The sequence below is a fragment of the Paraburkholderia heleia NBRC 101817 genome (assembly GCF_000739775.1).
GTDB lineage: Bacteria > Pseudomonadota > Gammaproteobacteria > Burkholderiales > Burkholderiaceae > Paraburkholderia > Paraburkholderia heleia.
Genome location: NZ_BBJH01000040.1, coordinates 1 through 94,015, shown reverse-complemented (window position 1 = coordinate 94,015; position 94,015 = coordinate 1). Strand labels below are relative to the sequence as shown.

The 94,015-nt window shown below is 64.0% G+C and carries 75 protein-coding genes, 1 tRNA gene and 7 pseudogenes; 35 read left to right on the top strand and 48 right to left on the bottom strand.

Annotated features, from left to right (window positions below; translation table 11 throughout):
- The 5 genes and pseudogenes from BHE01S_RS39930 to BHE01S_RS39325 all read right to left on the bottom strand — a co-directional run.
- Nucleotides 1-127: pseudogene (locus BHE01S_RS39930) on the bottom strand (arsenite efflux transporter metallochaperone ArsD); the annotation flags it as partial.
- 345 nt (nucleotides 128-472) lie between these two features.
- On the bottom strand, nucleotides 473-718 hold the full coding sequence (locus BHE01S_RS39925) for a DUF3331 domain-containing protein (protein ID WP_407669566.1): 246 nt from the start codon (nucleotides 716-718) through the stop codon (nucleotides 473-475).
- Between the two features lie 360 nt (nucleotides 719-1,078).
- Nucleotides 1,079-2,035, bottom strand: coding sequence for a LysR family transcriptional regulator (locus tag BHE01S_RS28760; RefSeq protein ID WP_042269922.1), 957 nt, complete (start codon nucleotides 2,033-2,035; stop codon nucleotides 1,079-1,081).
- Nucleotides 2,036-2,548: 513 nt separating this feature from the next.
- Nucleotides 2,549-3,040: pseudogene (locus BHE01S_RS28755) on the bottom strand (integrase core domain-containing protein); the annotation flags it as partial.
- Entirely contained in the window at nucleotides 3,001-3,297 is a 297-nt protein-coding gene (locus BHE01S_RS39325; protein ID WP_281177776.1) for an acyl-CoA dehydrogenase family protein, read from the bottom strand. The pseudogene BHE01S_RS28755 and the gene BHE01S_RS39325, both read right to left, overlap by 40 nt.
- A 548-nt stretch (nucleotides 3,298-3,845) precedes the next feature.
- Between BHE01S_RS39325 and BHE01S_RS28745 the strand changes: the two are divergent.
- The 5 genes and pseudogenes from BHE01S_RS28745 to BHE01S_RS39320 all read left to right on the top strand — a co-directional run.
- Nucleotides 3,846-6,548, top strand: a pseudogene (locus BHE01S_RS28745) (type VI secretion system Vgr family protein).
- On the top strand, nucleotides 6,523-7,524 hold the full coding sequence (locus BHE01S_RS28740) for a hypothetical protein (RefSeq protein WP_042269918.1): 1,002 nt from the start codon (nucleotides 6,523-6,525) through the stop codon (nucleotides 7,522-7,524). The pseudogene BHE01S_RS28745 and the gene BHE01S_RS28740 overlap by 26 nt, the downstream one beginning before the upstream one ends.
- Nucleotides 7,499-8,089, top strand: coding sequence for a hypothetical protein (locus BHE01S_RS38095; protein WP_157025697.1), 591 nt, complete (start codon nucleotides 7,499-7,501; stop codon nucleotides 8,087-8,089). The genes BHE01S_RS28740 and BHE01S_RS38095 overlap by 26 nt, the downstream gene beginning before the upstream one ends.
- A gap of 287 nt (nucleotides 8,090-8,376) precedes the next feature.
- The gene (locus tag BHE01S_RS39920; protein ID WP_407669564.1) at nucleotides 8,377-8,607 is read left to right on the top strand and encodes a PAAR domain-containing protein; all 231 of its coding nucleotides are present in this window, start codon (nucleotides 8,377-8,379) and stop codon (nucleotides 8,605-8,607) included.
- 33 nt (nucleotides 8,608-8,640) lie between these two features.
- A pseudogene (locus BHE01S_RS39320) lies at nucleotides 8,641-9,406 on the top strand (IS3 family transposase); the annotation flags it as partial.
- A 968-nt stretch (nucleotides 9,407-10,374) separates the two neighbouring features.
- Here the strand turns inward: BHE01S_RS39320 and BHE01S_RS39595 are convergent.
- The 9 genes and pseudogenes from BHE01S_RS39595 to BHE01S_RS28690 form a co-directional block, all read right to left on the bottom strand.
- Nucleotides 10,375-10,956 carry an H-NS family nucleoid-associated regulatory protein gene (locus BHE01S_RS39595; RefSeq protein WP_084069337.1) on the bottom strand — a complete coding sequence of 194 codons (582 nt, stop codon included), beginning with the start codon at nucleotides 10,954-10,956 and terminating at the stop codon, nucleotides 10,375-10,377.
- 411 nt (nucleotides 10,957-11,367) lie between these two features.
- Nucleotides 11,368-12,666: an ATP-binding protein gene (locus BHE01S_RS28725; protein ID WP_042269916.1), complete on the bottom strand. Its 1,299-nt coding sequence runs from the start codon at nucleotides 12,664-12,666 to the stop codon at nucleotides 11,368-11,370.
- Nucleotides 12,667-12,721: 55 nt separating this feature from the next.
- On the bottom strand, nucleotides 12,722-13,462 hold the full coding sequence (locus BHE01S_RS28720; protein WP_042269938.1) for a response regulator: 741 nt from the start codon (nucleotides 13,460-13,462) through the stop codon (nucleotides 12,722-12,724).
- 64 nt (nucleotides 13,463-13,526) lie between these two features.
- Nucleotides 13,527-13,790: an EF-hand domain-containing protein gene (locus BHE01S_RS28715; RefSeq protein WP_042269914.1), complete on the bottom strand. Its 264-nt coding sequence runs from the start codon at nucleotides 13,788-13,790 to the stop codon at nucleotides 13,527-13,529.
- A 46-nt stretch (nucleotides 13,791-13,836) separates the two neighbouring features.
- Complete coding sequence (locus tag BHE01S_RS38090) at nucleotides 13,837-14,361, bottom strand: glycine zipper domain-containing protein (RefSeq protein WP_042269912.1); 525 nt, start codon at nucleotides 14,359-14,361, stop codon at nucleotides 13,837-13,839.
- Between the two features lie 10 nt (nucleotides 14,362-14,371).
- Nucleotides 14,372-15,247, bottom strand: coding sequence for a MipA/OmpV family protein (locus tag BHE01S_RS28705; RefSeq protein ID WP_245639889.1), 876 nt, complete (start codon nucleotides 15,245-15,247; stop codon nucleotides 14,372-14,374).
- 597 nt (nucleotides 15,248-15,844) lie between these two features.
- Nucleotides 15,845-15,943, bottom strand: a pseudogene (locus BHE01S_RS37205) (LysR family transcriptional regulator); the annotation flags it as partial.
- A gap of 44 nt (nucleotides 15,944-15,987) precedes the next feature.
- Complete coding sequence (locus BHE01S_RS28695) at nucleotides 15,988-16,494, bottom strand: hypothetical protein (protein ID WP_042269907.1); 507 nt, start codon at nucleotides 16,492-16,494, stop codon at nucleotides 15,988-15,990.
- 218 nt (nucleotides 16,495-16,712) lie between these two features.
- Entirely contained in the window at nucleotides 16,713-17,534 is an 822-nt protein-coding gene (locus BHE01S_RS28690) for an oxidoreductase (protein ID WP_042269905.1), read from the bottom strand.
- Nucleotides 17,535-17,711: 177 nt separating this feature from the next.
- Here BHE01S_RS28690 and BHE01S_RS28685 point away from each other — a divergent pair, with 177 nt between their 5' ends.
- A complete protein-coding gene (locus BHE01S_RS28685; protein ID WP_042269903.1) occupies nucleotides 17,712-18,278 on the top strand; it encodes a TetR/AcrR family transcriptional regulator in 567 nt (188 codons plus the stop codon).
- Nucleotides 18,279-18,362: 84 nt separating this feature from the next.
- On the top strand, nucleotides 18,363-19,562 hold the full coding sequence (locus BHE01S_RS28680) for an MFS transporter (protein ID WP_084069333.1): 1,200 nt from the start codon (nucleotides 18,363-18,365) through the stop codon (nucleotides 19,560-19,562).
- 74 nt (nucleotides 19,563-19,636) lie between these two features.
- Here the strand turns inward: BHE01S_RS28680 and BHE01S_RS28675 are convergent, their stop codons facing one another.
- The 3 genes from BHE01S_RS28675 to BHE01S_RS28665 form a co-directional block, all read right to left on the bottom strand.
- Nucleotides 19,637-20,407, bottom strand: a complete 771-nt coding sequence (locus tag BHE01S_RS28675) for a hypothetical protein (RefSeq protein ID WP_157025693.1) — start codon at nucleotides 20,405-20,407, stop codon at nucleotides 19,637-19,639.
- A gap of 120 nt (nucleotides 20,408-20,527) precedes the next feature.
- Nucleotides 20,528-22,156, bottom strand: a complete 1,629-nt coding sequence (locus BHE01S_RS28670; RefSeq protein ID WP_042269897.1) for a carboxylesterase/lipase family protein — start codon at nucleotides 22,154-22,156, stop codon at nucleotides 20,528-20,530.
- Nucleotides 22,157-22,441: 285 nt separating this feature from the next.
- Nucleotides 22,442-22,756, bottom strand: coding sequence for a hypothetical protein (locus BHE01S_RS28665; RefSeq protein WP_042269895.1), 315 nt, complete (start codon nucleotides 22,754-22,756; stop codon nucleotides 22,442-22,444).
- Between the two features lie 75 nt (nucleotides 22,757-22,831).
- Here BHE01S_RS28665 and BHE01S_RS28660 point away from each other — a divergent pair, with 75 nt between their 5' ends.
- Entirely contained in the window at nucleotides 22,832-23,212 is a 381-nt protein-coding gene (locus tag BHE01S_RS28660) for a MerR family DNA-binding protein (RefSeq protein WP_042269893.1), read from the top strand.
- A 51-nt stretch (nucleotides 23,213-23,263) separates the two neighbouring features.
- Here BHE01S_RS28660 and BHE01S_RS36315 read toward each other — a convergent pair.
- The 4 genes and pseudogenes from BHE01S_RS36315 to rpoD all read right to left on the bottom strand — a co-directional run.
- Nucleotides 23,264-24,265 (bottom strand): annotated as a pseudogene (locus tag BHE01S_RS36315) (DUF3363 domain-containing protein); the annotation flags it as partial.
- 325 nt (nucleotides 24,266-24,590) lie between these two features.
- Nucleotides 24,591-25,811, bottom strand: coding sequence for a tyrosine-type recombinase/integrase (locus BHE01S_RS28650; protein WP_042269936.1), 1,221 nt, complete (start codon nucleotides 25,809-25,811; stop codon nucleotides 24,591-24,593).
- A 173-nt stretch (nucleotides 25,812-25,984) separates the two neighbouring features.
- Nucleotides 25,985-26,072, bottom strand: a tRNA-Ile gene (locus tag BHE01S_RS28645).
- Nucleotides 26,073-26,239: 167 nt separating this feature from the next.
- Nucleotides 26,240-28,648 (bottom strand): RNA polymerase sigma factor RpoD, encoded by a 2,409-nt coding sequence (gene rpoD, locus BHE01S_RS28640; RefSeq protein WP_084069331.1) that lies wholly within the window; start codon nucleotides 28,646-28,648, stop codon nucleotides 26,240-26,242.
- Here rpoD and BHE01S_RS38530 point away from each other — a divergent pair.
- Nucleotides 28,530-28,769, top strand: coding sequence for a hypothetical protein (locus BHE01S_RS38530; protein WP_167337717.1), 240 nt, complete (start codon nucleotides 28,530-28,532; stop codon nucleotides 28,767-28,769). The two genes, rpoD and BHE01S_RS38530, sit on opposite strands and share 119 nt — an antisense overlap.
- Before the next feature lie 21 nt (nucleotides 28,770-28,790).
- On the opposite strand, the gene dnaG is transcribed toward BHE01S_RS38530, so the two are convergent.
- The 5 genes from dnaG to BHE01S_RS28615 all read right to left on the bottom strand — a co-directional run bounded on the left by dnaG (nucleotide 28,791) and on the right by BHE01S_RS28615 (nucleotide 34,142).
- Nucleotides 28,791-30,659 (bottom strand): DNA primase, encoded by a 1,869-nt coding sequence (dnaG, locus tag BHE01S_RS28635; RefSeq protein WP_042269888.1) that lies wholly within the window; start codon nucleotides 30,657-30,659, stop codon nucleotides 28,791-28,793.
- 121 nt (nucleotides 30,660-30,780) lie between these two features.
- On the bottom strand, nucleotides 30,781-31,227 hold the full coding sequence (locus BHE01S_RS28630) for a GatB/YqeY domain-containing protein (protein ID WP_042269886.1): 447 nt from the start codon (nucleotides 31,225-31,227) through the stop codon (nucleotides 30,781-30,783).
- Nucleotides 31,228-31,452: 225 nt separating this feature from the next.
- Nucleotides 31,453-31,665: a 30S ribosomal protein S21 gene (gene rpsU, locus BHE01S_RS28625; protein ID WP_013434742.1), complete on the bottom strand. Its 213-nt coding sequence runs from the start codon at nucleotides 31,663-31,665 to the stop codon at nucleotides 31,453-31,455.
- A gap of 143 nt (nucleotides 31,666-31,808) precedes the next feature.
- A complete protein-coding gene (locus BHE01S_RS28620) occupies nucleotides 31,809-32,729 on the bottom strand; it encodes a universal stress protein (protein ID WP_167337718.1) in 921 nt (306 codons plus the stop codon).
- Between the two features lie 192 nt (nucleotides 32,730-32,921).
- Complete coding sequence (locus tag BHE01S_RS28615; protein ID WP_042269880.1) at nucleotides 32,922-34,142, bottom strand: BaiN/RdsA family NAD(P)/FAD-dependent oxidoreductase; 1,221 nt, start codon at nucleotides 34,140-34,142, stop codon at nucleotides 32,922-32,924.
- A 168-nt stretch (nucleotides 34,143-34,310) separates the two neighbouring features.
- On the opposite strand from BHE01S_RS28615, the gene tsaD reads away from it, so the two are divergent.
- Complete coding sequence (tsaD, locus tag BHE01S_RS28610; RefSeq protein ID WP_042269934.1) at nucleotides 34,311-35,339, top strand: tRNA (adenosine(37)-N6)-threonylcarbamoyltransferase complex transferase subunit TsaD; 1,029 nt, start codon at nucleotides 34,311-34,313, stop codon at nucleotides 35,337-35,339.
- Between the two features lie 79 nt (nucleotides 35,340-35,418).
- On the opposite strand, the gene folE2 is transcribed toward tsaD, so the two are convergent.
- The 4 genes from folE2 to BHE01S_RS28590 form a co-directional block, all read right to left on the bottom strand.
- On the bottom strand, nucleotides 35,419-36,225 hold the full coding sequence (folE2, locus tag BHE01S_RS28605) for a GTP cyclohydrolase FolE2 (protein ID WP_042269931.1): 807 nt from the start codon (nucleotides 36,223-36,225) through the stop codon (nucleotides 35,419-35,421).
- Between the two features lie 166 nt (nucleotides 36,226-36,391).
- Nucleotides 36,392-38,293 carry a 1-deoxy-D-xylulose-5-phosphate synthase gene (dxs, locus tag BHE01S_RS28600; protein ID WP_042269878.1) on the bottom strand — a complete coding sequence of 634 codons (1,902 nt, stop codon included), beginning with the start codon at nucleotides 38,291-38,293 and terminating at the stop codon, nucleotides 36,392-36,394.
- A gap of 83 nt (nucleotides 38,294-38,376) precedes the next feature.
- Entirely contained in the window at nucleotides 38,377-39,258 is an 882-nt protein-coding gene (locus tag BHE01S_RS28595) for a polyprenyl synthetase family protein (protein ID WP_042269876.1), read from the bottom strand.
- Nucleotides 39,255-39,569, bottom strand: a complete 315-nt coding sequence (locus tag BHE01S_RS28590) for an exodeoxyribonuclease VII small subunit (RefSeq protein WP_028202970.1) — start codon at nucleotides 39,567-39,569, stop codon at nucleotides 39,255-39,257. The genes BHE01S_RS28595 and BHE01S_RS28590 overlap by 4 nt, the downstream gene beginning before the upstream one ends.
- Before the next feature lie 307 nt (nucleotides 39,570-39,876).
- On the opposite strand from BHE01S_RS28590, the gene BHE01S_RS28585 reads away from it, so the two are divergent.
- Complete coding sequence (locus BHE01S_RS28585) at nucleotides 39,877-40,983, top strand: aromatic ring-hydroxylating oxygenase subunit alpha (RefSeq protein ID WP_042269873.1); 1,107 nt, start codon at nucleotides 39,877-39,879, stop codon at nucleotides 40,981-40,983.
- Nucleotides 40,984-41,122: 139 nt separating this feature from the next.
- Complete coding sequence (locus BHE01S_RS28580) at nucleotides 41,123-41,992, top strand: sulfurtransferase (RefSeq protein ID WP_042269871.1); 870 nt, start codon at nucleotides 41,123-41,125, stop codon at nucleotides 41,990-41,992.
- A 27-nt stretch (nucleotides 41,993-42,019) separates the two neighbouring features.
- On the opposite strand, the gene BHE01S_RS28575 is transcribed toward BHE01S_RS28580, so the two are convergent.
- The 3 genes from BHE01S_RS28575 to polA all read right to left on the bottom strand — a co-directional run bounded on the left by BHE01S_RS28575 (nucleotide 42,020) and on the right by polA (nucleotide 47,419).
- A complete protein-coding gene (locus BHE01S_RS28575; protein WP_042269870.1) occupies nucleotides 42,020-42,892 on the bottom strand; it encodes a dienelactone hydrolase family protein in 873 nt (290 codons plus the stop codon).
- Between the two features lie 82 nt (nucleotides 42,893-42,974).
- On the bottom strand, nucleotides 42,975-44,351 hold the full coding sequence (locus BHE01S_RS28570) for an NAD(P)/FAD-dependent oxidoreductase (RefSeq protein ID WP_042269868.1): 1,377 nt from the start codon (nucleotides 44,349-44,351) through the stop codon (nucleotides 42,975-42,977).
- A gap of 266 nt (nucleotides 44,352-44,617) precedes the next feature.
- Nucleotides 44,618-47,419, bottom strand: a complete 2,802-nt coding sequence (gene polA, locus BHE01S_RS28565) for a DNA polymerase I (protein ID WP_042269866.1) — start codon at nucleotides 47,417-47,419, stop codon at nucleotides 44,618-44,620.
- 1 nt (nucleotide 47,420) lies between these two features.
- On the opposite strand from polA, the gene BHE01S_RS28560 reads away from it, so the two are divergent.
- A complete protein-coding gene (locus BHE01S_RS28560; protein WP_028202964.1) occupies nucleotides 47,421-48,188 on the top strand; it encodes an LOG family protein in 768 nt (255 codons plus the stop codon).
- Nucleotides 48,189-48,260: 72 nt separating this feature from the next.
- On the opposite strand, the gene BHE01S_RS28555 is transcribed toward BHE01S_RS28560, so the two are convergent.
- Entirely contained in the window at nucleotides 48,261-49,190 is a 930-nt protein-coding gene (locus BHE01S_RS28555) for a transcriptional regulator GcvA (RefSeq protein WP_042269863.1), read from the bottom strand.
- Between the two features lie 100 nt (nucleotides 49,191-49,290).
- On the opposite strand from BHE01S_RS28555, the gene BHE01S_RS28550 reads away from it, so the two are divergent.
- Both BHE01S_RS28550 and BHE01S_RS28545 read left to right on the top strand, forming a co-directional pair.
- A complete protein-coding gene (locus BHE01S_RS28550) occupies nucleotides 49,291-49,896 on the top strand; it encodes a chromate transporter (RefSeq protein ID WP_042269861.1) in 606 nt (201 codons plus the stop codon).
- On the top strand, nucleotides 49,893-50,420 hold the full coding sequence (locus BHE01S_RS28545) for a chromate transporter (RefSeq protein ID WP_042269859.1): 528 nt from the start codon (nucleotides 49,893-49,895) through the stop codon (nucleotides 50,418-50,420). The genes BHE01S_RS28550 and BHE01S_RS28545 overlap by 4 nt, the downstream gene beginning before the upstream one ends.
- A gap of 27 nt (nucleotides 50,421-50,447) precedes the next feature.
- On the opposite strand, the gene BHE01S_RS28540 is transcribed toward BHE01S_RS28545, so the two are convergent.
- Both BHE01S_RS28540 and BHE01S_RS28535 read right to left on the bottom strand, forming a co-directional pair.
- Complete coding sequence (locus BHE01S_RS28540) at nucleotides 50,448-50,690, bottom strand: hypothetical protein (RefSeq protein ID WP_042269857.1); 243 nt, start codon at nucleotides 50,688-50,690, stop codon at nucleotides 50,448-50,450.
- Nucleotides 50,691-50,697: 7 nt separating this feature from the next.
- Nucleotides 50,698-52,221 carry an AMP nucleosidase gene (locus tag BHE01S_RS28535; RefSeq protein WP_042269855.1) on the bottom strand — a complete coding sequence of 508 codons (1,524 nt, stop codon included), beginning with the start codon at nucleotides 52,219-52,221 and terminating at the stop codon, nucleotides 50,698-50,700.
- 204 nt (nucleotides 52,222-52,425) lie between these two features.
- On the opposite strand from BHE01S_RS28535, the gene BHE01S_RS28530 reads away from it, so the two are divergent.
- The 3 genes from BHE01S_RS28530 to BHE01S_RS28520 all read left to right on the top strand — a co-directional run bounded on the left by BHE01S_RS28530 (nucleotide 52,426) and on the right by BHE01S_RS28520 (nucleotide 54,808).
- Entirely contained in the window at nucleotides 52,426-52,833 is a 408-nt protein-coding gene (locus BHE01S_RS28530) for a hypothetical protein (protein WP_042269853.1), read from the top strand.
- A 173-nt stretch (nucleotides 52,834-53,006) separates the two neighbouring features.
- Nucleotides 53,007-54,014 carry a homoserine kinase gene (locus BHE01S_RS28525; protein WP_042269851.1) on the top strand — a complete coding sequence of 336 codons (1,008 nt, stop codon included), beginning with the start codon at nucleotides 53,007-53,009 and terminating at the stop codon, nucleotides 54,012-54,014.
- The gene (locus tag BHE01S_RS28520) at nucleotides 54,005-54,808 is read left to right on the top strand and encodes a BPSS1780 family membrane protein (protein WP_042269849.1); all 804 of its coding nucleotides are present in this window, start codon (nucleotides 54,005-54,007) and stop codon (nucleotides 54,806-54,808) included. Before BHE01S_RS28525 ends, BHE01S_RS28520 begins: the two co-directional genes overlap by 10 nt.
- Before the next feature lie 96 nt (nucleotides 54,809-54,904).
- Here the strand turns inward: BHE01S_RS28520 and BHE01S_RS28515 are convergent, their stop codons facing one another.
- Together BHE01S_RS28515 and BHE01S_RS28510 are read right to left on the bottom strand one after the other, a co-directional pair.
- On the bottom strand, nucleotides 54,905-55,084 hold the full coding sequence (locus BHE01S_RS28515) for a DUF3563 family protein (RefSeq protein WP_042269847.1): 180 nt from the start codon (nucleotides 55,082-55,084) through the stop codon (nucleotides 54,905-54,907).
- Nucleotides 55,085-55,185: 101 nt separating this feature from the next.
- The gene (locus BHE01S_RS28510; protein ID WP_042269846.1) at nucleotides 55,186-56,364 is read right to left on the bottom strand and encodes an extracellular catalytic domain type 1 short-chain-length polyhydroxyalkanoate depolymerase; all 1,179 of its coding nucleotides are present in this window, start codon (nucleotides 56,362-56,364) and stop codon (nucleotides 55,186-55,188) included.
- A gap of 313 nt (nucleotides 56,365-56,677) precedes the next feature.
- On the opposite strand from BHE01S_RS28510, the gene BHE01S_RS28505 reads away from it, so the two are divergent.
- The gene (locus BHE01S_RS28505; RefSeq protein WP_042269843.1) at nucleotides 56,678-57,379 is read left to right on the top strand and encodes a phosphatase PAP2 family protein; all 702 of its coding nucleotides are present in this window, start codon (nucleotides 56,678-56,680) and stop codon (nucleotides 57,377-57,379) included.
- Nucleotides 57,380-57,414: 35 nt separating this feature from the next.
- Here BHE01S_RS28505 and BHE01S_RS28500 read toward each other — a convergent pair whose 3' ends face one another.
- Nucleotides 57,415-58,338 carry a TOBE domain-containing protein gene (locus BHE01S_RS28500; protein WP_084069345.1) on the bottom strand — a complete coding sequence of 308 codons (924 nt, stop codon included), beginning with the start codon at nucleotides 58,336-58,338 and terminating at the stop codon, nucleotides 57,415-57,417.
- 82 nt (nucleotides 58,339-58,420) lie between these two features.
- A complete protein-coding gene (locus tag BHE01S_RS28495) occupies nucleotides 58,421-60,064 on the bottom strand; it encodes a CHAD domain-containing protein (RefSeq protein ID WP_042269841.1) in 1,644 nt (547 codons plus the stop codon).
- A gap of 241 nt (nucleotides 60,065-60,305) precedes the next feature.
- Here BHE01S_RS28495 and BHE01S_RS28490 point away from each other — a divergent pair, with 241 nt between their 5' ends.
- Both BHE01S_RS28490 and ppk2 read left to right on the top strand, forming a co-directional pair.
- Complete coding sequence (locus tag BHE01S_RS28490; protein WP_042269839.1) at nucleotides 60,306-60,524, top strand: YdcH family protein; 219 nt, start codon at nucleotides 60,306-60,308, stop codon at nucleotides 60,522-60,524.
- A gap of 222 nt (nucleotides 60,525-60,746) precedes the next feature.
- Complete coding sequence (ppk2, locus tag BHE01S_RS28485) at nucleotides 60,747-61,838, top strand: polyphosphate kinase 2 (RefSeq protein ID WP_042269838.1); 1,092 nt, start codon at nucleotides 60,747-60,749, stop codon at nucleotides 61,836-61,838.
- 19 nt (nucleotides 61,839-61,857) lie between these two features.
- On the opposite strand, the gene BHE01S_RS28480 is transcribed toward ppk2, so the two are convergent.
- Complete coding sequence (locus BHE01S_RS28480) at nucleotides 61,858-62,241, bottom strand: tautomerase family protein (protein ID WP_042269836.1); 384 nt, start codon at nucleotides 62,239-62,241, stop codon at nucleotides 61,858-61,860.
- A gap of 100 nt (nucleotides 62,242-62,341) precedes the next feature.
- On the opposite strand from BHE01S_RS28480, the gene BHE01S_RS28475 reads away from it, so the two are divergent.
- Nucleotides 62,342-63,193 carry a LysR family transcriptional regulator gene (locus BHE01S_RS28475; RefSeq protein ID WP_042269834.1) on the top strand — a complete coding sequence of 284 codons (852 nt, stop codon included), beginning with the start codon at nucleotides 62,342-62,344 and terminating at the stop codon, nucleotides 63,191-63,193.
- A 37-nt stretch (nucleotides 63,194-63,230) separates the two neighbouring features.
- On the opposite strand, the gene BHE01S_RS28470 is transcribed toward BHE01S_RS28475, so the two are convergent.
- Nucleotides 63,231-63,599 (bottom strand): hypothetical protein, encoded by a 369-nt coding sequence (locus tag BHE01S_RS28470; RefSeq protein ID WP_157025689.1) that lies wholly within the window; start codon nucleotides 63,597-63,599, stop codon nucleotides 63,231-63,233.
- Between the two features lie 313 nt (nucleotides 63,600-63,912).
- On the opposite strand from BHE01S_RS28470, the gene BHE01S_RS28465 reads away from it, so the two are divergent.
- Both BHE01S_RS28465 and BHE01S_RS28460 read left to right on the top strand, forming a co-directional pair.
- On the top strand, nucleotides 63,913-64,275 hold the full coding sequence (locus tag BHE01S_RS28465) for an MbcA/ParS/Xre antitoxin family protein (protein WP_084069343.1): 363 nt from the start codon (nucleotides 63,913-63,915) through the stop codon (nucleotides 64,273-64,275).
- Entirely contained in the window at nucleotides 64,272-64,973 is a 702-nt protein-coding gene (locus BHE01S_RS28460; RefSeq protein ID WP_042269829.1) for an RES family NAD+ phosphorylase, read from the top strand. The genes BHE01S_RS28465 and BHE01S_RS28460 overlap by 4 nt, the downstream gene beginning before the upstream one ends.
- A gap of 44 nt (nucleotides 64,974-65,017) precedes the next feature.
- Here BHE01S_RS28460 and BHE01S_RS28455 read toward each other — a convergent pair whose 3' ends face one another.
- Nucleotides 65,018-65,758, bottom strand: a complete 741-nt coding sequence (locus tag BHE01S_RS28455) for a metallophosphoesterase (RefSeq protein WP_042269827.1) — start codon at nucleotides 65,756-65,758, stop codon at nucleotides 65,018-65,020.
- Between the two features lie 180 nt (nucleotides 65,759-65,938).
- Nucleotides 65,939-67,102: a c-type cytochrome gene (locus tag BHE01S_RS28450; RefSeq protein ID WP_042269825.1), complete on the bottom strand. Its 1,164-nt coding sequence runs from the start codon at nucleotides 67,100-67,102 to the stop codon at nucleotides 65,939-65,941.
- A gap of 471 nt (nucleotides 67,103-67,573) precedes the next feature.
- On the opposite strand from BHE01S_RS28450, the gene BHE01S_RS28445 reads away from it, so the two are divergent.
- The 8 genes from BHE01S_RS28445 to treY all read left to right on the top strand — a co-directional run bounded on the left by BHE01S_RS28445 (nucleotide 67,574) and on the right by treY (nucleotide 87,088).
- On the top strand, nucleotides 67,574-68,230 hold the full coding sequence (locus BHE01S_RS28445) for a DUF1345 domain-containing protein (protein WP_042269823.1): 657 nt from the start codon (nucleotides 67,574-67,576) through the stop codon (nucleotides 68,228-68,230).
- A 341-nt stretch (nucleotides 68,231-68,571) separates the two neighbouring features.
- Entirely contained in the window at nucleotides 68,572-72,075 is a 3,504-nt protein-coding gene (locus tag BHE01S_RS28440) for a maltotransferase domain-containing protein (RefSeq protein ID WP_063769110.1), read from the top strand.
- Between the two features lie 119 nt (nucleotides 72,076-72,194).
- Complete coding sequence (treS, locus tag BHE01S_RS28435) at nucleotides 72,195-75,527, top strand: maltose alpha-D-glucosyltransferase (protein ID WP_407669565.1); 3,333 nt, start codon at nucleotides 72,195-72,197, stop codon at nucleotides 75,525-75,527.
- Nucleotides 75,520-77,736 carry a 1,4-alpha-glucan branching protein GlgB gene (gene glgB / locus BHE01S_RS28430; protein ID WP_042269819.1) on the top strand — a complete coding sequence of 739 codons (2,217 nt, stop codon included), beginning with the start codon at nucleotides 75,520-75,522 and terminating at the stop codon, nucleotides 77,734-77,736. Before treS ends, glgB begins: the two co-directional genes overlap by 8 nt.
- Nucleotides 77,737-77,814: 78 nt before the next feature.
- Complete coding sequence (gene glgX / locus BHE01S_RS28425; protein ID WP_084069328.1) at nucleotides 77,815-80,034, top strand: glycogen debranching protein GlgX; 2,220 nt, start codon at nucleotides 77,815-77,817, stop codon at nucleotides 80,032-80,034.
- 27 nt (nucleotides 80,035-80,061) lie between these two features.
- On the top strand, nucleotides 80,062-81,963 hold the full coding sequence (treZ, locus tag BHE01S_RS28420; protein WP_042269817.1) for a malto-oligosyltrehalose trehalohydrolase: 1,902 nt from the start codon (nucleotides 80,062-80,064) through the stop codon (nucleotides 81,961-81,963).
- On the top strand, nucleotides 81,960-84,203 hold the full coding sequence (gene malQ / locus BHE01S_RS28415; RefSeq protein WP_042269815.1) for a 4-alpha-glucanotransferase: 2,244 nt from the start codon (nucleotides 81,960-81,962) through the stop codon (nucleotides 84,201-84,203). The genes treZ and malQ overlap by 4 nt, the downstream gene beginning before the upstream one ends.
- The gene (gene treY / locus BHE01S_RS28410; protein ID WP_042269814.1) at nucleotides 84,200-87,088 is read left to right on the top strand and encodes a malto-oligosyltrehalose synthase; all 2,889 of its coding nucleotides are present in this window, start codon (nucleotides 84,200-84,202) and stop codon (nucleotides 87,086-87,088) included. The genes malQ and treY overlap by 4 nt, the downstream gene beginning before the upstream one ends.
- Nucleotides 87,089-87,094: 6 nt before the next feature.
- Here the strand turns inward: treY and BHE01S_RS28405 are convergent, their stop codons facing one another.
- A complete protein-coding gene (locus BHE01S_RS28405) occupies nucleotides 87,095-88,519 on the bottom strand; it encodes a hemolysin family protein (protein WP_042269812.1) in 1,425 nt (474 codons plus the stop codon).
- Nucleotides 88,520-88,644: 125 nt separating this feature from the next.
- Nucleotides 88,645-89,403, bottom strand: a complete 759-nt coding sequence (locus BHE01S_RS28400; protein ID WP_042269810.1) for a sensor histidine kinase — start codon at nucleotides 89,401-89,403, stop codon at nucleotides 88,645-88,647.
- A gap of 155 nt (nucleotides 89,404-89,558) precedes the next feature.
- Between BHE01S_RS28400 and BHE01S_RS28395 the strand changes: the two genes are divergently transcribed.
- A complete protein-coding gene (locus tag BHE01S_RS28395) occupies nucleotides 89,559-89,900 on the top strand; it encodes an FKBP-type peptidyl-prolyl cis-trans isomerase (protein ID WP_042269808.1) in 342 nt (113 codons plus the stop codon).
- A gap of 54 nt (nucleotides 89,901-89,954) precedes the next feature.
- Nucleotides 89,955-90,758 (top strand): AraC family transcriptional regulator, encoded by an 804-nt coding sequence (locus BHE01S_RS28390; protein ID WP_042269806.1) that lies wholly within the window; start codon nucleotides 89,955-89,957, stop codon nucleotides 90,756-90,758.
- Nucleotides 90,759-90,781: 23 nt separating this feature from the next.
- On the opposite strand, the gene BHE01S_RS28385 is transcribed toward BHE01S_RS28390, so the two are convergent.
- Nucleotides 90,782-91,657, bottom strand: a complete 876-nt coding sequence (locus BHE01S_RS28385) for an MOSC domain-containing protein (protein ID WP_042269803.1) — start codon at nucleotides 91,655-91,657, stop codon at nucleotides 90,782-90,784.
- An 86-nt stretch (nucleotides 91,658-91,743) separates the two neighbouring features.
- Nucleotides 91,744-92,019: pseudogene (locus tag BHE01S_RS37200) on the bottom strand (PLP-dependent transferase); the annotation flags it as partial.
- A gap of 472 nt (nucleotides 92,020-92,491) precedes the next feature.
- On the opposite strand from BHE01S_RS37200, the gene BHE01S_RS28380 reads away from it, so the two are divergent.
- Nucleotides 92,492-94,015, top strand: a 1,524-nt coding sequence (locus tag BHE01S_RS28380; protein ID WP_042269802.1) for a lipase/acyltransferase domain-containing protein, incomplete at its 3' end; no start/stop codon positions are given.

Genomic DNA, 94,015 nt, shown 5'->3' with positions numbered 1-94,015 from the left:
GGATCGCCCCGGGAATGTGGTCTCGCTCGATGCGAGTGAATCCGCGCCGCGCAAAGAACGTGTGGGCAGACTCATCGTTCGGAATAAGGTAGAGCGCGCGCAGGGATCGCGTTTGAGCTAGCGCAATGGAAGCATCGATAAGACGGGTACCCAGACCGGATGCGCGCAGGTTGTGAGTGAACGGCGAACGAACGCAACAGGGTCACATCGCCGGCTTGTTCCAGTCCCGATATGCAATACGCGATTGACGCGAATCGCGCCACCCCACCCAGAAGGAATCAACCTTCGCCGGCCGTTCAATTTCCCGGTGCCTCGGTACGCGCTTCGAATCCTTCAGGTCTGGAGGGTGACATGCACGTTTCGACCGCCAGTCGCCAGGCCTTAGCGCATTGAGTAAATGGATGAACCTGCCGCTACGTGATCTCAGCCATATCCGGGCCACCACGTCCAGTGCCGCATGCCCGCGTATGGTTCATATGGCCTCATGTGCGCATACCATCGAAGCAAGCACGACCCAGTCCGCATTCGCGGGCGCATGCCCTCTGGCCCACGGGCGATACACCGCGTCCCCCCGTCGGATCGGCGCACCACTCAACGCACACACCGCGCGGCAACGCGCTTTCGTCAGCTTCCATAACTGCGCGCCGTAGCGCCCCAACGTTGCATCGCACCAGCAGACCGACAATAGCGATTCCGAATGGCGTTCGACGATTTCCATATGCGCAGCGCTCGCGTGGTGGTGCGGCCGGCTCGCATGAGAACGTCGAGCCTGATGTCGACAAGGTACAGAGAACGCCCTCGCGTTCGCAAAATCAGCAAGGGACGGCTGCGCCAGCATGGCAAGCGTGTATTGCCATGCGTCATTTCTGATGACATTACCCATGATTTTTTGCTCCCGACGCGGCAGTTCGTTTTTTCTTGCAGCATGGCTTCGTTTTCGATAAGCGAGAAGCTGCGAAACCGTGCGATGGCTGATACGGTGCGGTATCAGGGTATGGCCAGATCGGACTGGCGTGACTCTTCACTTATGAAATCGCTTTGCACAGCGCCCCTGGAGCTGTTGAACAGCCAACTGATCTCACGCGCAAACTCCGGTTTGCACTGGTGATGCGTTCCTGGTAAGTGCGGCTTTATCGGCTTCAACGACAGTGCGCAAATATGTCACGATAAACTCGAGCCACGTTCGCACCCTGGCGTCCATGAAACGGCATGACGCAAACGTTGCATAGACGTTCGTGACGTTAGCCCTGTAGCCAGGCAGGATGTGTATCAGTTCACCGCGCTGCAACCCGTGCACTGCGGTAGAAAGTGGAAGTGCGCCAATGCCCATGCCATCCAGCGTTGCGTTCAGCAGTATCGAGGCCGAGTTCGTCTGTAGCATGCTGCTGGCGCGCATCCGAAAGCTCCGGTTTCCGTCGTCGAGGGTCCACTCGCGAGGACGACAGCCGGCCGCGTCAAGCGCGAGGCATTCATGTTTCGCGAGATCCTCACGGCACAATGGCAGCTGCCTTCCTCTCAGATAGCGCGGGGCGGCACAAAGTACGTTGAATGTGGTCGTGAGGTGGCGTGCAACCTGCCCGGAGTCGGGCAGGCTCGTGGCATTGACGAGCGCGATATCCGCTTCCCCCCGATATAGATCCGGGATGCCACTGGCCAAGGTCAGGGCAATCGATACGGCAGGGTGCTGTCTACGATATATTCGGATTCCTTCAAATATACGAAGATGTGAGATTTCCTCGGATATCGTCACGCGCAGTTCGCCGGCCGCCAATTCCTGCGAGTTCCTGGCTTCGCGTTCCGCTTCGTCCATAGCTGCGAGGATGCGCAACGCGTGGTGCCGATACCGTTCGCCCGATGGCGTCAGTGTCACGACACGCGTGGAGCGATTGAACAGTCGAATGGACAATCGGCTTTCCAGTTCGGAGACAGCTCGGGAAATGGCTCCGGTTGTCAGATTAAGCGCGCGCGCGGTCGCAGAAAAGCTGCGTTGCTCGGCAACCAGCGTGAAGATGCGCATATTCTGTAGCGTGTCCATACGGAAATTTCCTTGATCCTCGAGTTGCGCTGCCACGGGGGGCCGGCCGGTGAGCCGTATGGAAGTCGGCCCGACGAGGTCGCTCCAGAAAGCTCCGGTCAGGTCGTTCTGAAAAACAGTCTTACATTGAATTTACCGCGATCATTGATGTGTGTCAGTCGAATGCGGTCGAAAGGCGACGCCCTTCCAATGAGCACCTAAAGGTCTGAACATAAGGAAGGTCTGCAAAAGACCTCTTCCGTGAGCAGGAAGTTGCCAACGACTTTCGCGAACTGACTCATGAATCATCAGTCAGGTCCTTGCCCGTCCATTTGCAGAGGCGCATAACGGGTCGAGGGCAGGCGAAAGCCAGGCGCCGGCGGACCGTTGGCGCGGCGAAGGATTCGATATGCTGGTGAAGACGGGTAAGCGCCGGTTACTGTGCTTGCCAGCATCCAGGCCCGTCTGCCTTATTAACCTGAAGCTGCTTTTCGCGTGCGTCGGACCTGACGTTCGATTGACCTGCCCCCGGTTCTAGTCCGGACCACAGTTTGAGTCCGAAGTTAAAAACTGCCGGGCTGCTTCATGCGCCCGCGCGAACTGCTCGGGCGTCAGGTAGCCGAGCGAGCTGTGGGGCCGCTCGGTGTTGTACTCGATTCGCCACGATTCAATCAAGCTTCTGGCATGACGCATGGAGACGAACCAGTGCTCGTTCAGGCATTCATCCCGGAAGCGTTCATTGAAACTCTCGATGTAGGCGTTCTCCACTGGCTTGCCGGGCCGGATGAACGAGAGCGTTACACCAGCTTCGTAAGCCCATGCATCCAGGACCTTCCCAGCGAATTCCGGACCGTTGTCGACCGTAATCGAAGCAGGCAAGCCACGCATTTCAGCCAGCCTCTGCAAGACCTGCTTCACGCGAAGGCCGGGCAGCGAGGTGTCCACCTCAATGGCCAGGCATTCCCGGGTGTAGTCGTCGACCACGCTCAGACATCGAAAGCGCCGTCCATGGGCCAGACCATCCGCACGCTCAGATCGGTGCTAGCCTCGGGCTCAATCGTAGCAAAACTACCAATTTTTTCGCCGGCCAAAAGCGGTGCGAGGTAACGCTCCTGTAACGCAGGAGAAGCATGTTCAAGTGCGCGCCCTGCGAGAATGCAATGAACATCTACAATGGCGGCAACCGAGTTGGAATGGTAAGCGAGTTCTTCAATCATCACCGCTGTAGCAGTCGCGGGATGCTGAAGACCCCTGCCGCCAACGTAACGACTGAAGGTTCCCAAAGTTTGATGAATACGAGCTTCATTCTGATCACATCCCTGATGAAAAGTATTGGCCGTGGCAATGTATCGCAAACGGGAAGTCAGATATGGCGCGACGGCTTCAGCTTGAACCCAGTTATGGCAAGACCCGGGAAGAAGCAGAGGCGAAAGTTCGTAAGAATTACGAACGGTACGCGCAAAAATGGGATGCGACGAAACAGTAGTTTGGGTAGAAGGACGATTCGAGAGGATGTGTTCTACCTGCAACAATATCAATTTACCTCGGACACGTTGGACACCCTGGATACCGCCTTACACAGCAAAGGTTTCAGATGTCCGGGGTAGATGTCCGAGCGTGGACGCGTATCCCCTATCCCGGACAGTAAGCACCGGCTTTGCGCTGATTCAACTGACCAAGGAAAACTTACTCATTATTCAATTCGTATAAGATCGTCGCGGAATTAATTCCCGGAATTAGCTTTTAACATTTTCTGACTGGCCGATTTTTCAGATGGCTCGTAAAATCGCGCTTACGCGCGGGGGCGCGATAGCCAACAAGAAGAGGCGGCATGGGTGCGCAGGACATTATCGGGGCAATAACTGGCGGACTCATCCAGAGTGACCGCCTTGTCAAGCTGGATACTTCACTGGGAAATAACGTCCTGGTGCCCCAGCGCGTCGTCGGTCATTCACGAATTGACTGTCATTTTGAATTCATCGCTGATGTCGTTTCCACGTCTGAGTCCATCGAACTCAAAACGCTGATTGCCCAGCCCGTTACGCTTTGGATTCAGCAGGGCTGACAAGTCTTACCTGCCCCATCATGGATACGTGCATACCGCTCGGCGACTTGGGTCGGATAGTGGTCTCACGAGTTTTCAGATCGGCTTCGCTTCATGGATGCACTTCCTGCGATTTCGCAAGGATGCGCGAATCTGGCAGGACAAACCGGCAGACGCGATTCTCACGGATGTCTTCAAAATGCACCCGCAAGCTCAAGGTGCATTCCGCTTCGCCCTGAGCAAGCCCCTTCCCCACGATCGTTTTGCATGCAGTATGAGGACGACTGGAATTTTGTCTTCCGCATCATGGAAAGTGAAGGCCTGTTCGGCTATTTCGAGCAGGCAGGCGACGGTAAGTCCCACACGCTTATCGTCACGGACAGCCTCGATGCGTTCCCGGCACTTTCGCCACAGACGGTTGAGTTCTACCGTGCAGGCACCAACAGCGAAACCGATGCCCTGGTGCAGTGGTCAGGCACGCGAACACTGCAAAGCACGACGCTGACCACCCGCACCTTTGACTACAAGGCACCCGCCTCGCCTGCCAATCCGAAGGGCACAAACATCTCTACGCTTCCCAAGCAAGGCGATCTGCCCCTGCAGGCCGAAGTCTATGAATACACGGGAGCCTATACCTACGGCACCCAGGACCGGGGCGACCACCTATCGAAGATTCGCATGGAGGAATGGGAATCGCGCGCGAAACGGTTCTTCGGTTCCGGCAGTGTGAGAGCGGCGGACGCCGGCCACTGGTTTGAACTCGACGATCATCCCGAGCATGCCATGGATAGCCAGCAAAACCGGCAGTTCGCCACTATCGAGACCGCGTGGTTCATCGAGAACAACCTGCCGGTTTCCAGCCATGCTGCAGACTATCCGCATAGCCTCAAAGAGAAGCTGGCAGACATCAAAGCCAACCAGACCGGCGAGAAAGTTCAACACACCGATGGCAGCGAAGGCTTCTTTCTTGTCGAGATTGAAGCCCAACGCAAGGCTATCCCCTATCGCAGTCCGTTTGAACATCACAAGCCGGAAATACACTTGCAGTCGGCGATTGTGGTCGGGCCCGCCAATGAAGAGGTCTACACCGATTTGCTGAACCGTATCAAGGTGCGCTTCCACTGGGACAGGCTCAACAACGGTGATGAACGGGCATCGTGCTGGGTGCGTGTCGCCATGACCGATACCGGCGGTGGATATGGCAGCGTGCATGTCCCAAGAATAGGCGAAGAAGTCCTCATCAATTGGGTTGATGGTGATTGCGATAGACCGCTCGTAACAGGCAAGGTCTACAACGGCCAGACGCAACCGCACTGGCATTCCAACGGCTTGCTCTCGGGCTACAAATCGAAGGAATATCAGGGCAGTGGCTATAACCAGATGGTGCTCGATGACTCGACGGGCCAGAGCCGGGTTCAGCTCTACTCGTCCAGCACGAATGCCCAGCTACACCTCGGTTACCTCATCGATCAGTCCGGCAACAACAGAGGAAGTTATCTGGGCAGTGGCTTCGATCTGAAGTCCGACGCTTTCGGTGCCGTGCGAGCGGGCCAAGGCTTGTATGTCACCACCTATCCGGCGACTAGCCAGCAGATGGATGCGAGGCAAACAACCTCTCAACTGGTGAATGCCGAAAGCGTGCTTGAGGCGATGTCGGATGCCAGCACCACGCACCAGGCCGAAAGCCTGAAGGATGGCTATGACTCGCTCAAGTCATTCACCGACGCGACCCAGAACAGCGTATCGGGCTCGTCATCAGGTGGTAAGACCGCAGGCGGCGGAACGGGCAACGCCAATGCATTCAAGCAACCCGTTATGCTGCTTGGTAGTCCATCGGGTATCGCATTGTCAACCCAGCAATCCGTTCACATCGCCAGCGACGCAACGACCAACCTTGTCAGCGGACAGAGCACGCACATCGCAACCGGCAAATCGTTGATTGCGAGCGTCGCCGAAAAGCTTAGCCTCTTCGTGCAGAATGCAGGGATGAAACTGTTTGCGGCCAAGGACAAAGTGGAAATCCAGGCCCACTCTGACAATATCGAACTGACCGCACAGAAGAGCGTAAAGGTGCTGTCTGCAACGGAAAACATTGAAGTTGCGGCCGCGAAAGAAGTCCTGCTGACATCAGGCGGTGCGTATATCCGCGTCAAGGACGGCAACATCGAGATTCACGCGCCAGGCAAGATTGACATCAAAGGTGGACAACATTCGATCGCCGGACCTGCCGCGCAGGGTTATGTGCTCCCGGTTCTGCCGAATTCCGGAGGCAATACACGCTACCATGAGCAATTCCATTTGGTTGACGACGATGGCGAGACGGTGCTTGCGCATACTCGCTACGAAATCGAAAGTGAGTCTGGTATGAAATGGACTGGCTACAGTGACGCCAATGGCTTTGCGCAGCACGTTTTCACTGACGAACCAGAAGCGCTTTCGCTGACCGTATTCCAGGAGGTGGACGATGACGACACAACCGACGAAGCGTAAAGTCCGTGTGCGACATGTTAAGCATGCTTCGGCGACAAACATCAATCAGAAGTCGCTAGTGAAGGCCGTTATTCAGAACGACACGGGCGAATGGGTTCGCCCGGCAACGGGCGACAAATTCTATATCGATGAATCGCCGAAGTTCCCATCTGTAGTGTTTGAAATCAAAACTGATGTGCCTCCACCTTATCAGTGGAAGTGGACGATCGTTTGGGATGCACAGGTGAGTAGCTTGAGAGAGAGTGCGAAACGCGGTAAGAAGCTTCGCACGTTTTCTCAATCAGGTTCTTTTACAAGCAACGAGAAATCGTGGGAAGCCAATCTAAACGACATGATTGTCGGGGGAAAGCTGTCCGTCCAAGTGGCAGCAGGCGCCACCGAATTCCGTCGCACGGTTTTCGTTCTAGGGAAGAATCCAGCGAAAGAGAATGTTGTCTCGTTCATCGCGACAATGCCTAACACATTGGGTTTCGATAAAGTTGTTGAGCAGGAAAGCCACTTCAAGAATTTCATCAACGCAGACAACGAACCGGTGGTCGCGGGTGATCGAGGATACGGTCTGACACAAATGACGAATCCGGCTCCGAGCTATGAGCAAATTTGGAACTGGAAAGAGAACATCAAAGTGGGAGTGAAACTATTCCAAGAGAAGCAGTCTGAAGCGAAGGACGCATTCGGGCATCATCCCTACACTGATGATCAACTCATGCGCGAGACGTTTACCAGATGGAATGGGGGCACCTATTACCAATGGAATTCCGAGACGAAGCAACTTGAACGAAAGAACGTATTGTGTGACCCGACTCAGGGTAACATCGGTTGGAACATGGACAATCCATCCAATGCGGGGCGGACCGCTGATCAATTGCACGAGCGCGACAAAGGTCAATACTCGCAAATGAAGGCGGGACAATCCAAAGAACATCCGTGGACCTATACAGGAATGTGTTATGTCGATCATATCTTCGGCAATTAAGACCGGCGTGCTTGCAGCGGTGTTGATCTGCACAAGCTCGTTAGCGATCGCCGAGACACCGTCGCCCGACGCCGTGAATCTTGAAGGTGGGCGTGTGCTGTTGCAGAAAGGCAGGAAGCTAGTTGAAGTGGATGCGGCTACCAAAAAAGAGCTTCTGCTGCGCTTTCCTGAAAGCGTTAAGCATGCCATCTCGACCGCTTCGAGCATAGGATTTCCGGCAGATCGATCGCACGTCGTTGATGGAAAGGAATACGTGCTTCTTGTCGTCAATCAGTCGTCAAGCGACAATCCGATGGGTTATTGTGGAGCTGGAGAAGAAGGGATGTTGTATGTTCTCCAAATTGAAGGAAATAAGGCAGGTCTACGTTTTTCCTTGCCTGTGCAAAGCTGCCTGAAAAGCGTCGCACTTGATTCCGAAACGGGAACCAAATCGCCATATCTTGCTATCACATGGAACGACGCACCGACAGGCATAAAAATAGCCTGGGAACACGATGCCGAAAAAGGGCGGACTAGCCAGCTCTATCGCTTCAAAGGTGGAACCTTCATTGCGGAGGGCCAATAGTTCGTTATTTGCGATCTAGATTTGAGCGACGACAGGACAATAGCGAGACTGCTGAACCAGGATGTGCATGCCGAATTTTCCCGGACACGTTGGACACCCTGGACACAACCTTATTTATCAAGGGTTTCAGCTGTCCGGCGTAGATGTCCAACGTGATGCGGCTTGACCAGGGTTGGACATCGAAGCTGGTCAATGCTGACTGATGACCTTACCCTTTCCTCATTTCGCAACCAGAAGGGGATTCCAGTTCTTCGCATTCCTACATTCGTGAGCAGTAAATCGAAACTATGAAACGATATCTGATCTTGAGTGGCGACAGAACAACAGCCAACGGCACTGTTCAGGCTACGCCAACCACGATTCAGCTAAGCGGGCAGGATGTTGCACACGAAGGCGATAGCGTGTCCTGCCAAGCCTGCAACACGACGGGCAAAATCCAGTGCGACGGTCCCCGCCAGATGATGAGAGGTGGCCGCGCAAAATCGGACAGCGGGATAAGTGGAACGGCCGGGGCCTGAGCCAGCGATAATGCAGGCAAAGGAACCGGGGAAATGACGAAACGAACCCGACGCACGCACTCAGCGGCGTTCAAAGCGAAAGTGGCCCTGGCGGCTGTCAAGGGGGAGCGCACGCTGGCCGAACTGGCTCAGCAGTTCGACGTGCATCCGAACCAGATCACGGAATGGAAACGGCAGTTGCAGGAGCGTGCGGCCGACGTGTTCGGTTCGGCGGCGCGGTGTCGAGCGAACCGCCGGTAGACGTGACGTCGCTGCACGCCAAGATCGGCCAGCTCACGTTGGAAAATGATTTTTTAAGCGGCGCGCTCAACAAGGCGGGATTGCTGAGCGCAAAGCGATGATTGACCGTAGTCACGCGTTGCCGGTATCGCAGCAAGTCAGGCTTGTCGGTATTGCAAGATCGAGCGCGTATTACCAGGCGCGGCCGCTCAGCGACGACGACCAGCGGTTGATGCGCCGCATCGACGAACTGCATCTGGAGTTCCCGTTTGCCGGTGCGCGGATGCTGGCGCGCCTGTTGCGACGGGAGGGTCACGAAGTCGGCCGTCGCCGCGTGCGTACGCTCATGAAGCGCATGGGTGTGGAAGCGCTGTATTGCAGGCCGAACACGAGCCGACGCAACGCGAAGCACAAGATCTGGCCTTACTTGCTGCGCGGCCTGAAGATCGACCGGGCCAATCAGGCCTGGGCGCTCGACACGACCTATATCCCGATTGCGCGCGGCTTTGTGTATCTGACGGCGGTGGCAGACTGGGCCAGCCGCAAGATCCTCGCGCACCGCGTAGCGATCACGCTGGAGCCCATGTGCACGTTGTTGACGATGACGGCGGCCACTGGGTCATCGAAGCCATCCCACATATCGCCAAAGCGGGATAGCAGTGTCGTTGCCTCGCTCGTTGATTGCACCGTGTTGCGGGCAATCCAGTCACGCACGTCGCCGACCCTGTAGCGAACGGATTTTGGGTTCTTGACGAATTTCGGCCCGTTTCCGCTTACCCGCCACTTCTGCAACGAGGAAACCGATTCGCCCAGCCAGTCGGCCAGCATGGTTTCGTCAATCAGTTTGGACGCGGGCAGGCTGTCCAGATCGACCGGGGCTGGGTTCTTCAGGATAGGGCTAAGCGTTTCCAGCAGCGCAGCAACATGCATCGGCGTCAGCGGTGCATCGGCAGGAAGACTCTTGAGAACGGCGAGGAATTCGGACGGTTGCATCTGCGCGGCGGGCAATCATGGGACACAAGATGATCGCACAACCGCCAGGCCACGCACACCCGAGCGGGTAGCCTAGATGTAGCCTGGAGGGTTTCGCCGAGGCTACAACAGGAAGTTAGAAACTCAGCAAACCCTTGATGGGCTTGGTGGGCCGGGTGGGATTCACATGCCGGCCGCTGAGGCAAGCCCCATAAGGAATTCTCGATTCGACGATGGGCGGCTACCCCCAGATCTACCCCCTGCGGATGGCGGAACAAAATGGATCGAGACACCCGCGTGAAACTACGGCCCGCACCTCTCGGATGCCCTTCGCAGGCTTCGTCGCGTTGTCTCAATTTCGCAACGACCAAATGATTAAGCAGTTATCCGTGGTTCCACGCGGCCAGCGCCGACCGATGCCTAGTTCGGGGCTTCTGCGCTCGCTACAGCGTCGTCATCCGTTTCTGCCGCCGCGTTTTTCGACGTAGACGCAGTCTTCGTCGCAGTCGAATTCCTCGGCCTCCCAGCACGCTTTACCGTGGGAATGGCCCCGGCCACCCCTTTTCTGACCGTGGCTTATCTGGGTACGAGTTTTCTGCCAGCCGTCTTCTTCGCTGTGGACTTCCTTGAGGTCGTCGCCTTAGGCACCGCTTTGCCGCTGCCTTCGATCAGAAATACAGCTCGGTCCTTGGCCTCTACCAGCCATGCCGGTGCGCGGCCCCGTCCGCTCCACGTTGCACCCGTTTCCGGATCGCGATATTTCGGCATCTGCGGCCCGCGAACGTAGTTTCCGGGTTTGCTTGCCCTTTCGGCAGCGCTCATCGGATGCTGCGCACTGGCATCAATCAAAAATCTGTTTCGGTTCTTGGCATTGGCGATCCAGGCCGGCGCACGGCCGCGACCGGTCCACGTCGCTCCGCTCTTCGGATCAACGTACTTTGCCGCACCATTTCCCTTGCCGGCGGCCTTTACTGCGGCCGCGTCCCGGTGTCGATTTCTGCCACCGAGGTGTGACTCAAGATCGGCCAACGTCAGCCCATGCTTTTCCATCAATTCGCCGATCTTGCCAACAACGGCTAATGACTGCTTCTTAACGATTGCTTCTGCTTCCGCCTGCAACCGAACAATCTTTGCCTGGATGTTCTCTAGCGTAGCCATCGCTCTCCCATCGTTGTAACAGTGCCCGCACTATGCCACACCCGGCCACCGGGATGTTAGTGCGGTGGCAAAAACGTCGGATGTGATACTGAGCACTGAGTGCTTCAACGGGAGGCTATCGCGAAACATTTTGTCTATCCCCACTCGATCATCAACAGGTCTCGCAAACCCAAGTAGTGAAAGGGATTCGCTATGATCGACATGGGGCCTTGTCGTCGCTTTTACCGTCGAAAATACATGCTTGTGCCCACCCAGGAAAGGGGGCGATTTGCGAGCGACGTCTCTGGTAGCGAAATCATCAACCGCCTCGAAGCTTACCTCTCTCCTGCTCGCTCGACTACGACGGTCGCGGCATCTTTGGTTGCACTATCGTTCCGGCAGGCCCGCGTCAAATAATGCGTTGCCCGAGGATCACGGGCCTCGGCCACCCGGTAGCCGCACTCTGGCCACCAGACCTGTCGGTACGTTGCGGAATAAATCGAGCGAGCCGTCATGCTGCTTCGCGATACGATCCGCGATAGCGAGGCCGAGTCCGGTGCCGCCGTATTGATCGTTCTGCGCTCCGCGCCGGAACGGCCGCCTGATCAGCGGCAACATGACGTCGGGCACCCCCGGGCCGCGGTCCTTGACGTCGATCGTGACCGCGTCGTTCGTCGCGCTGGTCGCGATCGCGAGGCCAACACGTCCGTGTGCCGCAGCGTTCTGCATCAGGTTCATCAGCAGCCTCTGCATTCCAACAGGCCGAAACGGTACCGGCGGTAAAGCGTCCAGCGATAACGTGAAACTATAGCCGAGCCCTGCGTAATCCGCGGCGAGCTGTTCGATCAGCCCGTTGAGATCGCCCGGCTTCGCAGGCTCCGTGGACCAGCCGCGCGCTAAGTCGATGAACTGCTGGACAATCACTTCGATCTGGTCGAAGAAACGTTCGGCGCTCGCTAGCGGAGCCTCGAACGCCTCCGGGGCGAACAACGCCATGCGCAGCTTCGTGAGCGGTGTACGGATGTCGTGCGAGATGCCGGCCAGCATTTCCGCGCGGGTGACCTCCAGGTCCAGAAGCGTGGCGGCCATCCGGTTAAAGGAGTCGGCGACGACCGCGAGTTCGCGTGGCCCTTCGACCGGCACGGCTTCGGGCCACGCACCCTGCTCAATAGTATCGGCCCCCCGCACAAGCCGCCGCAGCAGCCGTTCCACCGGCCGGTGAATCAGGAAGGCCCCAAGCGCCGGAAACGTCGCGATGCCCAGCAGCAGGCAGATCAGGGTCCACGGCAGATAGCGGCTCGCCGTAGGGCCACCGGAAACGCGGATCCAGTAGTACTGGTCGTGTACGTGCAAACGTGCCCACACGCGGCGCTCGTCGTCATGCTCCCAGCGCACCTGCTCGTCGCGGCCCAGCTCGGCGGAGAGACGCGATGCGAAATAGCTGGCGAGAGGATTGATCGATGTCTCCGATCCTTCATCGGCTGAAGGCACCTCGCTTTGCGAGACGCCGTTGATCGCCTTGAGTTGCGCTTCGCGCTCATCTTCTGGAAGAGCAGACAGGAGCCGCGTCAGCGTACGGATCTGAACCGCCGTGAGTGCCGCCGCGTCGTCGACGCGCGGCCTCTGAATGAAAAACAGGTATACGCCGAACGCGAAGGCCTGACTGACGAGCACGAGCACGATCAGCGCCAGAGCGTTCCTGACGAAAATGGAGCGGAGCCAACCTGACATGACAGTCCCTTGATATTGGCGACGTGGTCGAACGCAGTACTCCTGCGCCCACTGCTTACGCATCGAGCGTCGCCACGAGCATATAGCCGATGCCCCATACAGTGCGGATATAGCGCGGCGTGGATACTTCGACCTCGATGATCTGACGCAGACGTAGCACCTGCACGTCGACGCTTCGTGAGTTCGCGTCATGACTACGCCCACGGGTGCGCTCTATAAGATTTTCGCGACTGACGGGCCGGTTCGGCGTTTCAGCGAGCGCAAACAGCAGGCGCATTTCGGCGGGACCGACCTCCACGATCTTGCCGGCGAACGTCAGTTCCTGAAGATGCGGCTTGAACACATAGTCCCCAAAAGAGAGCGATGCCGTTTTGCGATCGCTGATTGCACCGCCGCGCCCGATCTGCCGTGCAAAGACTTGCTGGCGCCGTAGCATTGCGCGCACGCGCGCGGCGAGTTCGCTTGGCAGAAAAGGCTTGCCCAGATAATCATCCGCACCCATCTCGAGACCCACGATGCGGTCGATCGGGTCACCACGTGCGGTCAGCATCAGAATGGGAACCGTCTGGCCTTGCGCGCGCAACCGCCTACAGACGGACAAACCGTCTTCGCCGGGCATCATGATGTCGAGAATCAGGAGATCGTACGGGTGCCGCTCGAGAAACACGTCGAGCTGGATGCTGTCCTTCACCGTGCGCACTTCGAAACCCTGCCCAGTCAGGAAGCGCTGCAACATGTTACGGATATCGAGGTCGTCGTCCAGCACGAGGATGCGGCCAGGCGGAGTCTTATTCATCGGCTGTGCATCGCTGGACGGGATGGGCAATTGCGTGGCGGCGCGCGGCATCGAGAGTCAACGTTCACTGGCAACGCTGCGCGACGTACTGCTCGATCTGCGCAAGTGTGACGTAGCCCTGACGCGTGCTGTCGATCTCGTCGAAGTATCCGGCCAACAGCGGCAGGCCTGCCTGCGCTTCCGCTCTCGTCAACTTGCCGTCGTGGTCGACGTCTGCCGCGGCGAAACGCGCTTCGAGCTTCAGCGAGATCGTGCTTTGTGCAATGATCGGTGCAGCGGCGAGGATGCCAGGCAGAACGATGCAAGCTCGCGTCACAATTCGCTTCATTTGTTTCTCCGGGTTCGACGAACCGAGTTTCCGGCGTGCCCGCGGTTCAATAGTACGGGACGTAGTAATACGGCGCCGGCGCGTAGATGACCGCTGGTGCCGTCATAACCACGGGGGGACGTGGTACAGGTGGTGCGTCGATCGAATCGCCCTTCGTGATCATGCATTGAGAGTAGGCATTGTCATATTGACGCTGCAAGGCTGCTTCACTGTTGCGATGCTGTCTTAAGCCTGCCGCACTGCCCAGCAACAGGCCGGCTCCGGCGCCGATCGCCGCGCCCGCGCCCGCGTTGCCCGCGCCGGCGCCTATGAGCGCGCCGGCTGCGGCCCCTCCCGCGGCACCCAGCGCAGGAGCGCCAATACCGGAATCCGCAGCCGGGTGCGCGGCAACGACGGGATCGACGACCTGCGCCGCGTAGGCGCGGCAAGCAACATCGTCAGCCTGAAAGGCCTGAATCGATTTGCCGCTGGCGGGCAGCGCCATTACGGTCGGGTAACTGGGCGGCACGACGGCACAGCTGGCGAGTGCCACAGCACCGATAACGGGGAAAGTGAACCGGAGCATTTTCATAGCGTGGCGCCTAGAAGCGGTACGAAGCACCGACCGAACCGAACACAGCGGCGCGATGCTCGACGACCGGACTGTTCGCCGCATCGCCCAGCAGCGAACCCGCGCCGATCGAACTGCGCAACGACCAGCGCGGGTTGAGACGGTGCTCCCAGGCGAGCCTGCCGTCGACGCGTGAGAAACCGGCCGACGGGTGGTAAACCGGCAATCCGGCGGCGCTATTCGCAGCCTGCTCGCTGTCCACGCCGAAATAGGTCTGTTCCGCCGGCCCGTTGCTCCAGACCGTATCCGCAGAGACGGTCACGCGATCGCGCGGTGTGTCGAAAACCGCATAGGACACGCCCAGCGTCACGTGATTACCGTAGCCCGCGTGCGCCGCCTGCAGGAAGCGGATGTCCGCGCTGGCGGGACCGCTATGCCACCGCGCGAACAGGCCGTACTGGAACGACGTGTCGATATCGCCGAGGCCATTGAGTATCGGTGCATCGTCCTGCTTGCGGCCCAGTCCGACGCCGACCAGCAGACCGAAAGTTATGGAGCGCCCAAACGGAAACGCGACACCGCCGTTGAGGTCTTGCAGGAAGAAGCTCCCGTCAAAGGGCAACCCGTGACTCGTCAGCGCAAGCGTCGGCAACGGCAACACACGATACGTCGACGCACCCTGATAACGGGGGAACACGCCCAGGTTGAGACCAACGCTGTTGCCGGGCACCTGTTGTGCCATTGAAGACGTCGAGACCATGAGGAAGGCAGCAGCGCCGAGCGCGGCTGCAACGCCGGAAGAACGGATACGAGAGCGCGACGGCGCCCCCGCCGGCGCCCGGCGGAACATGAAGCGTTGTGAAGACATTCGTGAACCAGATAGAGAGTTATCGTCAGGCCAATGCACGGATCGGATCGGCCACCAGCAGACAGGACGCTTTGCGAATCGAGCGCGAAGGCTTAGTGGACGACCACGACGCCTCGTCTCCAATAGCCATATCCACCGCGGACTACGACCGCTGCCGGATGCGCGGCATAGACCGGAGCAGCCACGATCGCAGGGCCAGCGGCGACCACGGTCGGAGTTGTCACGACCACAGGCGCAGCCACGACCACAGGGGGCGACGCAACTACATAGGCGGGCGCGGGAACCGCGACGGTCGGTACGGCCGCCACCGGTACACTGATACCGATGGCTACGCTGCCGGCCATGGCGGAAGGAACAACGTACACACCAGCGAGACCTACCGCCAGCGCAAGGACAGCACGAAGCTTCATGGCATCTCCAGAACAGATCGACAGATGTCGCAATCGTCAGACGCGACGGTGCTCACACTGTAGATTTGCCAACGACTTCAAGCTGTTCAAAAGTTATGTCAAGGTATGTCAAAGCCACCAGCAAAAGGACGCGTCCACGATCTGCATTGCAGGCTTCCACTGTGGACAGCCAGGCTATTAACGCGATCGTGACATTTTTCACTACTCCCGATCTCCGGGCGCCAGTGGATAGCGGCGACTGCTCAATGTGGAGTCGCGCAGCCGCACGAGCAAAGTGAAGCTCCTCCGCAACAGCCAGGAAGCAACGTAGATGACGGAGTTCCATTCTGGAAACGCCTTCTTTGTGCTATGTCCTCGAACGGGTCGGCGCTAGATGATGAGCCGAGTCTCCACCACCTTCAGATATTGGCGGTTCGCCTGCATCGAGAATGCTTCAACACAATGCCCAAGCACCCCAACGATCAGGAGTGCCAATGCAACCCCCTTTCTTGCAGGAACGTCGATGGATAGCAGGAGCAACGCGATTCCAAGAAGGATCAACGCGGTATAGGCTACCAATCCACCCCTATAGCCCGACTTGACGACACGACTCATGCGAGCAATCTCCTGCTGCTTTATCTCGTGCTCGGTGTGGCCTGAATAGATCTGCTCCGCTTCGTGCACGCGCCTGTTGACCACCATGGAATATCCAAAACCGGCAACGATCTGGAATAGTCCTGCGACTAAAAAGACATGGACCATGCCGCGGGCGAGTGAAACACCCGACGAGGTTCGCCAAAGAACCAGAGCCAGTAATAGCAACACGGCGCCTATCCCCATCGCCAATATGGCCGTATAGCGCTCGCCGGCGTAGTACCCACGAATGAGTTCCATCATTTCGGTTTTCCTTTCGTAATTAACAGTATGTGCTTGCCAAGTCAGCCAATCGCAATGCTCAAGATAGGCAGACATTCCGGTGTCAAAAGTGATACGCAGCACCGAGACCAATGAACACTTGCGTGCGGTCCTACACCACCGGGCTATCGCCGGCAGCGTTCTGGCGCGTGAATAGCTGGTGTGGTGCGGAGGAAGAAGTCGCTCGCTATCGCGCGTCGTTAGCGCATGGCCGACATGATCATTCGATCGAACACGCGATCAGGCAGCCAGCGCCTCAAGAACAGCAGAGGGCCGGCAAGCATTCCGCCGTGATAACGAGGTTTTGGACGTTTGGCCCTTAACGCCTTGACGATCAAATCGCTGATCAGTCGGGCTGGTGGGCTCTTTCGGTCGCCCGATTGCAACTGGCGGAATTTGGCGACGAGGTCCGCATAGACCCCATGACCGGAGTAGCGCTCGGCTTCTTTTGCAGCAATACTGCCCCACTCGGTTTCGATGCCGCCCGGCTCGATGATGACGACATCGATGCCGAACGCGCGAACCTCATTGCGCAATGCGTCGGAATAGCCTTCGAGAGCATGCTTCGACGCGTGGTACCAACCGCCAAGCGGCGTAGCGAATTTGCCGCCGATCGAAGAGATGTTGAAGATCTTCCCGAAGTGTCTGGCGCGCATGTGGGGGAGACAGAGTTGGGTCAGACGAGCAAGGCCAAACAGGTTGGTTTCCAACTGGCGGCGCCCTTCCGCGATCGGCACATCCTCGAGCGCGCCATATTGACCATACCCGGCGTTGTTAATGAGGACGTCCAGACGTCCATGCTCGCCTATGATGCGTTCGACAGTCGCCACCAGTGCAGCGTCGTCGGTGACATCTACGGCCAAGGCCACGCCGCCCGCCGCCTCGATGTCGCTCATGCGCTCCACGCGACGGGCTGCGCCGTAGACGACGTAGCCTTCTGCGATCAGACGCAACGCAAGGTCCTTGCCCATGCCGGAAGATGCACCTGTCACCAGGGCAACAGGCTTGATCTCTGTATTCATATCCCGTCACTTCCATGTTGTTGGCACGATGTGGCGGTCAAGATAATCTGTAGGGAAACCCCACAGTCAAGCGATTTAGATGGTGGTATCTAGAATGGCTTTAGGCTTGGAGAATCGCCATCAAGAGGCATTGACAGAGTAGACACTCTCTTATATAACTCTGTCGAAGGAGGATCTATGGCCAGGCCTTTAAGTGACGAAAAGCGCGCTGCAATCATGGCGGCCGCCACCCGGGTCATTGCGTCCAGGGGGTTGACGGCATCGACGGCAGCGATCGCCAAGGAGGCCGGCGTCTCGAACGGCGCGCTCTTTACCTATTTCAGTACGAAGGCCGACTTGTTGAATCAGCTCTACGTGGAGCTGAAGAGCGAGATGGGCGCAGCGGCAACGAAAGGACTTCCCACGCCGAGTGACCCCCGCAACCAACTCTTTCACCTTTGGCGCAACTGGCTGATGTGGGCGGCATCCAGCCCCGAGAAGCGTCGGGCAATGGCGCAGTTGAATGTATCGGAAGACATCACGCCAGAAAGTCGCAAGGCCGGCCAACAGACCATGGCGGGCGTGGCATCGCTAATCGAGCGAACCCGAAAGGCCGGCTCCATGCGAGATGCATCGCCCGCCTTCGTCGCGGCGCTTCTGGGCTCCATTGCAGACACAACCATCGACTTCATGATCGCCGAACCTGCCAAGGCTGATGAACACTGCGCGACCTCCTTCGAAGTTCTGCGCCGCACGCTCGTCTGATTTTTTTCTCATTAAAAAACTGTCTGATCACGCAATTTATTCTGGCGCACGTACCTCGATGCGACGGATCAAGGAAGCTGTTATATGCCCACTCATGCGTCAACAAGAAACCTCCGAATCCCCGAATTGCTGATCCTCGCGCTCGGCACCTTCACACATGGTGTAGATCGTCACCTTCTGACTGGACTCATGCCGAAGGTCTCTGCCGACCTGCACGTGTCGGCAAGCACGTTCGGTGTGTCGACGGCGGTTTTTGCAGCCGTATTTGCGGTCGCATCTCCGATCGTCGCAGCACTCACCGAAACCTGGGAGCGCCGCCTGCTCCTCGGAGTCAGCATGCTGGCCTTCCTTGCAGGCATCCTGTTCCAGGTGACTGCGATGCAGCTATCTACGCTTCTGATTGGGAGCGCACTTATAGGGCTTAGTGGCACCATCTACCTGCCGACAGCCTATAGCAGCGCCGGTGTCCACAGCACCTCGGCGACGCGCGCACGCTCTCTCGCATTTATTCTGGGAGGCGCATCGCTGGCGCTCGTCGCCGGTGTGCCCCTTGCGATCTGGGTGGGCCAGCACTGGGGCTGGCGGTCATCGCTATGGATTCTCGGCGGATTCGCGCTCGCCGCAACCCTGCCCCTTCCCGCACTGTCACCGCTTCCGGTTCCTCCGAGGCAGCAAGGGCGGTGGCAAATTCTCTTCGATCGCCGAGTCATGAGCGTGATCGGAATCACCGTAGCCGTCATGACGACGAGTTTCACCACGTTCACCTATCTCGCGACGATTCTCCATGCAACATCCAAACTCGTTCCGCTCGCAATGTTCATGCTCGGTGTGGGCGGCGTAGCCGGTGCTGTTGTTGCTCCACTATTGGTGAACTGGCGTGGCGCGCCGGTTGCCACCCTGGTGGCGGTTTGCGGTGCAACGCTAGCGCTTATCGCATTCCAGATCGTCCACGGAACATCGTTCGGCATCCTCGTACCTTTGTTCGCGATCGGCACTTTCAACGCAGTGCTCGTCATCGCCCAGCAGCACCGACTCCTTGCTTTGGTTCCCGAGACGGCAGCCCCCTTCGCGATTGGCCTCGACGGATCCGCGGTCTATCTCGGCGGTGCGTTGGGCGCAGGAATCGGTGGTGCTGTACTTGGAGTGATTGGAGTCAACGGTATCGTGCCCGCATCGATCTTCATAGGTCTTCTGGCGATCACGCTCGCGGCACTTGTGCGCCCCGAAAAATCGTTGCCCGTCACCACAGATGTCGCTAACGCACTGGCCCTGTTGTCGGAGTAACGAGGTAGGCCGTCAATCAGATTCCCGGGTCCGTGGTCATGGACACCTCGCAGCTCATCTCTTCCGATTCTCCTTCAGAACGAAGCACGGAATACCAGCGACCAGGATTTTACGTTTTCGCCCATTTCCAGTGACGTATGAGCGTTGAACAACTGCAGTGCATGGAGATATTCGGTAGACCGGTTTCTATTGTGAACTTCCAAAGCCGTGAGTGCCGCGGTACTCACTAGCGCTCCAATACCGACGCCCTTCAGAAGGCTATTGTTTCTGACAGCACCATACGCAGCGAGACCGAAGCCTGCCGCTGCCATGCTTGCATCCATCGAAATGGTTCTTCCGAAATCGGTCTGCATCTTCTCCAGGTGCTCAAGCTCCTGCTCACGGTAAAGCTCCGGCGCACTATCCAGAAGGTTTTCATACCGGGCATGCCGAGCATCGACCTGAAGCCCATAAATCAGCGAACCTATTCCAGTCATCCCTCCAAAAAGCAGGAATGGCAAACCGAGACCTTTTGCGAAGCGACTTTTTCGACTCTCAAGTACTCCACCGAGTACGATTACAGCAGCGCCGGTCACCTCTGTAGCTGGCAGCGCGCTCTTTTCCGCATCGTAGTACGCGTTTAGCGCATCAAGCATACCGGCCGATGTCGTGTCTTGCCGGACGAAATCAGTAGCGCCTGCTAACGGACGAGATTGCAGTTCAAGCAGACTACCAGAGGTCGGCCCGATCGGAACGCCCGATCCGGTCGCGATCCGGTCGAATGCACCGGCTGTACGACACATGAAAAGAGCCAATACCACCACGACCAGGTAGCTTACTCGTGGAGAAAAGGTACGTGAAATCACCGTCGGTGGCGGCGATCGCCGAGGTTGCCGCGTTGAAATCATGCGTGGCAGATAAGTAAAGGGAAAGACCGCCAATCCGAACGTGAGACAGATCGTGCCGCGCGCGAGATGACGAGGAGCCTAGTACACCGGCGTCTTATCGAGGATGCCGGAGGCATCCCAGAACTCGCATTGGTGGCGGCTCCATGCAGTGCTGTTCATCGCGGCGTCCGCTGTAAAAAGCATTACGTCGTCATGCGCCGTTTGATAAGTCGGCCACGCTGGCAGGAGCTGGCCATCGGCCTTCGCGTCGCCCGGATGGCCGGTGGCAGCGAAGTGTGTCCAATAGGCGATAAGACGATCGGAAATCCTCTGTTCAACCTCCGTCAGCGGAGGACCGGCCTGATCACCCACCTCGCCATGCCCAAACACCAAACCGACTTCGGCCGAGTGAGCGGCTCCATAGTCGAACCCGGCAACAGGAGGCAGAGGGGATCGCGACTGTGGACCGACATAGGCGTACTCATAGGCGTAGACCGGAGAATGCATCGCGATCAGTCGCGTTGCCTTTTGAGTCGCACAAACGCGCTGGCCATCCGTAATCACTGCCGACAGAGCTTGACCAGGCGTGGCATAGTCGTGGGGAGGATAGTGGGTCAGGATGTCCGGCCCTGCTTCTCCAAATTTCCTATTCAATATGCCGGCATAGTCGGCGTCTGACATTGAGGTTAAGGCGAGTCCATGCCGCAACACGGCAAGGATCGAGCCTTCGTCGCGGTTGCCACCCATAATAAGAGGGACATGGGCATAGTCGCCGTCCTTGAAGGACTTGACCATATCGGTCGGCAGGACCGCTCCATCCCATGCAGGCAGAAAGCGGCCCAGAAAACGCAGGGCATTCCCACTCGCGAAATCTTCAGGTTTCCTGGCACGCAGGCATTCCACCGCGGTAGGACCGTCGTTGCATCCCAGCGCCGCTGCGAATTCCTTGCCCCATTCCATAGCCATCTTCGGGCCGGGAATTTCGAGCGCGCAGAAGCCGCTTTGTGAAATCGCCTTCTGGAAGAGCCCTCTGCTGCCAGGCGCGACCATATGCATGCATACCGATTGACCGCCAGCCGACTCGCCCATGATCGTGACGTTATCGGGATTTCCACCGAAGGCGCGAATGTTTCCCTTGACCCAACGCAGTGCGGCCTGCTGATCCAGGAAACCATAGTTACCCGAAGCACCGCGGCTGTCCTCTTTGCCTAACTGGGGAAGGGTCAACCAGCCCAGGGCGCCGAGTCGGTAATTCAGTGTGACAACAACCACATTGCCTCGGGTGGAGATCACGCCTCCGTCGTAGTCGTTAGCTCCGCCAATGATCCATCCACCGCCATAAATCTCGACCATGACTGGCAGATTCCGGGCGTGTAACGGCGCATAGACGTTGAGATAAAGGCAGTCTTCGCTGACCTTCCAGAGATTGTTGCGTGGTTGTTGAATGCACTCACTCGAAGGCTGAGTCGCGTCACGCACGCCGGACCACGCCGAGGCAGGTTGAGGAGGTCGAAACCTCAGCGGGCCAATCGGCGGCGCTGCGTAAGGAATGGCGAGGAATTGATCGTAAGCGCCTTTGGCCGCTCCTTGCACGGCGCCCGATTTCGTCGTCACGATCGGACCAGTTTGGGCATGGACCGGCATAGCGGTGATGAGACCAAAAACAACTGCTAGTCCGGCTGCGAGTCCTCCCAGCCGCGCTATTATTTGACGTGCAGTTTTGAACATTAGAGCCTCCTTCTGCCGACAGGCAGTGTCGGCCCGAATGAAAAACGATACCCGTCCACCGCGAGGGGACCTCGCAGCCAAGCCGACCACTTATGCTTTCGACGCAGTTCCGATGGGGATTTCGCGCAGCGCAGGACGCTCGTACCCATCGGCTTGCATTCAATGCCGAAAGCCAAACGGGTTCGAGACAACAGATGGGCGCAAGCTGAGCTCATTAGCAAAACGGAGCGCAGCCCGCGCGTTGATCATCTTCAGAACTGACGATGCCGATACGGCGAACGTGGCCTACTGTGCCTGGAGCTTGGCGAGGTCTTCCGCGACTTTCTCCAGTCGCTCGTCGGTGACGGCCTTTGGAGCCATAGGCTGTAGCTGCTTCAGGCTCATCGACTTGAATTGTTCGTACATCGGGTTATCGAAGATGCTCCTGCCAGTTTTGGGGTTCTTCAGATCCGCCTCAAGAACCTTCTTGCCTTCGGGATTGGCAGCGATTTGCTCAATTGGCGTATCGAGAGTGAGAGGCTTTGTTTGAGAGAATGCCTGGCCTGCGAAACCAAGGCTGACGCTCATAGCAAACAGGCTCGCCGTGACGATTTTCTTCATGGTGGTGTCCTTTCTTGATTAACCGGCGAGAAAGGTTAAACTGTCGGGAAACCCCACAGTCAAGGGATAAGTTCCATGTTAATCAATGAAATCGCGAAGCTTGCTGGCCTATCCAAGGATGGCATCCGCCACTATGAGGAAATGGGCTTGATCACCTCGACCCCTCGCGAGGCGGGGAGCAGAATCTATCGCGAGTACGATGCATCCGTACTCGACACGATAGAAATGATTCGCGGTGCACAGAGGCTCGGTTTCTCGCTGAAGGAGATCGGCCCTCTCCTAAAAGCCTACAAAAAAAGCCCGCCATCGAAAGAACAAGCGATTAAATTTCTGGAAGCACGCCTTGTCGTCATCCGCGAAAAAATAGCTTCGCTACGAGAGGTGGAAGACTACATCTGCGGCAAGCTGAAGACCCATCAGGAAGGAACGGTGAACAACATAGAAGCACCTCGTTGAAGTCACCCAATGCTAGACCCACGTTGTCGTCCGATCTGCCACGACACTCCTCATGTTCTTAACGGCCTGTGCGAGTTCGTGACCGCTCAGCGTCGCGAGCAGATTGCGCGCAAGGACGACACGCTGCCTGCGATGCTCGGCCAAACCTTGCTCGGCCAGGAAGTCGGCGCGCTCGCGTAGCGCATCCTTCACCTCGGCACCAAAGCCCAAGGCGCCCAGTCCCTTGCCGCCACCGATCAACCGCTGGTCGAGCCAGGTGGCACCGATGACGCGATGACGCGCGCCTGACGCTCAATGGACAGGTGCGACTTTAGTTCCACCGCCGTGCCACCGCCAAGGCGCTGCGCGTCGTATTCGCGTCCCGGGCCAGATCGCCTGGCACACGCCAGACGCCTTCGACTTCGCGCTCCACGATGCCGACGCGACGCAGGGCTTCGAGCTGGCGCATATGCGAGGCCACGATCTCGTGTGGGTCGAGGTCAGGCGCGGCCTGTCCCTGCGCGACGGCCGGATGATGATCGGTGCGGTACCTACCATCGACGGCGAGCGCGGCGATGTTCCGGTCAGCGATGCGCATGTCGGCCGCGCCTTTGACTTCTACCACGGCGCCGGTCGGGTACTGCTCCAGTTCCGACCGCGGCGGTAGCGCGACGTAGTGCGCCTTGCCGTCCGTGCCATCGAGGATCAAATAGCTTTTGTCGTACAGCTCATCGGCCAGCCCCTTGCCGACGACACGGCCCACGATGGCGCGACCGCCATCTACGGCCTGAAACACGACCAGCTCGCGTCGCTGGCCGCTCATGGTGCGGATGATGTCGCCGCGCTCGCCCATTGCACGCCAGCGTGGTTTCGGCATCGGCGTGGACGGCCCAGGTACTGGGCTGCGGTTCGGTCGCCAACCCCATGCGTTGCATGGTGTTGCAAACGGCCGATCAGCACCTGCCGCTGTCGTTGCAGCCCGGGTTCGGCGAAGCGTTCGATCCGAACCCGGCCGTCGTCGCCAACTTCGCGCTGCATAGCACGCGGCATCTCCAGTTCGGCGCTCGGCCCCATCGGATGCTCGCGTTCTTGGCACACCCCACTCGATTGTATTCCATTAACGTCCGTTAAATGATCGTGCGGCATCCGAATATCGGAAAATTGAAAGATGAATAAATGCGAGTCGAAACGTATTGAATTCGATTGTCTCTTCAATATCCGCAATCGATAACAATTTCGTGACATCAATAAGTATCGGCCAAAGGCGAATACACTTTCGATGCTTTCGATGATTTAACAGATAAATAGCTGCTTCGCGCTGGCGCGGACGTCGCCTAAAAGACGACGCGTCGCCATGCTTGCGGGTTTCTTCGATTTGCTTTTTGGCATTTAGCTAATGTCAGCTTGCGCGGGAAAGTTCTATCCTCAACAATCTCGCTCCACGCTCCAACTTATCGAGATGGTCAGCCCACGCTTGCATCATCTTCTTTCGGACAGGAAGATACTCAGCGAAATTATAAGCGCCGCGCACCTCATCTCTTTCGCCGTGTGATAGCTGCCGCTCTATTGCATCCGGGTGCCATCCCAGCTCGTTGAGTAATGTGGATGCAGTGCTGCGGAACCCGTGCCCCGTCATTTCCTCTCGCGTATATCCAAGCCTACGGAGAGCGGCATTCACTGTGTTCTCGCTCATTGGCCGAGAAGCGGTTCTAACACTTGGGAAAAGGTAGCGTCCATGCCCAGTTACCGAGTGAAGATCCCTTAGGATCACTAGCGACTGCGTCGACAGAGGCACGATGTGCTGTTCTCCCATCTTCATCCGGGCGGCAGGGATGCGCCACTCAGCATGGTCTAGGTCGAATTCGGACCACTCTGCCTTTCGAAGCTCGCCCGGACGTACAAAGGTGAGAATCCCGATTAGCAATGCGCATTTCGTTTCAAAGCCGCCTACATAGTCCCGAATCGCGCGCATCAGTGCGCCAACAGCTTTCGGATCCTTGATCGACGCGTAGTGCTGTTTCGGTGCTGGCTTGAGAGCTTCGCGAAGGTCGGCGGTTGGATCGCGGTCTGCTCGCCCGGTTACCACCGCGTAGCGGAAAATCTGGCCGCACTTCTGCAAGGCACGATGTGCCGTATCGATCGCGCCTCGCTTTTCAATCCTCCGTAGCGCCGCTAATAGCTCTACGGCCGTGATCTCAGCGATTGGACGCCCTCCCAGAGAAGGGAACATGTCGCGCTCCAGACGATGCATTATGAGGCTGGCATACTCCACCTCCCATTTGCCTTTCGTCAATTCGAACCACTCTCGCGCAATCACTTCGAAACTGTTCGCTGCGCGATCCTTCGCCGTCGCTTTCTCTGCTTTCCTGGCTTCGCCTGGATCGTAGCCCGCTGCAAGCTTCTTCCGCGCCTCGTCGCGCCGGTCACGGGCATCCTTTAGCGATACGGTCGGATAGACGCCGAGCGCAAGCAGCTTTTCTTTCCCTGCAAAACGGTACTTCATACGCCACAGGCGAGATCCGCTTGGAGTCAGAAGAAGATAGAGACCGCCGGCATCGGACAGCTTGACCGGCTTGACGCCGGGCTTGGCGCCGCGAATAGTAGTATCGGAGAGGGGCATGGGGGTATCTCCTGCCGAGAAGGACGGCATACCCCCAAAACTACCCCCACGAAACTGAGGAAGTCAACAAGTCGCAAAAGCAATCGACGGAGCAGGAAATGGTCTCAAGTGACCACCCAGCAACGGTTTGGGAGATCCGAATGGACCGTCCCGGAAGTTGACGGAATAACGAATGGTGGGCCGGGTGGGGTTCGAACCCACGACGTCCTTTCGGAGGCGGATTATGAGTCCGCTGCCTGCAACCAACACGGCGTCCGGCCCACGAAGCTACGCAGCGTAGCGACAAAACGAAACAACGATGACGTGTCAACAAAAAAGCCCGGTCTACCCAAAGGCCGGGCTTTTCGACGACAGGCCGACATACTACACGAAAGCGAGTCGGCCTGGCCATCTTGCACATGACTTCTGTGCATTAAAGCTAACCAATCTCAATTTCCTTCAAGGAAGGACTTGAGCTTGTCCGAACGGCTCGGGTGACGCAGCTTGCGCAGCGCCTTCGCTTCGATCTGGCGAATGCGCTCGCGCGTCACGTCGAACTGCTTGCCCACTTCTTCGAGCGTGTGATCGGTGCTCATTTCGATACCGAAGCGCATGCGCAGCACCTTCGCCTCGCGCGGCGTGAGCGAGTCGAGCACGTCCTTCACGACGTCGCGCATCGAGGCGTGCAGCGCGGCATCGGCAGGCGCCACCGTGTTGTTGTCCTCGATGAAGTCGCCCAGATGCGAATCGTCGTCGTCGCCGATCGGCGTTTCCATGGAGATCGGCTCCTTCGCGATCTTCATGATCTTGCGGATCTTGTCCTCCGGCATTTCCATCTTCTCGGCAAGCGTTGCCGGATCCGGCTCGAGACCGGTTTCCTGCAGGATCTGCCGCGAAATGCGGTTCATCTTGTTGATCGTTTCGATCATGTGAACCGGAATGCGGATCGTACGCGCCTGGTCCGCGATCGAACGCGTAATGGCCTGGCGGATCCACCACGTCGCGTAGGTCGAGAACTTGTAGCCGCGACGATATTCGAACTTGTCCACCGCCTTCATCAGGCCAATGTTGCCTTCCTGGATCAGGTCGAGGAACTGCAGGCCACGGTTCGTGTATTTCTTCGCAATCGAGATCACGAGACGCAGGTTCGCCTCGGTCATCTCCCGCTTCGCCTGGCGCGCCTTGAGCTCGCCGGCCGCCATCTGGCGGTTGGTCTCCTTCAGATCCTTGAGCGGCAGCACCACGCGCGCCTGCAGATCGAGCAGGCGCTGCTGCTGTTCGCGAATCGCCGGAATGTTGCGCGAAAGAATGCCGCTATACGCATGGCTCTCGCCGACGATCTTCTCCGACCACTCGAGGTCGGTTTCATTGCCCGGGAAACGCGCGATGAACTCCGAGCGCGGCATGCCACACTTGTCCACGACCGTATGCAGAATCTGGCGTTCGACCTGGCGCACTTCGTCCACCTGCGCACGCAGCGTGTCGCACAGGCGCTCGACGGTACGCGCCGTGAAGCGGATCGACATCAGCTCGTTCTGGATGGTTTCCTGCGCCTTGAGGTAGGACTTCGACTTGTAGCCTTCCTTCTCGAACGCGCGGCGCATCTTGTCGAACCATTCGCTGATGAGGGCGAATTTTTCGAGCGAGGCGCGCTTGAGGGCTTCGAGCTGCGCCGCGTTGGCCGTCGCCTGCGCCGCGCCGTCGTCCTCCTCTTCCTCCTCCTCTTCTTCCTCTTCCGCCTCTTCCTCTTCGTCCTCGTTTTCGATCTCTTCCGCTTCCTTCGCGTTGAAGCCGTCGGTGTCTTCGGCGTTCGGATCGATCAGGCCGTCGACGAGCTCGTCCACGCGAATCTCGTCGTTCGCCACGCGCTCGGCCATGGCGAGGATGTCGGCAATGGTGGTCGGGCAGGCGGAGATCGCCATGACCATGTGCTTGAGGCCGTCCTCAATGCGCTTGGCGATTTCGATTTCGCCTTCGCGCGTGAGGAGCTCGACCGTGCCCATTTCGCGCATGTACATACGCACCGGGTCGGTCGTGCGGCCAAATTCGGAGTCGACCGTGGAGAGCGCGACTTCCGCTTCCTCTTCCACTTCGTCGTCCGAAGAAGCGTTGGGCGCGTTGTCGTTGAGCAGCAGCGTTTCGGCGTCGGGCGCCTGCTCGTAGACGGCCACGCCCATGTCGTTGAACGTGCTGATGATGCCTTCGATCGCCTCGGTTTCCGTGAAGTTGTCCGGGAGGTGATCGTTGATTTCCGCATAGGTGAGGAAGCCGCGCTCCTTGCCGAGCTTGATGAGCGCACGCAGCTTCGTGCGGCGCTCCTCAAGCTCCTCGACGGTGCCGGGCTGCGACGACGCGAACGCGTCTTTCAGCAGCGCCTTTTCCTTCGCTCGCCGGTCGCGCGCACGGGTGGTCTTTTCGACCTTGCCCGCGGCGGGGGTGCTGTCTTCGCTCTGGTTTGCGTCGTCATCGACGGGTACTTCATTCAGCTTTTTCGTCATGGAGTTCGCCGTACCGGCTAGTGTCTCGACTCGCGGCTGCTGGACAACAGCCTCTTGAACCGTGGATGCTTGAGCCTCGCGCTCTGCCGCATCGTCCTCGACGGCAGGCACTTCCCTTGCACTTCTCGAACCGGACCGCTTCGTTGCCGGCTGCGTAGCGGCTTTCGCCGCACGTCCAGGCGCTGCTCGCGCAGCCGAAACAGTCATCGACCTCTTCCGGGTAGCCGGTTCAGAACGGTTGGTGGACTCACTGCCCGACGACCGGGCGGAAGAACTGGCAACTGCGGCCTTTGTGACCTTGCTGGTCGGCCCCGTCGAGCCCTTGCCTGTTGCCTTTTTTCCGCCTGTAGTCTTTGCCATTGCCATTCCGCCCCTTGCTGGAAAACTGGACATTCACGGGTTACCCCAACCCATTATGCCCACCCGGAAAAAACAAAAACAAACCGCTGAAAACTTGTTATTTTACCACGCAGTGCAATAATCCCCCCGCGCAGCCCTTCCCCTACAAACCGAGCTGACGTTTCATGTCAGCCCGCGTCTGATTCAGTGACATCAATTCGGCAAGTTCCTCGGGCGTATGGCGCGACTGCCGCGAAAGCGCTTCCAGCCGCTCGCAACAGGCGTCATACCGCATCTTCAGGATTGCCGCCGTCAATTCTTCGCTCACGAGCCGCTCCTGCTCGCGGCGCTCCTCCACCGCAGCGCCATCTTCCGGATTTTTCATCAGCAAATCCCGAACGTTTTCATCATAGTCCAGAATTTCGCGAAAAATCTCCTCGAAGGTTGGAGCATTGGCCCCATTTCTCAGCAGATCCGAAAGGAGCTGAAATTCCGCTGAGTCGCCCAGCGCCCGCGCGTGGGTGGTCACTTCCTCGAACAGTTCGCCGTGGCGCGTCAGTCCGATCAACGCCTTTTCGGCCTCTTCCTCCAGTTGCAGCACGATGCGCGGGTGCATCACGAGGTTGCGCAGCGCCTTGCGCTCGATACCGGTCACCACGTGCCGGTCCTTGCGTGCGGGCGCCTGACGCGCCGCCTGGGCAATGCGCGCGTCGACTTCGCACAGTGCGGCCACTTCCTCGACCGGCACGTCCAGGCGGTCCGCGAACATGTGCATGATCTGCGCCCGCAGGGCGTTCGCCGGCAGCGCCTGCAGCAGCGGCTTCGCGTCGAACAGCGCCCGGGCGCGCCCTTCGGGCTGGTCCAGCTCCTTGTCCGCCAGCACCTCGTTGAGCATGAACTGGGACAGCGGCATGGCCCGCTCGACCTGCTCCGAGAACGCCTCGGCGCCGAATTCGCGCACGTAGCTGTCCGGGTCGTGCTCCTGGGGCAGGAACAGGAAGCGGATCGTGCGGTTGTCGGCCGCGTGCGGCAGGCACGCGTCGAGCGCGCGGCGCGCCGCGCGGCGGCCCGCCGAGTCGCCGTCGAAGCTGAAGATCACCGTGTCGGTCTGACGCATGAGCTTCTGCACGTGGACCGGCGTGCACGCGGTGCCGAGCGTCGCCACGGCGTTCTGGAAACCCAGCTGCGCGAGCGCGACGACGTCCATATATCCCTCGACCACCAGAACATAGCGCTGTTCCCGGATCGCGAGGCGCGCCTCGAACAACCCGTACAGTTCGCTGCCCTTGTTAAATAGCGGCGTTTCCGGAGAATTCAAATACTTGGGCTCGCCGCTGTCCAGCACGCGGCCGCCGAAGCCGATGACCTGACCCTTCACGTTGCGGATCGGGAACATCACGCGGTCGCGGAAACGGTCGTAGCGGCGCGACTGGCCTTGCGCGTCCTGCTTCTCGCTGACGATCACGAGGCCCGCCTCGACCAGCGCATCGTCCCGATAGTGGGTAAACGCAGTTTCGAGGTTCTGCCATCCATCGGGCGCGTAGCCGAGGCCGAAGCGTGCCGCGATTTCGCCCGTGAGCCCGCGCTTCTTGAGGTACTGAATGGCGTTGGTCGCGCTGCGCAGCTCCTTGCGGTAGTAGTCGCAGGCGGTCTGCATGACGTCGGAAAGCGCCGTGGTAACGGCCTTCGAGGCAGCCGGAGCATAGCCGCCCGCCGCGCCGCCGCCACGCATGGGCGAAGGCTCTTGCGGCACGGTCAGGCCGACCGACTGGGCGAGTTCGTTGACGGCCTCGGGGAACGTCAGGCCCGCGTGCTCCATGAGGAAGCCGATGGCGGTGCCGTGCGCACCACAGCCGAAGCAGTGATAGAACTGCTTGGTTGGACTCACCGTGAACGAAGGGCTCTTCTCGTTGTGAAACGGACACAAGCCCATGAAGTTCGCGCCGCCCTTCTTGAGCTGCACGTAGCGACCCACCACGTCGACGATATCGACGCGGTTCAGCAGGTCCTGCAGGAACGAATGCGGAATCATCGAAGCGAGCGCGCTTGGGCAGCCGGGGTTCGCGCGGCCCTATACGTAACATACGCGTGACGTACGGGCCTCGCGGCGTCGCCCTTGGGCCGGGCCGGCGCCGCGTGCGAGCCGGGAGCGCTTACTTCGAGAGCGCGGCTTTGACGAGCCCGGAAACGGCCGTCATGTCGGCGCGCCCGGCCAGCTTCGGCTTGAGCACACCCATCACCTTGCCCATGTCCTGCGGGCCGGCTGCGCCCACCTGGGCGACGGCGGCCTGCACTTCGGCGGCGATTTCGGCGTCCGAGAGCTGCGCAGGCATATAGGCGGTCAGGACGGCCAGTTCGGCGGCTTCCTTCTCGACGAGATCGGTGCGGCCCGCGGCCTCGAACTGGCTGATCGAGTCCTTGCGCTGCTTGATCATCTTGTCGATGACGGCCGTGATGCCCGCGTCGTCGAGCGTCACGCGATCGTCGACTTCACGTTGCTTGATAGCGGCGAGCAGCAGACGAATCGTGGCGAGGCGTTCGCTTTCGCGCGCGCGCATCGCGGTTTTCATGTCGTCGTTGATCTGGTCTTTGAGACTCATCACTCACCTGAAATACGTTGGGGTTGCTGGAATGCAAAAACCCGCCTGGAAACGCTTCCAGGCGGGTTGGCGCAAATTCGACATGGTTGCGACCACACCAGAGGACAGCGGCGGCCGCGTGGCGCGATGAAACCAGAGACCGCGGACCGGCTGTCCACGTCGCCGCGACATTTACGCGAGGCACACGCCGGAACTGCGCGGCCCCGCGCCACGGCTACGCCGGAATCAGTACAGCTTCTTCGGCAACATCTGGCTGCGCAGACGCTTGAAGTGGCGTTTCACCGCCGCCGCCTTCTTGCGCTTGCGTTCAGCCGTGGGCTTCTCGTAGAACTCGCGCGCGCGAAGCTCGGTCAAGAGACCGTTCTTCTCGATCGTGCGCTTGAAGCGGCGCATGGCAACTTCAAAGGGTTCGTTTTCTTTTACGCGGATGGTCGTCATTTTCCAATAACGGATCGGGGGTAAAGAAGATTGAGTATAGCAGTTCCGGGTTGGGGCATCGCGTGCCGGTTTGGGGGGAAACCCCCAATTCCGGCAACCGGACCGAGCGCCGCCGGAGCCTTCCCCGGCGGGGCTGCGCGGCATCAGGCAACGCCCGGCCCGACCAGCAGCAGCGGCACATGCGTGATCTCGATGGCGCGCTGGGCGACGCTGCCGAGCAGCCAGCGCGCGACGCCCCGCCGGCCCTGTGTACCCAGCGCGACCAGATCGGCCTGCCAGTCCTGCGCGTCGCGCAAAACGGTGTGGGCGATGTCGTCGCGCAGGCGCGCGGTGGCCACGAGCGCCGTTTCATAGGCGCGGTCTGACGCGTCGAGCTGCGTATGCGCGCTGGCGAGCGCCTTGCGCCCGAGGTCGGCGAGCGCATCTTCGAGCACCGAGCCCGGCACCGGGTCGCCGGCCACGCTGCTGCGGTCCACGACATAAACCGCGCGTAGAGCGGTTTGCGGTTCGGCCAGACGAAGCGCCGCGTCAATCCCCTGCGCCGAGACCGGACTGCCGTCCGTCGCCAGCAGGATGCGGGCGAGCGGCGCGTGAGCGTTCGCTTCCTCGTACTCCACGGGCACGACCAGCAGCGGACACGGCGCGCAAACCGCGAGCGCGCCCGAAACCGAACCGTCGATCCAGCGCTTCATGCGCCCCTGGTGCCGCGTGCCGACGACGAGCATGTCGGCCTGCCAGTCACGCGCCGCATTGGCTAGCGCAGGCACGACAGCGCCAGCCTCGGCGGAGAGACCGACCACCTGCCCTTCGACCAGGGCGGCTTGTCCGTTGAACGCCGACATCGCCTGTTCGAGCGTGCGCTCGGCGGCGTGGAGAGATTCGTCGCGCACCGCGCCGAGCGCGTCCGACAGCCATGCATCGCCCGCGGTATAAGCGCCGCCGGCATTCCACGCGCCTGGCTGTTCGGCTGCGCACACGACACGGACCTGGGCGTCGCGCGGCACCACACGCGACGCAAAACGCAGTGCCTGCGTCGATGCGCTCGAATCGTCCACCGCGATCATGATTCGCCGCAGTGGCCCGCGCATTTGCCCGCGCATTTGCCCGCGCATTTCCCCGCTATGCTGCTGTTCCTCTCGATTCACGTTGCGTACCTTTTCCTCGTGGTCAGGCGTTCAAGCGTGAACCCAGGGCGCCCAGCCAGCCATGACAGGGGTCAAGCGCGAGAGATTCGGCGATGCATATCGGTCGGGAAATCAGCCTGCGCCCAGCGCATATTGGGCGGCGGCCTCTCCGGCCGCGACGCCCGAGGCCCACGCCCACTGGAAGTTGTAGCCGCCAAGCCAGCCCGTCACATCCACGGCTTCGCCCACGAAATAGAGGCCCGGCACGCGCTGGCTCATCATCGTCGCCGAGGAGAGCTCGCGCGTGTCCACGCCGCCGCGCGTGACTTCGGCCTTCTTGTAGCCTTCGGTGCCCGTGGGCGTGAGCGTCCATTGGGCGAGCCCTTCGCCTATCTTGCGCAGCGTCTTATCGGGCAGATCGGCAATACGCGCGTCGGCCTTCACCTGATGCGCCTCCAGCCACACGTGCGCGAGACGCCCCGGTACCCATTCGGCGAGCAGGTTGCCGATCTGGCGTTTCGTCGCGCCCTTGGCCTCGATCAGCGCCGACGCCGGGTCGTGCCCGGGCAACAGGTTCACGCGGATCGGCTGGCCGGGCTGCCAGAAGCTCGAAATCTGCAGGACGCCAGGACCGGAAAGGCCGCGATGCGTGAAGAGCAGATCTTCGTCGAACGCGCCGCCGGTCTTGCGCTCGCCGGTCGCCACGTGAACTTCGAGCGAGACGCCCGCGAGCGGCACATAGGGCGCCCACTCGTCCTGCGAGAACGTGAGCGGCACGAGCGCGGGGCGCGTGTCGATGAGCTTGTGGCCGAACTGCTTCGCGACGCGATACGCGAAGTCGGTTGCGCCGATCTTCGGGATCGACAGGCCGCCAGTCGCAAGCACGAGCGCTTTCGCGCGTATCTCGCCCTGCGGCGTGCCGAGCGTGAAGCCGGCGCCGTCGGCGTGGCTCACCGCATCCACCGGCAGCGGCCGGCGCCACGCCACCCGGCCCGCGTCGCACTCGGCGCGCAGGACGTCGATGATCGCCTCGCTCGACTGGTCGCAGAACAGCTGGCCCTTGTGCTTTTCGTGCCAGGTCACGCGATGCTGGCGCAGCAGCGCGAGAAAGTCGCGCGGCGTGTAGCGCGCCAGCGCCGAACGGCAGAAATGCGGGTTGTGAGAGAGATAGTTGGCCGGGCTCGCGTGCAGGTTCGTGAAGTTGCAGCGGCCGCCGCCCGAGATGCGGATTTTTTCCGCGAGGCGCGGCGCGTGGTCGATCAGCGCCACGCGGCGGCCCTGCTGGCCCGCCACCGCCGCGCACATCATGCCGGCCGCCCCTGCGCCGATCACGGCGATGTCGAAAGATTCCATGGCGCGCATTCTACCTGCGCGGCGGCGGGGGTTGTCCGCGAGGGCTCCGCTTGCGGCCCTCAACCGGCTTCGACGCGCGCTGCTATACTTTTATGTTCTGTTAATTCTTGATTTCGCGCCGGTTTTTGCGTGCTTGCGCCGCGCAATGCCGTTGCCCTGTCCCATACCATGCTCGTTCTCGGTATCGAAAGCTCCTGCGACGAAACCGGCCTCGCGCTCTACGACAGCGAGCGCGGCCTGCTCGCGCACGCGCTGCACTCGCAGATCGCCATGCACCGCGAGTACGGCGGCGTCGTGCCGGAGCTTGCCTCGCGCGACCATATCCGCCGCGCGCTGCCGCTGCTCGAAGAAGTGCTCGCGAAGAGCGGCGCGGCGAAAAGCGACATCGACGCCATCGCCTTTACGCAAGGCCCCGGCCTCGCGGGCGCGCTGCTCGTGGGCGCGAGCATCGCCAATGCGCTCGCCATGGCCTGGAACCGGCCGACCGTGGGCATTCATCATCTCGAAGGGCACCTGCTTTCGCCGCTGCTGGTCGACGCGCCACCGCCGTTTCCGTTCGTCGCGCTGCTCGTGTCGGGCGGCCATACGCAATTGATGCGCGTGACCGACGTGGGCATATACGAAACCCTCGGCGAAACGCTCGACGACGCCGCCGGCGAAGCCTTCGACAAAACGGCCAAGCTGCTTGGCCTCGGCTACCCTGGCGGCCCGGAAGTCTCGCGCCTCGCGGAGTTCGGCACGCCAGGCGCGGTCGAACTGCCGCGTCCGATGCTGCATTCGGGCGATCTCGACTTCAGCTTCAGCGGCCTCAAAACGGCCGTGCTCACGCAAGTGAAGAAGCTCGGCACGAACCTCTGCGAGCAGGGCAAGGCCGATATCGCGCGCGGTTTCGTCGATGCGGCCGTCGAGGTGCTGGCCGCGAAATCGCTCGCCGCGCTCAAGCGCACGAAAATGAAGCGCCTCGTGGTGGCGGGCGGCGTGGGCGCGAACAAGCAGTTGCGCGAGACGCTTTCGGCGGCGGCGCAAAAGCGCAGCTTCGAGGTGCATTACCCGGACCTGTCGCTGTGCACCGACAACGGCGCGATGATCGCGCTCGCGGGTGCGCTGCGCCTCGCGCGCTGGCCCGAGCAGGCCACGCGCGATTACGCCTTCACCGTGAAGCCGCGCTGGGATTTGTCGTCGCTCGCGCAGCAGTAAGCCGTTTGCCGCCGCAATAGTCAAAGAAGCCGCCCCAGGGGCGGCTTCTTTGTCGACGGCGCAACCAGACGGCCAGACGTTACGCCGCGCGCTTGTCGTGCTCGATCACGGCGTAGGCGCTGTGATTGTGGATCGACTCGAAGTTTTCGGCTTCGAGCGTATAGGCGAGCACGCGCGCATCGGCGTTCAGTCGCACGGCGACGTCGCGCACGAGGTCTTCCACGAACTTGGGGTTCTCATACGCGCGCTCGGTCACGAACTTCTCGTCCGGACGCTTGAGCAAGCCCCACAGCTCGCAGGACGCCTCTTCTTCGGCGATGCGAATGAGGTCCTCCACCGGCAGATCGCCTTCGAACTCGACGTTCATCGTCACGTGCGAGCGCTGGTTGTGCGCGCCGTACTGCGAAATCTTCTTCGAGCACGGGCACAGGCTCGTCACGGGCACGAGCACCTCGAGGAACAGGCGCGTTTGCCCGTTGCGCACGTCGCCCGTGAGCGTCACTTCGTAGTCCAGCAGACTTTCCACGCCCGACACCGGCGCCACTTTCTTCACGAAATACGGGAATGTCACTTCGATGCGGCCCGCCTGCGATTCGAGCTTCGCGAGCATCGCGGCCAGCATTGCGCGGAACGTGGCGGGCTCGAGCGGCGCCTTGCTCTCTTCGAGCAGCGCGACGAAGCGCGACATGTGCGTGCCCTTCTGGTCGGCCGGCAGATGAACGTCGAGATTCCACGTGCCGACGCTCGGCTGGACGTCGCCCGCCCCTGTCTTCACCGTGAGCGGATGGCGCACGGCCTTCACGCCGACGCGCTGGATCACGATCTGACGGGTATCGACGGAGCTTTGGACGTCCGGCATCACGAAGGCCGGGTTCATCTGATTCATGTTCTTATCCTCAAGCCGCGCCGTACGCGGCGCGCAAATAGCAAACGCCGGCATGAGCCGGCGTTTGCTGGCGAAAGCCGGGTAGAAACCCGCCCGCCAGTTCAAATGTGAATTGGGCCGCTGCAAGGCGCGAGGCGCCAGGCAAGCTACGCGATCTCGATCGGCCTCAGGCGACGCGCATCACCGACTTGCCGGACACCGCCTTGTCGAGAAAGCGCTCGCGAATCGAGTTCGCGATCCCTGCTGCGTCGAGTCCACAGCCCGCCAGCAGCTTCGCCGGGTCGCCGTGGTCGATGAAGCGGTCGGGGAGGCCCAATTGTAGTACGGGCTTGATAACCCCACTTTCAAGGAGGGATTCCACGCAGGCCGAACCGGCTCCGCCCATGATGCAGCCTTCCTCGACGGTCACGAGGTAGTCGTGCGTTTCGGCGAGCTGCTTCACGAGGTCCGCATCGAGCGGCTTCACGAAGCGCATGTTCGCCACGGTGGCGTCCAGTTCCTCGGCGGCCTTGAGCGACGGCGCAACCATCGTGCCGAACGCGAGAATCGCGATACGGCTGCCTGCCGGCGCGTTGCTCTCGCGGCGGACTTCGCCCTTGCCCACCGGCAGCGCGGCCATCTGCTTGACGGTCGCCACGCCCGTGCCCGCACCGCGCGGGTAGCGCACGGCCGTCGGGCCGTCCTGCTGCAGCGCCGTGTAGAGCATCTGGCGGGATTCGTTTTCGTCGGACGCCGCCATGATCATCATGTTCGGGATGCAGCGCATGAACGCGAGATCGTACGCGCCCGCGTGCGTCGCACCGTCGGCACCGACGAGGCCCGCGCGGTCGATCGCGAACACGACCGGCAGGTTCTGCAGCGCCACGTCGTGGATCAACTGGTCATACGCGCGCTGCAGGAAGGTCGAGTAGATCGCGACCACGGGCTTCAACCCCTCGGCCGCCAGACCGCCCGCGAACGTCACGGCGTGCTGCTCGGCGATGCCCACGTCGTAGTAGCGGTCCGGGAAGCGCTTTTCGAACTCCACCATGCCCGAGCCTTCGCGCATGGCCGGCGTGATGCCGACCACGCGCTGGTCGAGTTCGGCCGCATCGCACAGCCATTCGCCGAACACCTGCGTGTAGGTCTTCTTGGCGGGCGTCGCCGACGGCTTGATGCCTTCGGCCGGGTTGAACTTGCCGGGACCGTGGTACAGCACCGGGTCGGCTTCGGCGAGCTTGTAGCCCTGGCCTTTCTTCGTCACGACGTGCAGGAACTGCGGGCCGCGCAGTTCCTTGATGTTCTGCAGCGTCGGGATCAGCGAATCCAGGTCGTGGCCGTCGATCGGCCCGATGTAGTTGAAGCCGAATTCCTCGAACAGCGTAGCCGGCACGATCATGCCCTTCGCGTGCTCTTCGAGCTTGCGCGCGAGGTCGAGCACCGGCGGCGCATGGCGCAGCACGCGCTCCACGCCCGCGCGTGCGGCGGCGTAGAAGCGGCCCGACATGAGGCGCGCGAGATGGCGATTGAGCGCGCCGACCGGAGGCGAAATCGACATGTCGTTGTCGTTGAGGATGACGAGCAGCGGGACGTCGTCTTCCACGCCGCCGTTGTTCAGTGCCTCGAAGGCCATGCCGGCCGTCATCGCGCCGTCGCCGATCACGGCGATACCCATGGCGTTCTCGCCCTTGAGCTTGCTCGCGATGGCCATGCCGAGCGCCGCCGAAATCGACGTGCTCGAGTGCGCGGTGCCGAACGTGTCGTACGGCGACTCGTCGCGTTTCGGAAAGCCCGAAATGCCGCCGAGCTGGCGCAGCGTCGACATCTGGTCGCGGCGGCCCGTCAGGATCTTGTGCGGATAGGTCTGATGGCCCACGTCCCAGACGATGCGGTCGCGCGGCGTGTCGAACACGTAGTGCAGCGCGATCGTCAGCTCGACCGTACCGAGGTTGGACGACAGGTGGCCGCCCGTCTGCGAGACGCTCTCGAGAACGAAGGCACGCAGTTCGTCCGCAAGCGGTTGCAACTGGCGGCGATCGAGGCGGCGCAAATCCGCCGGGTCGTCAATGGTTTTCAGCAAGTCGTACATCGTCGTTCCATTGTAGGAAAACTGGCGCTCCCGCACTTTTTTGCACATGACTTCCGTTTCATGCGCGTGGGCGGGTTGCGCGGTCAGCTCACCCGGTTCACCACCAGGTCAGCGAGTTCGGCGAGGCGCTGAGCGCGCGCACCGAACGGTTCGAGCGCCGCGTGCGCGTCGGCGCGCAACTGCTGCGCGAGCGCACGCGAGGCATCAAGACCGATAATCGACACGTAGGTCGGCTTGCCGTCCTTCGCGTCCTTGCCCGCGGTCTTGCCGAGCGTTGCGGAGTCGGCGGTGACGTCGAGAATGTCGTCCACCACCTGAAAAGCGAGGCCCACGGCCGCCGCGTACCTGTCGAGCGCGGCGAGGCTTTCCGCCGAGGGCGTTTCGCCCGCCAGCGCGCCCATGCGGACCGCGGCGCGCAAGAGCGCGCCGGTCTTCAGGCGGTGCATCGTTTCGAGCTGCTCGCGGGTGAGCGAATGGCCTACGCTCGCGAGGTCGATGGCCTGGCCGCCGGCCATGCCGATCGAGCCGCTGGCCAGCGCGAGTTCGCGCACGAGCGAAGCCTGGTGCCGGGCATCGAGCACATCGGAGGTCAGCGTGATGAAGGCTTGCGACTGCAGCGCGTCGCCCACCAGCAGCGCCGTCGGTTCGTCATATTTGACGTGTACGGTGGGTTTGCCGCGACGCATGTCGTCGTCGTCCATGCACGGCATGTCGTCGTGCACGAGCGAGTACACATGGATCATTTCGAGCGCGCAGGCCGCCGCGTCGAGCGCTTCCGGCGTGGCGTCCGTGAGTTCGCCCGCCGCGTGGCACAGAAGCGGACGCACCCGCTTGCCGCCGCCCATCACGGCATAACGCATGGCGTCGTGCAGGGGCGCCGGCAGCACGTCGGCAGCCGGCAAATAGTGATCGAGCGCGCTTTCGACCCGGTCGAGTACCTGCCGGGTCCATTGGTCAAATGTCATAGATCGTCGTCTCCGCCCGCTGCGGAGTCTGTCGTATTGAGAGGCACGGGCCGCAGCGTCTCGCCGTCGAGCACGCGCACCTGTTGTTCAACCTTTTCGAGCTGCTGCTGGCAGAAGCGCACGAGCGCCGCGCCGCGGCGGTAGGCTGCAAGCGATTCTTCCAGGCTCAGGCTGCCGCCTTCCATGCGCGCAACGAGCCCGTCGAGCTCCGCGAGCGCCGCCTCGTAGCTCTCGGGCAGGGCTTCGCCCTCGGCCAGCCCGGCTGCGCTTTCGCCCGCGCCAGCGCGGTCTTTCGTTGCGGATTTCGCCATGAGTCGTCGCCAGAATGAAACAAGGCGGACATTCTACGGCAAAAGGCCCTTTTCGACCCGCTCGCCGGCTTGTGTGCCCTCTCGACCACACGCTCGGGGCCAGTACAAATCGGTTCCAGCAGGCCCGATTACCCGTGCATTTGTCTCATATTTCCTGGATTCCTGCCGTCTTTCCGCTGTAATTTTGGCAAAAATCAGTCACTTAGCTACCCCACGACGGGGTAACCGGGTATAATCGCCGGCTCCCTAAATCGAATCTTCGATGGTTGGGTTGTTCACTGCTTTCACGTCTTCATCGGGAGTGGGAATGTCCAATCTGAGCAATGCATTGCAGCTGAAGTCTATCCACAGCCAGCTGCCAGTCACCGCTTATTTTGACGAAGCGCTACTCAAGCGCGAAATCGACACGCTTTTCCAGAAGGGTCCCCGCTACGTCGGGCACGAACTCATGGTGCCCGAGGCGGGAAACTATTTTGCGCTGCCCGGCGAGAAAGAAGGCCGCGTGCTCGTTCGCAACAAGAGCAACGACATCGAGCTGCTCTCGAACGTGTGCCGGCATCGCCAGGCCATCATGCTAAACGGTCGCGGCACGGCAGACAACATTGTATGTCCGTTGCATCGCTGGACCTATGACCTCAAGGGCGAACTGCTCGGCGCACCGCACTTCGCGGACAAGCCGTGTCTGAACCTGAACAGCTCGCCGCTCCAGAAGTGGAACGGGCTGCTGTTCGAATCCGCGGGCCGCGACGTCGCGCGCGATCTCGCGCGCCTCGGGCCGGCGAAACACCTCGATTTTACGGACTACATGTTCGATCACGTCGAGGTTCACGAGTGCAACTACAACTGGAAGACCTTCATCGAGGTCTATCTGGAAGACTATCACGTCGTGCCGTTCCACCCGGGCCTCGGCAACTTCGTGTCGTGCGACGACCTCCAGTGGGAGTTCGGCGAGTGGTATAGCGTGCAGACGGTCGGCGTGCACAACCGCCTCGGCAAGCCGGGCAGCCCGACGTACCGCAAGTGGCACGACGAGGTCCTGCGTTTTCGCAACGGCGTGCCGCCCGAGTTCGGCGCGATCTGGATGGTGTACTACCCGAATCTCATGATCGAGTGGTATCCGCACGTGCTCGTGGTCTCGTGGCTCATCCCGCAGGGCACGCAGAAAACGACGAACGTCGTCGAGTTCTATTACCCCGAGGAAATCACGCTGTTCGAGCGCGAGTTCGTCGAGGCCGAGCGCGCCGCCTATATGGAAACCGCCATCGAAGACGACGAGATTGCCGAGCGCATGGACGCCGGCCGCCGTGCGCTCTTCGAGCGCGGCGTTTCCGAGGTGGGGCCGTACCAGAGCCCGATGGAAGACGGCATGCAGCACTTCCACGAGTTCCTGCGCCGTGAGCTGGGACCGATCTGACGCGCGGCCAGGCGCGAGCCTCGGGCATCTCGAACGCATCACCGAAAGACGGGCCCCGGCCCGTCTTTTTGTTTAGACTGACGGCACCGGGCCGTCGCATAGCCAGAGATGGCGGCCTTGCACGATTCAAGGAGCCGTCATGCCCCACACGCATCACACCACGCTGATCTCGGCCGCCAATCTGCACGAACGCCTGACCGCCGCGCCGGGCAGCGTGCTGGTCTTCGACTGCCGCTTCGATCTCGCCAACCCCGCCGCGGGCGAGAACGCCTATGCGCTCGGCCATCTGCCCGGCGCCCAATACCTGCATCTGGACCGCGACCTCTCGGGCCCGAAGACGGGCAAGAACGGCCGCCATCCGCTGCCCGACCGCTCGGCGCTCGTCGCCACGCTCTTGCTGCGCGGGCTCAACGAAGGCCAGCAGGTCGTGGCCTACGACGCGCAAGGCGGCGCCTACGCCGCGCGCCTGTGGTGGCTGTTACGCTGGCTCGGCCACGACTCGGTGGCCGTGCTCGACGGCGGCCTCAATGCGTGGGAAGCCGCAGGCTTGCCGCTCGTGCGCGACGTGCCCACGCCCGCGCGCGGCACCTTCAAGGCCGGCGCGCCGCTCCAGGTGACGGTGGACGCGCAGGCCGTCGTCCGCAATCTCGCCACGCACGAACTCACGGTCGTCGACGCGCGCGCCGCCGACCGCTACCGCGGCGAGAACGAAACGATCGATCCGGTGGGCGGCCATATTCCTGGCGCACGCAACCGGTTTTATCAGGACAATCTCGCGCCGGACGGCCGCTTCAAGTCGGCGCATGCGCTGCGCGAGGATTTCATGACGGTGCTGCCGGGCATCACGCCCGAACACGTGGTCCTGCAATGCGGCTCGGGCGTGACCGCCTGCCACAATGCGCTCGCGATGGAGATTGCCGGCCTGCACGGCGCGGCGCTCTACCCCGGTTCGTGGAGCGAGTGGAGCGCCGATCCTTCACGGCCGGTCGCGACGGGTCCCAATCCCTAAGCCGGGAGCCCGGAACGGGGCACGGCGTCACACCACGCCGTGCTCCTTGAACCACGCAATGGCGCGCTTCCAGCCGTCTTGCGCATCGGCCTTGCGATAGCTCGGGCGGTAGTCCGCGAAGAACGCGTGGCCCGCGTCGTTGTACACGACGATCTGCGAGCTGCGTCCACCCTGCGGACCTTGCGCGATGGCGGCCTTCATCTGCTCGAGCGTGTCCTGCGGAATGCTCGTGTCCTGCAAGCCGTACATGGCAAGCACCGGCACCTGCAGCGTGTTCGCGAGATCGAGCGGATTGCTCGGCGCGTTCGCCGTGTGCGGGCCCGCCACGCGCCCATACCACACCACCGCCGCCTTGATGTGCGGGTTGTGCTCCGCATAGAGCCACGCATAGCGCCCGCCCCAGCAAAAGCCGTTCACGCCCACGCGCTTCGTGTCGCCGCCATGCTCGCCTGCCCAGGCAACGGCCGCGTCGATGTCGCCCATCACCTGGGCGTCGGGCACCTTGCTCGCGATGTTGTCGTTGATCTGCTGAATTGTCGGGTACACGGACGCATCGCCCTGGCGCACGAAGAAGTCCGGCGCGATGGCGAGATAGCCGAGCTTCGCGAAGCGGCGGCACACGTCGGCGATATGCTCGTGCACGCCGAAGATCTCGTGAATCACGATGACGACCGGCAAGTGCGTCTTGCCGCGCGGCTGGGCGCGATACGCCGGAATGAGCGTGCCGCCCGACTGGAAGCCGATCTCGCCGGCTTCGAGACCCTCGCTGTCGGTGTGGATGGTTTGCGCGGAAACGGGCAGCACGGCGGCGGCGAATCCGCTGCCGAGCGCCGCCTTGATGAAGGTACGCCGGTTGAACGGCACGTGCGGGACGAGGCTATCGACTTCGGGTTTCAGCATGCAGCGCTCCTTGGAGGTCAAACAGCGGAAACAGGCAGAATAACGCCGCGCCCCGGACGCAAGCGCCGCTCGATGCGGCCGCTCAGTGCAGCTTCACGCGCGGCAGCGTCGTGCGGCGCAGCCAGTGCGCGAAGGTGTCGAGCACCATGCGCGCGTAGCCATGCAGCGCCGCGATGTGCAGCCGGTACAGCGACATGTACATGAAACGGGCAAACAACCCTTCGATCAACATATTCCCGCCGATCAGCCCGCCCATCAGATTGCCGACCGCGCTGAAGTGGCCGAGCGACACCAGTGAGCCGAAGTCGCGATAGGTGAACTCCTCCAGCGGCTTGCCGGCGAGCAGATTCCCGAGTGACTTGAACAGAAAAGTGGCCTGCTGGTGGGCGGCCTGCGCGCGCGGCGGCACACCGCGCTCGTGGCCCGGCCATTCGCAGGCCGCGCAGTCGCCGAGCGCGAAGATGTTGTCGTCGAGTTCCGTTTGCAGCGTACGGCGCACGATCAGCTGGCCGAGCTTGTTCACGGTGAGGCCGTCGAGCCGCGAGAGCACAGCCGGCGCAGTGATGCCCGCCGCCCAGACCGTGAGGTCCGCGCGCAGGTTCTTGCCGCTCGCGGTGCGCACGACGCCAGGCGCCACTTCGATCACGCGTTCGCTCGTCAGCAGCTTCACGCCGAGCTTGTTCAGCAATTCGCCCGTCGCCGAAGACACGCGTTCGGGCAGCGCGGGCAGGATGCGCGGACCCGCCTCGATCAGCACGATGCCCACATCGTGGCGCGGATCGAGCTTGTGCAGCCCATAGGCCGACAGCACCTGGGCGGTGTTGCGCAGTTCGGCAGAGAGCTCGACGCCCGTTGCGCCCGCGCCAATGATCGCCACCTGCACGCGCGGCTCGGCGCCTGCATTCATGACCGGCGCGAGGTCGTCTGCCGTCACCTCCACCGCGATTCTTTCGGGAGCCTGATGTTCGGCGCGCATGCACGCGGCGATCAGGCGCTTGCGAAAGCGCTCGGCCTGCTCGACGGTGTCGAGCGCGATGGAATTCTCGGCCGCGCCCGGCACGCCGAAAAAATGCGTCGTGCTGCCGATGGCGAGCACGAGCGTGTCGTATTCGAGCACGCGCTCGGGCAGCATTTCCGCGCCGTCTTCGTCGAGCACGCGCCCGAGCGTGATGCGCTTCGCCGCGCGGTCGAGCCCGGTCAGCTCGCCCTGCTGGAACTCGAAGCCGTGCCAGCGCGCCTGCGCCGGATATTCGAGCTGATGCGTGAACGGATCCATGCTGCCCGCCGCGACTTCGTGCAGGAGCGGTTTCCAGATATGCGTCGGATTACGGTCGACCAGCGTGATCGATGCCGCCTGCGGCTTGCCCCGCTTCGCGCGCGCCTCGCCGTAACGATCGCCGAGCCGTGTTGCCAGTTCCAGCCCGCCCGCGCCTCCTCCCACAACGATAAAGCGATGCATAGACTCTCCGTGCATGTCGAAAGGCGATAGAAAGGCCGATACATCGACAACATGACGTGCGAGGCACCGGCCTTCGATCAAATCATTGTCGGCTGACGGAGCGCGCGGCGGCAACCCTTGCGGCGCGCATTCGCGACATCACGCACGCAAGGCTTGCCTTATCGCGCGCGCGCAGTTACGTCCTGATTACGTCCTGGTTACGGCTTTTGCGGCACTGCGCATTCAGTATGTACTTAGTCAGCTTCACTAAGCACCTTGATGCGCCTTCAATGCGCCTCCTCCCAGTTTTCGCCCACGCCCACTTCGGCGACGAGCGGCACCTTGAGCTGCGCCACCGAGCACATCAGCTCGGGCAAGCGCTTGCGCACTTCGGCGAGTTCGTCGCCCGGCACCTCGAGCACGAGTTCATCGTGCACCTGCATGATCATCTTCGTGCCGATCTTGCGTTCGTCGAGCCACTTCTGCACCGCGACCATGGACAGCTTGATGAGATCGGCGGCCGTGCCCTGCATGGGCGCGTTGATGGCGGCGCGCTCGGCGGCCTGGCGGCGCGGGCCGTTGCCGCCGTTGATCTCGGGCAGCCACAGGCGGCGGCCGAACACGGTCTCCACATAGCCGCGCGACTTCGCGTCCATGCGGGTTTCGTCCATATAGCGCGCAACGCCCGGATAGCGGGCGAAATAGCGGTCGATATAGAGCTTCGCTGCGTCGCGCGTGATGCCGAGATTCGATGCGAGCCCGAACGCGCTCATGCCGTAAATCAGGCCGAAATTGATGACCTTGGCGATGCGCCGCTGGTCCGCGCTCACTTCGAGCGGCGTGACGCCGAACACCTCCGAAGCCGTGGCGCGGTGAATGTCGTCGCCGCGTGCGAACGCCGCGAGCAGCGACTCGTCGCCCGAGATATGGGCCATGATGCGCAGTTCGATCTGCGAGTAGTCGGCGGAAACGATCTTGTGCCCCGGCGGCGCGATGAACGCCTCGCGAATGCGCCGGCCTTCGCCGGTGCGCACGGGGATGTTCTGCAGATTCGGATCGTTCGACGCCAGACGGCCCGTGACCGCCACGGCCTGCGCATAGTTCGTGTGCACGCGGCCCGTTTGCGCATTCACCATGCGCGGCAGCTTGTCGGTGTACGTGGACTTGAGCTTGGCAAGACCGCGATGCTCGAGCAGGATCTTGGGCAGCGGATAATCCTCGGCGAGCTTTTGCAGCACCTCTTCGTCGGTGGAAGGCGCGCCGCTGGGCGTCTTCTTCACGACCGGCAGCTGCAGCTTCTCGAAGAAGATCTGGCCGATCTGCTTGGGCGAGCCCAGATTGAATTCGCCGCCCGCGAGCGCGTACGCTTCCTGTTCGAGCGCGATGAGCCGCACGGCAATTTCCGCGCTCTGCTTTTCGAGCCTTTCGGTGTCGATCAGCACGCCGTTGCGCTCCATCTTGCGCAGCACGCGCGAGGTGGGCAATTCGATCTGGCGATAGACGTAATCGAGCCCCTTCTCAGGCGCGATCTGCGGGTAGAGCGCACGATGCAGTTGCAGCGTGACATCGGCGTCTTCGGCGGCGTATTCGGCGGCCTTGTCGAGCGAGACTTCGTCGAAGCCGATCTGCTGCGCGCCCTTGCCCGCCACCTCTTCGTACTTGATCGTCTTGATGCCGAGATGGCGCAGCGCGAGGCTGTCCATGTCGTGGCTGCGATGCGATTCGAGCACATACGATTCGAGCAGCGTGTCGTGCTCCACGCCGTTCAGCTCGATACCGTAGTTCGCGAGCACCTGCTCGTCGTACTTCATGTGCTGGCCGACTTTCTTGTGCTTCTCGCTTTCGAGCCAGGGCTTCAGGCGCGCGAGGACTTCGTCCTGCGGCAGTTGATCGGGCGCGTCCGGGCCGCGATGCGCGAGCGGCAAATAGGCGGCCACGCCAGGTTGCGTCGAAAACGACATGCCGACGAGCTTCGCGACCATCGGGTCGAGCGCCGTGGTCTCGGTGTCGAACGCGGTGAGTTCGGCGGCTTCGATCCTGCTGAGCCACGCGGTGAATTGGTCCCACGTCTGGATCGTTTCGTAATGGCGCGGGGCATCGACGAACAGCGCAGGCTGCACGTTCGCATCTTTTTCGGGCGCGTCGCCTCTGGTTGCGGCGGGCACCGTCTCGCTCTGCTGACTCGCTTCGGTGATTTCGCGCAGCCAGGTCTTGAAGCCATGTCGCGTGAAGATATCGCGCAGTTCTTCGCGCGCTTCGGCGCGCGTGGCGAGCGCGGCTTCGATCGACTCTAGATGCGGCGCGAGATCGCAAGCCGTTTCCACGGTGACGAGCTTTCTCGCCATCGGCAGGAAGTCGAGCGCGTCGCGCAAATAGCCGCCCACGGCACCCTTGATTTCATCCGCGTGGGCGATCACGCCGTCGAGCGAGTCGTATTGCGTGAGCCACTTCACCGCCGTTTTCGGGCCGCACTTGTTCACGCCCGGCACGTTGTCGACGGTGTCGCCGATGAGCGAGAGATAATCGACGATGCGCTCCGGCGGCACGCCGAACTTCGCGATCACGCCTTCGCGATCGAGCGTTTCATTCGTCATCGTGTTGATGAGCGTGACGCGGTCCGTCACGAGCTGCGCGAGGTCCTTGTCGCCCGTGGAAACGATGACCTTCATGCCGAGCTTCTCGGCCTCGCGCGCGAGCGTGCCGATCACGTCGTCGGCCTCCACGCCTTCGATCATCAGGAGCGGCCAGCCGAGCGCGCGCACAGCCGTGTGAATGGGCTCGATTTGTGCAGCGAGCGGCTCGGGCATGGAAGGCCGGTTGGCTTTGTACTCGGGGTACCAGTCGTCGCGGAACGTCTTGCCCTTTGCATCGAACACGCACGCGCTATACTCTGCCGTAACGTCCTTGCGCATGCGACGCAGCATGTTGATGATGCCGTACAGCGCGCCCGTGGGTTCGCCGTCAGGACCGCGCAGATCCGGCATCGCATGGAAGGCCCGATAGAGATAGCTAGAACCGTCGACCAGCAACAGGGTCTTACCTTCCAGCTCATTTTGTAGCTTCGTTTCCACGCGTAGTTCTTCAGGCATTATGGACAAGAGAAAAGTGATTCCGAGTCTGCGTTCACTCGCAGATCAAGAGCGCGCGACGGCCAAGAAGGCCCGCGCATCGTGGCAGATGTTCACGATTATGGCAGAGTTTATCGAGGCGACCGAGTACCTGTCCGAGATCCGGCCAGCGGTCAGCATCTACGGTTCCGCCCGCCTGAAACCGGAGTCGAAGTACTACCAGCTCGCCAGCACCATTGCGCGCAAGGTGTCCGATGCGGGCTTCGCCGTGATCTCCGGCGGCGGCCCCGGCATCATGGAAGCCGCGAACCAGGGCGCGCATGCGGGCAAGTCGCCTTCGGTGGGCCTGAACATCGAGTTGCCGCACGAGCAGTCGGGCAACCAGTGGCAGGACATCTCGCTGCGCTTTCGCCATTTCTTCACGCGCAAGGTCACCTTCGTGAAGAACTCGGACGCCGTGATCGTCATGCCCGGCGGCTTCGGCACGCTCGACGAACTGGCCGAAGTGCTCACGCTCATCCAGACGAAAAAGTCGCGTCACGTGCCCATCATTCTGGTGGGCGCCGAATTCTGGAAGGGCCTGCTCGACTGGTTCCGCTCGGCGCTCGTGCCCATGGGCCTCATCAATCCCGAAGACATGGACTTGATGCAGGTGATCGACGACCCGGACCAGGTGCTCGAAGCCGTTCTCAAGTTCTACGAAGATGCGGATACCGCCGAAGATACCGGCAAGGAGCACCCGGCGCGCCGCGACCGCGACTCCGACGAAGACCGGATGTTCTATCTCTGATGCATCGCTCGCGGCGCGGCGTGCGGATGGCCTGCGGTTCATGTTTTCGCAGGCCTGCGCAGCGCTCGCGCCTTAGCGCATCACTCCCCTCTTGCTTTGCGCGCGGGACGCACCGAGCGGCGCCCGCGTGCTCGCCTGCTCTTCCAGCCAGCGGCAAAACTGCAGGACGAGCGGCGCTTGCGCCATCTCGCGGCGCGCCACCCACCAGTAGCCGCGCGCGTCGAGATGCGGCCCCGCGAGCGGGGTGACGAGGCGCCCCGATGCAAGTTCGTCGTCGAGCAGCGGCAGCGGGCCGAGCGCGACACCAAGACCATCCACGGCGGCCTGCAAGGCCAGATAGAAGTGGTCGAACGACTGCTTCTTGCGGCATTTGGCTTTCACGCCTGCGGCTGCGAGCCAGATGCGCCACGCATCGGGACGCGTGTCCGAATGCAGCAGCACGTGGCGCGCAAGATCGCTCGCCTGATGAATCGGCGCGCGTTTGAGCAGCGCCGGACTGCACACCGGCAGTTCCATCTCGTCCAGAAAATGACCGGACTCGCAGTCGGGCCAGTGGGCCGGACCGCGCCGCACGGCCACGTCGAAGCCTTCGAGCGTCTCGACCGGCGCGTTCGAGGTCGACAGGCGCAACTCGACGTTCGGCGCGAGGCGCTGAAACTGCGAAAGCCGCGGCAGCAGCCATTTCATCGCGAAGGTAGGCAGCGCACTCACGCGCAGCACGTGGACCATGCCCGTGTCGCGCAACTGGCTGGTTGCGCGCGCGATATCGTCGAAGGCCGACTGCACGGCGGCGAGGTAGCGCCGCCCGTCCTCGGTCAGCGCGACCCGCTTGCCGTGCCGGTGAAACACCTGCACGCCGACCCACGCCTCGAGCGCGGCCACCTGCCGGCTGATGGCACCGTGAGTCACATTGAGCTCGCCCGCCGCGGCGGAGAAACTGTTGTGCCGCGCAGCGGCCTCGAACGCGCGCAGCGCAGGAAAGGGAGGAAGGGGACGTACCATGCTTGTGAGTGTAGATCACAAGAGCGCGCCATAGAAATCGTTTTGCCGCGCGCGCGAATGGGCTTAATCTCCGAACTTGCCCCAGAGGTCCCTTCCATTCATGAAACAATCCATCTCATCGGCCGCCGCAGCCGGACATGGCACGGACGACAGCCTGCACACGCCGACGGTACGCGATCTGTTCCTCGGCTTCCTCGCTCTCGGCTTCACGTCGTTTGGCGGCGCACTGCCGCTCGCGCGCCGCACCATCGTCGAGCAGCGCCGCTGGCTGACCGCCAGCGAGTTCACCGACCTGCTCGGCCTCTGCCAGTTCTTGCCGGGCGGCAACGTCATCAATCTCTCGGTCGCGCTCGGCATGCGTTTTCAGGGGTGGCGCGGCGCACTCGCGGGCATCCTCGGCCTGATCGCGGGTCCGTCGCTCGTCGTGATCGGGCTCGGCGTGCTCTACGAGCGCACGCAAGACGACCCGCACGTGCGGCATCTGTTCGTGGGGCTGGCCGCGGCGGCGGCCGGGCTGCTTGTCTCGATGGCCCTGAAAATCGTGCTGCCGCTGCGGCGCGATCCTGCCGCGGCCGTCGTCGCCGCACTCGGCTTCGTGGCCATTGCCGTGCTGCGCACGCCGCTCTTGCCCACCATGCTCGTGCTCACGCCGGTCGGCATCGCGCTCGCCGCCCGCGCGGCGCGCAAGCAAGGAGCCGCGCGATGAGCGCCACACTCGTTGCGCTCGCCGCGATCTTCGGCCAGCTCTCGCTGCTCGCGTTCGGCGGCGGCAACACGATCCTGCCCGAGATGCAGCGTCAGGTCGTCGAGGTCCACCACTGGATGCCGGCGAGCGAGTTCAGCGCGCTATTCGCGCTTGCCCAGGCCGCCCCCGGTCCGAACATGATGGTCGTGACGCTGGTCGGCTGGCACGTGGCCGGCTGGGCAGGCATGCTGGTCGCGTCGATTGCGAAGTTCGGGCCGTCGTCGCTCGTCACGATCGCCGCGCTGCACGCGTGGGATCGCTTCAAGGACCGCCCGTGGCGGCGTATCGCACAGAAGGGGCTCGTGCCGGTGACGGCGGGCCTCGTGGCCGCGAGCGCCGTACTGATCGCCAGAGCCTCCGATCCCTCCTGGATCGCCTGGGCGATTACCGGCGTGTGCGCCGCGCTCGCGTTTCGCACGAAGATTCATCCGCTGTGGCTGCTTGGCGCGGGGAGTCTGATCGGGTTGACGGGGTTCGGGCAATGAGTCGGCGGCGTGCGGCGGCGTGCGAATTCAGGTTTCCTCGATAGTCGCCAGCCACGCCGCACATCTTCCGCCAGGCGCGTCGCAAAGAGCCCGGCCCAGCAGGCCCGCGGGCGGTTGGGCGAGATTGTTCAGCAGTGCGATCAGACCCATGGTCTTGCCGAAGTCCTCAGCGGGAATCAACCGCTGGCGCACGCCGGCGTTCCTGGCAGATCGAGCGAGGACGACAACCGAAACCGGCGGCGCGCCCTGTAGCCAGCCGCCGCCGGTCAATGCACGCTTACTGGAACGCCACCTCCGCGAAGCTGCGCAATTTCCGGCTATGCAGCTTGTGCAGGCCGTTCGTGCGCAGAATCTCCATCGCCTTCACGCCGATCTGCAAATGCTGATCGACCTGTGCGCGATAGAACGAATCGGCCATGCCCGGCAGCTTCAGTTCGCCGTGCAGCGGCTTGTCGGAAACGCACAGCAAGGTGCCGTACGGCACACGAAAGCGGAATCCGTTCGCGGCGATGGTTGCGCTTTCCATGTCGAGCGCGATCGCGCGGCTCTGCGAAAGTCGCTGCACCGGCTCGCGATGATCGCGCAGCTCCCAGTTGCGGTTGTCGACGCTCGCCACCGTCCCCGTGCGCATCACGCGCTTGAGTTCCACGCCGTCGAGCTTCGTGACTTCCGCCACCGCGCGCTCGAGCGCGAGCTGCACTTCGGCGAGCGCCGGAATCGGCACCCACAGCGGCAAATCGGCGTCGAGCACGTGATCCTCGCGCACGTAGCCGTGCGCAAGCACGTAGTCGCCCAGACGCTGCGTGTTGCGCAAGCCCGCGCAGTGGCCGAGCATGATCCACGCATGCGGACGCAGCACGGCAATGTGGTCGGTAATCGTCTTCGCGTTCGAAGGGCCCACGCCGATGTTGATCATCGTGATGCCGCTGCCGTCCGCACGCTTGAGGTGATAGGCCGGCATTTGCGGCAGCCGCGCGGGCGCCGTGCCTTCGTCGTCCTGTTCGCCCAGATTCGCGTTGTAGGTGACCACGTCGCCGGGCTCGACGAACGAGGTGTATTCGCTGCGATAGTTGCGCAGGTCGGCGTCGTCGGTGTGCGCCATCATCGCGCGGCCGAGCTTCACGAATTCGTCGATATAGAACTGGTAGTTCGTGTAGAGCACGTAGTTCTGCACGTGCGTGGGCGACGTGGCCGTGTAGTGCTTGAGCCGATGCAGCGAAAAGTCCACGCGCGGCGCGGTAAAGAGCGCGAGCGGATGCGGCTCGCCCGCCTCCGGCTCGTAGGTGCCGTTCACGATGCGGTCGTCGAGCTGCGCGAGATCGGGCGTATCGAACACATCGCGCATGGCAAAGAGGCGCTCGCGGTCGAGATCGCCTTCGAGGTGGATGCCTTCGGCGAACGCGAAGTGCACGGGAATGGGCTGGTCCGAGACGCCCACTTCGATGGCCACATGATGGTTCTTCGCCAGCAGGCGCAACTGCTCGCGATAGTAATTGCCGAACAGATCGGGCCGCGTGACGGTGGTCTCGAACACGCCGGGGCCCGCCACGAACCCATATGAGCGGCGCGAGTCGATATGCGTGTTGACGTTGGTGCGGATGCGCACGAACGGGTAGCACGCGCGCACGCGGCGCTCGAACGCCTCGCCGCGGCGATAGCGCGCGAACGCGTCGCGCAGGAACGACGTATTCGCTTCGTAGATGCTCGAGAGGCGCGCCACGGCGTCGGCGGCGTCTTCGAAAGATTCGTCCGGGAAGTCGTGCGCCGGCGTCATGAGGGGCCGCAGGTAGTCGTTGTTCATCTTCGTTCGCCTCTCCGTTTGATGGGTCCACATTACCACGGAAGGTGCGACTTTCCGGCGACGAACCTCGCCGCGCCCAGGGCTTTTGCAGCACCGGCTGCGGGCGCCGCGCGCGGCCCGCCGGGCGCGGGCCGCAGCGCCTGCGCGACATGGGGCGAAGCGCCCGGATTTGCTAGAATTGGGGCATCCCATCGGAGAAAGACCATGAAGTCGCACCTTCTTGCCGTCGCCGCAGTGACGTTCGCTTTCAGCGGGGTCGCCATGGCCGCGCCGGCCGACGACGCAAAGACCGCCGTCGAGGCACAATCCGCGCAGTCCGAGAACGAACGCGCGGGCCTGCCCGATCTGGCCGCGATCAACAACCAGCCGGCCGCACGCGTCACCTCGAAGGTCAACATCAACGACGTGCCGCGCGTGCCCAGCTATCACGAAGTGAGCCCGAACGGCACCGAAATCACCGAGTTCCGCGACAAGGGCAAGCCCGTCGAAATCAACGTGCATTCGAACTTCGGCACGCGCTACACGATGAGCGCGAACCCCGACACCTCGCCGCAAGTTCGCAACAACGGCCAGGCCAGCACGCGCCTGCCGTCGATCAACCTGCATTACTGAGCCATCCGGGCGTGCGCATGCCGTTTTGGGGCATGCGCACGCCACCGCCATGTGCGCCGCCCCATAAGCCGGGTCGCCGACATCGCACCTGAGCCGGACACGCCTGCAAGCCCCTCGGGCAGCACCTCGCAGCGTTCGCCGACCCGCCATTACCAATCAACCGACCTTCTTGCATGGCCGTCTTCACCGCTGTCACCGACCAAGCGCTTGCCCAATGGCTGCGCGACTACGATCTCGGCGATGTCGTCGAATTTCGCGGCATCCAGTCCGGCATCGAGAACAGCAACTTCTTCCTGACGACGACGCGCGGCGAATACGTCCTGACTATCTTCGAAAAGCTGACGGCCGAGCAGCTGCCGTTCTACCTCGACCTGATGCGGCACCTCGCCTCGCATCGCGTGCCGGTACCCGACCCCATGCCGCGCCGGGACGGCGCGCTTTTTGGACTGCTGCACGGCAAGCCCGCGGCCATCGTCTCGAAGCTCGAAGGCAAGCCCGAACTCGCGCCCGGCGTGGAGCACTGCGCGGAAGTGGGCCAGATGCTCGCGCGCATGCACCTGGCGGGCCGCGACTACCGCGGCGACCAGCCGAATCTGCGCAGCCTTTCGTGGTGGGAAGAAACGGTGCCGACGGTGCTGCCGTTTCTCGCCGACGCCCAGCGCACGCTCCTCACGAGCGAACTCGACCACCAGCGCGCATTCTTCGGCTCGGCCGACTACGCGGCGCTGCCGGGCGGTCCGTGCCATTGCGACCTGTTCCGCGACAACGCGATGTTCGCGCACTCGCACCCGGCGCCAGGCCACGAAGTCCGGCTGGGCGGCTTTTTCGACTTTTATTTCGCCGGCTGCGACAAGTGGCTCTTCGACGTGGCCGTGACCGTGAACGACTGGTGCGTCGACCTCGCCACGGGCAAGCTCGACACGGCGCGCGCCGACGCGCTGTTGCGCGCCTACCAGACCGTGCGCCCATTCACGCCCGAGGAAACGCGGCACTGGATGGACATGCTGCGCGCAGGCGCGTACCGCTTCTGGGTCTCGCGCCTGTATGATTTCCACCTGCCGCGCTCGGCCGAACTGCTCAAGCCGCACGATCCCGGCCACTTCGAGCGCATCCTGCGCGAGCGCCTCGCCGGCAGCGAGGCCGGCTCCCATCACGCCTTGCCACACCGCCCATGCAACTAATTGAAGTCCCCGCGAAGACGGGCTACGTCTGGTTCCGCCAGGGTATCTGGCTGTTCCGCCGCAATCCGCTCGCGTTTCTCACGCTGTTTTTCGCCTATTTGCTGGCGATGACGCTGATTTCCGCCATCCCCGTGATCGGCGGCGTGCTGCCGCTGCTGTTCGTGCCCGGCGTGGCGGTCGGCTTCATGGCGGCGTGCCGCGACACGATCGCGGGCAAACCGGTGTTCCCGACCATTCTGATCGACGGCTTTCGTTCGTACGGCAACGTCGTGGCGAAGCACCTGCTCGTGCTCGGGGCGATTTACGTGGTGGCGATGTTGCTGGTGCTGGCCGCGTCTGCGTTCGTGGACGGCGGCGCGCTATTGCAGCTGATGACGATCGGCGGCGACCTCGATGCGCAGGCGCTCGCCAGCAGCGACGTGCCGCTTGCGGTGCTTGCTTCGCTGCTCTGCTACGTGCCGGTGTCGATGCTGTTCTGGTTCGCGCCCGTGCTCACGGCATGGCACGACGTGCCGCCCGTGAAGGCCATGTTCTTCAGCATTGTGAGCTGCTGGCGCAACAAGGGCGCATTCACGGTGTACGGGGCGCTGTGGTTCGCGGTCTCGACGGTCGTATCGATCGGCCTGTCGACGCTTCTGCGCACGCTCGGCGCGGGCGACTTCACGGTGGCGATCCTGATGCCCGCGCTCATCATCGTGACGACGATGCTCTATTGCTCGTTCTACGCAACGTACCGCGGCTGCTTCGGCGTGCAGGAAAAGCAGGCCGCCGAGATGCCGGACTCGGGCCGCTGAACGGCGCGGCAGCCGTTCACGCACAGTACGCAAAAACGGCGCCTCGGCGCCGTTTTCATTTCGTTCTGCCCCGTGAGCGGGGCACAGCATTCCTGCTTAGCCGTAGTGGTTCATCCACGACGGGTGGCGCGTGGCCTTCTCGCGATCCATCTTGCGCATGCGGAACTCGAGATCGTAGATGTCGACGGACTGCGCGAGATACGCTTCCTCGCGCTGCTGACGGCGAGCTTCGGCGGTTTCGGAGAGGAACAGGAAAAGACGGCTGAGCAGGTACATGATTTGGCCCTTCTTTGACGGGCACGTGCCCGCGAATCGAATAAGCCGATTATAGGGTAAACCCTGTTAAGGGTAAACACCTAAGTTGCCCGTAGTCGCGTTTAACCAACGTCCTGTGTCAATTCGGCGTCGTAGGCCTCGTCGAAGGCCTCGCGGCGATGAGCCTCGAAAAAGTTCCAGATCAGCGTGCTCGCGTCCGGTCCCGTCGAGGAATGGAACGGTACGGTGTCGTCGCCGCCGCTCCAGGCGTGGTCGAGGTCCGCTACGCGGCACAGCCGCACGACGCTCGCGCCGTCCAGTTCGTAATCCTGCTCGCGATAGCCGTCCTTGAAGGTCTCGCGCGACACGACGCCCTGACGCACGCCACGCGTATCCGCAAGACCGTTCAGGCGCAGCAGTTGCAGCGCGAGCTGTTCCGCGTTGACCGGCGCGACGACGGTGTCCGCGTCGCCCTGCACGACGATCGCCGGCATGCCCGGGTGAATGCGCGCGCCCAATTGGGTATCGACCAGCGCCACCGGATCGTGGTGCACGCCGCGCCGCATCACATCGAGCGCCGTCACGCCAGAACGCGCTTCACCGAAAGCAGGGCCGGAATGCAGTGCGATGGCGGCGAAACGGCTGGGCGAGCGCACTGCGAGCAGCATCGCGAGCCCCGCTCCCGCCGACAGACCCGCCAGATAGACGCGCGAACGGTCGAAGCCGTGCTCCTCGACGAGCGTATCGATCAGCGAAACGATGGATGCCGCTTCGCCGCCGCCCGCCGCATCGCGCGCGTCGTACCAGTGCCAGCATTGGTGCGGGTGCGCGCGTTCCGACTGCTCGGGATACAGCACCGCGAAGCCATGGCGGTCGGCGAGCAGGTTCATGCGGGTGCCTTCGGCGAAGGAGTCCATCGACTGCTTGCAGCCGTGCAGCATCACGACGAGCGGCATGCCCGCCGTCTTGCGCCCCGGCGGCAGATAAAGCCCGTAAGGAAGCGAGCGCCCGACATGCTGGTCGTTCGCCGGTACAAGGTGCTCCGCGCGGTGCCATTCGCCCGCGGCCCAGGCGGCCGCGCGCGGACCCACGCGCGACTCGCGCACCGGCGCGCCGCTCGCGTGCGCCGGTGCGACGTGCCTGGCCGCCTGCCCGGCTGCGGCCTGAGCGGCGCGCCAGATTGCCTGCGGCCGGGGCGTATCGATGCGCGCGCCTTTCAGGGCGTCGCGCGCCGCCCGGGTCTGGATGGCGAGCAGACGTCGCATGCCACCTGCCCATAGCTTCGTCAGATTTTTCGTCATCTATGGCCTCATAAAAGGGTCTGACACATCGTGGCGTTTTGCCGCGATCCGTCATTGTGCAACGCACAATAACATCATTTGGATGACGCTGCAGATCGGAGCGATTCGATTACGCCCGCGTGTGAGTTCTGCGTGTGAGTTCTGCGTGTGCGTTCCATGAGGCACGCCCGGGGTCTATGCGACGCAGCTATACTGGATGCTTGTCTCACACGCGTGTCGGCCAGCCAGCCGGCTCGCGCGTTAAGTCGCCATGAAGCAGGGCTTGGCCCCTGCAACCTCAGGATCCTCTTCAGACAGCCGGCAGCGCGGACTCATGCCAGATTTGCCCATTCACCTTTGGTACTCGATTACCAACCTCGGCGGCGCAGGCCTCACCCTGCCGCTCGCGTTGGCGATCGCGCTGTGGCTGATGGTCGGCTACTCGTGGCGCATGGCGGCGAGCTGGGTGCTGGTGCTCGGTCTGGCGATCGGCCTGGTGACGCTCACCAAGATCGCGTTTCTCGGCTGGGGCGTCGGTGTAAGAGAACTGGATTTCACGGGTATCAGCGGCCACGCCATGCTGTCCACGGCCGTCTATCCCGTCGCGTTTTTCCTGATGCTGCAAGGCGCGCCGTCCTTCGTGCGCGCCGCAGGCGTGACCATCGGCCTCGCAGTGGGGCTCGCGGTCGCGCTCTCGCGCGTGGTGCTCGACGCTCACTCGCCTTCCGAGGCCGTCACGGGCTGTGTGGTCGGGGCGCTCACCGCACTCGTATTTGCGCGCTACTGGTGGCAGGCGCAGGCCCGGCGAATTTCGGCGGCGCTCGTCGCGCTGAGCCTCACGGCGCTGACTGTCGCGTTGCACAACGTCCATGTGCCCACGCATCGCTGGGTCACGAACATCGCGCTCACGGTTTCGGGTCACGACCGGCCCTACGTGCGCGCCAAATGGAAGGCCAACCGCACCAACCGCGCGCCAGTCGCGCCCGTCTCGCAAACCCGCAACGGCCTCACGCAGCCCGCGCAGCGCCACGCCTGAGCCCGCCTGACTGGCGGTCCCCCGCCGCGCGCCGCTCAACCGGCCACGCCTAGCAGCACGCTCGAAGCCTTGAACACGGCCGTCGCCGCTTGCCCTGCGGCGAATCCCAGCGCGTCCACGCTCCCTTCGGTCACGATCGCGGCGATCACGGTGCCGCCCGCCAGCGCGAGCGTCACTTCGGCGTTCACGGCGCCGCGCCGCACCACCTCGATCGTCCCGCTCAGCCGGTTGCGCGCCGAAAGCCGCGCCGCATCCGCCGCGCTCGCGACCAGCACGACCGACGTCGCCTTCACGAGCGCCACCACGGGCGCGCCCGTGGCAAGCCCGAGCGCTTCGGCGCTCTCGTGTGTGGTCGTGGCCACGACGACTGCGCCGCCTGGCAGCGCGATCGACACCTCGTCGTTCACCGCGCCCCGCACGATCGCCGAGACGGTGCCAAAGAGCTGATTGCGCGCGCTCGTGCGCATGGCGAAGCGGCCGAGCACGGCGAGGTCGCGCGCAAACCCGCCAGCGTGTGCGTCGCCGCCTTCGCCCGAAACGGCCCCGAGTGCATGCGCCGCACGCTCGAGAAAGCGCCGATGCTCCTGCTCGATGACGCGAAACGTGTCGACGAGCCGCAGCGCCCGCGGCGTGAGCGTCGTCCCGCCACCGCCCTTGCCGCCCGTCGCGCGCACCACGAGCGCCTCGCCCGCGAGATTGTTCATGGCGTCGATGGCGTCCCAGGCGCCCTTGTAGCTCATGCCGACCGCTTTCGCAGCGCCAGTGATCGAGCCGGTTGCATGGATGGCTTCCAGCAGCGCGATGCGCGCCGCGCCACCCAGCATCTGCTGGCCGGACTGAAACCAGACCGAGCCGCCCAGACCCAGTTCCGGCGCTTCGGCAGGTGTCGATGTATCAGTGAAACCGGCACCGGCGTGGCCGGCTCCGGCGGGCGGGGAGTCAGGTTTCGTGGGATTCATCATGCGCAAAGCAAGCCAGAACAAGACGAAGCAAGCGAGGGTTCGGCGCTCGTCAATCCGCCACCGATTATAAAGACACGCGTCACGCGCCGCGCGGCACCTTCGGCTCGCCCAGTTCGCGCAACAGGCGTTCGCCCTCCTTCGCCGTATAGCGCTTGACGGCCTCGCACCAGCCGCGCGCGAACCCAAGCTGATACGGCTCGGCATCCATGCGCTCGAGATAGCGCAAGGCCACTGCGGCGTCGTTGCCGTCGCCGAGCACGCTCTGCAGCCGCGCGAGCGCGCGCGCTACCTCCACGCGCGTGCGGCGCGACGTGAGCGTAGCGAAGAATTCGATCGTGTAGCGCAAATATTTCGCATTGATGCGCGCGCGATGACGGCTCGCCTCGTCGATGGCCGTGAGCTTTTGCGTGCTCGCGAGCCGCTCGTAGTAGCGCCGCACACGCCGCTTCGCGTGGCGGTGCAGCGAAAACCCGGCGCTGCCGGCGTCGTGCGCGCGCCGCGCGAGCAAGTCGAGCCACTGGAGCCACGCCAGCGCCGCCCGCGCGTAGCGCTGCGAGGCCAGCGCCTCGCGCAGCCGCGCGCGCGCGGCGAGCCGTTGCGCGTTTGCCGCGTCGCGAATCGCGTCCCAGCGCCCCGGCTCGACGTCGGCCGCGGCGAGCGCCGGCAGCGTCGATTCGACGAAGACATCGCGGTCGCGCGCATCGCCGAGCAGGCCGCCGAGCCATTTGAGCTCCGGCTCGATGCGCGCCTCCCAGGTTTCGTCGCACCAGCGCGAGAAGATGCGCATGGCGGTGCGCAGCCGCCGCTGCGACACGCGCATCTGATGGATGAACTCGCCGTTCGTGCTGTTGCGCACGCCCGCGTCATTGCCGAACCACTGCGCGCTGATGTTGCGCCCGATCGCCACGAGCGCGGCCTCGGCCGTGACCGCACCGCCCAGGTCCACGGCTTCGGCCTTGACGGCTTCGGCGTCGCCGGTCACGCTGCCGGCGCCGGCGCGGTCGAGGGCATCGGTCAGGCGCACGAATGCGGGCAGTGCCGCGACGAGGTCGCCGGCACAGGCAAACAGCGCATCGACGATGGGCCGCTCGTCCTCGCCTTCGGGCCAGGGCGCGCTCACGCGCAACTCGTGCAACTCGGGCGGGGGCGCCGCATCCGCGCCGCGAGCGTCCCGAGCCGCCGGTTCTTGCGGCGCTGCCGGCTCCTGCAAGTCTTCGTCGAATGTGAGCAGCACGTCGATGCCGTCGCGCGGCCACTGCCAGCGGCTGCGTGCCGCCACGAGCGTGGCCGACGCAGCGAGATCGTCCGCGCTGCCCAGCGCCTCGCGAAACGGCTCGGGCGCGGCGTCGAAGAGCGCACGCGCGACGCCGTTCGCATCGAGCGCCGCCTCGAAGATCGGTGCGACCACGGTGACCCCAGGCGTATGAGCGCGCCGGCTCGACACGAGGACGCGCTGCGTGCCGCCGTGCGATTCCACCGCCACGCGCCAGCCGAGCCCGCCAAGGACGCCGCCGCGGTCGAAGGCGACCGTCGTCACGCACTCGCGCGCTTCGGGTTGCGCCACGAGCGTCGGCAAAGCCGCGCACAGGCTGGCAGTCTGCTCCGAAGGGCCCGGGTCGGCGTGCGCCCTGGACGCCGTTCCCGTGGCGGAGGCTTTTGCGCTTTTGCTATCCGGCGCTGCCGGAATCACGACATCCAGCACGATTTCCAGAACGCGATCCATGAACGCTCCAGGGTTCTGTGGGCGGGCGCGACGGCTTGAAACAGTGCAAGCGGATGGGAGAGCCAGGGAACTGCGACGACGCGATCGATGGTACACGCGAGCGCGCCTCGATGCCCCAGGTAACGTCCCTGACCCCGCGGGAAGCCGGAGTCTGATGAGGGTCAAGACTGCCAAGACTGGACGGTGGAAAAATAATTACGTTTCAATGGGTCTAATTTTGCCAGTCTGCAAGGAGTATCGAGTGTTCCCAGAGTACAGAGATTTGATTTCGCGCCTCAAGATCCAGGACGAACATTTCGCCCGGATTTTCCATCGTCACAACGAACTCGACCAGCAGATCAAGAACTTGGAGGCGGGTGTCGCGGCTTCGCACGGCACGGAAGTGGAGAAGCTGAAAAAGGAAAAGCTTCAACTCAAGGACTCGCTTTACCTCATCCTCAAAAGGGCGGCAAACGCCTGAAACCTGGCGGCGTCCAGCGTTGGCCGGCAGTTGGCCGGCAGTTGACTGGCGCCGGCCATCGGCGCGCCGGCTTTTGCCTCGGCGCTGCCCTGCCCTTCAAGCCGCGACGACTTCCCTGCGCGCCGTTGCCGCTCGCGCTTCGATGCGCCTGCCTTCTTCGATGCGCCCGCCCTGGATGCGAGTCACTCCGCACGCAGTCCCATCTCCGCACCCGCCGACACCATGCCCAAATCCATTCCCTGCTCCGCTTCCGACACCATCGGCCCCGCCGCACGACTGCCGCTCGTCACGCCGCACAGCGCCGAGTTGCGCACCGTCGACAGTGCCGTCGAATCCTCGAGCGAGGCCATCGCTGGCGCTGTCCACGATCTCGTCGCACGCACCCATGCCGAGGGCAATCCGCCCGCCATGTTGATCGAGTCGATCGCGGCGTTGATGCAAGGCATGTCGCCCGACGAAGCCGCCCGGTTGCGCAGCCTGATCCTCGAAGGCAATCCTGCCGACTGGCGCAACTCGCGCACGCGCCACCCCGACGATGAACTCGCCTCTGGCTGGCGCGAAGGCGGCTATCCGTATCGCAATCTGATGTCGCGGCGCGCCTACGAGCGCCAGAAGTATCGGCTGCAGGTCGAGCTGCTCAAGCTCCAGGCGTGGGTGCGCGAAACGGGTCAGCGCGTGGTGATCCTGTTCGAGGGCCGCGACGCAGCCGGCAAGGGCGGCACGATCAAGCGCTTCATGGAGCATATGAACCCGCGCGGCGCACGCGTCGTCGCGCTCGAAAAACCCACCGAAGTCGAGCGCGGCCAGTGGTATTTCCAGCGCTATGTGCAGCATCTGCCTTCGGCGGGAGAAATCGTGCTGTTCGATCGCTCCTGGTACAACCGCGCGGGCGTCGAGCATGTCATGGGCTTCTGCACGCCCGATGAATATGCCGATTTCATGCAGCAGGCGCCGGCGTTCGAACGGCAGTTGATTCGCAGCGGCATCCATCTGATCAAGTTCTGGTTTTCGGTAAGCCGTGGCGAGCAGCGGCGGCGCTTCAAGGAACGCAAGGTGCACCCGCTCAAGCAATGGAAGCTGAGTCCTGTCGATCTCGCTTCGCTCGACAAGTGGGACGCGTACACGCAGGCGAAAGAGGCGATGTTCTCGCAGACAGACACCGCCGATGCGCCGTGGACGGTCGTTCGCTCCGATTGCAAGAAGCGCGCGCGGCTCAATGCCATGCGATTCGTGCTGCATAAACTGCCCTATGCGAGCCGGGATGCGGAGGCGATTGGGGTGGTCGATCCGTTGCTGGTGAGTCGGGCTCTGTAGGCGGCGTCAGGCTCCGCGCTCAGGTCGCGTACTGTGCCACTCCATTGCCAAACGACCAGTTCTCCCGCGCGACATCCACGAGATTCACGAACACGTCCTCGCGCCTCACCCCCGGATCGCGCGCGAGGTTTTCGGCAATCTGCGCGAACAGTGCCTTCTTCTGATCCTGCCCGCGCGTGTTGTTCACGGCGATCTGAATCATGACCAGATCGTCGCTGCGCTCGACTCCGAGGTAATGCCGCCCGAACACGAAGTTATCGGCATCGTGCTCGGTGATGATCATGAAGATGTCGTCTTCAGGCGCCTTGAACACCTCCATCAGCGCTTGATGAATGCCTTGTGTGAGGGCCTTGCGATACGTGGCGGGCTTGCCTGCGCGAACCGCGATACGGGTGAACGGCATGTCGATCTCCTGTTTAGGCGGGTTTGACATGACATCAGCTTAGGTGCGATCTATCATAATAAACAGGCATAGATAGATATTTCATCCATTTCCATCTGAAATGAAACCACTGGATCTCGACGCCGTGCGCGCCTTCGTGCTCGTCGCCGAACTGCGCAGCTTCACGCGCGCCGCCGACGCCCTCGACACCACGCAATCGGCCGTGAGCCTCAAGCTCAAGCGCCTCGAGGCGCATCTGGGCAAGCAATTGCTCGAACGCACGCCGCGCGTCGTGCGGCTTTCGACGGATGGCCTCACGTTCCTCGCCGCGGCGCGCGACCTGCTGGGCGCACACGAGCGCGCGCTCAGGGCGCTTTCGGGCGACGAGCGGCGCCTCGCGCTTGGTCTGAGCGAGCACGTTGCGGACGCCAACCTGGCCCGCCAGCTCGCCCAGCTTCGCGTTCATGATCCGGGCCTCGTGATCGAACTGCATCTGGGGCTCTCGGCGCAACTGCTTGCACAGTTCGACGAGCGGCGGCTCGATGCCGTCATCGTCCGTCAGGAGGAAGAAGAGGCGCCGCGCGGCGATGCCCGCCGGCTCTTCGGGGAGCCGCTGGTCTGGCTCGCCGCGCCGCAATGGCAATGGCCGCCCGGCGCGGCGCTGCCGCTCGCGCTGCTCGCCGCGCCATGCGCGGTGCGGGCGGCGGCGATTCGCGCGCTCGACGCCGCTGGCGTGGCCTGGACCGAAGTGTTCGTGGGCGGCGGTGTCGCCGCGGTGGGCGCGGCGCTGGCCGCAGGGCTCGCGGTCTCGCCGCTGGCGCGCCGGGTCGCGCCGCGCGAGCTGATCGACGTCGGCGCGCGGCTCGGTTTGCCCGCGCTGCCGGTGTCGCAGGTCCTGCTTCACTCGCGGGTACGCGAAACACGAACCGCGGCAACGCTGCAATTGCTCGTGTCGGGGCTCGGCCCAGGGTAGGGCCTGTTCACGCTAATTACAGGCCCCTGGATGGCGCTCAGCTCAGGATGGGCGGCAACGCGTGCGGCATGGGAATCGCACGCTGGATGCGCGGCGGCGGTGCATCCACCACGAGCTTGTGGCGTGGCACGGGCCGCACGGCGGCGGGCTTCGGCGCGGGGCGCTTTTGCGTGACGGTTTTGGGCGCGGGCACCGCGCCAGAAGCCGGATGATGGGAGCGTGCGGCCGCGTGGGCCTCGCCAGGCGTGTGCCGCTGCGCCGCAGCGTGGTCCTTCGCCGCGTGCGACGGCTTGCCGGCCTTCGCGACATCGCGCGGGGTGCTCGCGTGCGTGGAACCCATCGCGTGCGTATGACGTCCGGCCGTGTGCAAAGCCGCCCCGGCGTGGCCGCCACGCGCTTTGGACACCTGCCCGCCATGCAGCTGTCGCGCAGCCGTCGCGCCCTGCCCTGCATGCGCTCCGGCCGCCTTCCCCTGTCCCCATGCCCAAACCGGCGCGGCAAAAACCATCGCCGCGACCAATATGCCTGCCCGCACCCCGCGTCCCTCCCCAATGCCGTCCCAATGTCCGGCGAGAATTATACCGAGTCAAAACTTGCAATAATCCATATATGGACTAATATCTACTAAAAGTTCAATTCAGGACTCGACCACCATGCCTTCCGCCACTGCTTCCGTCACGCCGTCGCGACGTCCCGGCGCCGAGCCCTCGCTCACCGAAATGTCGGCAGCGGGGCTCAGGGCGTTCTTCCGCATAGCGAGCGACTGGGACCTGAGCGCCGAAGAGCAGATTATTCTGCTCGGCTCGCCGGGCCGATCCACGTTCTTCAAGTGGAAGCAGTCCCCGCAAACCGCCCGGCTCGGCCGCGACACGCTCGAACGCCTTTCGCTGCTGCTCGGCATCTACAAGGCGCTACAGATTCTCCTGCCCCAACCCGCCTCCGCCGACGCCTGGATCAAGCGTCCCAACAGCGCGCCGCCCTTTGGCGGACGGCGCGCGCTCGACCGCATGCTGGCCGGCAACGTCAGCGACCTCGTGGCGGTGCGCCAGTATCTCGACGCAATGCGAGGCGGCTGGGCGTGACGCAAACGAACTGGCAAGACCGCTGGCGCAGCGCGCAGCTCGCGTGGTCGCCCGCGTTCAGGGTGATTCCTACCCGGTTTCCCGCCGTGAACCTGTTCGACCGCGTGGCTTCCGCGGACGACTTCGAGGCGCTTTACGCGCTCGAGGCGCTCACCAACGACCGCCTGCGCACCGAAACCGGCGACCTCGACCTCGTGCCGCGCGAGGAGCGCCGCTTCGGCCCCGGTTACGGGCCGATCATGGCCGCCTTCACGCACTTGAATCCGCAGGGCAGCCGCTTTTCCGACGGCACCTACGGCGTGTTCTACTGCGCGCGCTCGCGCGCGACCGCCGTGGCGGAAACGCGCTACCACTCCGGGCTTTTTCTCGCGGCCACGAACGAGCCGCCCATCCGCCAGCAAATGCGGCTCTATACGGTGATCGCACATGGGGAAGTGATCGATCTGCGCGACGACCCCGCACTCGACCCGGGCGTGCTCTCGCCCGACGACTACACGTCCGGCCAGGCGCTGGGCCGCGCCGCCCGCGAGGCGCGTGCGCCAGGCATTGCGTATCCGTCGGTGCGCGACGAGGGCGGCGAATGTCTCGCCGCCCTCAGCACGACGCTGTTGCGCGCGTGCCATCACGCGGCATATCTGGAATACAACTGGAATGGACACACCGTCGACATGGTGTTCGAGTTGAACCGCATCGTATAACCCGAGCGGCCAACGGGAGACCGGCAGACGCCAGGCCCCTGGCTTCAGGGCAGCACGATCGCGGCCGCGCCGTGCGCGAGCGCTTCGACCTGCGGGACGGACCAGACGCGCGACGTCAGCGCCTCGACCATGGTGAGGCGTCCTTCGGTGATGAACGCTCCGGTGTCGATGAACACCTGCGCGCCGATCTGCCGCACTTCGCGCACCGGCGTATGCCCGCAGAACGTGAGCGAGAGTCCGTGGCGTGTCGGATCGCCTGTACCGAGCACGAGATCGCGGCCCCAAAGCATGCGTTCGCGCACGTCGGAATCGAACTGGCCGCTGTCGAGCGCGGCGTCGTCGCCAAAAAATTCCGCGTGGATGATATTGAAGCGCTTCTCGCCCTCGCCCACCACGCGCGCAAGCGGCAACTGGCGCAGGCGTTGCGCGTAATGCACGAGTTCGGCGTCGGGCACGCTCTGCGCCCAGCCGCCGCCGATGCCGTACCAGCGGTTGCGCGGCATCCGCCCTTCGGCCACGGCGCACAGCGCGTCTTCGTGATTGCCGAGCACGGCGTAGAACCATGGCTTGTCGAGCAGCGCGAGCGCCTGTTCGCACTGCTCGCGCTCGCCCCGGTCAACGAGATCGCCTACCGAAAACAGCCGGTCGCGCGAGGTATCGAACTCGACTTCGCGCAAAAGATAGCGCAACGCCTCCACGCAACCATGCAGGTCGCCTACTACGAAGTCGCGACCTGCAAGGTTGGCGGCATGGTGCTGCACGAGAGCGTCGGGTGTATGCGTCATTACTTCATCATAGCGCTGTGTGAGTGGACCCTATGAGCGCCAAATATCGTAAAAAAATCGATCGCGACAGGCGCGTCACGAGGTAGACCCCATGCAAGCGGCGTGCCTGCTCTCAAAGCATGCGCATTTCCAGATGCGACTGCCGGCGCAAACGCAGCGCAAAGCCCCGTCGCGCCAGCGTTACCGAGGCTGGGCGCGCAGCGCCGCGACCTGGGCAGCCGTGATGGAGGTCTGCGGATTGCCGAACTGATTGATCACGTAGCTGGAAATGGCCGCCACCTGTTCGGTGTTCAATTCATCACCGAATGCCGGCATCAGCACATCGCTGTCCTTTGTTTGACGCCTCACGCCGCCCGAAACCGGCGGCAACGCGCGCAGGTATGCCACGATCGAACGCAGGTCCTCATGTGTCAGATATTGTGTCGAGTGCTGGACCACGTCGGCCACGGGGCCTGCTGCACTGGCGTGGCTCGCGGCAATGCCCGTAGAAAGAGACGAGATCAGCGCGTCGTCGCCCCGGTTGCCGATGCCGCTCGTGCGGTCGGGCGTAATGTTGCAGGCCTGCCAGCCCGCTTGCGTCGCGCCCGAGAAACGGCCGGTCGTCTTGAGGCCCTGCATGAAGTTGCGCGGCGTGTGGCATGCCTCACAATGCGCGAGACCTTCGACGAGATAGGCGCCGCGGTTGAATTCGGCGCTTTGCTTCGGGTCCGGCACGAAGCGGCCTTCGTTGAAGTTGAAGAGATTCCACAAGATCATCAGCCAGCGCTGGTTGAACGGAAAGCGCAACTCGTTCGTGGGCGGCCTGTAATGCACCGGCGCGACCGTACTCAGATATGCGCGGATCGCGAGCACGTCCTGCCCGGTCACGCGCGTGAATTCGACGTAAGGAAACGCGGGATACAGACGCTCGCCGCCCTTGCCGATGCCTTCGTGCAGCGCGCGCATGAAGTCGGTATCGCTCCATCGGCCGATGCCGGTGTCCGGGTCCGGCGTGATGTTCGGCGTATAGATTTTTCCAAACGGTGTGCTGATGGGCAGGCCACCCGCATACGGCCTGCCTGGGTCGGCGGTATGGCACGCTGCGCAGTCGCCTATGCGCGCAAGATAGGCGCCGCGCTTGATGAGCTCGGGCTTGTCCGCATCCGCAATCAGTGTCGACGTGTCGTCGCCGCGCGCCGTGGACATCGGCAGTTCGTCGACGGGACGCGTTTGCGATTCGTGCGAGGCATGCCACGCGATATAGAGCGCAAAGCCGCAGAAAAGCGCGGCCGCGATGGCGGCACGCGCGCGTCTCTCTCGCTCGTGATTCGTAGTGCTCGCGGTGGAGGACTTCACTGTTTTCATTGTCTGGCTCGCATCAAAGCTCGTGGCGCAGCTTGTCGGCCAGCTTCAGCGACGGCGCGTGCCAGTTGCTCCGCTATTCGCCTGCGGGTTTCTGTTTCCAGTAGAACGGCACATCGCGGCAATACGAGGGAATCGTGAGGCGAGTTCCGGCTGATCGGACTCGAGCGCGGCATAAACGCTTGCCGCCGGCGCGGGCGGCGCCCGAAACCCGGCCATACGAAGAACGTTTGCTATCGTCATTCAAGGCTGATCGCTGCATATGCCCCATGGTTGCGCCGGCTGCGAGCGCGCGCCGCCGTGTTGCGCAAGCAATATAGCCTCTGATGGCCCGATAAGACAAACCGAAAGCCCGCATGCCCGGCATAACAGCGAACAGCGCGTCACCCTGGCGGGCCACGCACGGTAGAATCGCCGCAGTCTATTGCCAACCCGCGCCAACCCGCTCCGATTCTCGCCAACCCGCGCCACGCCATGAACTTCATTCCGCTGGTACTGCGCAACCGGCCGCACATGATGATCGCCATCGCCGTGGGCATCGTGCTCGGCGCGCTCGCGCCCGCCTCGATCCGCACTTCCACGCGCGTCCTGCTCGGCTGGGACGCAACGGTGTGGACCTACCTCGTGCTGATCTGGCTGCACATGGTGTTCGCAAACGAGGAGAGCGTGCGCGCGAACGGCCGCCGCGAAGACGAAAACGCGGGCACCGTGCTGTTTCTCATCTGCACCGCAACGGTGGCGAGCATCGTCGCCATCGTCATCGAACTGGGCACGACGAAGGATCTCGACACGGCGTCGAAGGTGCTGCATTCGCTGCTCACGGGACTCACGCTCATCGGGGCATGGTTCCTGATTCCCACCATCTTCACGCTGCACTACGCGCGCCTCTACTACGGCTCCGATCCCGACGAACCCGCCCTCGCGTTTCCCGACAAAAAGCTCGCGCCGAATTACTGGGACTTTCTGTACTTCTCGTTCACGATCGCCTGCGCGTCGCAAACCGCCGATATCGGCCTGCGCGGGCGCAGCGCGCGGCGCGGCGTGCTCGCGCAATCGATCTTGTCGTTCTATTTCAACGTTTCTGTGCTAGGGCTGTGCGTGAACATCGCCGCGAGCATGGTCGGTAGCTGACCCGTTTTTCGCCACTGCAACGGATACCGGCAATCGCCCCCGGTTTCTCCGCCCGGTTCGTCCAGCCTTTGCGTCCAGCCCTTGCGCCCGGCCTTTGCGAACGTGCGCCCCTCGCGCCGCCACGCGCCCAGGTCGCTCATGGGCATGTGCCTTGCTCGACTCCCCGCAAGTCGCCACGCGGCGCAAGCGGTTTGGTTCCGGCCTGCTCTTGCACTACTCTGAACAGGTGCCTGTCCACCCCGCGCAGCGCGGCACGCTCCGGCAGCCCCCGGGCGGCGCGATCGCATCTCGGCTAACCCCGACTTGCATCCCCTTCGCCTGACGTACCTGGAATACGACCGATGGAACCTCCCCACGCCTATGCGCCGCGGATCTACTTCGTCCATTCCGTTCTGGCAGGACCACTCGATGCGTGGCCGGCACACATCGCCCGCGCGGCGTCGCTAGGCTTCGATCACGTCCTGATCGGCGCGCTGTTCGCCTCGGGCGCGTCGGGCGACGACCGCATCGTCGCCGATCACACGCGCCTGAACGCGGCCTTCGGCAGCAAACTTTGCGCAGACGACGCCGTGCGCGAACTCGCGCTCGCGGCACAATCGCGCGGCATCACGCTGCTCGCCGATCTCGTGCTCGATCGCAGCGCCGCCGACGGCGCGCTCTACGCCGCGCATCCCGAATGGTTCCATCCCTTCGAGCCCGAAGACGCACGCCTCGACCCGCGCCACGGCCATCGCGAAGCCAACGTCGCCTATGCCGATTTCGAGCGCGCGAGCGCGCCGCTCATCGCATGGTGGACGGCGCGCGCCATCGCGCTCGTCGAAGCGGGCATCGGCGGCTTTCGTGTGGACTCCCCGCACCGCACGCCGCCCCACGCGCTGCGCGCGATCTTCGATGCCGTGCGCGCACGCTTTCCGCAGACGCGCTGGCTCGCCGCAACGCCTGGCCTGCCGCGCGAGGCGATCACGCACCTCGAAGGTGCGGGCTTCGACGCGGCGTTCTCCTCGCTGCGCTGGTGGGACTTCTCGTCGAGCTGGATGGTCGAGGAACACGCCGCGTTGCGCCGCGTGGGCTCGCCGATAACGTTTCCAGAAGCCCCCTATGGCGCGCGCTACGCGCACGACCAGGAAGGCGCCGCCGATGCGCGCGCGGTCGAGCGCGCCTATCGCCGCATGCTGCGCGCGGCAGCGGCGCTCGGCACCGGCTGGCTCATGCCGATGGGTTTCGAATATGGCGTGGACGAAGCGACCTCGCACAGCGGCAACAGCGCGCAGGCGTGGGAAGCCGCGAAGGCGCGCGCGCCCTTCGATCTGAGCGCCGATGTCGCGCACGCCAACGCGTTGCAGCGCGAAACGTGGACGCTGCAGACCAACGGCGAACTGCGCGCGCTCAATGGCCCCGGCGCCAGCGTCGCGGCGCTCTTGCGCGGCGACCGCGCGGACCTGCGCGATGCGGACGACGCCATCCTCACGCTTGTCAATCCCGCGCTCGCCGCGCCTGTGCGCGTGGACCTCGCGCGCCTGCTTGACGGTGTGCCTGGCGGTTTCACGCGCTTCGCGCCGCTCGACGCCGAGACGCTGCGCAGCGCACGCCTGCCCGCGCCGCGCGACGCGAGCGCGATTCCCGACGCGTTCACGCTGCCCGCCGGCGCATGCTGGATGTTCCGCGCGCTCGCGAGTCCGTACGTGGTGCTCGCGCCGCCCGAAGATCGCGGCAAGGCAGATACGAGCGGCCACAAGAGCGTGCTCGAGGCGATCGCGGCGCCGCGCATCGCCATCGAGAGCACACAGCCCTCGGTCGATCACGGACGCTTCGCCGCGAAGCGCACCGTGGGCGAGCGCTGCGAAGTGCGCGCCGCCATCTTCGCCGAGGGCCACGACCGCATCGACGCCGCCGTGCTCTGGCGCGCCGCCGACGAAACCGCCTGGCACGAGTCGCCAATGGCGCCCGTGCCGCCCGCCGGCACCGACCTGTGGGCGGGCCACATTCCGCTCGATCGCATCGGACGCTACGAGTATGTCGTGATCGCGTGGCGCGACGACTTCGCCTCGCTCGCGGAACATCTGCACAAGAAGCGCGCGGCGAACCAGCCCGTCGATCTGGAACTGGAGGAAGCGAGCCGCCTGTTCGCGCTCGTGCTCGCCACCGCCGAAACATCGGGCACGGGCGACGACGACCAGAAGCGCAGCAACGCAACGCTCGGCGCCATCGTCAAACGCTTCATTGCTGCCGACACCGAAACACGTTGCGCGATCCTCGCCGCGCCATCGACCGCGGCGGCCGTGCGCGCCGCGCGCCACCGCCCATTTCTCTCGCGCGACACGCTCGTGGGTCGCGTGGATGCGGAGCGCGGCGCCGCGCGCTTCGCGAGCTGGTATGAGATCTTCCCGCGCTCGATGAGCGACGACGAATCGCGCCACGGCACCTTCGACGACGTGATCGCGAAGATGCCGCGCATTCGCGAAATGGGCTTCGACGTGCTGTATTTCCCGCCGATCCACCCCATCGGCCTCGCTAACCGCAAGGGGCGCAACAACACGCTCAATGCGCAGCCCGGCGACGTGGGCAGCCCCTATGCGATCGGCGCGGCCGAAGGCGGCCACACCGCCGTGCATCCGCAACTGGGCACGCTCGAGGACTTCTGCCGCATGCTCGCCGCGGCGCACGAGCAAGGCCTCGAAATCGCACTCGATTTCGCGATTCAATGCTCGCCTGACCACCCGTGGCTGAAGGCGCATCCCACCTGGTTCGCATGGCGGCCGGACGGCACGCTGCGCTACGCCGAAAACCCGCCGAAGAAGTACCAGGACATCGTGAATCCCGAGTTCTACGCGCACGACGCGAAGCCTGATTTGTGGCTCGCGCTGCGCGACGCGATCCTGTTCTGGGTGGATACGGGCGTGCGCATTTTCCGCGTGGACAACCCGCACACGAAGCCGCTGCCGTTCTGGGAATGGATGATCGCCGACGTGCGCGCACGCCACCCCGACGTGATCTTCCTCTCCGAAGCCTTCACGCGGCCGCGCCTCATGTACCGGCTCGCCAAGCTCGGCTTCTCGCAGTCGTACACGTACTTCACGTGGCGCGAATCGAAGCGCGATTTCACCGAGTACCTCACGGAACTCACGCAAACCGAGGTGCGCGACTTCTATCGGCCGAACTTCTTCGTCAACACACCCGACATCAATCCGCGCCATTTGCAGACCGGCGCGCGCTCGAGCTTCCTGATCCGCGCGGCGCTGGCCGCGACGCTCTCCGGGCTGTGGGGCGTGTACTGCGGGTTCGAGCTGTGCGAAGGACGCGCCATGCCCAATTCGGAGGAATATCTGGACTCCGAAAAATATCAGCTGCGCGCATGGGACTGGCATCGCCCCGGCAACATCGTCGCGGAGATCGCCGCGCTCAACCGCATCCGGCGCGCCAACCCGGCGCTGCACACGCATCTCGGCATCACGTTCCTCGACGCGCGCAACGACTCGCTGCTCTGCTTCGAGAAGGCCACGCCCGCGCGCGACAACGTGATCGTCGTGGCCATCAATCTCGATGCCTTCGACGAACAGGGCGCCGACTTCGAACTTTCGTGGGCGACGTTCCAGCGTTGGCACCTCGACGACCACGCCCCCCTCAATGTGATCGACGAAATGACGGGCGAGCGCTTCGCGTGGCATGGACGCTGGCAGCACGTGCGGCTCGACCCGCATGCGCGCCCCTTCGCGATCTGGCGCATCGAGCCCGCGAAGGGCCTGCCGCGCGAAGAACCGCTGCCCGAACACGCCGCTGAGTACGATGAGCACATCGAGGGCCATCCCGAACTGGACGCGGACTTCCCGCCCGGAGGAGCGACATGAAACGCGACCCCGCTACGCACGAGCCTGTGGCAACGAACGTGCAGACCGTCACGCGAGACTCGACCGCACACGATCCGCACCACGAGGAACGCGGCACGCAAAGGCGCGGCAAGCCGTCGATGCTTTCCGACGACCCGCTCTGGTACAAGGACGCGATCATCTACCAGGTGCACGTGAAATCGTTCTTCGATTCGAACAACGATGGCGTGGGCGACTTCCCGGGCCTGCTCGCCAAGCTCGACTACATTGCCGGCCTCGGGGTCACCGCGATCTGGCTGCTGCCGTTCTACCCCTCGCCGCGCCGCGACGACGGCTACGACATTGCCGACTATCGCAACGTGCACCCCGACTACGGCCAGCTCGCCGACGTGCGCCGCTTCATCCAGGAAGCGCACGCGCGCGGCATGCGCGTGATCACCGAACTGGTCATCAACCATACCTCGGACCAGCACCCGTGGTTCCAGCGCGCGCGCCGCGCCAAGCCCGGCTCGAATCATCGCAACTACTACGTGTGGTCCGACACGGACCAGAAGTACCTGGGCACGCGCATCATCTTCATCGACACGGAGCCGTCCAACTGGACGCACGACCCCGTGGCGGGCGCGTACTACTGGCACCGGTTCTATTCGCACCAGCCCGACCTGAACTTCGACAATCCGGCCGTGCTGCGCGAAGTGCTGCAGGTCATGCGCTTCTGGCTCGACATGGGCATCGACGGGCTGCGTCTGGACGCCGTGCCCTATCTCGTGGAGCGTGAAGGCACCAACAACGAAAACCTGCCCGAAACGCACGGCATTCTCAAGCGGATCCGTGCGGCCATCGACGAGCACTACCCGAACCGCATGCTGCTGGCCGAAGCGAACCAGTGGCCGGAGGATGTGCAGGAGTACTTCGGCAACGAAGACGAATGCCACATGGCATTCCACTTCCCGCTCATGCCGCGCCTCTACATGGCGATTGCGAGCGAGGACCGCTTCCCGATTCTCGACATCATGAAGCAGACGCCCGACTTGCTGCCGAGCTGCCAGTGGGCGATCTTCCTGCGCAATCACGACGAACTCACGCTCGAAATGGTGACGGACTCCGAGCGCGATTACCTCTGGAACACCTACGCGAGCGACCGGCGCGCGCGCCTGAACCTCGGCATTCGCCGGCGTCTCGCGCCGCTCATGGAACGCGACCGCCGCCGCATCGAACTCATCAACTCGCTGCTGCTCTCCATGCCCGGCACGCCCGTGATCTATTACGGCGACGAACTCGGCATGGGCGACAACATTCACCTGGGCGACCGCGACGGCGTGCGCACGCCGATGCAGTGGTCCTCGGACCGCAATGGCGGCTTCTCGCGTGCCGACCCCGAACAGCTCGTCCTGCCGCCGCTCATGGGCTCGCTCTACGGCTACGACGCCATCAACGTCGAAGCGCAAAGCCGCGATCCGCATTCACTGCTCAACTGGACGCGCCGCATGCTCGCCACGCGCCGCGCAAGGCAGGCGTTCGGGCGCGGCACGATCCGCTTTTTGCGGCCCGCCAACCGCAAGATCCTCGCGTACCTGCGCGAAATGCCCGGCGAGGCGCCGATCCTGTGCGTGGCGAACCTGTCGCGCGCGCCGCAGGCGGTGGAACTCGATCTTTCGGAGTTCGCGGGCATGTCCCCCGTCGAAATGACGGCCGACTCCGTGTTTCCGGCCGTCGGGCAGTTGCCTTATCTGCTGACTTTCCCGCCCTACGGCTTCCTGTGGTTCCTCCTGAGCGCGGGCGATCAGCGACCCTCGTGGAGCCAGCCGACCTCGGAGCAATTGCCCGAGTTCGTGACCGTGGTGATCCGCGAAGGGCAAACCGGGGCGACGCCCGAAAACGTGCGGCTGCTCGAATCGGAAGTGCTGCCGTCGTGGCTCTCGCGTCGCCGCTGGTTCGCCTCCAAGGACAAGCCGCTGCGCTCGGTACGCCTCGCGGCGCTCACGACGATTTATGGCGCAGGCTTCGCGTTCACGGAGATCGAGGCCGAGCTTGCGGATGGCACGAGCGAGCGATACGTCCTCCCGATCGCCATTACGTGGGGCACCGAAATCACCACGCCGCTGCACATTCAGCTCGCACTCTCGCGCGTGCGGCGCGGCCGCACGGTGGGTTATCTCACGGATGCGTTCTCGCTGCCGTGGTTCGCCTACGGCGTGCTGCGCAAGCTGCGCGAGCACGCCTCGGTGCCCACCGTGCAACAGAGCACGATCCGTTTCGAGCCGACGGAGCGCCTCGACGAACTCGACCTCGGCGATACGCCGGAAGTGCGCTGGCTCGCGGCTGAGCAGAGCAACAGCTCGCTCGTGATCGCGGAAACCCTCGTGCTCAAGATCGTGCGCCGCCTGATGGCGGGCGTGCATCCCGAAGCGGAAATGAGCCGCTACCTCACGAAGCTCGGCTACGCAAACACCGCGCCGCTCTACGGCGAAGTCGTGCGCGTCGATCCGGCGGGCGTGCCGCATACGCTCATCATCGTGCAGGGTTTCATCGACAACCAGGGCAACGCGTGGGACTGGGCGCTCGACTATCTGCGCCGCACGATCGACGAACTCGCGCTCGCCGTGGACGACGACACGAGCGTCGACCAGGCGCACGAGGAGGAAGCCGTGCAGGGTTATTGCGCGGTGATCGGCGCCATCGGCAAGCGGCTGGGCGAACTGCACGCGATGCTCTCCAGACCCAGCGACGACGAAGCCTTCGCGCCCGTTGCCGCCACACCCGGCGACGTGCGCGGCTGGATCGCCGACACGAAGGCCATGCTCAACGAAGCGCTCGACATCGTCGCGAAGCACACGGGCGAAGACGAGCAAACGCTCGACGAAGACGCACGCGACCTCGCGCGCAGCCTGATCGACCGGCGCAAGGCGCTCGTCGCGAAGATCGACGAACTCGTGCCCGACGACACCAAGGCCGCCCGCATCCGCATACACGGCGATTTCCACCTTGGCCAGGTCCTGCTCTCCCAGGGCGACGCGTATTTGATCGACTTCGAAGGCGAGCCCGCGCGAGCGCTCGAATACCGGCGCGCCAAGGCCTCGCCGCTGCGCGACGTGGCCGGCCTGCTGCGCTCGCTCTCGTATGCGGGCGCCGCCGCGCAATCGACGCTCGAAAACGCGCCGCAGCAAGTCGTCGATCGCAAGCGTGCCCTGTTCGAGCGCTTCCGCGGCTACGCGGCCGAAGCGTTCCTGAGCCAGTACCGTGCAGCCGTGGCCGAAGGACCTCTCACGCTCGTCGGCGCTTCGCACGAGCAGGCGCTGCTCGACCTGTTCCTGATCGAGAAGGCGGCTTACGAGATCCGCTACGAGGCGGCCAACCGCCCCACGTGGCTGGCGCTGCCGATACGCGGACTCGCGGCGCTGGCGGCGCGCGTGCTCGGACTCACGCCGACGCAGTCCACGCAAGCGCATTCCGGCGGAGGCGGCCATGGTTGAGCGCGTGCCCGAAGCCGGCCTGAATCCCTACGACGCCGACGCACTCGCCGGCGCATACCACTGCGATCCGTTCTCCGTGCTCGGGCTGCACTGGGTGGACGGCGCCCCCTACGTGCGCGCCTGGCTGCCCAACGCCTCGGGCGCAAGCGTCGTGGCGCGCGACCGCGCCCACACGCTCGGCGAACTTTCGCTCGTGCATCCCGCAGGCCTCTATGCAGGACCGCTCGCGGAAGCGGTGCCCTACCGGCTCGTGATCGACTGGCATAACGTGAGCCAGGAAATCGAGGATACCTATTCATTCGGCCCGCAGCTTTCGCACGAAGCGCTGGTGCGTCTCGCAGACGGCGACCCCTACGCGGTGCTCGAATGCCTCGGCGCGCGGCCCTTGACGTGCGACGGCGTACCCGGCGTGCGCTTCGCCGTCTGGGCGCCGAATGCGAAGCGCGTCTCCGTGGTGGGCGACTTCAACGCGTGGGACGGGCGGCGTCACCCCATGCGGCTGCGCCACGAAGCGGGCGTCTGGGAGCTTTTCATTCCGCGTGTGGCGCCCGGCGCGCGCTACAAGTACGAGATACTCGGCGCGCGCGGCGCGGTCCTGCCGCTCAAGGCCGACCCCTGCGCGCTGCAGACGGAATGCCCGCCGGGCACGGCCTCGATCGTCGCGCCCGTCGAGGCCATCGATCACTACGCATGGCGCGATCAGGAATGGCTGCAAACGCGCGCCGAACGGCAGAACGCGCGCGCGGCCATGACGGTCTACGAGGTCCATGCGCCTTCGTGGCTGCCCACGCAAGGCGCCGATGCCCCCGCGCCCGACTGGGGTACGCTTGCCGAGCGCCTGATCCCCTACGCGCAGGGCATGGGCTTCACGCACATCGAATTGCTGCCCGTGGCGGAACACCCGTTTGGCGGCTCATGGGGCTATCAGCCGCTCTCGCAGTTCGCCCCCACCGCGCGTCTCGGCGCGCCGGCGGACTTCGCGGCGTTCGTCGATCGCGCGCACGCAGCGGGGCTTGGCGTGATTCTCGACTGGGTGCCCGCGCATTTTCCGAACGACGCGCACGGTCTCATCGATTTCGACGGCACCGCGCTCTACGAACATGCCGATCCGCGCGAGGGCTATCACCCAGACTGGAACACGATGATCTACAACCTGGGACGCCGCGAGGTGAGCGCGTTCCTCGTCGCGTCGGGCCTTGCGTGGCTCATGCGCTATCACGTGGACGGGCTGCGCGTGGACGCGGTCGCCTCGATGCTCTACCGCGACTATTCGCGCGCGCCAGGCGAGTGGGTGCCCAACATCTATGGCGGCCGCGAAAATCTCGAATCGATTGCGTTTCTCAAGCGCCTCAATCACGAAACGCAGTACGTTCCGCAACGTCCCGGCGTCATCACCATCGCCGAGGAATCCACAGCATGGCCAGGCGTCACGGCCCGCCCCGAGGATGGCGGCCTCGGCTTCCAGTTCAAGTGGAACATGGGCTGGATGCACGACACGCTGCACTACATGCACGAAGACCCCGTTTATCGCCGCTATCACCATCACCTGATGACGTTCGCGATGGTCTACGCGTGGTCCGAACGTTTCGTGCTGCCGCTGTCGCACGACGAAGTGGTGCACGGCAAGGGGTCGCTGCTGGGCAAGATGCCGGGCGACCGCTGGCAGAAGTTCGCGAACCTGCGCGCGTATTTCGGCTTCATGTGGGCGCATCCCGGCAAGAAGCTGCTGTTCATGGGCGGCGAGTTCGGGCAGATGGCCGAATTCGATCACGACGGCACGCCCCACTGGAACCTGCTCGACGACCCGCTGCACCGCGGCGTGCAAACACTCGTGCGCGACCTCAACCGTCTCTACGCGAGCGAGCCCGCGCTCTACACGCTCGACTCGGAACCCGGCGGCTTCGAATGGCTGGTTGCCGACGACAACGAAAACAGCGTGCTCGCATGGCGCCGCGTGGACGGCTCGGGCCGCGAGATCGTGGTGATCTGCAACTTCACGCCGGTGCCGCGCCACGGCTACCGCATCGGCATGCCGCAGCCGGGACAGTGGGAAGAAGCGCTCAACACCGACGCCGAAGTGTACGGCGGCTCGAACATGGGCAACGGGGGCCTCGTCACCACGGAGAGCGTGGTGAGCCACGGCAAGCCGCAGTCGGCCGCCTTCGTCCTGCCGCCGCTCGGCACGCTGATCCTGCGCCTGCGCCGATAGCGAGACACGGCGTGGCGCAGCGGCGCGATTTGATCAGGAACCCGATGCAAAACGAAGAACAACAGATGGAGCATCGTCATGGCGAACGGTCCGCCTGAGCGCCTGCTGCCAGGCTCCCCCTGGCCGCTCGGGGCGACGTGGGACGGCCTCGGCACCAACTTCGCCGTATTCTCGGCCCACGCATGGCGCATCGAGCTGTGCCTCTTCGATCCCACCGGGCGCAAGGAACGCATTCGCTATACCTTGCCCGAATGCACCGACGAGGTGTGGCACGGCTATCTGCCGGGCGCGCATCCCGGCACCGTCTATGGCCTGCGCGCACATGGGCCCTATCAGCCGCATCTGGGGCACCGCTTCAATTCGCACAAGCTGCTGCTGGACCCCTACGCGAAGCAGCTCATCGGCCAGTTCCGCTGGTCGGACACGCTCTATGGCTATCGCGCGCATTCGAACCGCGTGGACCTTTCGATCGACCGGCGCGATTCCGCACCGGCCATGCCCAAGTGCGTGGTCGTGAACGACAACTTCGACTGGTCGCACGACCGGCGGCCCAATACGCCGTGGGGCGACACCGTCATCTACGAGGCGCACCTGCGCGGGCTTTCGATGCAGCGTCACGAGTTGCGCACGCACATACGGGGCACCTTCGCGGGGCTGGCCGCGCCGCGTTTCATCGAGCATCTGCACAAGCTCGGTGTCACTGCCATCGAGATCCTGCCGGTCCACGCGTTTCTCTCCGAGCGCTTTCTGATCGAACGAGGACTGCGCAACTACTGGGGCTACAACGCTGCCGCGTTCTTCGCGCCAGAGCCGGGCTACCTCGTGGGCTACGAAACCGACGAAATGCGCATTGCCGTGCGGCAGCTTCATGCGGCGGGTATCGAAGTCTTTCTCGACGTGGTCTACAACCACACCTGCGAAGGCGGCGAAATGGGCCCCACCGTCTCGTGGCGCGGCCTCGACAACGCCAGCTATTACCGCTGCGTGCCTGGCGACGAGCGCCACTTCATCAACGACACGGGCTGCGGCAACACGCTCGACCTTTCGCATCCGCGCGTACTGCAGATGGTCGCCGACTCGCTGCGCCACTGGACCACGTCATATGGCATCGACGGTTTCCGCTTCGACCTTGGCGTGACGCTCGGGCGCGAGCCCGCGGGCTTCGACCCGAACGGCGGCTTCTTCGACGTGCTGCGCCAGGACCCCGTGCTTTCGCAATGCAAGCTGATTTCCGAGCCGTGGGACGTGGGCCCGGGCGGCTATCAGCTAGGCAACCACCCGCCCGGCTTTTCCGAATGGAACGATCGCTTTCGCGACAGCGTGCGGCGCTACTGGCGCGGCGCACCGGGCCAGCGCGCCGACCTCGCGGCACGCCTGACCGGCAGCGCGGACCTGTTCGACAAGCGCAGGCGCCGGCCTTGGGCGTCGATCAATTTCATCACCTCGCACGACGGCTTCACGCTCGCCGACCTCGTTTCGTACGAGCGCAAGCATAACGAGGCGAACGGCGAAGAGAACCGCGACGGCCACAACGAAAACTGGAGCGCGAACTGGGGCGTGGAAGGCCCCACCGACGACCCGGCCATCCTGGCCACGCGCGCGCGCGTCGCCCGCTCGATGATGGCCACGCTCCTGATCGCGCTCGGCACGCCCATGCTGCTCGCGGGCGACGAGGCCTGCCGCACGCAGCGCGGCAACAACAACGCGTACTGCCAGGACAACGACATTTCGTGGTTCGACTGGGCGCTCGCCGAAACGCCTCAGGGCAAGGCGATGACGCGCTTCGCCGCACGCGTGATCGCGCTGCGCCGCGACCATCCGCTGCTGCGCGAAACGCGCTTTCTGTTCGGCGAGCGCGAACTGATGCCCGGCGTGCACGATATCGACTGGTTCGACGAACGCGGCGAGCCGCTCTCGCCCGAGGCCTGGCACGATCCGGAGGCGAGCGCGTTCACCATGCGGCGCGCGGGAGCGGGACTCCAAGGCCAAATGGAAGTATTGTTGATGATGCTGAACGCCTCGCAGGGCGCGGTGACGTTCGTCGCGCCGGCGCCACGCATGGCATGGGAGGTGCTGCTCGATACCGCGCGGCCCGACGCGGCGCCCTACGCGCGGCCCGACACGACGTACGAGCTGGCGGCGCGCGCGCTCGCCGTGCTCCGTGCCAGCCCGGCGCGTGCCGACACGCACCGGCCAGAGGGCGCGCGCGGCGATGCGCCGACGCCGGACCCGCGCCGCACGCCCGGCGCGTCCGGGACGGGCGCCCCGGCGGGCCCGGACGAAGCCGCTGCTGAATGAGTCAAGGAAGCAAATCAGGAATCCACCATGTCCCCGCTTTCGCACGATCCGCACACCCGCCGGTACATGCATTGCCTGCCGTTCGGCGCGCAACTGATCGGCGCGGCGCACGCACAGCCGCATACGCGCTTTCGCTTCTGGGCGCCGTCGTGTCAATCGGCGCAGGTCGTATTCGAGAACGTGAGAGACGCGCCGCCGCTCGACATGACGCCGAGCGGCAACGGCTGGTTCGAGGCGCAGGCGCCGTGCGGGCCAGGCACGCTGTACCGCTACTGCATCGACGGCCGGCAACGTGTACCCGACCCCGCATCGCGCTTCCAGCCGCAGGGCGTGCACGGGCCGAGCGAAGTGCTCGACCCGCGCGAGTACGCCTGGCAGCATGCGCACTGGCAAGGACGCCCCTGGGAAGAGACGGTGATCTACGAGTTGCACGTGGGCGCGCTGGGCGGATATCAAGGTGTAATGAAACGTCTGCCCGCGCTCGCGGCGCTTGGCGTGACGGCGGTCGAACTCATGCCGCTCAACGACTATCCGGGCGAGCGCGGCTGGGGCTACGACGTCGTGCTGCCCTACGCGCCGCACGCGGCCTATGGCAGTCCTGACGAACTGAAAACGCTCGTCGATACGGCACATGGGCTGGGGCTGCAGATGTTCATCGACGTCGTGTACAACCACTTCGGCCCCGACGGGAACTGGCTTGGCCTCTACGCCAAGCCGTTCTTCCGCCAGGACGCGAAGACGCCGTGGGGCGAAGCACTCGACTTCGACCGTTTCGAAGTGCGCGACTTCTACTGCGACAACGCGCTCTACTGGCTCACGGAATATCGCTTCGACGGTCTGCGCATCGACGCTGCGCACGCGATCGGCAACACCGACTGGCTGCGCGAGCTGGCCGACCACGTGAGGGCACGGGTCGAGCCCGGCCGGCACGTGCACCTCGTGCTCGAAAACGAGCACAACGAGGCCAGGCTGCTCGAATCGCACTTCAGCGCCCAATGGAACGACGACGCGCATCACTGCTTTCACGTGCTGCTGACGGGCGAATCGGAAGGCTACTATCGCGCCTTCAAGGATTCCCCCACCGGCAAACTCGCGCGCGTGCTCGGCGAAGGCTTCGTGTACCAGGGCGACCCGTCGCCCGTACATGCGGGCAAGCCGCGCGGCGAACCGAGCGCGCACCTGCCGCCCACCGCGTTCGTGATGTTCTTGCAGAACCACGACCAGATCGGCAACCGCGCGTTCGGCGACCGGCTGCGCGCGCTGGCCGACGACGACGCCCTGCGCGCCGCCACGGCGATGCTGCTGCTTTCGCCGCAAATTCCGCTGCTCTTCATGGAGGAGGAATACGGCTCGACACAGCCGTTCCAGTTCTTCACGGCCTTCACGGGTCAGCTCGCCGATGCGGTGCGCGAAGGCCGCCGCCGCGAATTCAAGGCGTTCGCCGCGTTCAACGACGAAGCGAGCCGCGCGCGCATTCCCGATCCGAACGATCTGCAGACCTTCCTGAATTCGTCGCCGCTGACCGACGCGCCGCTCGACGGCGAACGGCTCGAATGGATGCACTTCTATCAGTCGGCGCTATGCGTGCGCGCGCATTTGCTCATGCCGCGCCTGCGCCATGCGCGTGCGCTCGGTGCGAGCGTGCTCGCCGACGACGCCGCGAACGGCCTCGCCGCGCTCGTCGCGCGCTGGCGCCTCGACGATGGCGAAACGCTCACCATCGCGCTGAACCTGGGCCGAGACGGGGTGCCGCTCAGTCCGCGGCCCGAGGGCATGGTGATCTTCGAAACGCCGCCGCGTGCGCGCGACCAGGCCGACCATGGCGTGCTGCCCGAGAGCGCGTGCATTGCATGGCTCACCGGCAACGTGCCCGAGTATTCGAGCGGGCACGACGCGCGCGTCGTGCATCGCGAGGAGCCCAACGCATGAGCACCGCGCGCCGCAGCGAAACGCTCGCGACCCTGGCCGCCCGCGCGGGCTTCGAGGTCGAATGGACCGACGCGCACGGCGCCGTGCAGCGCGTGCCCGACAGCACGCTCGCCGCCCTGCTGGAATGCGCGGGCCTGCCTTGCGCCAATGCCACGCAAATCCGCCAGAGCACCTCCGCGCTCAACGCCGAACAGTCGACGCGGCGACTGCCGCCGCTCATCACCGCCGAATACGACAACGCGATCGAGCTGCCGCCTTCGGCGGTACGCGCGGGCAGCCACTATCGTATCGACCTCGAAAGCGGCGAGCATATCGAGGGCCGCTTCACCTCGCCGCGCGGCGAGAGCGCGTTGCTCGCGCCGCTCGCGGAGCCGGGCTACCACACGCTCACCGTCAACGACCATCGCCTGACGATCGCGGTCGCGCCACCGCACTGCCATACCGTCGCCGACGCCTGGCGCGCACGTCACGGTGACAGCGGGACGGTGCCGCCGCTGTGGGGCCTCGCCGCACAATTGTATGGACTCCGGCGCAATGGCGGCGGCGGCATCGGCGACTACACCGCGCTCGCCGCGCTGGCGAGCGAAAGCGCACGGCGCGGCGCGCAGGCGCTCGCGGTGAGCCCGACCCATGCGATGTTCAGCGCCGAGCCGGGCCACTTCAGCCCCTATTCGCCTTCGTCGCGCCTGTGGGTCAATGTCGCGCATATCGATCCCGCCGCGGAATTCGGCGCCAGGGCCGCGCACGACGCGAGCGTGGCCGCGAATGCGCTCGACGCCTGGCGCGAACTCGAGGCCGCGCCGCTCGTGGACTGGCAGCGTGCGTTGCCGCTCAAGCTGAAGGTGCTGCGCGCGCTGTACGAGCGCTTCGACGCCGAAGAGCGCGTGAGCGGCTCGCCGCGTGCCGCCGCCTTCGCCGCGTTCTGCGCACAGGGCGGCGAAGCGCTCGAAGACCACGCGCGTTTCGAAGCGCTGCAGGAAGCCATGCTGCATGGCCCCGGCGGCGAGCGCCACTGGCGCGACTGGCCCGAACCGCTGCGCGACCCGCGCAGCGCCGAGGTGGCGACGTTCGCGCAGGAGCACCGGCGCGAAGTCGAGTTTCACTGCTTCCTGCAATGGCTCGCGGCGCAAGGGCTCTCGGGCGCGCAGCGCAGCGCGCGCGAGGCCGGCATGGCGATCGGCCTCGTCGCCGATCTCGCCGTGGGCTGCGACGGCGCCGGCTCGCACGCGTGGTCGCTGCCGCAGGACATGCTGCAGCGCGTTTCGGTCGGCGCGCCGCCCGACATCTTCAACCAGGCCGGGCAAAGCTGGGGGCTCACGACGTTCTCGCCGCGCGCCATGCACAACAACGGCTTCCGCGCGTTCATCGACATGCTGCGCGCCGCCTTCGCCCATGCGGGCGGCGTGCGCATCGACCATATTCTCGGGCTGCGCCGGCTCTGGCTCGTGCCCGAAGGCGAAAGCGCGCGCCATGGCGCGTATCTGCGCTATCCGTTCGACGATCTCGTCCGGCTCATTGCGCTCGAATCGTGGCGGCATCGCGCAATCGTGATTGGCGAAGACCTCGGCACCGTGCCGCCGGGGCTGCGCGAGCGGCTCGCCGCGCATGGCCTGTATGGCATACGCGTGCTGTGGTTCGAGCACGACGGCAAGGGCTTTCTCGCGCCCGCGCGCTGGGACCCGCATGGCGTCGCGACGACCACCACGCACGATCTGCCGACCGTCGCGGGCTGGTGGAGCGGCGCGGACATCGACTGGCGCAGCCGCATCGGCCAGACGCTCCCGCGCGCCGACGGGCGCGACCCCGTCGCGCTCGACCACGCGCGGCGCGCAACAGATCGCGTCGCGCTCTGGCATGCGCTGCAGCACAGCGGGCTCGCGCCGCGCGACACCGATCCGCCGCCCACCGGCGATCCACCCGTGAACGCCGCGCTCGCCTATGTCGCGGCAACGCGCAGCCCGCTCGTCACCTGCCCGCTCGAAGATCTGCTCGCCTTGTCAGACCAGCCGAATCTGCCCGGCTCGATCGACGAGCATCCGAACTGGCGCCGCCGCCTGCCGCTGCCCGTCGAGACGCTGTTCGCCGATCCGGCCGTCGCCGCGCGCGTCGAAGCCGTCGTACGCGCACGCGAAGCCGTCGCGCGCGCGCCGTCCGGCCCGAGCGCCGATAGCGGCGCGAGCGGCGCCCACTCAACCGCCAGCCCGGCGCCAGGTGCGCCCGAAAAGAAGCCGACGCCATGACACACCCTCGCGCGACGCTGCGCCTGCAGCTCCACCACGGCTTCACATTTGTCGATGCGCTCGCGCAGCTCGACTACTTCGCCGCGCTCGGCGTGAGCCATCTCTATCTTTCCCCCGTCACGACCGCGCAGCCCGGCTCGATGCACGGCTACGACACCGTCGACTATGGGACGGTGAGCGCGGAACTGGGCGGCGAAGGCGCGCTGCGCCGCTTCGCCGCGAAAGTGCATGAGCGCGGCATGGGCATCATCGCCGACTTCGTCCCGAATCACATGGGCGTGGGCGGCGGCCACAACGCCTGGTGGCTGGACATCCTCGAATGGGGACGCCACAGCGCGTACGCGCGCCACTTCGACGTGGACTGGCACTCGCCCGACCCCGCCCTGCGCGGCAAGGTGCTGATGCCGTTTCTCGGCGCACAGTACGGCGAAGAACTCGCCGCGGGCCGCATCGAGCTGAAGTTCGACCCGGCCGCCGCGCGCTTTTACGTGCAGTACGGGCCGCACGTGTGCCCGATCTGCCCGACCGATTACGCGGCGCTGCTGCAGTCCGCGAACCGCGCCGATCTCAACACGCTCGCCGGGCCGTTCCAGGGCCTCACGACCCAGCCCGACGATCAGGCGCGCGCCGCCGCCGGGCGCGACGCGCTGCGCGCGTTCGTCGAGCGGGTCGGCACGGACCCCATCGACTTCGTTCTGGAATCCTATGCAAGCGGCGACCCGGTGCCGCGCGAGCGGCTGCACCGCCTGCTGGAGCGCCAGCACTTCCGGCTCGCGTGGTGGCGCACCGCCACCGACGAGATCAACTGGCGGCGCTTCTTCGACATCACCGCGCTCGCCGGCGTGCGCGTGGAACGTCACGACGTGTTCGAGGCCGTGCACAAGCTCGTGTTTCGCCTCTATGCCGACGGCGTGATCGACGGCCTGCGCATCGACCATATCGACGGGCTCGCGGACCCGCGCGAGTACTGCGAACGTCTGCGGCAGCGGCTTGCTTCGCTGCGCGCCACGCCGCCCTTCATTGTGGTCGAGAAGATCCTTGCGCAAGGCGAAACGCTGCGCGACGACTGGCCCGTGCAAGGCACGACCGGCTACGACTTCATGAACGACGTGGGCGCCTTGCTGCACGATCCCGCGGGCGCCGCGCCGCTCGCCGAAGCGTGGGCCGCCATTGCCGGCGACGACCGGCCGTTCGCGGCCTACGCGCTCGACGCGCGCCGCGAGATGCTGGCCGCCTATCTGCCCGCGGAACTCGACCATGTGACGCGCGCGCTGCACCGCATCGCGCGCGAACTCCCGGCTACGCGCGATACCACCTATGCATCGGTGCATCGCGTGGCCGCGCATCTGGCCATGTACTTCCCGATTTATCGGATCTATCCGGTGAACGGCTTGCGCAGCGCGCTCGACAACCGCTATTTCGATGTGGCGCTCGAAGCCGCGCGACAAGCACTGCCGCGCGCGAGCCTCGCGGCGCTCGATCATGTCGACGGCTGGCTAGGCGGCCGTGCTCCCGACCCGGCCGCGCACAATCCCGGTAGCGCCAGCGCCAGCAGCGGCGGCGCCAGGTCTCCGCGCGCCGCGCCGGCCGGCGCGAACGCGGGCGCGCACGCAGGTGCGGGCAGCAACCCGGCGAATACGTCGCTCAGCCATTCGCTCATTGCACAACGCACGGCGCTCGCGCTGTTCTCGCAGCTCACCGCGCCGCTCGCGGCAAAGGCCACGGAAGACACCGCACTCTACCGCTACGGACGCCTGCTCTCGCGTAACGAAGTGGGCGCGGACCCCGACGATTTCGCGCGCACACCCCACGACTTTCATGCGTCGAACCGGCTGCGCCAGCGCCGCCCTTATGGGCTGCTCGCCACGGCCACGCACGACCACAAGCGCGGCGAGGACGTGCGTGCACGGCTCGCCGTACTGAGCGAGATTGCGCCCGACTGGAGCGCCACGCTGCGCGCCTGGTCGACGCTGAACCAGACGCATCGCCGCAACGACGGGACGGCCGGCGCGGCCTGGTCGCCAGGACCCACTGCCGAGGCGATGCTGTATCAAACGCTGGTGGGCTGCTGGCCGCCCGAACTCGACCCGGGCGACGAGGCGGGCGTGCATGCGCTCGCGGAGCGCGTCTCGACGTGGCTGCTCAAGGCGTTGCGCGAAGCAAAGCTGCGCACGAACTGGCTCTCGCCCGACGAGACCTATGAATCGGAGTGCCAGGCATTTCTCTTCGATATCCTCGCGCCGCAACGGCGTGACGGTTTTTTGCAGGCGCTGGCCGAATTCGTCGCGCGCGTGGCACCTGCGGGCGCGCTCAATACGCTGCTGCAAACGGTGCTGCGGCTCACTTCGCCGGGCGTGCCCGATCTTTATCAGGGCACCGAACTATGGGATTTCAGCCTCGTCGATCCGGATAACCGGCGGCCTGTCGATTACGCCGCCCGCGCGGCCGCGCTCGACGATCAGGCGCCCGCCGCGAAACTGAAGGACTGGCGCAACGCACACGTGAAACTGGCCACGGCGTACCGCCTGCTCGCGCTGCGCTCGCGAGCGCCCGAACTGCTGCGCGAAGGCGAGTATCTGCCGCTCACGGTGAGCGGCCCACAGGCCTCCCATGTGATCGCGTTCGCGCGCCATCACGGCAATGCGTGGGCCGTCGTGGTCGGCACCCGTCTCGCAGCAGGGTTGCTGGATGGCGCCACCCCGCTCGTCGCGCCCGAACGATGGGAAGAGACCACGGTCGAACTGCCCAAAGGGTGTGTGCAAGCCACGCTGCACGACTGGCTCAGCGACGCCGCGCACACGGTGCGCGAAGGCGGCACGCTCGCGCTGCGCGAGGTCCTCGGCGCAATGCCCGTAGCGGTGCTCGCCACACTCGCGCGCAGCTAGGGCGGTTCAGCCTCCTTCATCCTCGAGATCTTTGGGATACACGCGCACGAGTACGATGCGCGGCCCCTTCATCTTCTTCACGACGATGTCGAAGCGGTCGAACGCCACACGCTGCCCTTCGGTGGGCAGATCGTTGAGCGCATGAATCACGAGACCGCCCACCGACTCCGCGCGCCCTTCGTCGATGTCGATGCCGAGCGCCTGCTCCAGCGACACCACGGGCAGGCTGCCGCGGCCCATCAGCGTGCCGTCGTCCATGCGGGTCCAGTCGGTGTCGGCCTGGTGAAATTCGTCGTGAATCTGGCCCACGAGCGCGCCCAGCAGATTGTCGAGCGTGAGAAAGCCGACTGGGCGCGCGTTCTTGTGCCCCACCAGCGCGAAATGCGGCGCGCCCTTGCGAAAGCGGCGAAACAGCGCGAGCGCGGGCGTGTCGGGCCGCACGTACTGCACGGGGCGCACGAACTTGCCGAGATCGCTGAGGGCGTTGCCGGCCTCGCGCGCGAGCAGCAGGTCCTTCAGGTGGATGAGCCCCGCCACGCGCTCGCCCGCGGCGTCCTCGAACAGCGGGTAACGGCTGAAACGATGGCGCGCCACGATCTGCATGTTTTCGCGCAGCGACAGGTCACGGCGCAGTCCCACCATCTCGTGCGTGGGCCGCATGAGGTCGGATATCGTGAGGCGCGAGAAGTCGAGCGAATGGGCGAGCGTGTTCCATTCGTCGGCGCTATAGGCGTTCGCGGCCGGCGCGGGGAGCAGCGGCACCGCGCCGTTTGCCCCTTTTGCCCCTTTTGCCCCTTTTGCGCCGCGCGGCTCGTGCATCGCGTCATGCGCCTCGGCCTGGGCGGCGGCGCGGCGGCTGCGCAGGATCAGCTTGAGTTCGTCGGTCGAATAGTGCGTGTCGTGCCCGTGCTCCGACGCAAGGCCGGCGAGACGCAGCACCGCGTTCGCGCTCGTATTGAGCACCCAGATCGCGGGATACATGGTCCAGTAGAAACCGTAGAGGGGCATGGCCGTCCACAGCGAGATCTCCTCGGCCTGGCGGATGGCCAGCGACTTCGGCGCAAGTTCGCCCACCACGATGTGCAGGAACGAAATGACCGTGAACGCGAACACGAGCGAGATGGCATGCACGAGTTCCGCCGATTGCACGCCTAGCAGCGCGAACACCGGCGCCAGCAGCTGCGCGAACGCCGGCTCGCCGATCCAGCCGAGGCCGAGCGAAGCGAGCGTGATGCCGAGCTGGCATGCGGAAAGATAGGCATCGAGCTGGCCGTGCACCTTGGCGAGCAGGCGGCCACGCAAGCCGTGCTGCTGCGCGAGGGTCTGCACGCGCGTGGCGCGCAGTTTGACGAGGCCGAACTCGGCCGCGACAAAGAAACCGTTGAGGGCAACGAGCAGAAACGCCCCGATGAGGGCGAGAAGCTGGATCAAGACAGATGGCTCCGAGGGACGAAGCGCTCAGTATAAGGGTGCAAGGCGCGCGAAAGGTTCGGGCGAACTCAACCCGGGCCGCCGCTCGTGCGGCGGCCGTTCATGGGCGATCCGGCTCGACCCGCTCACGCGCCGTTCAACGGCACATTCAGCACCAGCACCGTTTCCTCGCCCACGAGAGCCGGCGCCTCGAAGCGTCCGCCATGTGCCTCGGCCACACGGTGGCACAGCGCCAGCACCCAGGCGTAGCGCCCCGCTTCCTGCTGCTCGCTCGCCTGGGCGCGCGCGAACGGCTCCAGCACGTGCGCCAGCGCGTCGTCGGTGAGCGCCGCACGCGTGGCGTGCCACTGCACCTCCAGTTGGGCGGCAGTGGCGCTCGCGCTCGCCGCGAGCGCCACGCTGGCTCCCTGAGCACTGGTTTCCGCCGCAAACACCAGCATCAGCCACAGCGCCTGCGCAAGGCGTTCGCGATCGCCGTCGAGCGTGGCCGCGCCTGTCGTGTCCTGCACGGCGAACGTCACGCCGCGCGCATCGCCGAGCGCGGCCCGCGCGTCATCCACGGCCTCGCCGATCAGCGCCGCGATGGCGAACGGTGCGCGCTCGATACGCAGTTTGCGCGTTTCGGCGCGCGTGGTATCGACGAGCGTTTCGAGCAGCCGGACCTGCTGCTCCACGCCCGTGCGAATGCCGGCCACCGCCCGTTGCGCGGAGGCGTCCGCGTTGTCGATCTTGCGTTCGAGCACGTAAGCCCAGCTGTGGATTGCGTTGAGCGGGCTGCGCAGATCGTGCGAGACGCGCGAGAGCACGTGGTCGCGCATGAACAGCGCTGCCTCGGCGCACAGGCGCGCCGTGCGCTCGGTGCGGTTTTGCGAAGTCGACACCATCTGATTCCTCGTATTTCGCCACTGGCCGGGCGAGCGGTCCCCCATTATAGGCAGCGGGTAGAGAGCAAGCGGCGTGCCCGGCAAGCCGCTGCTCGCCCGGCCCGGCAAAGCGCCTACAATAACGGGTCCAACCTATCCGAATCAGGAGTTTTTCCATGTCTATCGTGACCACCGAATCCGGCCTCAAGTACGAGGACCTGACCGAAGGCACCGGCGCCGAAGCCAAGGCCGGCCAGACCGTCAGCGTGCACTACACCGGCTGGCTGACGGACGGCCAGAAGTTCGATTCGAGCAAGGACCGCAACGACCCGTTCGCCTTCGTGCTGGGCGGCGGCATGGTCATCAGGGGCTGGGACGAAGGCGTGCAGGGCATGAAGGTGGGCGGCGTGCGCAAGCTGACGATTCCGCCGCAACTGGGCTACGGCGTGCGCGGCGCGGGCGGCGTGATTCCGCCGAACGCGACGCTCGTGTTCGAAGTCGAGCTGCTCGACGTGTGACGCCCGCTTGACGCTTCACGGCGCTCGCCTTATTTGCAACCGCAACCGGTCAACATGAATCCGCATCACCACGCTCCCGTCACCGCGCCCGGCGTCGAACTGCGCCGCTACGGCGCGATCGAGGAAACCGATCTGCACGATTTTCACCAGATCGTGCTCGGTCTCGACGGCGAGATGGAGATGACCGTGAACGGCCGGGGCGAGCGCATCGACAGTGGGGCCGCATGGCTCATTCCGGCGGGCGCGCGGCACGACTACATGGGCATCGGCGATAACCGCCAGCTCGTGCTCGACCTGCCCGCGGCAACGCTCGCGGTGCCCGAACGGCTTTTCGACACCGCGCGCGCCGTGCGCCTCGACCCCGCGCTCACGCAGCTCGTGAGCCAGATCGCGCAGCGCGCCGCCGCGGCCACGCCGCCTCGCGACGGCGACGAGCTGCGCGCGCGCCGCTTTCACTGGGACGCCTCGGCGCGCCTGTGCGCGGCATTCATCGCACAAACCGGCGTGGCTGCCGGCGCGCAATTCGGCGCGGCTGCCGGGTTGGACTTTGCCCGTATCGACCGCTGGCTGCGCGCGCATCTCGCGCAGCCGCTGCGCATTGCCGATCTCGCTGCGCACTGCGGCTTCGGCATGCGGCGCTTTCATCAGCTTTTTATCGAAGCGTTCGGCGAGACGCCGCATCGCTACCTGCAGCGTCTGCGGCTCGACACAGCACTCACGCTGCTCGCCGACCCGCGCGCCTCGCTCTCCGATATCGCGCTCGAAGTGGGCTTCGGCGACCAGAGCGCGTTCACGCATGCGTTCACGCGCCGCTTTGGGCTCGCGCCCGGCCAGTGGCGCGCGCTGCCTTCGCACTGAGCGCGCCGGCGCGGCTCAATCGCTCAATCGTCGAAGCGGTACTCCCACGCGGCGCGTGCGCCCACCGTCACGTGCTGGCCCGCTCCCGTCACCACCATCGCGTTCTGGCCGAACGTGAGGCCGCCGTCCACGCGCGGATCGGCGCGAAACCCGGCAAGCGTGTCGAGCGGTTCGGTAGGCCATTGCGCGTCGCGCTCGCCCGTTAGCTGATCGATCGTCGTGATCGGGCAGCGCGCGCAGGGCTTCACGAAGCGCAGCACGATCTCTTCGCCGCCTGAAGCGGATTCGATGGCGAGCGTGTCGATGAAGTCTTCCTCGAACGCGTCGCCCACGTCGCCGACGACGATGTTCGGACGAAAGCGCGCCATTGGCACAGACGGCGCGCCCTTCGCCGCGAGACGCTCGTTGAGTTGCGCGAGCGACGCCTCGCTGGTCACGAGAAGCGGAAAGCCGTCGGCGAATTGCGTGGGCGCGTCTTCGCCGTTCGTCCACTGCTTGCTCGCGAGACGCGTCACGTCGTGCGCGAAGCGCAGCAGGCGCACCGGCACGCCAAGCGCCTGCGTGAACCACTGCGCCGCGTGATCGCCTTCGTCGAGCGCCTCGAAATCATCGTCCCAGACCGAAGCCGGCACGCGCGCCTCGCCGCCGCGCGGCGCGAACGGCAGATGGAGCGCTTCGCGCATGCCTTCCATGGTGAGGCGCACGCCATCGTCGACGAACGCGGGCACGATGCGCGCCATGGCGGCGTACTGGCGCTGTGTGACGAAGCGACCGTTTTCGTCGGCGACCATCCAGTGGCGGTCCCACTCGATGCCCTTCAGGCCGAGCTGCGCATCGTCGAGCGCGATCGCGCCGCACGACTTCACCGGATAGACGAACAACGCACGAACAATGGGCATGTCGAACTCACGGGAAATGAAAAGGAAATGGGCCGGGCGGCGCCCGGCCCACGATGATACAACCGTTGCTTAATTGAGCTTACTGCGCCGCATCGAGCCCGCGCGAGATCGTTGCGCACGTCCTGCACGTTTTCGAGGCCAATGGCGAGGCGGATCAGCCCTTCGGCGACGCCGCCCGCCGCGCGCGCTTCAGGTGTAATGCGGCCGTGCGTCGTCGTAGCTGGGTGCGTGACGGTCGTGCGCGCATCGCCGAGATCGCCGGTGATCGAACAGATCTTCGCGCCCTCGATCACGCACCAGGCGTTCGCGCGCTGCTGCTCCGGCCTATCGCCCCTTACCTGGAACGAGACGATTGCGCCTCTTGGACCTGATCTGCGACAAAAAAATGCGAATCAGCCGTGCAAACGGTCGATGCAACATCGAGGCTAAAGAAGAACTTCTGCTTAAATATGGGGGTTCGTACATCCGGATCTCGTCAACGGTATCGAAGACAGCACGCGCGGCAACCGCACAATCAAGTCGGCGGCTTTCAGCCGGCAGGGCCAAGCTCGCTCGCGGGCACCATCAACAACTGGAAGCTTGCACCGTTCGGGGAAGAATTTATCTTGAAGTCGCCCCACAGTGATGAGTTGGTAAGTCATCGAGGTTTTCCATCATTCACGACGACGGCTGTGTGATTCAGTGCATGACTGACGCCGCAGGAAAGACTGACCTTCAGTGCGCGATTTTTTCTGAAGAGCTCCCGCTTCGAATCGATCCGGATACCGAAGCTTGAGCACTGGCTTGCGCCGTCTTATTGCTCCCCCATTGAACAAGACCGGAGTCCAGGAATACATGGCCACTACCGAACGAGTCATTCAACCCACAATTGCGGAAGACGGGTCCCGTCATTATCAGTCAGTGACCTCGCCGCCGGACGACAGCACGGCGGTGTGCTACATGCACCCTGACCGTGTGATTCCTGTCATCGTCGTGCCCGGGGTCATGGGCACGAATCTGGCCGATCTCCGGGACAATCCGGTTTGGCTTGTCGATAGTTCCGCATCGCTCGTGAAGTGGGCGATTAAGGACGCCTCATTCAGAAAAAAAACGCTAAATCCGTCGACCACTCACGTGTTTGGTGGTGGACAGATTCCCACCGGAACGGCGCTATCCGAGACGGAATTGCGGAGCCGTGGGTGGGGCACCGTCTCCAAAATGTTCTATGGCGACTTCCTGGTTTGGCTGGAAAACGCCTTGAACGATTGCAATGCAGCCGCTGATTATGGCCGCAAAGGCTTGCGTGCTCTATTGATGCAGGAAGTCGTTGCACAGAACCTCGCCAAGCTATCGTATGCCGAAGTCTCCCTTTCGTACAAGTATCACCTTCCCGTTCACGCTGTGGGATATAACTGGCTCCAGTCGAATGCCAAATCGGCAGAATGGCTGGGCTATCAGATTGATAAAATTATTTCGTACTACCGGAAAATTGGCTGGTGCGAAAAAGTCATTCTGGTGACTCATTCGATGGGTGGTCTGGTATCCCGGTATTGTGCCGAGGCTATCCCCGGGTACCGGGAGAAGATTCTTGGTATCGTGCATGGCGTGATGCCTGCGACGGGATCCGCAACGGCGTATCGCCGCGTAAAGGCCGGTACCGAACCTGGCGGGAACGTTGTCAGCTATGGGACCAGCCTGATTTTGGGAAATATGTCGAGCAAGGTGATGCCCGTGTTCGCGCAATCTCCGGGCCCACTTCAATTGTTGCCAAGCCCGGAATATGGTCATGGGTGGCTACAGATTAGGGATGGCGGGCGCTTTTTTTCTTTGCCACAAAAAGGCGATCCGTACAGCGAGATATATACGAAACGTGGCGTGTGGTGGGGCCTCGTTGATCAAGGACTGATGGACCCCGACAAGTCAACCGATTCTGAGCAAAACTGGCTGAGCTACACGAAACTCATTACCGAGCAGGTCGCAAGGTTTCATCGGGCGATCAGCGGAAAATACCATCCGCAAACCTTCGCCTTCTGGGGAGACGACAAGGAACATAAAACGTGGGGCGATGTCGTGTGGAAACGCACACAAGCTTCGTTCCTTTTGAACAGTGATACGTACGACGCCCAGAACAAACCGGTCAATACAGACACCCTGATGGGAACAATCGATGTTGTGGCCGGAAGACTTGGTCCAATGGATGTTCACAAGACCTTTGAACTGCAGGCAGCGGGCGAGAATGGCGACGGTACGGTACCTGTCCGGTCAGGCGCGGCGCCAGCCCGCTACGCGCGTGCCGCTGTCGGCTACTCCGGTGTCGATCACGGTGCTGCGTATACCAAACTGCCTCAACAGAAATTTGCACTGTGGGGAGTTGTGAAA

Excerpts from the sequence above, each read along its gene's own strand:
- BHE01S_RS28480 (WP_042269836.1), bottom strand. The coding sequence starts at position 62,241 with ATGCCGTTCACCCGTATCGCGGTTCGCGCAGGCAAGCCCGCCACGTAT.
- BHE01S_RS28740 (WP_042269918.1), top strand. The coding sequence starts at position 6,523 with ATGACGACACAACCGACGAAGCGTAAAGTCCGTGTGCGACATGTTAAG.
- BHE01S_RS28530 (WP_042269853.1), top strand. The coding sequence starts at position 52,426 with ATGAAGTCGCACCTTCTTGCCGTCGCCGCAGTGACGTTCGCTTTCAGC.
- BHE01S_RS28720 (WP_042269938.1), bottom strand. The coding sequence starts at position 13,462 with ATGAATAAGACTCCGCCTGGCCGCATCCTCGTGCTGGACGACGACCTC.
- BHE01S_RS39925 (WP_407669566.1), bottom strand. The coding sequence starts at position 718 with ATGGAAATCGTCGAACGCCATTCGGAATCGCTATTGTCGGTCTGCTGG.
- BHE01S_RS28555 (WP_042269863.1), bottom strand. The coding sequence starts at position 49,190 with ATGGTACGTCCCCTTCCTCCCTTTCCTGCGCTGCGCGCGTTCGAGGCC.
- BHE01S_RS28500 (WP_084069345.1), bottom strand. The coding sequence starts at position 58,338 with ATGAATCCCACGAAACCTGACTCCCCGCCCGCCGGAGCCGGCCACGCC.
- BHE01S_RS39595 (WP_084069337.1), bottom strand. The coding sequence starts at position 10,956 with ATGGCTACGCTAGAGAACATCCAGGCAAAGATTGTTCGGTTGCAGGCG.
- BHE01S_RS28550 (WP_042269861.1), top strand. The coding sequence starts at position 49,291 with ATGAAACAATCCATCTCATCGGCCGCCGCAGCCGGACATGGCACGGAC.
- BHE01S_RS28695 (WP_042269907.1), bottom strand. The coding sequence starts at position 16,494 with ATGATGGAACTCATTCGTGGGTACTACGCCGGCGAGCGCTATACGGCC.
- BHE01S_RS39920 (WP_407669564.1), top strand. The coding sequence starts at position 8,377 with ATGAAACGATATCTGATCTTGAGTGGCGACAGAACAACAGCCAACGGC.
- rpsU (WP_013434742.1), bottom strand. The coding sequence starts at position 31,665 with ATGACGACCATCCGCGTAAAAGAAAACGAACCCTTTGAAGTTGCCATG.
- BHE01S_RS28595 (WP_042269876.1), bottom strand. The coding sequence starts at position 39,258 with ATGACATTTGACCAATGGACCCGGCAGGTACTCGACCGGGTCGAAAGC.
- BHE01S_RS28685 (WP_042269903.1), top strand. The coding sequence starts at position 17,712 with ATGGCCAGGCCTTTAAGTGACGAAAAGCGCGCTGCAATCATGGCGGCC.
- BHE01S_RS28520 (WP_042269849.1), top strand. The coding sequence starts at position 54,005 with ATGCAACTAATTGAAGTCCCCGCGAAGACGGGCTACGTCTGGTTCCGC.
- BHE01S_RS28515 (WP_042269847.1), bottom strand. The coding sequence starts at position 55,084 with ATGTACCTGCTCAGCCGTCTTTTCCTGTTCCTCTCCGAAACCGCCGAA.
- BHE01S_RS28560 (WP_028202964.1), top strand. The coding sequence starts at position 47,421 with ATGGACAAGAGAAAAGTGATTCCGAGTCTGCGTTCACTCGCAGATCAA.
- BHE01S_RS28630 (WP_042269886.1), bottom strand. The coding sequence starts at position 31,227 with ATGAGTCTCAAAGACCAGATCAACGACGACATGAAAACCGCGATGCGC.
- BHE01S_RS28535 (WP_042269855.1), bottom strand. The coding sequence starts at position 52,221 with ATGAACAACGACTACCTGCGGCCCCTCATGACGCCGGCGCACGACTTC.
- BHE01S_RS28650 (WP_042269936.1), bottom strand. The coding sequence starts at position 25,811 with ATGCCCCTCTCCGATACTACTATTCGCGGCGCCAAGCCCGGCGTCAAG.
- BHE01S_RS28725 (WP_042269916.1), bottom strand. The coding sequence starts at position 12,666 with ATGTCAGGTTGGCTCCGCTCCATTTTCGTCAGGAACGCTCTGGCGCTG.
- BHE01S_RS28760 (WP_042269922.1), bottom strand. The coding sequence starts at position 2,035 with ATGGACACGCTACAGAATATGCGCATCTTCACGCTGGTTGCCGAGCAA.
- BHE01S_RS28665 (WP_042269895.1), bottom strand. The coding sequence starts at position 22,756 with ATGAAGAAAATCGTCACGGCGAGCCTGTTTGCTATGAGCGTCAGCCTT.
- BHE01S_RS28510 (WP_042269846.1), bottom strand. The coding sequence starts at position 56,364 with ATGACGAAAAATCTGACGAAGCTATGGGCAGGTGGCATGCGACGTCTG.
- BHE01S_RS28440 (WP_063769110.1), top strand. The coding sequence starts at position 68,572 with ATGGAACCTCCCCACGCCTATGCGCCGCGGATCTACTTCGTCCATTCC.
- dnaG (WP_042269888.1), bottom strand. The coding sequence starts at position 30,659 with ATGATTCCGCATTCGTTCCTGCAGGACCTGCTGAACCGCGTCGATATC.
- BHE01S_RS28545 (WP_042269859.1), top strand. The coding sequence starts at position 49,893 with ATGAGCGCCACACTCGTTGCGCTCGCCGCGATCTTCGGCCAGCTCTCG.
- glgX (WP_084069328.1), top strand. The coding sequence starts at position 77,815 with ATGGCGAACGGTCCGCCTGAGCGCCTGCTGCCAGGCTCCCCCTGGCCG.
- dxs (WP_042269878.1), bottom strand. The coding sequence starts at position 38,293 with ATGTACGACTTGCTGAAAACCATTGACGACCCGGCGGATTTGCGCCGC.
- BHE01S_RS28660 (WP_042269893.1), top strand. The coding sequence starts at position 22,832 with ATGTTAATCAATGAAATCGCGAAGCTTGCTGGCCTATCCAAGGATGGC.
- rpoD (WP_084069331.1), bottom strand. The coding sequence starts at position 28,648 with ATGGCAAAGACTACAGGCGGAAAAAAGGCAACAGGCAAGGGCTCGACG.
- treY (WP_042269814.1), top strand. The coding sequence starts at position 84,200 with ATGACACACCCTCGCGCGACGCTGCGCCTGCAGCTCCACCACGGCTTC.
- treZ (WP_042269817.1), top strand. The coding sequence starts at position 80,062 with ATGTCCCCGCTTTCGCACGATCCGCACACCCGCCGGTACATGCATTGC.
- BHE01S_RS28680 (WP_084069333.1), top strand. The coding sequence starts at position 18,363 with ATGCCCACTCATGCGTCAACAAGAAACCTCCGAATCCCCGAATTGCTG.
- BHE01S_RS38090 (WP_042269912.1), bottom strand. The coding sequence starts at position 14,361 with ATGAAAATGCTCCGGTTCACTTTCCCCGTTATCGGTGCTGTGGCACTC.
- treS (WP_407669565.1), top strand. The coding sequence starts at position 72,195 with ATGCTTTCCGACGACCCGCTCTGGTACAAGGACGCGATCATCTACCAG.
- BHE01S_RS38095 (WP_157025697.1), top strand. The coding sequence starts at position 7,499 with ATGTCGATCATATCTTCGGCAATTAAGACCGGCGTGCTTGCAGCGGTG.
- BHE01S_RS28575 (WP_042269870.1), bottom strand. The coding sequence starts at position 42,892 with ATGCTGAAACCCGAAGTCGATAGCCTCGTCCCGCACGTGCCGTTCAAC.
- BHE01S_RS28525 (WP_042269851.1), top strand. The coding sequence starts at position 53,007 with ATGGCCGTCTTCACCGCTGTCACCGACCAAGCGCTTGCCCAATGGCTG.
- BHE01S_RS28585 (WP_042269873.1), top strand. The coding sequence starts at position 39,877 with ATGTCCAATCTGAGCAATGCATTGCAGCTGAAGTCTATCCACAGCCAG.
- BHE01S_RS28455 (WP_042269827.1), bottom strand. The coding sequence starts at position 65,758 with ATGACGCATACACCCGACGCTCTCGTGCAGCACCATGCCGCCAACCTT.
- BHE01S_RS28465 (WP_084069343.1), top strand. The coding sequence starts at position 63,913 with ATGTCGGCAGCGGGGCTCAGGGCGTTCTTCCGCATAGCGAGCGACTGG.
- BHE01S_RS28715 (WP_042269914.1), bottom strand. The coding sequence starts at position 13,790 with ATGAAGCGAATTGTGACGCGAGCTTGCATCGTTCTGCCTGGCATCCTC.
- BHE01S_RS28580 (WP_042269871.1), top strand. The coding sequence starts at position 41,123 with ATGCCCCACACGCATCACACCACGCTGATCTCGGCCGCCAATCTGCAC.
- BHE01S_RS28390 (WP_042269806.1), top strand. The coding sequence starts at position 89,955 with ATGAATCCGCATCACCACGCTCCCGTCACCGCGCCCGGCGTCGAACTG.
- BHE01S_RS28505 (WP_042269843.1), top strand. The coding sequence starts at position 56,678 with ATGCCAGATTTGCCCATTCACCTTTGGTACTCGATTACCAACCTCGGC.
- ppk2 (WP_042269838.1), top strand. The coding sequence starts at position 60,747 with ATGCCCAAATCCATTCCCTGCTCCGCTTCCGACACCATCGGCCCCGCC.
- BHE01S_RS28495 (WP_042269841.1), bottom strand. The coding sequence starts at position 60,064 with ATGGATCGCGTTCTGGAAATCGTGCTGGATGTCGTGATTCCGGCAGCG.
- tsaD (WP_042269934.1), top strand. The coding sequence starts at position 34,311 with ATGCTCGTTCTCGGTATCGAAAGCTCCTGCGACGAAACCGGCCTCGCG.
- polA (WP_042269866.1), bottom strand. The coding sequence starts at position 47,419 with ATGCCTGAAGAACTACGCGTGGAAACGAAGCTACAAAATGAGCTGGAA.
- BHE01S_RS28450 (WP_042269825.1), bottom strand. The coding sequence starts at position 67,102 with ATGAAAACAGTGAAGTCCTCCACCGCGAGCACTACGAATCACGAGCGA.
- BHE01S_RS28385 (WP_042269803.1), bottom strand. The coding sequence starts at position 91,657 with ATGCCCATTGTTCGTGCGTTGTTCGTCTATCCGGTGAAGTCGTGCGGC.
- BHE01S_RS28615 (WP_042269880.1), bottom strand. The coding sequence starts at position 34,142 with ATGGAATCTTTCGACATCGCCGTGATCGGCGCAGGGGCGGCCGGCATG.
- BHE01S_RS28690 (WP_042269905.1), bottom strand. The coding sequence starts at position 17,534 with ATGAATACAGAGATCAAGCCTGTTGCCCTGGTGACAGGTGCATCTTCC.
- BHE01S_RS28620 (WP_167337718.1), bottom strand. The coding sequence starts at position 32,729 with ATGATCGCGGTGGACGATTCGAGCGCATCGACGCAGGCACTGCGTTTT.
- BHE01S_RS28590 (WP_028202970.1), bottom strand. The coding sequence starts at position 39,569 with ATGGCGAAATCCGCAACGAAAGACCGCGCTGGCGCGGGCGAAAGCGCA.
- BHE01S_RS28445 (WP_042269823.1), top strand. The coding sequence starts at position 67,574 with ATGAACTTCATTCCGCTGGTACTGCGCAACCGGCCGCACATGATGATC.
- BHE01S_RS28570 (WP_042269868.1), bottom strand. The coding sequence starts at position 44,351 with ATGCATCGCTTTATCGTTGTGGGAGGAGGCGCGGGCGGGCTGGAACTG.
- BHE01S_RS28395 (WP_042269808.1), top strand. The coding sequence starts at position 89,559 with ATGTCTATCGTGACCACCGAATCCGGCCTCAAGTACGAGGACCTGACC.
- glgB (WP_042269819.1), top strand. The coding sequence starts at position 75,520 with ATGGTTGAGCGCGTGCCCGAAGCCGGCCTGAATCCCTACGACGCCGAC.
- folE2 (WP_042269931.1), bottom strand. The coding sequence starts at position 36,225 with ATGAATCAGATGAACCCGGCCTTCGTGATGCCGGACGTCCAAAGCTCC.
- malQ (WP_042269815.1), top strand. The coding sequence starts at position 81,960 with ATGAGCACCGCGCGCCGCAGCGAAACGCTCGCGACCCTGGCCGCCCGC.
- BHE01S_RS28400 (WP_042269810.1), bottom strand. The coding sequence starts at position 89,403 with ATGGTGTCGACTTCGCAAAACCGCACCGAGCGCACGGCGCGCCTGTGC.
- BHE01S_RS28475 (WP_042269834.1), top strand. The coding sequence starts at position 62,342 with ATGAAACCACTGGATCTCGACGCCGTGCGCGCCTTCGTGCTCGTCGCC.
- BHE01S_RS28670 (WP_042269897.1), bottom strand. The coding sequence starts at position 22,156 with ATGTTCAAAACTGCACGTCAAATAATAGCGCGGCTGGGAGGACTCGCA.